Genomic DNA, 115343 nt, shown 5'->3' with positions numbered 1-115343 from the left:
TCCTGGTGCCCGCATACGGGGAGCTCGAGGTGGTGGGCGACCTCATCGGCGCGATGGCCGCCCTGGAGTATCCGGAGGACAAGCTCCAGGTGCTCCTCTTGCTGGAGGCCGATGACGACGTCACGATCAGCGCCGCCCGCAATTGCGAGGATTCCGACGCGATCACGATCGTGCTGGTGCCGCCCGCCGAACCGCGCACCAAACCCAAGGCCTGCAACTACGGCCTGCACTTCGCGACCGGTGAGGTCGTCACGATCTTCGACGCCGAGGATCTCCCGGAGCCGCTGCAGCTGCGACGGGTCGTCGCCGCCTTCAAGGATCTGCCCGACACCGTCGCGTGCGTGCAGGCCAAGCTCGTCTATCACAACGGCCATCAGAATCTGCTCACGGCGTGGTTCACCGCGGAGTACGCGCTGTGGTTCGGGTATCTGCTGCCCGGCATGATGGGCAGCACGTCGGCAATTCCGTTGGGCGGCACGTCGAATCATCTCCGCCGCGACGTCCTGGAACGCATCGGGGCGTGGGATCCCTTCAACGTCACCGAGGACGCCGATCTCGGAATTCGCATCGCGGCCAACGGATATCGCACCGCCGTCATCGACTCGTCGACGCTGGAGGAGGCCAACAGCGACCCGATCAACTGGGTGCGACAACGCTCGCGGTGGTACAAGGGCTACCTGCAGACCTGGCTGGTACAGATCCGCCATCCCGCGCGGCTGCTGCGCACGATCGGCCCACGGAGCTTCCTGCGGTTCAACCTGGTGCTCGCCGGAACCCCGGTCATCGCGGTGCTGAACATGGCCTTCTGGCTCATCACGGCGGTGTGGTTCCTCGGCCAACCGGCGTTGGTGGAGGACGTCTTTCCGTGGTTCGTCTACTTCCCCGCCCTCATCGCCCTGGTCCTGGGCAATGCCGCGACGGTCTTCATGAACCTGATCGCGCTGCGGGAGGACGACCGCTCCGACCTGCTGACCGCCGCACTCACCGTGCCGGTGTTCTGGTTGATGATGAGCGTCGCCGCCACCAAGGGCATGTATCAGATGATTCGCAATCCGTCTTACTGGGAGAAGACCTTTCACGGTCTGGCGGCCAAACCCGACGCCGGTTCGGAAGGCGGCCCCGCCCCGTCATGACCCGACACACCGACCGGCGACTCAAGATCGGGGTGTGCTGCGCCTCGCTGCTGGGGTACCTCGTCGTCGGGTACTGGCTGCAGGTCCGTCACGGCTTCATCATCGGTGACTCGCTGGCCAGGGTGTCCGCCGCGCAGTCGGTGTTGTTCAGCCGCGACCCGCATCTGGCGGCCATCGGCTTCATCTTCACCCCGCTGACCGCGCTGGTCGAGATCCCGTGGATTGCGCTCAGCCCGTGGTGGCCGGACGTGACGGCGCGGGCGCTGTCGGGTAGCGCCATGTCGGCGCTGTTCATGGCCGGCGCGGTGCTGCAGATCCTCAGCGCGGGAATCGATCGCGGTCTGCCGCGGGCCTACTCGCTCGCCGTCGCCGTCCTCTTCGCCGTCAACCCGATGATCGTGTTCTACGGCTCCAACGGGATGAGCGAGGCGCCGTTCATCTTCTTCATGAGTTGGGCCGTGCGGCGGCTCATCCTGTGGATGGCCGACGACGACGTGCACCACCTCGTGACCGCGGGCGGCATCGCCATGGGGCTGGCCTATCTCACCCGCTACGACGCCGTGGCGTGCATCGCCGCCGCCGGCCTGGTGGTCGGGACCACCACCTATCTGCGGGCGCGGGCTCGACCGCGGCTGCGCCGGGCCCTGCTGGATCTGCTGATGGTCAGCGGCCCGGGCACGGCGGCGTTCCTCGGCTGGGCGGTGATCAGTTGGCTGATCACCGGAGAAGCGTTCGCGCAGTTCACCTCTCAGTACGGCAACGCCGCCATCCTCGAACAGTCCGGGCAGCAGGCACCGACCTTCGGCACCGGCGTCGGGTTCGCCCTCGCGTGCATCTTCCTGATGGCGCCGACCCTGCTGCCGATCGCGACGTGGGCACTGGTGCGCCGCCGGCGGCAGTCCCGCTGGCAGGTGCTGATCGTGCCGGTGGCGATCTTCGGCGCCGCGCTGACGTTTCAGGCTCTCAGTTACGCAACGGGATCGACGTTTCCGTTCCTGCGCTTCTACATCATCGCCGTCCCGCTGACGGCATTCCTGGCCGTGCTGGCCGTGCCTGACGGAATGCCCGCCGTGGTCAAGCGGCGCGGCAGGTATGCGCCACCGCCCAGGATTCCCGACCCGGGGCGGCACTCGCGGTTCGCCTATCTGCCGGTGCTGCTGGCGCTCGCGATCTGCGTGCCGTTCACGGCGTGGGGGATGAGCCTGCCGAAGTACGCTCCCCAGGAGTACGCGCTGGGGGCGGTCCTGTCCCCCGACCCCGACAGCACCAGCCCCCGCAAGGCGCTCGAGCGTCGCATCGCGGCGTCGTTCTCGACCGAACGCCAAATCGCGCGATACCTCGAGAACCTGCATCTGCCAGACAGTTCCGTCATCACCGACACGGTCTACGGCTTCGCGATACTGGCCGCCTCACCCCGTCCGCAGACCTTCGTGGTGCCCTCCGATCCGGACGTCACCGCCCTACTCAACGACCCCGTCGACAGCGGCATCCGCTACCTGCTGGCGGTCCCCCCGACCGGCCGGGGCCGCTCCGATGCCCTCAACCTGCGCTATCCGACGCTCTACGACACGGGTGCCGACATCGCGACGCTGGAGTTGGAGATTCCCAACGACGGTGACAGTCAACCCAATTGGCGACTCTACAAGGTGCTCGACCCAGCCCCGGAGAGCTGACGGCGCGGTGATCGACGGACTGGAGCGAGGGGAACGCTGAGATGATCCACCGATTCGAACGGGGCCGCCGACGACTGCTCGGCGCGTCGGTCGTGGGCAGCCTGCTCGTCACGGTGTTCACCGCGTGCGGGAGTGCCGACAGCCAGAGCCACCCCTCGGACGGGGTCGCGCTCATCGTCAAGACCACGACCAACCCGTACTTCGTGGAGATCCAACGGGGCGCACAGGAGCGCGCGGCGGCCGACGGCCTGCAACTGTCCGTGGCATCGGGTGACCGGGATGGCGACGTGGACGGTCAGATTCACGCCATCGACGCCGCGATCGAACGCGGTGACAAGGCCATCATGATCACGCCGAGCGGACAGGCGGTCGACGGCGCTCTCAAGCGCGCCCGCAGGGCGGGGATCTTCGTCGTCGCGCTGGACACCAGGCCCAACGACCCGGCGGCCGCCGACATCACCTATGCGACCGACAACTTCGAAGCGGGCAGGCTCATCGGAGCGTGGGCGGCCGAGAAGATGCGGGGCCAGCCGGTCGTCATCGCGATGCTCGACCTGTTCGTCAACCGCGCGGTGGAGTCCGACTTCAACCGCGACCAGGGATTCCTGGAGGGCATGGGCATCCCGCTGGCCGATCCGAGCCGCAACGGTGACGAAGCGCCGACCGGACCGTACCGGTACGGCACCTACCGAATCGCCTGCCACGAGGCCACCTTCGGCGCCGTGGACGGCGGCCGGGAGGCGATGCGGCGCTGTCTGCAGCAGGACCCCGACGTCGATCTGGTGTACACCATCAACGAGCCCGCCGCCCGTGGCGCCGCCGACGTGCTGGCCAGCGCCGGCCACCGCGCGACCATGGTCTCCGTCGACGGTGGGTGCCGTCCGGGGATGCAACTGGTCGCCTCCGGCGTCCTCGGGGCGACCGCCCAGCAGTACCCCCGCGAGATGGCCACGCGGGGCATCGATGCCATCGCCGCCTTCCTCAAGGACCAGACGCGACCCGTGCCGGACTACGGCGTCGACATGATCACCACCGGCGTCGCCCTGGTCACCGATGACCCCCAGCGCGGCGTCCCGAGCATCACCGTGGCCGACGGCCGGAAGAAGTGCTGGGGCAACGCGTCCTGACGTTCGTCTGACGCATGCCCCAGCGGCGCGATCGAGCCGTCAGCGGCGCGTTCCGTGGCGCGCGGTCATTTGCCAGGAGATTCCAAGGCAGTTACCGGCGAGTAGGAAATTCGGGCGCACGAGCAAACATATTTGGGAATATCAGGCTAATGGTATAAACCGCTCCAAAGTGCACGTTTAACCGATTCAGACCGGCCCCGGCAAATCTTTCATGGACAGATGCAGCAACGTTATAAAAGCGTTAAACTAACGGCGACGTCAAACCCGAAATGAACCCCAACACAGTGCCGGCCCGCGGTCTCGTAGACGCGGGCGGCTCGGTGCTGACCAGTGAGGTATGGACGTTGAAGCACAGTGAATTCGTCGGTCGCATCGGTGCCCTGGCCGTCGCCCTCGGTATCGGTACGGCGATCGCCGCACCCGCAGGCATCGCCTGGGCAAACCCCGATACGACGAGCGACTCGTCGTCGGCGAACAGTCAGAGCGGCGGTGCGTCGTCGTCGACGGCGGGCGGTCAGACCGCGTCGGAGGGCACCACCGCGCAGACTCCCGGCGGTACCGAATCCGCGCACGGCGGGGCCACCACCGGGTCCTCCACCGGGTCCTCGGCCACCACGCCCGCCACGTCCTCGCCCACCACCGGTTCGCCCAGCACCGGTTCGCCCAGCACCGGTTCGGCCAGCACCGTCGACGTGGCGCCCGGGGTGTCGGTGTCGTCCTCGGGCGGTGCCCACACCTCGAAGCACCGGCACGCCTCGACGACCAAGCAGGACAACGGCTCCGGTCGCACCGCGGACTCCGACTCCCCCACGGCCAAGACCGCGTCCACCAAGCCGACCACCAAGGTCGCGAATTCGGCTGTGGCGCAGGCGCCCAAAACCGCCGCAGCTGCCGCGCCGGACACCGCCCCGTCGGCCGCGACGACTGCGGTGAGCGTGGCGGCGACGACCGTGGCGACGACGCCGGTCGCACTGACCCCCGTCACCGCGAAGCCGGCTCCGGTCACGATCGCCACGATCGTGAGAAGACTCGTCACGCCGATGATCTCGTCGCTGCTCACCTCACTCGAGCGCGGGCTGGCCGATTCGCCGATCGGGTGGATGCTGCTCGCTGCCGCCCGCCGCGAGATCGGCATCCCGGACACCGCGACGGCCCCCACCGCGAGTGTCACCACGACCGCCAAGAGCCTCGCCGCGACCGCGGCGCTGAACACCGCGGTGAACGGGACCCCGACGGCCACGGCCGTCATCTCGACGACCGACCCGACGACGGGTGTGGTGAAGGGTCAGGTGGTCGGCTCCGACCCGGAGGGATCTGCGGTCTCCCTCACCCTGACTACCAAGCCCACCGCGGGAACACTCGTCTTCAATGCCAGCAGTGGCGCCTTCACCTACACCCCCACCACCGCGCAGCGCATCCAGGCGGGCGTCACCGGTCAGCCCACCACCATCGCCATGACGGTCACCGTCTCCGACGGGACCACGAAGGCACCCGTACAACTCGACATCCCCATCAGCGCCATCCCACTCGGGGTGCGCACCGACGTCCCGGGGACGAGCGGTGGCAGCGCCATCGCCGCGACGAATACCCGTGCCTACGTGACCAATCGGGATGCGGGCACCGTCACGGTGATCGACACCATCACCGGATCGGTGGTCGGCACGTTCGCCGCAGGCACCGCGCCCGACGGTCTCGCGGTCAAGCAGGACGGCACCCGGCTGTACGTGTCGAGCTCGACGGCGAACACGGTCACCGTGATCGACACCGCGACCGGCACGGTGAAGGCGACCATCGCCGTCACCGCTCCGGGCGATCCGACCATGTCGCCCACCGGCACGTCGGTGTACGTGCTGAACTCCGGCACGGCGTCGGTGACGCGGATCAGCACCGCGACGAACAAGGTGGCCGCGACCTACAAGCTCCCGCCGGGGTCCCGGGCAACCGGGATCGCCGCCAGCGCGGACAACACCAAGGTCTACGTCACCAGCGATGCCGGCGACGGCACCACCTCGGTGCTGGTCTTCTCGACCTCCTCGTCGGCGACGGCGGTCAAGATCGGCCAACTCGGCGGCGCCGCAACGAGTCTCACAGTCAGCCCGAACAACGCCACCGTGTACGTCGGCTCCGATGCCGGGACGCTCACCGTGATCGACGCCAAGACCCGCGCGGTCGTGCGGACCATCGCCGTCGGCGGCGTGCCCAGCAGCGTGGCGGTGAGCCGCGACGCGAGTGCCGTCGTGGTCACCGACGACACGGGCCGCGTCGCCGTCTTCGACGCGGCGTCCGGCGTCCTGCTCCACGACGTCACCACCCACCCGGCGTCGGGGACCGCAGCCCAGCAGGTGTCCGCGGTCAGCCCCGACGGCACCGAGCTCTACGTGACCGACCCGGGCGGCGGCACGGTGCGCATCGTCTCGCTGGTGCCGCCGAACACCCCTCCGAGTGTGGGCACGCCCGTCTCAGGCACCCCGGGCACGGCCACCGGCGCCGTCACCGGGAGCCTTGGGGCGACCGACGCCGACGGAGATCACCTGACCTACACCGTGACTGGCGCTCCCAGCCGGGGCAAGGTGACCGTGAATGCCGACGGTACCTTCACCTACACCCCCACCGCCGCGGCCCGTCACGCCGCCGCGCAGTCGGGCGGCGCCACCACCGACAGCTTCACCGTCACGGTGTCCGACGGGCGACGCGGCGTGGTGACCACCACGGTCCAGGTCGCCATCAGCCCGACCAACAAGGCGCCGACGGCGACGGCCACGGTCGGCACGCCCAACGGCGCCACCGGTGTGGTCACCGGCAGCGTCAAGGGAAGCGACGCCGACAAGGACACCGTCACCTACACGCCCGTCTCCGGACCCGCCAAGGGCACGGTAACCGTCACTGCCACAGGCACTTTCGTCTACACGCCGGATGCTGCGGCGCGGCACGCCGCGATGAAGCCCGGGGCGACGGCCGCCGACAAGCAGGACTCGTTCACCGTGGCAGTCGACGACGGCCACGGCGGCGTCGCGACCGTCGCGGTGACCGTCAAGATCGGCCCCGCCAACGCCGCGCCCACCGGAGGCAACGGCACGATCACCCAGGTCGATCCGAGAACTGGCGTCGTCACCGGCACGCTGTCGGCGACCGACGCCGACGGCGACACGCTCACCTACAAGGCATCCTCGCCGAAGAAGGGCACGCTCGTCGTCAACGCGGACGGCAGCTTCACCTACACGCCGTCGATCGCCGCCCGCGACGCGGCGTCGGCAGCCAACGCGGGTGCGGCCACGCAGTCCGAGGACATTCGCATCACCGTGACCGACGGCTACGGCGGCACCGCGACGTTCACCCTCTCGGCGCCCATTACTCCGTACCCTCCTGGCAACCGCCCGCCGGGCAACGGCCAGAACACCGTGACGAGCACGTCGTCGGCCTTGGGCACGGTCACCGGCGTCGTGAGCGCCGTCGACCCCGAGGGCGACCCGTTGACCTACACCGTGACGACCGGTCCGACGAAGGGCGTGCTGACGCTCGATGCGACGACGGGGGCCTACACCTACACCCCGACGGTCGACGCTCGCTACACCGCGCTGGCCACCCCCGGCGTCGACACCGACACGTTCACGGTGACCGTCAGCGACGGCCTGGGCGGCACCATGACGCAGGCGGTCTCGGTGACCATCGCGCCACCGTCGGCCACGGCGGTCGACCAGCGGCCGACGACCGTCGCGATCAACGCACCGGACTTCCTGCTGTACACCCAGGCGCAACTCAACACCGCCCTGGACGCCCTGCAGGCGACCGGCATCGACACCATCCGGGTGATGATCGCCTGGGCGTCGGTGCAACCCGTGCAGGGCTGGTCACTGGACTGGAGTGCGGTCGACCGGGTCATCAACACCGCGACGGCCAGGGGCATCACGGTGCTCGGCGTCCTGAACTCGACGCCGTACTGGGCGGTCACCCCGGGCACCCTGCCGGTGTCGGGCAGCCCCAACGACCCGGCACAGTTCGCCAAGTTCGCGGCCCTGGTCGCGGCCAGGTACAAGGGCAAGGTCGCCAGCTACGAGGTGTGGAACGAGCCGAACGGGTGGCAGTACTGGCAGCCGGGGCCGGACGCCAAGAAGTACACCGCGCTGCTGAAGGCGGCCTACACGGCGATCAAGGGCGCCGACCCCAATGCGCTGGTGGTCGCGGGGGCGCTCGGCTCGGTGATCGACTTCGGCAACTTCACCGAGAACCCGGTGCGCTTCGTCACCGAGATGTATGCCGCGGGCGCTGCCGGATACTTCGACGCGCTGTCGTTCCATCCGTATCTGTACAACAACCCGTTCTCGACGAGCGGCGGGAACCCCGAGTCCGCGCTCAGCCAGGTCAAGCGGATCTACCAGCTGATGGTCGCCAACGGCGATGGCAACAAGAAGATCTGGGCGACGGAGTACGGGCAGCCGGCGTCGGTGGTGTCGGAGGCGAACCAGGCGTCGTTCATCGGCGACTTCCTGCGCGCATGGCGCAACCTCCCTTTCGCGGGGCCCGCGTTCATCCACACCCTGGTCGACTGGAACAGCTCGGATCCCACGGAGGCCAGTTTCGGCATCTACCACAAGGATTGGACGCCGAAGCCCGCGGTGGCCGTCATCGAACAGGTGCTCTCGGAGAACGAGGCCATCGAGGCGGCCGCGGCAGCTGCGGCGCAGAAGGTGTAGGGCCGCAACGGCTTTCGACGTCAGGGCCGTCGGCCACCGACGGTCTGCGACGCCGCCGACACGCTCCTGGTGACGTCCTGCAGTCCCGCCTCGCGCAGGACCGCGGTGACCTCGTCGACGTCGAACAGCCGCAGCGGCGCCACCCGGGAGGCGGCGACGGCCAGTCGTCGCACCGGGGCGGGCCCCCTGACGCACGTCGTCAGGACCGCGATGCGACCGCCGGGTTTCAGCAGCCGGATCATCTCGCGCAACGCCCCGAGGGGGTCGTCCATCAGGTAGAGCGCGCCATAGCAACTCACGGCGTCGAACGTGGCGTCGCCGAACGGCAGGTCGACCGCGTCGGCCCGCACGTAGCCCACCGGGGTGCCGGGGACGGTGTCGTCGACCGCCCGGGCGAGCATCGTCGGGGAGCTGTCGACGCCGACCGCCAGCCCCTGCGCCCCGACGGCGTCGAGCAACGTTCGGGTGGTGTTGCCCGGACCGCAGGCGACGTCGAGGACCGTGTCCCCGGGACGGATGTCGAGCAGCCGTAGCTTGTGCCGGTCCTCCTGCGCGGTGGTGCGCGCGGTGAAGCCGCGGAACAGCACGGGCCGCCAGAGCCGTTCGTAGATCTTTGGCAGCGTCGCCGACCCCATCACGCGTTGCCCGGTGGTCTGCGGCACCGTGGCGTCACCCATGACGTCGAAGTAGCCGTCGACGTCGGAGGCGGGACGGTTCAGCAGGGCTCGGATGCGCCGGTCGGGCTGACCGGGCGCCGTCACTCCGAGGCGGCGGGGATGGACGCCGTGTTGGCTTCCTCGTCGGCGACCTGGTTGCGGTGCCGGGCGGTGGCGTCGTTGTCCGGGTTGTAGCCGGGATGCTGGTTGGTGCCGTCGAGGTCGGCGCGGATGGCCTCCTGCGCAGCCGGCGGCAGCGTGTGCATGATCTCGCGCACCCGCGCCTGACGACGCCCGACCGCCTTGCGCTCCGGCATGCCCGGGGTCGCATTCACCTGCGGCGGCACGCCCTCGATCTCCTCGGTACCACCATCGTGGTGACCCGCGTCGATCATGGCCTGCTCCTCGGCCATCGTCGACTCGTCCTTCTCCTCCGACATGCCGATCGGCCCGATCCGGCGACCGTTGAGGAACTGCTTGACCACCGGCTCATCGGAGGTCAACAGCACCTCGCGCGGACCGAACATCACCAGGTGCTTGCGGAACAGCATCCCCATGTTGTCGGGCACCGTACGGGCGATGTTGATGTTGTGCGTCACGATCAGGATCGTGCAGTCGATCTGAGCGTTGATGTCGATCAGCAACTGCGACAGATACGCCGTACGCACCGGGTCCAGACCCGAGTCCGGCTCGTCGCACAAGATGATCTGCGGATCCAGCACCAGCGAACGGGCCAGCCCGGCGCGCTTGCGCATACCACCGGAGATCTCCCCGGGGAACTTCGTCTCGTCCCCGGTGAGACCGACCAGGTCCAGCTTCTCCATCACGATCTGACGGATCTCGGATTCCTTCTTCTTCGTGTGCTCACGAAGTGGGAACGCGGTGTTGTCATACAGGCTCATCGACCCGAACAACGCACCGTCCTGAAACATGACGCCGAACAGGGTGCGGATCTCGTAGAGCTCCTTGGCCGAGCACTCGATGATGTTCGTGCCGTCGACGATGATCTTGCCGCGCTCGGGGCGCAGCAGACCGATCAGCGACTTCAAGAACACCGACTTGCCGGTACCGGACGGGCCCAGCAGCACGCTGACCTCCCCGGCCGGGAGGTCGAACGTGACGTCCTCCCAAATTCGCTGGGGCCCGAAGGACTTGGTCAGTCCCTCAACCTGAATACCGATGCCCACACGCGATCCTTCCGCCAGTGCAATGTGCTCGCCAACCAGCCACCCGCCTGTGGCTTGAGTCACTGTAGCCTACGCACAATTCTGGCAACACATCATTGCGAGCACCGGGCGCGTTTGCCAGCAGTCCCTCAAACGCCACACGGGGCCCGACCGTCTCCGGCCGGGCCCCGCGTGAACTGCGAACGACTACTTGACGGTGACCGATGCGCCGGCGGCCTCGAGCTTGGCCTTGGCGTCGTCGGCGGCCTCCTTGTTGACCTTCTCGAGCAGCGGCTTGGGGGCGCTGTCGACGAGGTCCTTGGCCTCCTTGAGGCCCAGGCCGGAGACGATCTCGCGGACGACCTTGATGACGCCGATCTTCTTGTCGCCGGCACCTTCGAGGATGACGTCGAATTCCGACTGCTCCTCGGCGGCTTCGGCGGGGGCGCCACCGGCGGGGCCCGCGGCGGCCACGGCGACCGGGGCGGCCGCGGTGACGTCGAAGGTCTCCTCGAACTGCTTCACGAACTCCGAGAGCTCCAGCAGGGTCATTTCCTTGAAGGCGTCGAGCAATTCGTCGGTGCTGAGCTTGGCCATGGTGGTGGTCCTTCCTTGTTACGTACGGGTGGTGGGGTGGTTCGGGTCAGGCGGCGGGCTCGGGCGAACCCTCTGCGGCCTTCTTTTCCTGCAGAGCTGCGGCCAGTCGGGCGATCTGAGACGCGGGAGCCGCGAACAGCGCTGCGGCCTGGCTCGTCTTGCCCTTCATGGCGCCGGCCAGCTTGGCCAGCAGCACCTCGCGCGACTCGAGGTCCGCGATGCGCTCGACTTCGGAGACGGTCAGCGCGTGACCGTCCATGTAGCCGCCCTTGATGACCAGTGCCTTGTTGTCCTTGGCAAAGGTCTTGATCGCCTTGGCGGCGTCGACCGGCTCACCGTTGATGAACGCGATCGCCGTGGGTCCGGCGAACAGCTCGTCGAGCCCTTCGATGCCGGCGTCGGACGCTGCCCGCTTGACCAGCGTGTTCTTGGCGACCGTGTAGGTGGCCGACTCGCCGAGCGACTTGCGCAGTGCGGCGAGGTTGGCGACCGTCAGTCCGCGGTACTCGGTGACGACGGTGGCCGTCGCCTCCTTGAACCGTTCGGCGATGTCGGCAACCGCGGTGGCCTTGTCAGCCTTGGCCATGCATGCCTCCTCGTGGATGATTTCGGGTGTCGTCACCGAATCACGTCGCGAGGGGCCCAGAGACGACGAACGCCCCGGCGCAGAGCGGCCCGGGGCGTGAATCATCACTACTACTCGGTCCTCCTGCGTGGGCCGCCCGGGTGATCCGGGACCTTCAACCGATTGCTCGGTGACCGACGGTCTTCGGTGGAACGGCTCAAGGGTAGCCGATGCCCACCCGATCAGCCAAAACGCCGACGATTCGCGGCGTTCGAGGAGCGCTCACCGCTCCTGGACTTCCACGAATCGCGCGCGATCAGGCGTTGAAGAGCGCGGCCGCACCGACCAGGCCGGCATCTCCCCCCAGCTCGGCGGGCACCACGCGCAGATCGCGGAGGAAGTCCAGGCCCGCATGGTGGCCGAGCGCCGCGTGCAGCGGGTCGAAGAGCAGTGGGCCGGACCTCGCGACGCCGCCGCCGACGACCACCAGGTCCAGATCGCACACCGCCGCCACCGACGCGATCATCCTGGCGAGGGCGTCGGCTCCCCTCGCGAAGGCCCTCAGCGCGACGGGGTCACCCGCGGCGGCGGCGTCGGCGAGCTGCTTCGCGTCGGCGTCCGGTCCAGCGCTCCACCCGTTGGCGCGCGCCCAGCGCGCCAGCCGTGGCCCGGCCGCGACGGTTTCGACGCACCCGTGGCCACCGCAGGTGCAGAGCTCCCCGCCGGGCTCGACGACGACGTGCCCCACGTGCCCCGCGTTGCCCGTGCGCCCGTCGTACGGCGCCCCGTCGAGGACGAGGCCGCCCCCGATGCCCGTCGAGACGACCATGCCGAGCATGAACCGCGCCCCGCGGCCGGCGCCGCGCCACCACTCCCCCATGGCCATGCACAACCCGTCGCCGCCGAGACGCACGGGCAGCCCGGTGCACGCCTGCGCCTTCGCCACGATCGGAAAGCGTTGCCAGGCAACGATGTTGATGGGACTGATGGTGCCGGTCGGCAGATCGATCGGACCCGCGGACCCGATGCCGACGCCCCGCACGTCGCCGTCGGCCGCGGCGAGCGCCTCGGTCAGCAGCCGTTCGGCGACGGCCCAGATCTCTCCGGCGTCGCCGTGGGGCGTCGGGGACTGCGCGTGGTGCAGCAGCACGCCGTCGGGGTCGACGAGTCCCACGGCGAGCTTGGTGCCGCCGACGTCGAGAGCGAGGGTCGATGCGCTCATCAGTGTCGGTGGGTGTTGTCGGGCTGGCGGGGATCACCGGGATGTTCGTAACCGGGGGCCAGGTGCACCACCTCGGCGCGGCGGGCGTCCAGCCAGCTGCGGAACGCGCGCCGACGGGCCGACCCCAGCAGGTGCTCGGTAATCGCGGCGCGCACGTCCTCCAGCGCCGGGGCGGCGCGACGGTCGCCCCACCCGGCCCGGCTGCTGAACCGGAAGGGGTTGCGGGCGTGGTAGTCGGCGACCTCGTCGGCCCCCACCCGCACGCTCGTCGTCACGCGGACGAACAGCGCCCGCGCGATGGCGTCCTCGAGGACCGCGGCGGCCACGCTGCCGAGCTCCAGCCGGGCGGCCGCGTCGGGCAGGAGGTCGTCCTCGGTCGGTGCGCGTTCGGCGGTCAGCCCCAGCGCCGCTGCCTCGGTGGCCACCACCCGCGCGGTGACGAGCACCTGAGTGAGCCAGCGACGCAGTTGGCGCCCCTCGCTGGTGCCCGGCCGCGGCAGCGCGCTCGCCAGGGCGGTCGACCGCAGCCGGCGCTCGCTGGCGTCGAGCTCGGTGACGAGGACCGCCGCGTCGCCGACCGTGGCGACGACGGCGCTCACTGGACGACCACCGCAACCGCAGGCGAATACACCAGCTCCCCCGCGCAGGCGACCCGGATCAGCGCCCACCATTCCCCTGGCTCCACCCCGTGCGGCGGCGCCGCCTGGAAGGTCAGCTCGACGGTGCCCCTGGCGGGGACGTCGGCGCCGATGACGTTGGGCCCCAACCACTCCCAGGTTCCCCACGGGCTTATCAGATGCGCTTCGACGGCGAGGTCGGTCCACGCGTCGGTGCCCACGACCACCGAGAGGGTCGCCCGGCGGCCCGCCGCGACGACGACGGGTTCGGGGTCGCGCACCAGCCGCAGCACGCGGTCGTCGGTCGCCCCGACGGCGATCACGCAGACGTCCTCGACCACCTGGTGCCAGGCTGGTGGGACGTCCTCGCTCGTGATCTCGAGCTGGGCCCGCAGCGGGTAGAGCCCGGGCGCGGTCCCCGGCGGCATCACCAGGTCCAGCGCCGACTCCAGGTACTCACCGGACGGCAGGTCGAACGGCAGGTCGTCGGGCGCCGCCGTCCACCCCGGTGGGCAGCTCAGCCGCACCCGTCCGCGCAGCGGCCCGTCGGTGGCGTCGCTCGCGGCGGTGAGGTGCACTCGGACGGGCGCGTCCGCGTCGACGGCGAGCTGGTGCGGATGCAGGTGCGCGACGGCGGGCAGGCCACCCAGCGGGGCGGGGCCCCGATCGTGCAGCCAGTAGCGGGCGTAGAGCGGTTGTGCCGCTTCGGCTTCCGGGGCCAGCGCGGTGCCGTCGGCGTCGAGCACGCGCGGCAGGTCGAGCCCGATGCCGAAGGTCGCGATCTCATAGCCGTCCAGCCGCAGTCCGCGGTCGTCGTCGGCCACGGGGTGCTCGAGGAGGTCGAGTCGCCGCGGCGCCGTCACGTTCCCCAGCCCCGAGGTGATCACGACGTCGGTCGTGCTGCCTCGAGTCTCGACGAGCCGCAGCGCGACGCCGTCGCGGGGCTCGGCTCGCCGTCGGCTGCCGGCGGCGGTCGGATTGCCGAGCGCCTTCAGCGCTCCCAGGGCCACGTCGCGCGCGGGCTGCACCTCCAGCAGCGATCCCGCCGGTGGAAGAGCCCCAGGGCGGCCGGGGTCGGGGACGCCGACGAGCAGCTCCTGGCCGAATTCGTTGCTGCGCGAGGGGATGTCGGCGGCACGCCAGTCGCCGACGCCGCTGACGACGGCATAGTCGAACGCGTGGGTCCAGTGCTGCTGCTGGAAGGTCGACCCGTCGGGCGCGGTGCGGCGGGGCGGGTCGATCCAGGTGCCCGACGGCCAGCCGGTGCACGACCGCATCAGCGACGTGAGCAGGGTGCCGTCGGAGTCGACCGCGAAACTCGGCACCCCACGGTTGAACACCGCGACGGTGCGGTCCTCGAACTCCTCGCCGGGGACGTCCTGGTCGACGACGATCTCGGCGTCGCGCAGGTCCTCGATCAGGGCAGCCAGGGCCGTCTCCTGCACGACCAGCACGGGCAGGGCACGCACGCCGCGCAGGTCCGCACCCGGCACCCACACGTCGCCGAGCGCACGGTCGGCCGAAACCCAGAGTCGCTCAGACGAACTCGACGTGGCACCGAGGACCGAGCGGGTGAACGGGTTGACGTCGGGTCCGCCGATGGCGATGCGGACGTCGGGCAGGTTCGAGTCGACGGCGAGGTCGCCGTAGCGGGCCGACTCCGCGCCCGAGCAGGTGGCCGTCACGCCGGCCCGCGCCAGCGCCACCACGAGCTCGCGCACCAGCGGGTGCGCGCCACCGTCCGGCGAGATCACCTCCGCGACCGAGATGGCCCTGACGCCATGGCGAAACCGCACCCGCACCGCCGAGGACAGCCCGAACCACCCGTAGGCGGGGTTGTCCAGGGTCGACGGAAACCGGGCGCTGTCAACGGCTTTCGTCGAGCCGCGATCGTGCGTCAGGCCGAAGCCGCGACCGATCACGGCGTCACCCACCTCGCTGACGGGCATCGCCCCCGGCACGGGACACGGCCAGCGCAACCGCAGCATCCGGTCGGCTCCGGTGAAGCCGTCGATCGTGGTGCGGCAGTCCACCCGGTCGACGCCATGCCACAGGGTCAGTGTCTGGCGGTAGGTCAACAGGTCCCGGATCCGCCCGGTGACCACGACGCGCTCGCCGAGGGGGCTGCGGTAGTGCTGCACCGATGCGGCGGCGGCAGCCGCCGACGTGATGACCGGCCCCTTGGGCAGCAGATGCCACGGCCCCTCCCCGGCCTTGGGATGCGCGGAGTACTCGTCGTAGACGGCCAGCTCGTTGCCGACGCGACCGTCGGCGATCAACTCGCGGCCGTCGGTCACGAGCGACGACACGGCGCCGCCACGCGCGGGGTCCACGCGCAGCGCGTAGAACTCGTTGGCGATGCCGTCACCGGGCCGCGGCTCCCATGTCGCGCAGGCGTTCCCGGGCGCGATCCGGTAGGACCGCCACCCCAGCGAGGGCACGTCGCGGGCCAGCCAGCTGAGGGTGTGGCCGTCGTCGTCGGCCAGCACCGGCACTGCGTGGCCGTCGTGGTCGACGAGCGCGCCGTCGAACGGTTCGTCCACCCGCATCGTCACCACGTCGGTCCGCCTGTGCGCCAGCGGATTCCACACCACGACCGAGCCACCGACCGCGGCGGACAGCAGCCGCAGTGCGGCATCGCGGGCTCCGCTGCCCAGCTCCCACGCGTCGCGCCAACTGGTCAGCAGGTCCAGATAGACCTGGTCGGACTGCGATCCGGTGATGGCGTCGTGGTGGGCGCCGTAGGACAGCTGCACCCACGCCTTCGCGAGCGCCGCCTCGGGGTAGGTGGCGCCGGTGAGCAGACCGGCGAACACGGCGAACCGCTCGGCGTGCAGCACGGCGTTCTCGGCGGCCCGGTTGGCCTGCTTGGTGTCGACGTAGGAGACGTCCTTGCCGGTGTAGATAGGGTTCATGTCGCGGCTCTGCGGCGACGGCGTCAGGCCGCGTTCGTCGATCTCGGCACGCACCGCGGAGAAGAACTCACTCGGCACCGCGCAGACGAACCGCGGCCAGGAGTAGCGCGCATTCCAGTCGCGGTGGATCTCGGTCACCCATCGGTTGGGTGGGGTGTAGTCGGTGCCGACGGGCAGCAGCACGTTGCGCGTCAGCGCGACCTTCTTCATCTTCGAGAACAGTTCGTAGGTCGCGTGTTCGGCCTCGTCCAGCGACGTCGACGAGTCCATCCACCACCCGGCCGAGTAGTGCGCGGGCATGTAGTGGGTCAGCAGCCCGCGGCCCGAGGGCGCCATCCACTCGAATTCACTGGCGAACTGCATGCGCTCGGGGTCGCCGTCGTCGGCCATGGGACCCCACTGGTGGAACGGCCCGCGCGCCCACGAGCTGGACGTCAGCCCGGCGTCGGCGGCCATCCCGGGGAACTGCGGGTCGTGACCGAACACGTCGAGTTGCCATGCCGTGGCGGGGTGCGCCCCCATGACGTCACGTTGAAATCCCATGCCGTGCACGAAGTTACGGATCGCCGTCTCGGGACTCGTCAGGTTGGTGTTGGGTTCGTTGTAGGTGCCACCCATCACCTCGACGCGCCCGTCGGCGATGAGGCGACGCAGCTCGTCGCGATCCTCGGGGTTGGTGTCCCAGTAGGGCTTGAGGTAGTCGACCTCGGCCAGGACGAACGCGTATTCCGGTTCCCGCCGGGCCATCTCGAGGTGCGCGTTGACCAGCTCGAGCCCGTTGGTCTGCCTGGCGCGGCCCGGCGGCTCGGCGGTCCACGCGCTGGTGTAGGCCGCCTGGGTGTTCCACCAGACCGGGTCGTAGTGGAAGTGGCTGATCAGGTACATCGTCCACCCCGGCTCGGCGACGACGAAGTCGAAGTCCACGGCGCTGCGGCCGGTGAGCAGTCGCGCGGGCCGCCGCTCACCGACGACCGGGTCGCTCACCCGCACGGGCACCTCGAGGACCCGGCCGCGCCGCGCCGCCCTCGCCTCGCCCGCCGTCTGCAGGCCCGGACCCTCGACGCTCACCGGGGCCGGATGGGTGCCGAGCAGGTAGTGCACCCGCACCAGTTGCAGCGGCTCGGCGGCACCGATGAAGAGCTCCGTCGACTCCACCGAGGTGACGTGCATGCCGCCACCCTACGTGCGGTCACCTCCGCGCGTGGGCCCGCAGCAGCCGGTCGGCGACCTCGCGTACCGCGGCGATCACCTCCGGCGGTTCGAGAACCTCGAATTCGACGCCGGGGAGGGCCAGCCACGGCACCAGGCGTTCGGCCTCGTCGGCGCCTGCGGTCACGATGCACGTGTCCGGACCCTCGGCTTCGATCTCTGCCGAGGCATCGGAGAACGACTGCGCCACAACGTCCTTCGACGCCTGGTATCGCACCCGCGCGACGTAGCGGTACGGGGACGCGGTGATCGCGCGGCGTACGTAGCTCGCCGCGTCGGGCGCCGAGCGCGGGGTGAAGGTGGTGCCGCGGGCGGTCACCCCGGTCATGCGGTCGAGGCGCAGGCTGCGCCAGTCGTCGCGGTCGCGGTCGTAGCAGAGCAGGTACCACCGGCGGCCGGTCGTCACCAACTGGTAGGGCTCCAGCCGTCGTTCGGTGGCGTTGCCGTCGCGGTCGACGTACCCGGCCGTGACGTGCTCGCGGTCGCGGCTGGCGCGCGCCAGCGTCATCAGGACGTCGGGCGCCACGAGCGCCTCGGTCCGACCCGACGTCAGTGTCGTGGTCGCGTCGTGCACCGCCGCGACCTGGGATCGCAACCGCGACGGCATGACCTGGTCGAGCTTGGTCAGCGCGCGCAGCGCGGACTCGCCGACGCCTGCCACGCTGCCGCCCGCCGCGACCCGCAGACAGACGGCCATCGCGACGGCCTCGTCGGCGTCGAGCAGCAGCGGCGGCAGCGCCGCGCCTGCGCCGAGCCGGTACCCGCCGCCGTGGCCCTTGCTGGCGTGCACGGGGTAGCCCAGGTCCCGCAGGCGTTCGACGTCCCGCCGCACGCTGCGGCCCGTCACGCCAAGCCGTTCGGCGAGTTCCTCGCCGCTCCACACGCGGCGGGACTGCAGCAGCCCCAGTAGCTGCAGCACGCGGCCCGTCGTCGATTCTCGGCGCGTATCACCTGCGTTCACGGTCTCACCTGCGGCACCGTCGGCGTTCTCTGCACGGGCTGACTGTATTCAGTCAGCTTACCGATGACAGTCGTCCACCGGCGGGGCATCGTGAAGTCGGCATCGACGAGAGGGCCCGGTGGCGAGGGCTCGAGCGTCATCACCTCCAAGCACGCCGTTCTACCCGCGCGGTGGTGACGACTCGATGGACTGGACCGCGAACGAGAAGGAAATAGTATGACTGACAACGTCTTTGACACCGCCCTGCCGATCGCGCATCCCGCCGCATGATCACCCGACCGTTGCGACCCGGGGTCGTCGACGTGCACGCCCACTGGTTGCCCCGCGAACTGTTCGAGCTGCCCGGCACCGGACCGCACGCCGCCCTGCACGACCGCGACGGACAGCTCTACCTCGGCGACCTTCCGCTGTCCATTGCGACCAGCGCGATGAGTGACGTCGATGCCATCGAGGACGACATGCGCCGCGCCGACGTCGGCGCTCGGGTCCTCTCCGCACCGCCGTTCGCCTTTCCCCTCGAACCGGGAACGGCGGCCGACACCTATGTCGGGGACTTCAACCGCGCGTTGGCGGGCGTGGTCGCCGACGGTGGCGGTGCGCTGCTCGGACTGGGGATCGTCACCCTCGCCGATGCCGGGGCGGCGACCAGTCAGATGGAGGAACTGGCGCAGACCGAAGGCATCGCCGGCATCGCGATTCCCCCCGTGGCCAACGGACGATCGCTCGACGGGCCGCCGATGCATCACGTCCTGCGCGAGGCGGAACGCTTGGAGCTGGCGGTGCTCGTTCATCCGATGCAGCTGCCGCGACCCGAATGGGCGAGCTACTACCTGACCAACCTGATCGGCAACCCGGTCGAGTCCGCCACCGCGGTGGCCTCACTCATACTCAGTGGCATCAAGGACTCGCTTCCGCGCTTGCGAATCTGCTTCGTCCACGGAGGTGGTTGCGCCCCAGGACTTCTCGGCCGGTGGAACCACGGCTGGACGATGCGTGCCGACGTTCGTTCCGCGTCGAGTCGGCCCCCGCGGGAGCCCTTCGCAGAATTGTTCTTCGACACCGTGACCCACGATTCGCGTCAACTCGAACTGCTGTGTGCTCTCGCCGGATCCGACCGCGTCGTCTGCGGTAGCGACTACCCCTTCGACATGGCCGAAGCCGACCCGTCCCGGTTCGCCGTCGAGCACGGTCCTGGCCGCGCGGCGCTCATCCGCGCGGCGATGAGCTACCTCGGACTGCCGACCGGGTAGGCCCGTCGGTCGGCGCAACGCGTGCCGGGACGTCCGCGGTGCACGTGGTCACCGCGGACCTTCGGCGGCCCGGGTCAGGGTGCGCAACACGCTGTGGCGACCAAGGTCGATCTTGAAGCCGTTCTGGCTCAAGGGAACTGCTCCGGCCATCGCGATACGGCTCGCCCGCCGGAAGACCTCCGGGCCGGGTCGGTTGCCGACCAGAATGGCTTCGGCGTCGGTGAGGCGCCACGGCGTGGCGGCGACCCCACCGAGTGCGAGGGCCGCTTCGGTGATGACGCCGTCGACGACGTGCAGACCGGCCGCCACCGATACGAGGGCGAAGGCGTAGCTGTGCCGGTCGCGGACCTTGAGGTACCAGCTGCGGTCGGCGAACCTCGATGGCGGTAGCTCGATGCCGACGACGAGATCCGCCGGGGCCAACTGGTTGTCCAGGTGCGGGGTGTCGCCGGGCAGCCGGAAGAAGTCGCCGATGGCGATCGTGCGGGGTCCGTCGGGGCCGTGCACGTGCACCGTGGCGTCGAGGATCGCCAGCGCGACCGCCATGTCCGAGGGATGGGTCGCCACGCAGTGCTGGCTGGCCCCGAACACCGCGTGTTCGCGGTTGAAACCGTCGCGAGCCGCACATCCGGTGCCGGGCATCCGCTTGTTGCAACGCGCGAAGGAGACGTCCATGAAGTACGGGCACCGAGTGCGCTGTAGGAGGTTGCCGCCGGCGGTGGCCATGTTTCGCAGCTGCGTGGTGGCGCCGGACAGAATCGCCTGCGAGAGCACCGGATACTGGGTACGGACCAATCGGTGGTTGGCGATGGCGGAGTTGGTCACACCCGCATCGATGAGGACGCCTCCGGACGCGGTGGTGGTGACCTGCCGCAAGCCGAGGCGTCCGACGTCGACGAGCGTCGATGGTCGCTCGACGCCGCCCTTCATGAGATCGAGCAGGTTGGTGCCGCCGGCATAGAACTTGCCGCCGGTGGCGGCGACGGTGGCGACCGCACCCTGCACACTGCTGGCGTATTCGAACGCGAACGTCTTCATCGCGTGTGCTCGTCGGCAACGGCGCTGATCGCGGCGACGATGTTGGCGTAGGCGCCGCACCGACATACGTTGCCGGCCATGCGTTCTCTGATCTCGGCGTCGGTGAGGGCGACGCGTCCGGAGCAGACGCGTTCGCAGCCGGCGCCGAACGACTCCGCGGACAGGTCACCGCGAGCGTGTTCGCGCAACATCGCGTGAGCGGACGAGATCTGCCCCGGTGTGCAGTAGCCGCACTGGAATCCGTCGTGCTCGAGGAACGCGCGTTGGATCGGGTGCAGGTCCTCCCCGTCGGCGATGCCCTCGACGGTGACGACCGAGGCGCCGTCGATCGACACGGCCAGCGTCAGACAGCTGACGACCCGTTCGTCGTCGACCGCGACCGTGCAGGCGCCGCACAGTCCGTGGTCGCAGCCCTTCTTGGTGCCGGTCAGATGAAGGCGTTCCCGCAGCAGATCGAGCAGCGTGGTCCGCACGTCGGTGGGCACGGTGACGGTGGTCCCGTTGATGGTCAACGTCACGTTCATCGGATTTCCTCGTCGAAGGGCGTCATCAGGTTCTCCACGGTGATCGGCACGTCGCGCAACCGTCGTCCGGTGGCGTGATGGATGGCGTTGGCGATGGCGGCCGGCACTCCGCAGGTACCGATCTCGCCGATGCCACGCACACCCAAGGGGTCGAGGGCGTAGTCGGCGCCGTCGACGAAGCTGATGTCGAAGTCGGGTCGATCCGCATGGGTGGGGACGTAGTACTCGCCGATGAGCTGCGCGGTGTGCGCGTCGTAGGGCACCTGTTCCAGGAGTGCCATGCCCAGTCCGAAGGTGATGCCGCCCATCACCTGGTTGCGGGCCAGCTTGGGGTTGAGGACCCGGCCGCAGTCCATCACGGCGACCCACCGCGTGACCGTGGCACGTCCGATGAGTTCGTCGACCTCGACTTCGCAGAAGTGGGCACCAAAGGACTGTGAGGTGGGCGCGTCGTCGTCGGGACCGCCACTGGACACCGTGAACGTCAGCGTGGCGAGGTCGGCGGGGGACAACCGCCCGACCAGGTCGGCCACGGACAGCGACACCGCGCCGGCACTGAGCACACCGAGGTTCAGCGACACGGCGGAGGCGTCGAGGCCAAAGAGCGGTGACCCCGGCATGGCGACGGCGAGGTCGAGCAACCGCCGGCGCCACTGCCCGGCGGCCAGCACGACCGCCGAACCGACCGTGGCCGTCGTCTGGGAGGCGCCGCTGTAGGGGGCTGCGGGAAACAGGGAGTCACCGGAGGCGAAGGCGACGTCGTCGAACCTCAGACCGGTGGCGTCGGCGGCGACCTGGGTCATGACCGTGCGTACGCCGGTGCCCACCTCGTGGGTCGCCGACTCGAACAGAACGGCACCCGAGCGAGCCGTGCTGACGCGGCAGCCGGCGGCCATGCGTCGGCCGGGGTAGGTGGCCGTGGCCATCCCCCATCCGACTCGAACGTCGTTGCGGTGCAACGACCGTGGCCGCATCGGGCGGTCCGCCCAGCCGAAGCGGGCTGCACCGGCGCGGTAGCACTCGCGCAGGTGCTTGGCCGACCAGGGGCGCCCGCTGGCTTGATCGAACTCGGTGTCGTTGCGCAGACGCAGCTCCACCGGGTCGATGCCGGCGGCGTAGGCGAGCTCGTCCATCGCGACCTCCAACGCGAACAGCCCTGGCGCCTCACCCGGACCCCGCATGAAACACGGTGTCGGAGAATTGATTCGAGCCACGGTGTGAGAGACCACCAGGCGCGGCGAATGGTAGAGGAACCGGGCCGACAGCCCGACCGGTTCGCAGAAGTGCGCGACGGTGGAGGTTTCGGTGAGCGTGTGCTGCTCGGTGCTCTGGATCGCCGCGTGGTCGTCGGCCACCAGACTCACGTGCTGTTGGGTGCGGGGCCGGTGCCCCGTGGAGGTGAACATCTGACTGCGGGTGAGGACCAGCTTGACCGGTCGCCGCAACTCCCGGGCTGCGACCGCGCACAGCGCGACGTGCATCCACAGGAAGCTCTTGGCTCCGAACGCGCCACCGACCAGGGGTGACAAGATCCTGATGTCGGTTTCCGGGATGTTCAGGTAGGCCGCCAGGGCGGTGCGTTCACCGCTGATCCACCGGGTGGTGTCGTACACCGTGAGAACGTCGTCATCCCACTGGGCGATGGTCGCCGACAGTTCGATCGGGTAGTGACTATTGACCGCAGTGGTGTACTGCGCCGCGACGTGGGTCGCACCGTGCGGTTCGGCCGCCGGCCCGCGGTGATCCTGGAGCTTCTCCTCGACCAGTTTGACGAAGTGGTCTGGTTGGTAGACACCGTGCCGCACCCGCCCGTCGGGGCCGTCGGCGGGGGTCGGCTCCCGCAGGACTTGCGCAGCGGACGTATATGGAGCGCCGAGCTCATAGGCGAGGTCGAACGACGACGCCGCGTCGACCGCGTTCTCCAGCGTGTCGGCGACGACGACGGCGACGTGTTGCCCGACGTGCTGCACGCTCAGGTCGGACAGCGGGGGCCGGCGTTCCAGCGGCAGGTCATCGCTCAGGTGCCGGGGTGGTTCACCCAGCGCCGGGCAGTTCAGCGGAGTCAGCACCAGAGCTACGCCCGGTGCCGCCGACGCGCGCGCCGCACTGGTGGTCATCGACTCGGCGGTGATGGTGCCCTGCGGGATCTGCGACTGCACCAGCACGGCGTGCAGCAGGCCCGGGACGTCGTTGTCGGCGGTATAGCGGGCTCGGCCGGTGACCTTGTCGCGACCCTCGACCCGGTCGACCGATCGTCCCACCTGCTGACCGGTCGCGGTCGCCGTCACCGAGCGTGCCTGACGGGCAACGGGGAACCACCGTGGGTCATCGTCCTCACTGCTTCAGGAACGCGAGCAGGTCGGCGTTGATGACGTCGGCGTGCGTGGTCGGCATGCCGTGCGGGAAGTCGTCGCGGTAGGTCTTGAGCGTGCCGTTCACAAGCAGTTGGGCCGACTTGGGGCCACTTGCCACGTACGGCACGATCTGATCGTCGACGCTGTGCATCACCAGTGTGGGGATGGTGATCTTCGTCAGATCCTCGGTGAAGTCGGTCTGGGAGAACACCACGATGCCGTCGTAGTGGCTCAGCGCGTCGCCCATCATGCCTTGGCGCCACCAATTCTCGATGACGGCTTCCGATGGCGTCACGCCGGGTTTGTCGTAGTTGTAGAACGGTCCCGACGGCAAGGCCCGGTAGAATTCCGAGCGATTGGCCGCCAATTGTCCTTGCAGACCGTCGAATACGCTCTTGGGCAGACCCTCCGGGTTGGCGTCGGTCTGCACCATCAGCGGGGGCACCGCGCTGATCAGTGCGGCCTTCGATGCGCGGGCCTCGCCATGGCGGGCCAGGTAGCGGACGACTTCACCACCACCGGTGGAATGCCCGACGTGGATGACGTCGTGCACGTCGAGGTGCTCGATCAGGACGGCCAGGTCGTCGGCGTAATGGTCGGCGTCATGCCCACCTGGGGTCTGGGTGGACCGGCCGTGCCCACGCCGGTCGTGGGCGATGACACGGTAGCCCTCGGACAGGAAGAACAGCATCTGGGTGTCCCAGTCGTCACTGGACAGTGGCCAGCCGTGGCTGAACACGATGGGTTGCCCTGTGCCCCAATCCTTGTAGAAGATCTCGGTGCCATCGACGGTGGTGATGGTGCTCATGGGCTCTCCTGTCGTGGTGGTGCATGAAGTCTTCGGACGCGTCGAACGTCCCGACCAACTCGACCTACCGCCAGCTAGTCGACGGGGTTGAGGCGATTGACGACGAGGGGGTCGGCGGGGGTGAAGGGGAAGTTGGGCAGGTTCTCGATGTGCGTGTCGAATGCGGCTGCCAGCACCTCTCGGGTGTAGGCGCTGGTCGAGGCGCGGAAGCCGATGTCGGCAGGGAACGGCTGGTCGAAGAAGACCAGGATGTGCCAGTCTCCGGTGCCGATGTTCTCGATGTGATGTGGGTAGGCAGTCGGAATGAAGTAGGTGTCACCGGGTTTCAGCGTCCAGGTGTCGAGGGAGCCGTCGGGATTCATGATCGTCATGCGGGCCTCACCGTAGTGGAGGTAACCCATCTCGCCGGTGATGGGATGCCAATGTGGTTCTCGCATACCGGTTTCGGTGACGCGCAGGGAGTACATCGAGATGTCCTTCAACGCGGGCCAGAATTGATCGCGAGCGAAACGTGCCCGGCCACTGGCGTAGTTGAGGCTGGGAGGCTGAGCTTCGACGTCGAACTTGTGAGGGTCGTCGAAGTAGGCCGATGCGGGGATGTCGGAAGCGCCGATGCGTGCCGCGAGTTTCCGGTCGACGGTGGTCCGGCGGATCTTCGCCAGATCGGACGCGGGCAGGTCGTAGGTGTTGCCCAGCACGGCGTCGGTGAACGCACCGAACGTCGCGCCGAGCCCGAAGTCCTCGGGCCGTTCGTGCCGGAAGGCGATGACGAACTCGGCGACGTCGGTGCCGATGTTCTCGATGTGGTGCAGGGAGCCGGAATCGGCGTGGAACATCTGGCCCGCGGTCACGATGAACGTCGAGAACCGATTGTGGTCGTCCAGGATCGACACCAGCGCGGTTCCCGATATGCAATAGGTGAGTTCGTTGGCGTTGGCGTGCCAGTGCGGGGTGCGCATCGCGCCCGGATTGAGCAGCACGCGCTTGATCGAGAGGTTCTTGAGGATGGGGAGGTCGTCGACCGTGACGCGACGCATCGACCCCAGGTCGTTCTCCTCGACGACTTCACCTTCGAGCAATGACACGGAGTGCTTGCTGCCGACGGTGGACGTGCTCATGCTGGTCCTCCTGCTGTGTCGTCGTGACCGACCCGAGTCGACGAATCGGTCCTCTGGTGGACGCGGTGAGTCCGACGTGGCGGCGAGCGATGCAGGGTCGCGTCGACGCCCGAACGAGAGTGTCGCCTGCCCGGCGGTGGGTCGTCATCAGTCGGATGACTGATGACGTGGGCGGCCCCGAGTGAGAGGCTCGTGACGCAGGGCCGTTTCGAATGAAGACGCTTATCATCGGTGAACCACGCGGCGGTCCGCGCCGCGTCTGGGTGGCAGGGCACGAGGTGTGACGGTGGAACGGTTACCCGGCGGCGTGGTCCTCGATCCCGCCACCGCCGAGTTGCTCGAGGCGATGCGTACGCCACCGACACTGCGGGACTTGGGCCCCGACGTCGGACGCGTGGCGCTGCGCGAGGTCCAACAGTCCCTCATCGAGCGGCCGGGTACGGTCGCGCGCTTTCACACCGCCGAGGTGGGCCCGTCGGGGCTGACGGGTTTCTGGATCGTGCGTCCTGCAGATCTCGAAGGTCCCCTGCCCGTCGTGTTCTACGTGCACGGCGGGCGCTGGATGTTCGGTGATGCCGACACCCACGCCGACGTCATCGGCGAATTCGCCCTCCGATGCGCCTCGGCGATGGTCGTTCCCGAATACAGCCGCACCCCCGAGGCCCGGTATCCGGTCGCCCTGGAGGAGTGTTACGCGACCCTGCAGTGGGTTCATGCACGTGCGGCTGACCTCGTGCTCGACGCCAAGAGAATGGCGATCGCCGGGGACTGCGCAGGCGCCACCTTGGCGATCGCGGTGACGATGTTGGCCAAATCCCGTGGCGGACCACGGTTTCGCGCGCAGCTGCTCTTCTATCCGCCCACCGACGCGCTCTGCCGATCGCAATCGCATCGCACGTTCAGCACGGGTGGGTTGATCAGCAGCGTCGATCAGGCCTGGTACTGGGAGCAATACTGCGACGTGGACGTCGAAAGTCCTACTGTGTCACCGCTGTACGCGACCCGCGACGACCTGGCGGGACTGCCGCCGACCATGATCGTGACTGCCGAGGCCGACGTCGTCCGCGACGAGGGTGCCGGCTTCGCCTGCAGGCTGCGCGCCGCCGGTGTCGACGTGACGGCCGTCCGCTATCTCGGCACGGTGCACGACTTCGTCGTCCTCAGGCAACTAGCCGACAGCCCGCCTACCCGGGTGGCCATCGACCAGGGCGTGTGGTTCCTCCGAGAGGCCTTGTCGCAGTGACGATCGCCGAGTCCACCTCGCACCTCGTCGGCCAATCCACGGTCATCGCGCGACTTTCAGCGGTGCTCGGCGGCACCGCCGGGGCCCCGCCCGCACTCGTCGTCTTCGGGCAGGCAGGTATCGGGAAGAGCACTCTGCTGCGCCACGTCGTCGCACGCGTCGCCGACGACGCGCAGGTGTTGTGGCTCGCAGGAGCGGGGTCTTCGCCGGCCTGCACCAGGTTGGCCGCCGTGCTGTGGCCTCTGCGCCGACACGTCGACGAACTCCCGTTGGGCTTGCAGGCCCCGTTGCGTCTCCTGTTCGACGGTGCGGGGTCGTCGGCGGATCAGTCCCCGGTGCTCGCCGACGCGGTGGTAGCCCTACTGGAGGCCGGCCGAGCACCGATCGTGCTCGTCGTCGACGACGTCGACCAGCTTGATCCTCCGACGTGCGAATTGCTGGTCACCGTCGCGGCGCGCGTGGTGGGGACCCGCGTTCGGGCAGTGCTCACGGCGCGCCGTCGCGACGTCCTCGGTGGCGTCGCGAGGTCGATCGATACGATCGAAGTGGCGCCACTGGATGCCGCGTCCTCAGCCAAACTCCTTGCCGCACAACCCATACAACCCGACCGCAGCGTTCGCGGAGAGATCATCCGCTGGTCGCGAGGCAATCCGTTGGCATTGATCGAGTACGCCCGCGCCTACGGTCACAACGGGACCAAGACGTTCCACGGTGCCACCATGAACGGGCTCGCCGGGCACCATCCGGTATTCGCCAACCAGATCGCGGCATTGCCCGCCGACACGCGACGACTCCTGCTGGTGGCGGCCGCCGCGACCGGTTACGAGTCCGTCGATGCCATCACCCGGGCTGCGGGATACGGAGACGACTTCACCCACTGGCAGCCCGCCCGTGCGGCCGGCATCGTCGACTTCACCGACGACCATCACGTGGCGTTCGCCAACGCGCTCATCCGATCGGCCGCCTTCGCCGACGGGGATCTGGGGCTGCAGCGCGCTGCCCACCTCGCCCTGGCGGCGAGCCCCGGGTTGAAGGAGAGCCTGCGGGCTTGGCACCTCGCCGCCGCCGCACCTGGACCCGACGAGACGATCGCCGCGGCGCTGGAGGAATCGGCCGTCGCATCCGCCTGCCTCGGCATGGACTTGGAGCTGGCGCGGGCGCTGCAGCGCGCCGCCGAGATGAGCCCCCGCCGCGACGACGCCGCCCGCCGCTACGCTCGCGCGGCCAGCGCGGCCAACCTGGGTGGCGACCCCGGCTGGGCGCTCGCACTGACCGAGGTCCCCCTCAACGAGTCCAGTGACGCCGACGTCGCCGGGTTCGCCGCGCTGACTCGCGCCTCCATCCTGCTGCAGCACGGGCGCGCCACCGAAGCGGTGGACACCATCCGCGGGGTCCTCGACGGGGATCGACGACCCGCCGACGCGCACCTGGCGTTGGCGCTGCTCCACACTGCGGCCAGCGCCTCCTTCTACACCGGCGACCTCGATCACCGCAGGCAGCTGAAGAAGTGGCTGGAGCTCACGGAGCCACCCCGGCTGGCGAGCCCGTTGACGCTGCCCTTCCCGATCGGGGTGAGCGCACTGCAGCGGGCCTACGTCGCGATGTACGCCGAGACCGCCGAGTCGGCCAGCACGCGGCCGCACGGCTTCGACCGCGCGTGGCTGCGCCCGGCTTCCGACCCGTCCAGCGACCGGGCGCGTCGGCTCGTGGCGGGTGTCATGGCCTACGCCACCGAACACAGTGCCCTTGCCGCCGCCGAACTGGGCGGCGCCATCGAGGACGTGACCACGCTGGGCGGACTGCGCGGGTACACCTTCGCGCTGGCGCCCTTGTCGTGGGCCTTGCTGGATTGCGGACGGTGGGACGAGCTCGCGAACCTGCTCGCCGAGGCCAGATCGGTCGGTGCGCTGCACGCCGCGATGCTGGTCGATCGCGAGACTTCTTGCTGCGCAGCACAATTGCACGCCTTTCGGGGAGACGTGGAGGCAGCCGCGGCCGCCTTCGAGCGGGCGAACGGCGTCACACCCACTACCGGCGCGCCCCCGAACGCCACACGCGTCGCCCTGATGCGGGTGTCGGGGTGGATGGCCATCGCCTCCGGTGACTTCGAGGACGCCTACCGTCGGTTCGGGGCGATGTTCGGCGACAATGCCGATCCGGCCCACTTCGTGATCTCCTACCGGGCGGTCGCCGACATCGCTTGGGCCGCAGCGCGATGCGGGCGCGTCGATGAGGTTCGGCCGCTGATCGAACAGATCGGCAGTGCTGCGACGGTCACGCCGCCGACCCGGCTTCGGTTGGTGCAACACCAGGCCATGGCCCTCGTCTCGACGGGGAGCCGCGCCGAGCAGCACTACAAGCTGGCGGTGTTCGACCCCGCCGGTGAGGAGTGGCCGTTGGACCGTGCCCGGGCGCGACTTCACTACGGTGAGTGGCTACGGCGAGCGCGTCGTCCCGCCGAGGCCAAACAACTGCTCGGCGCGGCTCTGGAGGTCTTCGACCGTCTCGGTGCGCTGCCCCTGGCCAGGATCGCCCGTTCCGAACTGCGCGCCGCAGGGGTCGTCAGCGCCGACGCTGCACCCCCCGACGCCATGCACGCGCTGACCGCGCAGGAGCGTGAGATCGTGGGGCTGGCTGCCTCGGGTTTGACCAACCGCGAGATCGCCGACCGCCTCAAGTTGTCGCCGCGCACCGTCGCCTCGCACCTCTATCACGTCTATCCGAAGCTGGGCGTGACGCGTCGCCACGAACTGCGAGAGTTCATCTCCTGATTCCGGGCGGGCTCTCGCCTGCGCCAGGATCGCCCCATGCCGCCTGCAAGACCGACGCGGCCTGCGCTACCGCCGCGCGGGAGGCGCCGCAATCCTTCAGTGCCGGCAGGATCGCGAAGTCGTGGATCATCCCCTCGTAGCGCACCGCAGCGCAGACCACGCCCAGTGACCGCAGTCGCGCTGCGAAGGCCTCGCCTTCGTCGCGCACCACGTCCGCCTCTGCGGTGATGACGAGTGTCGGCGGGAATGCGGCGAGGTCACCGGCGTGGGCGCGCAGCGGAGCGACCGTGCCGTCCGTGCGCTGCCGTGCCGTCGGCGCGTACTGGTCCCAGAACCACATCATGGTCTCGCGGCGCAGACCGTACCCTGCCGCGAACTCCCGGTATGACGGCGTATCGAAGTCGGTGTCGGTCACCGGGGTGAACGCGACTAGCTGCTGAAAGCGAAAGTCGTTGCGCTGCAGGCTCAGCAGGACCGCAGAGATGGCGATGGTGGCGCCCTCGGAATCACCGGCGATGGCGACCCTGACGGGATCCATACCATGCTCGCCACCGCGGGTGGCCACCCAGCGGGCGGTCGCACACGCCTGCTCCACTGCGGCGGGGTACCGAGCCTCCGGCGCCAACGCATATTCGGGCAGGACGACGACCGCCGCCGAGCGCACGGACAGCTCGCGGGCGATCCGATGGTGAGTACGTGCGTCGCCCGCCACCCAGCCGCCTCCGTGCAGGTAGATGATCACCGGCAGCGGTCCGGTGTGCTGCGGCGGTTCGATGATCCGGGCCCGCAGTGGCCCCCACCGCCCGGCAGGGATGGTCACCCACTTCTCCGCATCGATCGGCGCGGGCACCTCGGCGTGGAGCCGCCGAAGTGCCGCGCGCTGCGCGTCACGGGTCAGCACCACCGGGTGAGCGTCCGCCGTCTCCAGGAACGACTGAACCGCCGGGTCGAGGACGAGATTGCGTGGATTCACCGTCACTCGCGAACCCTCCCCTCGCCCGTTCTCATCGGGCCACCAGTGTGTGGGCGAAGGTACGGCTACGTCATCGGTCGGATGACTGACGAAACCGACCGAATCGTCACCCCTCATCGCCGCGGCGCCGGCTGACGACGGCCTCCCAGGCACGCAGTGAACCGGATGCGCCGGGGGTGGGACCGAGACTCGACAGCAGCGGATCCCCGCCCGCGTCGAACGGCACGTCGTCGTCGCTGAAGTTCGCGCTCACGCGCAGCGGACCGCTGTCGAACACCCAGCGGTGTGCGTCGACGTGGACCTCCCGGTATGACGACGCCGGGTCCGACAGGTGTTGCCGACGCAGTGAAATGAGCGAACGCACCAGCGCCAACGTCGAATTGGGGTCGACGGTTTGGTCGGCGACGTTGTGCTCCACGACCGGATGTACCGGTAGCCACGGGTGACCGGTCGTGAATCCGCCAGTAGGACTGGCGTCCCATCGCATCGGTGCCCGCGCGTTGTCCCTCGGCCACTGCCCGTTGAGGCGTCCGGCGGTGAGTGGGTCCCGATGCAGGTGGTCGGGAATGTCGCTGTCGGTCATGCCCAGCTCGTCCCCGTAGTAGAGGACGTAGGTACCCGGCAGGGTGGCCAGCAGCGTCTGAATCAGTCTGATGCGTCGGTGATCTCCGTTCGCCCACCTGCTGGCTGCCCTCGGTAGGTCGTGGTTGGATCCCGCCCACACCATGCACGCGCCTGCGGGGAACGCGGAGACGCTGTCGGCGACGATGCGCGCCAACGCGGGTGGCTCGAACGGGGCGAACAGGAACGGGAAGTTCAGCGCGAGCTGCAGTTCATCGTCGTCGCCGTAGTACGCCGCGAGCTCGTCGACGCGTGCCACCCAGGTCTCCCCCATCAGCAATGCCGGCGTGCACCGTGCTTCGGCCCGGGCCCGCCACCGGCGGTAGACGTCGTGCACCTCGGGCTGGTTGAAGTTGTGGACGTGTTCGATGCCGTAGCGTCCCTGAACCTCGGTGTCCCAGATGACGGCTCGCGGATTTCGCGGGTTGTCGCGCAGGGCGCGGTCGTGATACAGCCCATTGGCGACGTCGATCCGAAAGCCGGCCACCCCACGGTCCAACCAGAAGTCGATGATGCGGTCGAACTCGTCGTGGACCCTCGGGTTCCACCAGTTCAGGTCCGGCTGCAGATCCAGGAAGTTGTGCATGTAGTACTGCGACGTCGTCGCATCCCAGGTCCACGCCGACTGCCCGGTGTCGTCGACCCAGTTGTTGGGGGACGACCCGTCCCGCTGCGCGTCGGCCCACACGTAGTAGTCCCGCTTGGGTGAGCTTCTCGACGAGCTGGCCTCCACGAACCACGGGTGCCGGGCACTGGTGTGGTTGGGGATCAGGTCCAGTACGACCCGAACCCCTTGGCGCGCAGCGACGTCGACGAGGCGGTCGACGTCGTCCAACGTGCCGAGTTCGGGATGGACGTCGAGGTAGTCGCTGACGTCGTAACCCCAGTCGTGGTCGGGTGACCTCGTGATCGGCGACAGCCAGAGCGCGGTGACGCCGAGGTCGACCAGATGGTCGAACCGTTCGATCAGGCCACCGAGGTCGCCGTAGCCGTCACCGTCGGAGTCTCGGAAGGACCTGACGTAGGCGTGATAGATCGTGCCGCCCACCCACCACGGTGCACTCACTGGTACAGCTCGGCTAGCGACAGGCTCGTCGGGACCGCCATGTCGTGGGCGGCCTGGACACCCTTGAGCCACGGCTGGGCGACCATGAAGTCCGATACGTCGACGAGGTTGCGCCAGCAGCCGGTGGCGATCGCCTCGTCGGCCGCCTTCGAGAACGTCTCCAGATCACCGGTCCTGCGGCCCTGGGCGATGAGGTCGGTCGCGGCGGGCGACGAGCACTTGAAGAAGTTCACTCCGCCGTCGAGGTCGAAGTTGATGTGCTCCCACAGATAGGGCGTCGGCGCATCGGGGAAGCCGAGGTTGACGAGGATGTCCGGTGCCCCTGCGGGATTGGTCAACCATCCGAAGATCTGCGACGCGGCGAACCCGGTGACCGTGGCCGTCAATCCAGCAGCGGCCAACTGGGTGACGAGGAGATTGGCGACCTGCTGGTTGTCGGGTGACGACGAGTCGAAGCCGATCGTCACTGCGCGCGCCGATGCCGGTAGTGAAGCGACCGCGGCGGTCAGCCTGCTCGGGTCGTGGACGATGTCCTGCGCGGCGTAACGGGAATCGCTGATGTTGGCCGGATAGACCTGCTTGGCGGCCGTGCCGCGACCGAAGTACGCGTTGGCGACGAGCGCGTCGACGTCGACGGCCTGCAGGAGTGCTTGTCGGAGTTGCTGATTGGCCATCACGGGCGTCTTCGGGTTGACGTACATGTAGTCCGATACCGCGGTCGGCAGCACGTAGGTGGCGAACTTGGGATTGTTCTTGTACGACTCGACCGCCGAGGACGGAACGTCGTGGAGGATCGCCGCGATCGATCCGCTGTCGAGCTGAAGCTGTTGTGCCGACGTATCGCTCACCACGGGGAGGTCGACGGTCGCATAGAACGGCTTCTTGCCCCAGTAGCCGGGGAAGGACTTCAACTGATAGTGGTCCCCGACCTTCGCCTCGGTGAGGACGTAGGGGCCGGTGCCGATGTCGTGGGTGCTCAGGTAGGTCTGGGCGTGGTCGGAGCCCGCATTGGCGGTCAACGCCGTCGGACTGAGCATCTTGGGGCCATAGGGCGAGGCCAGTTGAAAGAGGAACGTGGAGTCAGGCGACTTCAGCGTCACGGTCACGGCATGGTCGCCGCGCTCGATCACCGATGCCACGTCGTCGACCATGTAGGCGGTGCCCTGGTCTACGGCCGCGCGCCGGTCGAAGGACGCCTTGACCGCCGACGCGAGGAAGGGTGTGCCGTCGTGGAACGTCACCCCCTGACGCAGTTCGAAGGTGAACGTGGTGTTGTCCGGCGAAGCCGTCCACCTGGTCGCCAGACCGGGGACGATGGTGGGGGTGGCCGAATTGGGGGCGAACCCGAGCAGGCCCTCGTACACGTTGGTCGTCAGGAGTAGCCCCTGCGTGCCGTAGAAGACGTCGGGGTCCGGAGGCTGACCGGGGTCCTGCAGGAACGACAGTCTCAGCACGCCGTCGGTGGGGGCGGCGTTGGGTGTCGATCCGCCCCCGCCACACGCGGCGACGAAGACGATCGTCGTCATCAGCACTGCAGCAACGCGATTCATGGCCTTCATGTCAATGGGGAGGACTGCCATGGTGTCGAAACTCCTTCGCCGCGACCGGTGAGGTAAAACGATTTACCTAATATGGGGGCAACCCGCGACACTGTCAACCCGGCGAGCCGACCGCCGCACCGTTCCCGCGGTGGAGGCAGCGGTGGGCTACGTTTTCCCGGTGGTGACGATGAAGGACGTGGCACTGGCCGCGGGCGTCTCGCCCGCAACGGTGTCGAACGCCTTCCGCGGTCGTACCGGACGACTCTCGGACTCCCAGCGCGAACACATCCTGCAGGTGGCGACGAGCCTCGGGTACCTGGGCCCCAATCCCGCAGGCAGCGCCTTGCGGACCGGGGTGGTGGGCGCGTTGGGCGTGATGTTCAGCGAGTCACTGTCTTTCGTCTTCGACGATTCCTCGGCGGTGACGCTTCTCAAGGGCATCTCGCACGCCGCCGAGCGCGCCGATCTCTCCCTGATGCTCCTGCCCTTCCCTCCGCACCGCGACGACGTGGTCGACGCCGACCGTGATGCGCGCATCGTCCGCAACAGCCTCGTCGACGGGTTCATCGCCTACTCGATGCCCGACGACCACCCCGCCATCCGCAGCGCGAACTCCCGGCGGCTGCCCATGGTGATCGTCGACGCACCGTTCGACCACGACCTGCACTACGTCGGCATCCGCGATCGTGCGGCTGCTCGCATCTGCGCGGAACACCTGCTGTCCCTTGGTCATTCGAACATCGGCATCCTCGTCGACCGCCTCGTCCCCGACGGGCATCGAGGCCATGTCACGCCGTCGCGATTGCGCGCCACCACCGAGGCGGTGCCCCGCGAACGACTCCGCGGCTACCGCGACGGGTTGCGCAGCGGCGGCGTCGACTGGAAGTCGGTGGCCCTCTACGAGGCGGGTGGTCTGACCATCCCGCACTTCGACGCCGGCGCCGAGAGGCTCCTGCACGACCGGCCCGACCTCACCGCCATTCTGGCCGTCAACGACGAACTCGCACTCGCCGTGCTCCGGGTATGCCAGCGGCGCGAGGTGGCGGTGCCGCAGCAGCTGTCGGTGGTCGGCTTCGACGACGTCGCCGCCGCCGCTGCCGCCGGGATCACGACCATTCACCAGGACTTCGTCGAAAAGGGACGCATCGCCTCGCAAATCCTGATCGACCATCCCGACACCCCGCAGAAGGTGATCCTCCCCACCAGCCTGGTGATCAGGCGGAGCACGGGCGCACCGCCACGCTGAGAAGCACACCCACTCAGCGGACCATTTCCGTCCTAAGCAGGTGCGAGGCTGGCGTCATGTCCACGACGAAGGAGATCTGACCATGCCCGCGCTACCCCCACCCGTCGCCGACGAGCGTCACGCTCTGCGCGCCAACCTCTTTCAGCAGCACTACGCCTTCCGCGTCATCGCGTTCGGGCTGACCGACGAGCAGGCCCGGGCCACCCCGACGGTCAGCGCGCTGTCCGTCGGCGCCCTCGTCAAGCACGTCACGAACTGTCAGCGCGGATGGATGGAGCGGGTCGCGGCGGCGCCCGGCACGCCGCCCACCGACGACCGGTCCATGGCCGAGATCCAGGCCGAGCGTGCCGACGAGTTCCAGATGAGACCCGACGAGACGCTCGCCGAGGTGCTGGAGCGGTTCGAGACCGGCAACGCCGAGGTGCTCCGCCTGGTCGAGACCGCCGACCTCGACGCGGCGGTGCCCGTACCGCCCGCGCCGTGGTTCCCGAAGGACGTCGACGCCTGGTCGGTGCGCTGGGTGTTCTTCCACCTGCTCGACGAGCTGGCCCGCCATGCCGGGCACGGCGACATCATTCGCGAGGCCATCGACGGCGCCACGATGTACGAGCTGATCGCCGGCGTCGAAGGGTGGCCGGAGACCGACTGGCTGACACCCTTCAGGCCGGCGTCGGCCTGACCTTCGCCGAAAGTACGGTTGTCGACGGGCACACCAGGCTTTCGGCGGAGAGGGACTCATGGACGTTCGGTCGGGCACCGCGCGCTGCGGGGCCGTCGAGCTGTTCTACGAGGACCTCGGTGACGTCGACGCCCCGCCCATGGTGCTGATCATGGGTGTCGGTGCGCAGCTGCCGATGTGGCCCGACGGCTTCTGTGAGCTGTTGGTGCACAACGGTTTCCGAGTGATCCGGTTCGACCACCGCGATACCGGGCTGTCGACGAAGATGCACGGTCAGCGGGCGGCGGGCTCCGTCGTCGCCCGCGTCGGCCGGTATCTCCTCGGCAGGCCGAGCGCCGTGCCGTACACGCTCGTCGACCTCGCCACCGACGTCGTCAATCTGCTCGACGACCTCGAGATCGACGCCGCGCACGTCGTCGGCGCCTCCATGGGCGGGATGATCGCCCAGATCCTCGCGGGCACACACCCTGAGCGGGTCCTGTCGCTGGCTCTGCTGATGACGAGTTCGGGTCGGCCCCTGTCGGCGCTGCCGCGGTGGCGGGTCATCAGGTTGGCGTTGCACCCGCCCGGCCGGGACGCGCCACGGGCGGCGCGGATCGACTTCGAGATGCACAACGTCAAGGTCATCAATGGTCCGAACTTCCTGCCGACCGACGCCGAGCTGCGCGCTCGCGTCGAGACGCTCGCGGCGCGCAGCGACTATCCACAGGGCATGCTGCGGCAGTTCGACGCCGTCATCGGCACCGGCAGCCTGGTGCGCTTCACCCGCCGCATCGTCGCGCCGACGGTCGTCGTGCACGGGTCAGAGGATCCGATGGTGCGCGTGCGCAACGGCCGCGATCTTGCCCGCCTCGTCCGCGGCGCGCGGTTCGTCGTCGTCGACGGCATGGGTCACGATCTGCCGAGGGCGGTCTGGCGGCCCGTGGCGGAGATGGTGCTGGAGAACGCGGCACGCGCCAGCACCGGCGCCCCGGACACCGAGCTCCCCGACGGCTAGCTCCCCAGCACCACGGTCACCGCGTGGGCGACGACGGCGTCGACGTCCGTGCCGAGGGTGCCGAGCAGCCAGTGCTGGGTCAGTTCGGACACGGCGCCGGTGTACATCGCCGCTCCGACCCGCACCGCCACCGGATCGATGTGCGGGTGGTGTCTGCCCCGCTCGGCGACGATGAGGTCGATCATCGCCGAGTGCATGGTCTGGCGCCGCTGCATCAGCACCGGATTGGTCTTGGCGTCGGTGAACAGGATGCGCCCACGCCGCGGATCGGCCGCGCAGAAGTGCAGGACGGCGGCGATGCCCGCCCGGGTGCGCTCCCGCGGATGCCCGCCGGCGGCGTCCATGCCGGTCGCGACGGACGTGGCCAGCGACCGGTTCACCCCGTCGTACACCGCGCCCAGCAGTTCGTCGGTGGTCTCGAAACTCTCGTAGAAGTAACGCGTGTTCAGGCCGGCCTCGCGGCACACCGACCGCACCGAGACCGCCTGTTCGCCACCCTCGCCGAACAGGCCGAAGGCCGCCTCCAACAGCAGACTTCGCCGTTCGGCGCGACGATCGGCGAGTGACACTCCCGCCCACCTGGTGGGGCTCGACACTGGTGCAGCTTAGCGCCCGCAAACTTTCACACCTGGGTAATGAGCATGGCGGGAGTGTGACCGGGCACACCCGAAATTTCCGCCCGACCGGCAGTTTTGACACACTTGGACGATGACCACCACCAAGCACCGCGAGGTAGCCCGGCTGGACCGGGTGCCGTTGCCAGTCGAAGCTGCCCGCATCGGCGTGACGGGTTGGCAGCTCGCCCGCACCGGGGCGCGGGTCGTCAGCAATCTGCGCGGCCGCGGCTCGCTGCAGGAGAAGATCGTCAGGCAGATCCCGCAGACCTTCGCCGACCTCGGGCCCACCTACGTCAAGTTCGGCCAGATCATCGCTTCGAGCCCCGGCGCCTTCGGCGAGCCGATGAGCCGCGAGTTCCGCGGCCTGCTCGACCGGGTGCCCCCCGCGGACACGCGCGCCGTCCACGCCCTGTTCAAGGAGGAGCTCGGCGACGACCCGGCGAACCTGTACAAGAGCTTCGACGAGGAGCCGTTCGCGTCGGCGTCGATCGCGCAGGTCCACTACGCGACGCTGCACACCGGTGAGGAGGTCGTCGTCAAGATCCAGCGCCCCGGCATCCGCCGGCGGGTCGCGGCCGATCTGCAGATCCTCAAGCGGGGGGCGCAGCTCGTCGAGCTGGCCAAGCTGGGTCGGCGACTGTCCGCGCAGGACGTCGTCGCCGACTTCGCCGACAACCTCGCCGAGGAACTCGACTTCCGGCTCGAGGCGCAGTCGATGGACGCCTGGGTCTCGCACATGCACGCCTCGCCGCTGGGCAAGAACATCAGGGTGCCGCAGGTGTACTGGGACCTGACCAGCGAGAAGGTGCTCACGATGGAGCGCGTGCAGGGCGTGCGCATCGACGACGTCGCTGCCATCCGCAAAGCCGGCTTCGACGGCACCGAGCTGGTGAAGGCCCTGCTGTTCAGCGTGTTCGAGGGCGGGCTGCGCCACGGTCTGTTCCACGGCGATCTGCACGCGGGCAACCTCTACGTCGACGACGACGGCAAGATCGTGTTCTTCGACTTCGGCATCATGGGCCGCGTCGACCCGCGGACCCGGTGGTTGCTGCGCGAGCTGGTGTACGCCCTGCTGGTCAAGAAGGACCACGCCGCGGCGGGCAAGATCGTCGTGCTGATGGGCGCCGTCGGCAACATCAAGCCCGAGGGCGAGGCCGCCAAGGATCTGGAGGCCTTCGCCACGCCGCTGACGCTGACGTCGCTCGGGGACATGTCCTACGCCGAGATCGGCAAGCAACTGTCCACCCTGGCCGACGCCTACGACGTCAAGCTCCCCCGCGAGCTCGTACTCATCGGCAAGCAGTTCCTCTACGTCGAGCGCTACATGAAGCTGCTCGCCCCCAAGTGGCAGATGATGACCGACCCGCAGCTGACCGGATACTTCGCCAACTTCATGGTCGAGGTCAGCCGCGAACACAGCGACGAATTGGACGCCTGAGATGGACATTCGCACCGGTACCGCCCGCTCGGGTGAGCTGGACATCTACTACGAGGACATGGGCGCCGAGAACGACCCCGCCGTCCTGTTGATCATGGGCCTCGGCGCGCAATTGTCGTTGTGGCGCATGGGTTTCTGCGAACTCCTGGTGAACCAGGGGCTGCGCGTGATCCGCTTCGACAACCGTGACGTCGGGCTCTCGAGCAAGGTGGAGGGCCGTCACAGCGGTGCGCCGCTGCTGCCCAGGATGGCGCGTTCGACGCTGGGGCTGAAGAGCCCGGCGGTCTACACGCTGGAGAACATGGCCGACGATGCCGCGGCGCTGCTGGATCATCTGCACGTCGAGAAGGCCCACGTCGTCGGGGCGTCGATGGGCGGGATGATCGCCCAGGTCTTCGCGGCTCGCTACCAGCAGCGGACGAAGACGTTGGCCATCATCTTCTCCAGCAACAATCAGGCGCTGCTCCCGCCGCCGGGACCCAAGCAGTTGCTCGCCGTCACCACCCGGCCGAAGGACACCTCGCGCGACGGCGTCATCGCCAACGCCGTCCGCGTCGGCAAGATCATCGGCAGTCCCGGGTACCCGCAGCCGGACGCGCAGCGCATCGCCGACGCCGAACGGGACTACGACCGGTCCTACTATCCGGCCGGTGTCGGTCGCCAGTTCGGCGCGATCCTGGGCAGCGGCAGCCTGCTGCACTACGACAGGCAGATCACCGCACCGACCGTCGTCATCCACGGCCGCGCCGACAAGCTGATGCGCCCGTCCGGTGGGCGCGCCATCGCCAAGGCGATCCGCCGGTCGCGGCTGGTGCTGTTCGACGGCATGGCGCACGATCTGCCGGAGCAACTCTGGGACGACATCGTCGGCGAGCTCAAGACCACCTTTGCCGAGGTTCCGTGATCGATCGACTCGCAGAGTCGCTGATTCGGCGCGCCGTGACCGACGGCGTAGAGTGCGCACAGAGCGCATCAGGGGCCGTGGCGAGTCATCGGCGACGACGCCGGGGCTGATCAGCCAAGAAAGGCATTACCCACTATGTCGACTACCCGTAAGAAGGGTGGCCTCAAGCCGCACTTCGAGGACGTACAGGCACACTACGACCTGTCCGACGAGTTCTTCAGCCTCTTCCTCGACCCCACTCAGACCTACAGCTGCGCCTACTTCGAGCGCGACGACATGACGCTGGAGGAAGCTCAGCTCGCCAAGGTCGATCTGGCCCTGGGCAAGCTGGGTCTCGAGCCGGGCATGACGTTGCTCGACGTCGGCTGCGGCTGGGGTTCGACGATGCTGCGCGCCATCGAGAAGTACGACGTCAACGTCATCGGCCTCACGCTGAGCGAGAACCAGAAGGCCCACGTCGAGAACGTCTTCGCCGCGCACGAGAGCCCGCGGACCAAGCGCGTGCTGCTGCAGGGCTGGGAGCAGTTCGACGAGCCGGTCGACCGCATCGTGTCGATCGGGGCGTTCGAGCACTTCGGCAAGGACCGCTGGGACGACTTCTTCACCATGGCCTACAAGGCGCTGCCCGAGGACGGGGTGATGCTCCTGCACACCATCACCGCACTGACGCTCCCGCAGATGACCGCGGCCGGGCTGCCGCTGACGTTCTCGATCGCGCGCTTCGTGAAGTTCATCCTCACCGAGATCTTCCCCGGCGGGTATTTGCCGACCACCGAGATGGTCGGCGAGCACGGCACCAAGGCCGGGTTCAACCTGACCAGGACGCAGTCACTGCAGAAGCACTACGCCAGGACGCTCGACACGTGGTCGGCCGCGCTGGAGTCGCACCGCGACGAGGCCATCGCGATTCAGTCCGAAGAGGTCTACGACCGCTACATGCACTACCTCACCGGGTGCGCCAAGGGCTTCCACGAGGGCTACATCGACGTCTGCCAGTTCACGCTCGCCAAGTAACTCGACGCGATGTGGAGTGCGACACCCGCGAAACGCTAGGGTGTAGCGCTAGTTGCATGTGTCGTGGCCTTCTGCCGCGTAGGGTGCGGGACACATCGCGCCCGATTCGCCAGTGGGCGCCATAGCAGCTTGATGACGAAAGGCCTAGCAGGAAAACCATGTCTGACATTTCAACTGGCACGAAGGACCTGACTCCCCACTTCGAGGACATTCAGGCGCACTACGACCTGTCGGACGACTTCTTCGGCGTGTTCCAGGATCCGACGCGCAAATACAGCTGCGCGTACTTCACCGGTCCGACCGTCTCGCTGTCCGAGGCGCAGATCGCCAACGTCGACCAGCACCTCGACCGGCTCGACCTCAAGCCGGGGATGACGCTGCTCGAGGTCGGGTGCGGGTGGGGTCTGACCCTGCAGCGCGCGATGGAGAAGTACGACGTCAACGTCATCGGCCTGACGCTCAGCAAGAACCAGCAGGCGTACTGCAGCCAACTGCTCGGCGCGCTGTCCAGCGAACGCACCTTCGACGTGCGACTGCAGGGGTGGGAGCAGTTCCACAGCCCGGTGGATCGCATCGTCTCCATCGAGGCGTTCGAGCACTTCGGCTTCGAGCGCTACGACGACTTCTTCAAGATGTGCTACGACGTCATGCCCGACGACGGCCGGATGACCATTCAGAGCAGCGTCGCCTACCACCCCGACAATCTGCAGGCCCGCGGGCGCAAGCTGACGTTCGAGATGGCGCGCTTCATCAAGTTCATGCTGACCGAGATCTTCCCCGGTGGCCGCCTGCCGTCCACCGACATGATGGTCGAGCGCGGCGAGAAGGCGGGATTCACCGTCCCCGAGGCGTTGTCGCTGCGCAACCACTACATCAAGACCCTCGGCATCTGGGCCGGCCGGCTCGAGCACCACAAGGACGAGGCGATCGCCGCGGCCGGGGTCGAGAACTACGACAAGTACATGAAGTACTTGACGGGCTGCCAGTACTACTTCGTCGACGAGTCCATCGACGTCAGCCTCGTCACCTACCTGAAGCCGGGCGCGGCGGTCTAGCGCTGCTCCCGCGAACGACGCCCCGGCTCTCGACGAGTGCCGGGGCGTTGCCGTTGAGGCCACTCCAGCAACCTCCAGTTCGGCCTGCTGGACCCGGCTGTGCCAGGATGTCCCCGTGCAGCGGATCGATGTGGCAACGAGCGTCGGCACGCGCGTGATCGAGTTCGGCTGCGGGGACCAACCGTCGACTCTGCTGGAAAGAGGACGCTGATGCGACTGCTCGTCACTGGTGGAGCCGGTTTCATCGGGTCGAACTTCGTGCACCACGTCGTTGAGCACACCGACCATCGGGTCACCGTCCTGGACCGGCTGACGTACGCGGGCAACCGTGCCTCGCTGGCCGGCCTGCCGGAGGATCGCGTCGCGTTCGTGCACGGCGACATCGCCGACGCCGACCTCGTCGACGACCTCGTGGCGGCCGCCGACGCCGTCGTCCACTACGCCGCCGAGTCGCACAACGACAACTCGCTGCACGATCCCAACCCCTTCCTGCACACCAACCTCATCGGCACCTTCACCCTGCTGGAGGCTGCCCGCAAGCACGGCACCCGGTTTCACCACATCTCGACCGACGAGGTCTATGGCGACCTCGAGCTCGACGACCCTGCCCGGTTCACCGAGGAGACGCCGTACAACCCCTCGTCGCCGTACTCGTCGACGAAGGCCGGCAGCGATCTGCTGGTGCGCGCGTGGGTCCGGTCCTTCGGTGTCTCCGCGACGATCTCGAACTGCTCCAACAACTACGGCCCGTACCAACACGTCGAGAAGTTCATCCCGCGCCAGATCACCAACGTCCTGCGCGGGATTCGACCGAAGCTGTACGGCGAGGGGCGAAACGTGCGGGACTGGATTCATGCCGACGACCATTCGTCCGCCGTCCTGACGATTCTGGATGAGGGCCGCATCGGGGAGACCTATCTCATCGGCGCGGACGGCGAGAAGGACAACAAGACGGTCGTCGAGCTGATTCTGCACCTGATGGGCCGTCCCACCGACGACTACGACCACGTCACCGACCGGGCGGGGCACGACCTGCGCTACGCGATCGACTCCACGAAGCTGCGCGACGAACTCGGCTGGCAGCCGCGGTTCCGCGACTTCGAGGCCGGCTTGGCGGCGACCATCGAGTGGTACCGCGACCACGAGGAGTGGTGGGCGCCCGCCAAGGATTCGACCGAGGCGTTCTATGCCCGGCTCGGGCAGTGACCGAAGGGCCAGGCCGTGACTGAGTACGGAAAGGCGTTGCGCGCCAACGACACTCCCATCCCCGGGCTTACGGTGTGGGACCTGCCCGTGCACGGCGACAACCGCGGCTGGTTCAAGGAGAACTGGCAGCGGGAGAAGATGATCGCGGCCGGGCTGCCGGACTTCGGGCCCGTTCAGAACAACATTTCGTTCAACGACGCGGCGGGCACCACGCGCGGCATCCATGCCGAGCCGTGGGACAAGTGGGTCTCGATCGCTTCGGGGCGGATCTTCGGCGCGTGGGTCGACCTGCGGTCGGGACCCACCTTCGGTGCGGTGTTCACCGCCGAGCTGGACCCGTCGCGGGCGGTGTTCGTCCCCCGCGGTGTCGGCAACGCGTTCCAAACGCTGGAGCCCAACACGGCATACGTCTACCTCGTCAACGACCACTGGTCCCCCGATGCCCGGTACACCTCGGTCAACCTCGCCGACGAGACGGTGGCCATACCATGGCCAATCCCGTTGGCGCAGGCGGAGTTATCGGCCAAGGACATCGATCATCCGCGGTTGGCCGACGTCACGCCCGTGCCGCCGCGCAAGACCCTCGTCCTTGGCGCCGGTGGGCAACTGGGCCGGGCGCTGCGAGACAGCTACGGCGATTCACCGGACGTCGAATTCGCCGAACGTGCCGACATCGACCTCGGCGCAGCGGATCTCGAGACCGCGCGGCGCTGGCGCGACTACGACACCGTCATCAACGCCGCCGCCTTCACCGCCGTGGATGCGGCCGAGACCCCCGACGGACGCACGGCGGCCTGGGCCTGCAACGTCACCGGCGTCGCCGCCCTGGCCCGGATCGCAAGGGCGCACGCCATCACGCTGGTGCACGTCTCCAGCGACTACGTCTTCGACGGCACGGCCGAGCAGCCCTATCGCGAGGACGATCCCGTGTCCCCTCTCGGCGTCTACGGGCAGACCAAGGCCGCGGGCGATCAGATCGTGGGCACCGTGCCGCGCCACTACGTCGTGCGCACGTCGTGGGTCATCGGTGAGGGCCGAAACTTCGTGCGCACCATGAGTTCTCTCGCCGAGCGGGGTATCGACCCGTCCGTCGTCGACGATCAGTTCGGACGTCTGACGTTCACCTCGGAGATCGCCGGCGCCATTCGACATCTCCTCAGTGAGCGCGCGCCCTACGGGACGTACAACGTCACCGGGTCCGGACCCGTCATGTCGTGGGCCGACATCGCCAAGCGCGTGTTCGCCCTCGCCGGCCACGATCCGGACCGGGTGACCGGGGTGAGCACGGCCCAGTACTTCGCCTCGATGGAGGGTCCGGTAGCGCCCAGGCCCCGCAACAGCGCGCTCGACCTCGGCAAGATCACCAGCGTCGACTACTCGACCGCCGACGCCAGCACCACTCTGGAGCAGTACCTCCGCCAGGAGAGCCCGACCGCGTAGTCGGGCATCCTCGCGCCGCGGCGGCTAAGCCGCGTTCTTCTTGTCGCTGCCCGCGTCGCCGGTGTCCTTGGCGGAGTTGGACGTACCGGCGTCGGCCTTGTCGTGCGTGGTCTTCTTGGGCGTGGTCGTGGTGTCGGTCTTGGCGGTGCCGGTCTTCGTCGTGTCCGTCTTCGTGGTGCCGGCCGTCGTCGTGTCCACCTTCGTGGTGTCGGACTTGGTCGTGTCCGCCTTGGTCGTGCCGGTCTTCGTCGTGTCCGTCTTCGTGGTGTCGGCCTTGGTCGTGTCGGCCGCGGCGTCGGCCGTCTGATCGGCGGTGTCCGCGTCGTCCTTGGTGACGTCGGCGGTTTGCGCCGTGTCCGCTGCCGTCGCCGTCGTGGGCGCGGCGTCCTTGGTGGGCGCGTCCGTCTTGCTGACCGGAGTGGTCGTGGCGTCCGTCGAATCGGATGCGACGGCCTTCTTGGTCGTGATGTCGGTGACGGTCGCCGGCTCCCCCGTCTGCACGGGCGCCACGGCGAGCTTCGCGTCGGTCTTCACCGCGTTCGAGACGAGCGTCGAGGTCACCGTGGGCGTCGAGGTCGACGGAACGGGCAGAGACGAGATCCCGTGCTGCGCATCGTAGATACCCTGCGCGATCGCCTGCAGGAACTGTCCGGCGAACTTCACCGGGTTGAACGTCGCCGGGTTGAACGGCAGCAGTGACAGCGGCGTGGGCACGCTCGGATCGCCGGTCGTGTCGTAACCCAGGTCGATGAGCAGTCGTGTCACGGGCGACAGGAGGTTGACGACCGGTTGCAGCAGCGGCTTCAGCCCGGCAGGCGCCGCGCTGAGGAGGAGGTTGTAGATCGGCAGCGTCAGAGCGGGAATGGTGACGTAGGTGTTGCCGTACTGGTCGGTGCGGCAGTTCGCCGGACTGGCTGTACAACTGTCGGCGATGGCCAGCGTCTGGTCGGTGTAGCCGTAGGGAAGCGTCTCGGTCGGGCCGTTGCCGTTGGGCGCCAGGTAGTAACCGTGGACGTTCTCGAACGCGGCGAGCGCGTTGATCAGCGCGAAGGCGTTGCCAAAGTACCTGGGCGCGTTGACGACTGGATCGTATTCGAAGCCGTAGCTGGTGTACTTCACACCGGTGTCGGGGTTCATCGGCGGGTTGAACGAGATGTTGAGGAAGGGGATGTACTTCAGGAACGCGAGGCGCTGCCAGAGTCCGCCGTCGGGGTTCTCGATCCCGCCGATGGTCACCACCTGGATGCGCGCCTTCTGCGCGTCGGTCAAGCCGTTGATGTAGGAGTTCAGGGCATCGGCGACGACGGCCCCGCCCTGGGAGTAACCGAAGACGACGACCTGCTGGGTCGGATTGTTCGGGTCGTTCAAGGCGGCGTTGATGGCGGCGTCGAGGTTCGTCGTCCCCTGGCCCACGGAGTCATCCCAGGTGTTGCAGCGGCCCGGCACGCACCAATTGGGGATGAAGGCCAGCGGGAAGAACGAGGCGGGGTAGTTGATGCCCTGCAGGTTCGCGTCCGGGCAGCCCGAGCCGTCGGCGCCGCATGCGGTGGTGGTGAGGTATCGATCGCGCGCCTGCGTGAGGTACCCGGCGACGATGTTCGCGTTGGGCGTGCCCGTGCCCGGGACGATCAGGGCCACCGCGCCATAGGCCAAGGCCGCGGTGAACGCCGACCCGATCGCGAGGATGACGGTGCCGAGCACCGCGAGGAACGTGACTGCCACCGACCGGGTCATGCGACGCATGTGAAGAGCCTCCGAATACCGCTTACTGGAGTCGCGCGATCGCCGACCCCCTGGGCATGCTCGCACAGCGATGGGTACGGCGTGCAGCAATTGACCTTAGTGTCAGAACGCGTCGGGGCGGGGTGCGGTTGCACGGGCGGGCGATCCGCGGATCCCCGAGGCTCACACCAACTGGCGCACCAGACCCCGGTAGATCCCAGCGAGTGCGTCGACGTGGGTCGGCCACGAGAATCGTTCGGACGCGACCTGGTACGAGTAGGCGGCCATCCGGCTCAGCGTGGCCTCGTCCGATGCGATGGCCTCCAGCGCCGCACGCACGCTGTCGACGTTCGGGGGCACCAGTGCGACGCGCGTCGGGTCCAGCTCGAAGACGTCGTAACCGGGGTCGTCGGAGGTGACCACCGCGAGTCGCGACGCCATGGCCTCCTGCACCGTCAACGGGAAGCCCTCGGAACTCGAGGGCAGGACGAAGATGTCGGCCGCGCGGTACAGGTCGGCCAGTTCGGCCTGGCTGCGGAGTCCGAGGAACACGGCGTTGGTGCCGGCGCGGTCGCCGGCCGAGGGTTCCCCGCCCGCGAGGAGCATGCGGTACAGGGGCGAATGGCATTGCAGCAGGATGTCGTAACCCTTCTTGGGCACGAAGCGACCGGCGAACAGCACGAGAACGGCGTTCGCGGGAAGACCCATCTCCTGCCGCAGTCGCCGCTTCAGTGCGACGTTCGCCGGGTGGAACACCTCCGTGTCGACGCCGTTGGGAATGAAGGCCACCTGCTCGTCGGTGGCACCCAACCCGCGAAGGAAGCACAGCACCCGGGAGTTGAAGTAGATGATCCGCCGAGCGGTACGAATCAGCGCTCGCCCGGCAGTCGCGTAGACGGCGCGCTGGACCGCGACCACGAACTTGTTCGGGTGGTCGATGAGACCGACGTGGTGGGTCAGCACGAGCGGCTTCCGCAGCAGCAGGCAGCCGAGGCCCGCCAACCACGACGTCAGGTAGAGCGTGTCGTGCACGTGGACCACGTCGGCGCTGCGAATCAATTCGACGAAGGTCTTGATCGACGACGGGCCGACGATCGGGAAGGGCACCCCGGTCCGTCCCTCGATGCCGTTCCAGGCCCGCACGCGCGCGACCGTGTATCCATCGAGCCGACGACGGCCGGCCGGCTCACCGATGGCCGTCGTCACCACCGTGACGTCGAATCCGGCGCGGGCGAGGTGCCTGGCCTCCTCACGGGCAACGTTCTCGATGCCACCCAGGTGTGGGGGGAAGTAGTGGCTGACGATGAGGACGCGCTCACTCACCGGCGGTGACCCGTCTGCGACTGAAGTGGACGACGAGGGCGGTGACGGCGCAGAGTGCCATCGCCGTCTGTCCGGCGAACCAGGCCCAACCAACCCACTCCAGACCGCGATGACCCCACGACTGGGCCAAACCCACTGTCGTGACGGCGAATACGACGTTCGCTGCGATGAGGCTCTTCATCAGCCGCAGGACCTTCAGCATGTAGGCCGCCAACGTCCCCACTGCCACCGGAATGGCACCAATGGCCAGGATGCGCAACACGTCTTGCCCATGCGTCGCATAGTCGCGGCCGAAGGCAGCCATGATGAGCGGCGCACCGACGACGACCACGACCACGGCGACCACTTGCAGTGCGGCCTGCAGCACGAAGGCACGCCTGCCGAGGTCGAGCAGCCGTGTCTCGTCCGATGATGAACCCTCCGCGAACAGTGCCTGGCCGACGGACTGGGAGATCCCGTTCACCGTGTTGGCCACCTGGAAGGCCAGGTAGAAGTACGCCGCGCTGGCGCTTCCCAGCGTGTGCAGCACGATCAACGGAAGCACCATGGCGGGTGCGAAGTTGAGCGCATTCGAGACGTAACTGGAGATCGAATACCGCTGGTGTTCCCGCGGGATCGCGTTCCTCCGCTGAAATACGAAGCGAAAGTTCAGGATTCGCTTGAGGCAGTAGAGGCTCGCGACGAGGGCGACGACGTAACCCGCGGCCACCGACCCGAAGACGCCGAAGGCGCCGAGACCGATGAGCGCGAAGGGCAAGACGACCTTCGTCATGCCTTGGACGAATCCGTTCAACAACAGGTTGTACTCCGGCTTGCGCGCACCGAGGAACATGGCATCCGTGAGCTGGTTGGCACTCGCCGCGGCACCGGCGATCACGAAGCCGATCGCGCACAGCAGGTCACCGCGGACGAATGCCAGCTCCGGCGCGTAGAACGGCACGAACAGGACGTACAGGCCAGACAGCAGCAGACCCAAACCTCCTGCCACCAAGAGGGATTGACTCAACGGCGCGTTGTAGTCCTTGGCATGCATGGTGAAGCGCACGATCGTTCCGTCCAGCCCGAGTGGCCCGAGGAAGGCGATCAGTGTCGTGGCGGCGATCAGCGACGTTCCGGCACCCACGTCGGCGGGGCTGAACACGCGGGCCACGACGATGGAGAAGCCAAACCCCAGCCCTGCCATCGCGGCGGTCGTCGCCATGAGGAGGATCGAACTCCTCACCAGCCGGTCGTCACCGGAGGCATTGATCCGCTGCGGGGTGGTCGTCATCGGATCCCCGTCCTCGAGGTGTGCGTGGACGTCCTGAGCAAGACGAACGAGCAGATCGACGTGGCGAAGGCGAGCACCAGGGTCATCCGTTCCGTCGGCCAGTTCGCGAGGTGGGTCAGCGCCATCGTCAGGGTCTCAGGATGGGTGACCGTTCCCACCATCAGGTAGATCGCGATCACCGTCGAGTAGCCGAACACCGTGCCGAGAACGACCCGTGAGACGGACCGACCCCTCAACAGTCCGCTCACCAGGCATGCCGCCGCCGACAGCCCGAAACACCCAATTCCCACGGTGTCCCGGCGCAGGGGCACCCACGAAATGATGTGCAGCGGAAGGTCGTTGGGCCGCACCGTTCCGATGATGGCCACGTATAGCCAGACCAGGGCCGCGACGACGGCGACGGTCTCCCCGAGCACCGTCGCGATGGGTGAGGCGACTCTCGGTCTCGGCTGGTCGCTCCTCGGGCGTACGTCGACCGTCATCGGTAGACCCTGGCGCCGTTACTGCTGTAGATCAGGCTCTTGTTCTCGTCGAGGAAGCCGACGGGATACTCATACTCCACGCGTTTGCCGAGATAGGTGAAGGCCGCCTTGCCCGTCTGCAGGGCCGTGGACCCCAGGAAGACGTACGTGTTCTGGCGAACCCAGGTCGGGAGGATTTCGTCGTTGGCGTCCCAATAGTTCTCGATGCCAAGGGCATATCGGGCCGTGGACGCCTCTGCCTGCACCTCGCGACTGGAACCGTGATTGAGCTGACCTCGCAGCCAGGCCATCGCCGACATCTCCTGCATGTCGAGGTACTGGGTGTCGTAGTACGCACCGGAGTTGCTGAGGTGCAATGCCGGCGGGTAGCCGCCGAAGGGTTGCCAAATGATGCGCGTCACCAGAAGGAAGAAGGCCAGGGCCACTCCCAGCGCAACGGCCTGAGATCCCCGCCGACCGAGCCACGCAAACGTCGTGACGGCGCCGACGGCCATGAACGGCGCCAGCCAGAACAGACATTGCTCCAACGTCCGGTAGACGCCGTATTGCGCTGCGGCGTAGGGCACGAGGACTTGGATGCCGACGAGACTGACGCCGGCGACGGCTCCGGCGATGAATTCAACGCTGGGGCTGAAACCCCTCGCGCGCCGGAGGACGACGACGAACACGCCGACACCGATGAAGATCTGCAGGATGTCCGCCGACCAACTGCGGAAGTCTTCGTTGACGGCCGCGATGTCGAACCCTCGCCTTTCGACGGCCCTGCCCCAATCGGTCAGGGGTGCCAACTCGGCGGGCACCGCCTTCAGTGGGTACCGGTTCACCTCCGACAACGGGTAGTTCTCGCCGCTGGCGCGTCCGTTCGCCGATTCCTTGCGCAACTCGGCGTCGTAGCGGTCGAGCACCGGTTGCGGTTCGTCCTTCGCGCCGCCGAACAAGCTGTAGAGGGTGTCGGGCTTGATGGCGTTCTTGTCCTGTCCGGCGAGCGAGGCACTCACCAGGTCATAGGTCTTGCCGACCTCGCTGCTGGTGCGCGTCACCACGCCGACCCAGAGGAAGGTGAGCACGACCAAGACGAACAGAACCGACCAGTTGACTACGGCCACAGTCGGTTTGATCGGCTTCCCGACTCTCTTCACACGCCGCGCTGCCATCGCGAACACGCGCCGTCCGCACATCAGCACCCACGTCAGGATCAGCACGCTCAGCAGGATGTACATCGTCGAGTAATGCGACAACATCACCCCGGTGCCGAAGACCGCGAAACCGATGCGGCGCAGTCTGATCGTCAGGCGGCCGTCGGTGATCAGCAGCAGCGCCACGCCCATGAGGAACAGCGCCACCTCCTCCCTGATCTCGAAGGGCATGTCGACGAAGTACGTCGGGAACGCAATGAAGAAGACGACGCCCAGCACGGCAACGGGTTTCGATGAGAACCGGCGCGCGATGAGATAGATCAAGACGGGACAGACCGCGTACAGGAGTTGCGCGAGCACCTTGAAGACGTACGCACCCGGGATGCCCGTCAACCGCTCCAGCATGGTCGGGAGAATGGTGATGCTGAGACAGGCGTTGTACGGTGCGCGGAACAGCCCGATGTCCCACGTGCCCTCTCGCAGCGCCATGTCGAACATCCGCATCTCGAGCTGGATGTCGTGACCGGATACGAACCAGCCCCGCAGCGAGGTCATGAACAGAAGCGCCAACGACACCAGGTAGATCGTGACGCCGACGGTGACGCCACTGAGCGTACGCAGCCACGCGAAGAGGCAGACGATGACGACGACCGCGACGAGGATCATCGCGGTGGTCACTCCCCCGCCCGCATGATTGTTGAGCCGGATGGCGCCAGCCACCGACGCGACCACCAGGAGCGCCGCGGTGATCAGCATCAGGCGGTCGCGCGTTCCGAATTGGACGTACATCACCGACCGGCTCTGCAGACTCAGTCCATCGAAGAGGCGCCAGCGTCTCCTGCGCCAGAGGGCAAGCCCCGCCACGACGGCAGCCATCGTGATCGCCACCGGCAGCCTGTCCAGCGGTCGAGAGACCCCCATCAGGGGCAGGACCGCGGTCGATGCGAGTCCGAGGAGCATCAGGCCCATCACGACGAGCCCAAGTGAATACAGCACGGCCTCGTGCAACGTCGTGGTGTCTGGCCAGTCGATCTTTGCCGTCAGCAGGAGGACGGGAACGCACACCGCGACGATGACGCCCGCGACGATGCGCAGGAGCAGCGGACCCGTGCCAAGGATGGTCACTGCCGCGCAGACGATGGTCACCAGGGCGAAGCCAAGGTCCCCGTCACCACGGAGCTGGGGCAGGCGGTCGGTGAGCGACTCGGAGTGGGACGTGGCCGTTGCGGTCATGATCGCCCCGTCGAATCGCCGGCACCGGTGGTGTCTTCGTGCGTTCCTTCGACCGCTCCGCGCGACAGCGAGCCACTGTGGTTGAGCAGCGTGGTCCACTGCGATTGCAGGAGGTGCAACCGTTCGGTGCGATCTTGCAGGTGGACGTCGACGGCCGTCCACGATGCCGAAATCGGCACGGCCACAGCGACTTGGCGGGTGATCGCATCGTCGTTCGGAATCGACATCGCCCCCGCCACCCTGGCGACCGGAACGCCCGCCGCGTCGGTCAACGCCACGGTGTACGGATAGACGGTGGTGACCCCCTCGTGGTTGGCGACGGTGAATTCGACGTTGACCGTGGCCACGTCACCGTCGGCATCCACCTCGACCGGTCGGCCCGTCGCGAAGTACAACTCCGTGTAGTCGGAGGGCTGCGGGATGAATGACAACGCCAGTTGATGGCGCACCGAACCATTGACGTCGATGGTCGCGCCGATCGCCACCAACGCCAGAATCGCCAGCAGCAGGCCGCGGAGTCGGTGCGTGGCCGACCGGGTGTCCGTCATCGACGAGGTGCTCATCGTCACGAAGCGGTCTCGAGAGCGGCTGACGGTTCCGTCGGACTGTTCATGAATGCTCTCCCTTGCCGGTCCATCGTGACGGTGTGCTGGCGGTACGGGGTTGGGGCGACCGCTGACCCAACCCCGTACCACCATTGGTTCGAACGACGACCTAGACCGCCATCTCTTCGCAATCCCCGGACGCGTCAGTGGTTTTCGGCGTCTTGTCCGGGTTTTGAGCTGACATCAGAGTGGGCTTCAGCAGCTGGGTCGGCTGCTCGATGACCACCGTCTCGGTCAGATCCTTCATCATCGACGTCGATCGGGTCGCGACGTCGGCGAGGTCGGAGTTCGCCAGAACGGTGGTGCCCACCTCGGTGAGGGCGCCCCATGCCGGCAGCCTGCGGCCGCGAACCCGATGCGAGAACAACTGCGAGGTGTTGACGACACCGTCTCGCCACGCGTTGAGCTTCACCGACCCACCCCGCACCCGGTACTCGATGGCGACCTCGTCGCACCGAAATCCCTTGAGATAGGCCTCGTGCTTGATCTCCTGTGAGAACGCCATACCGTTCGACCGCAGGTCGAGATGGTCCAGGATCTCCCTGCGGAAGATCCACATACCCGACTGCGAGTCGCGGAACGGCGATCGGAACAGCGTGCGGCTCAGACCGGTCAGCGCATGATTGGCGTACATGTGCGACCGCTTCATGGCTTGGCGGTCCCTGGTGCCCAGTCGGTTGGTCGACAGGAAGTCGAGTTGCTTGCTTTCGAAGTGCGCCAACAACTCTGGGACGGCGTCGAAGGGGTAGGTGCAGTCGGCGTCACCCGTGACGATGAGATCGCCACGTGCTGCGGCCAGGCCGGCGCGGTATGCGCTGCCGTAACCGCGGACCGACCGCCGCACCACACGTGCGTGGTGCGCGGCGGCGATGTGTCCCGTGCCGTCCACCGAGCCGTTGTCCACGACGATGAACTCGACGTCCCAGCCTGCCTTCTCGAAGGCGGCCAGCGGGATCGTCGCCATGACCCGCGGAATGTTCTCGGCCTCGTTGAGGGCCGGGATGACGATGGACAGCAATCGCATCCGCTGCCCATTGGGCCCACCGTCGTTCGACGATTGACCCGCAGACAATGCATGGCTGTGTAGCATTAGTGTTGCCTTCCTTGCGAGGTTGGTGGGCCGGGAGGCGGGCAGGGGTTCCAATCCGAAAACCCGCCCCCCGGTATCCAATTGCTGAATACAGCAGGGTTAAAAGCAGTACGGCGATCGTCCTTCGAACACACGACGTACGGGTGGCGCACCACCCGCTGATGTACGCCGCGGTCACCTAGGCCTCCTGTTCGATACCCACACCTCCCCCAGTCGGCCGAGTCAGATCGGTGGTGGCTACGTGGTCGGGTGACTGGTGCGCCCGTGACCAACATGCGTGCCCACCCGAAGGGGCGGCGCAGCGATGCGGCTCAGCCGAGATGCCGAAACCCGTTGCGTGGCAGTCGCTCTCAGGCCGATATTCCCCGATGAATAGCAGACTCCACCGAGCTCCATGGCCCGAGGGCTGCGACGGCGGCGACGGTGCGGCCGGCTCGCGACCAGGCCGGCCCGGTGCACCAGCCCTACGTGACAGCAAACGAGTCACAGCTTTGCCAGTTCCACCAGAAGCGGCGAATTAATTGAAAAACCCCACATGCGCGTTCCCCCAAACGCTACAAACAATGATCGGACGAGGCACGGCGTCGGAGCCACGTCCGCGTACTTCCTACCTCTCGCGGGGTCGCCAGCGCACCTCCGACATAGCAGGTGTGAGCAGAATCACAGGTTTAGAAATATCGTTTTGCTATACGTCGCACTCATTTGTGCTGTTCAACACGTCGTTGGCGGTGTTTCGCCTTCTCGAACCCTGGCGGCGACCGCTGTTACCAAAGCCAGCGGAATCGACACCTCCGTCAAGCAACGGTCGCACCTCGTCGCGTCGCACGCGTCGCAGATCCAACGCGGCGCCACGCCCGCAGCCGCGCCTCGATACTTTGACGACACCCTCCTCAGCAAATATTTGCAGCAACGTTGCGGGCCGTGCCCGCGTCGTCCCCTTCGCGCTGTGATGGAGGGTTTCGCCATTCGTCCAGCACCGACGGCTTACCTCCTTCCGCTCGAGGATCAGCAAAATAGTTGATTCACGGCCCAGGTGGTTCGACCGCACGCCTTCGTCAACGTTCCTCGCCGCCAAGGGCATTGCGTTGCGGCACGTCCGATCCGACGATGCTTCGGGCGGCGTACCCGTCGTGCACGCCGTCTTCGTCGTCCAGCAATCGGTTCACCTTGCGGCACGTCGCGCAGTGTCCGCATAATTCTGACGTGCACACCGGGCCTGCGGGCAGATCGTTCAGGTCCCATGAAGCGATCCGAGCCGTTCGTCGCTCGATCGCTGCGCTCTTCGTCATGACGCTCGTGGGTGCCGCGACGAGCTGCGGTGGTGCCAGCGACACCAAAGAGCCCACCAAAAACACTCTGCACATTGGTATTTCGTACGGCGGTGTTCTGCCGTCGATGACCGACGACGACGTTGGGCAAGCGCTCGACGACGCCGTGGGGGTGGGAGCGACCTGGATACGAATGGACCTGTCCTGGGCCGAGGCGCAGCCCACGCCGTCGAATTCCTACGACTGGGACCGCGTCGAACGCATCTTCGCCCAAGCACGCCAGCGGCATCTCGACATACTGCCCGTCCTCGTCGACCCGCCGGCGTGGGCCAGCGCACCAGGCTGCTCCGGTAATCACTGCGAACCCGCCGACCCGTCTCAGTTCGCCGCGTTCGCCGGTGCGGCGGTGTCCCGATTCGCTCCGGAGGGCGTACACACGTGGGAAATCTGGAACGAGCCGAACTCGGCGTTGTTCTGGCAACCCGCGGTCGACCCGGCGGCGTACTTGGAACTGCTCAAGGCATCCACGCACGCGATCCGCGCCGCCGATGACAAGGCCTTTATCCTGTTGGGCGGCTTGACGATTGGGAAGAGTACCAATGGCAACCTCTCGGCGGCGGACTTCCTAGGCCAGACGCCGGAGTCACCCCTCAAGCTCGTCGATGCCCTGTCCGTGCATCCCTACACGTTTCCCTACCCGGCCAGTCGGCTTGGGCCATGGATGACGCCGTGGGCGCAGGCCGACTCCGGGCTGCCCTATCTGCGTCAAGTGCTCGCGCAGGGCGGAATGCCGAACATGCCCATCTGGGTGACGGAGTACGGCGCGCCCACGGGTGGACCCAAGGGTGTCTGGGACGGTTCTCCCGGTTCTCTGGACCAGTCACCCGATCACGTGTCCGAAGAGCAGCAGGCGATCATCGCGGCCGACGCGGTCGCGACGGCGGCCGCTGAACCGGTCATCCACGCGATGTTCTGGTACACCGATCGCGACCTCACTGCGCCGCTGGACAGTAGCGAGGCGTACTTCGGGCTGCGCCGGGCGGACGGTTCCAAGAAGGCCGCCTTCCAGGCCCTCGCTGACGCCGTGAAACGACTCGATGGATGAGCGCCACACCTTGGGGGAGGTTCTGATGACAAAGAGCGTGCGCCAGGTCCACATCAACGGGCGGTGGCTGGGCCAGCCGTTCACCGGCGTCCAGAGATACTCGGAGGAGGTCGCGTCCCGGCTCGTCGAGTCCGAGGAATTCGACTTCGTCCTGCACGTGCCGAAGGGCGCAAGCGTCCCGGCATGGGCGGCGTCCAACGGCGTGCGCGTACAGCACGCACCCGTCACCGGCGTGGTGTACGAGCAGCTCTACCTGCCACTGGCGACACTGGGCAAGTTCATGCTCAGCTTCGGGGGCATCCCACCCGTCTTCAAGCGCCGCCAGGTCGTTACCTTCCACGACGCCACGCCCTTTCGCTTCTCGAGAACCTTCCGGTTCCTGTTCGTGGCCTATTACTTCATTGGCTTCCTCATATTGTCGCGGACCGCATACCGGATAATGACCGTGTCCGAGTTCAGTCGAGACGAGCTGGCAGAAGTGTTGCGGGTCAGCACTTCTCGGTTCCTCGTCGTCCCATGCAGTTCGGATCTCGCACAGAAGACCGTGAGCCAGCGACCCGAGATGACGAGCCAGGATCCGACGTACCTCGTCGTAGGCACGCTCGCCCGACACAAGAACCTGGAGGCGCCCATCGAGGCGCTGGCCGCGTCCGGACGACATGTCACGGTCGTGGGCGCATCAGGCCTGGCGAGTGTCTTCGCCGGGGCTGCCGCGTCCTTCGGGCCATCGGTCACGGTCACGAAGGGTCTGACCGACGGCGAACTGCGCTGGCTCTACGAGAACGCGCAGGCCCTCGTCTTCCCATCGTTCTACGAAGGTTTCGGTCTGCCCGTCTTGGAGGCCCAGACACTCGGGTGCCCCGTCATCACCTCGGACGCGGCCTCGATCCCGGAGGTGGCCGGCGATGGCGCCCTGTACTTCAACCCCTCCGATCTCGACGAACTGCTTCGGCAGGTCGAGCTGCTGGAGCACACGCCCGGCGAGCGGGTGCGGTTGGTGGAGCAGGGACGGATCAACGCCGAGCGGTTCGATTGGCAGAAGTCCGCAGATCTGGTGGTGGAATTGCTGCGCGGGGTGAGGTGCTGAGGCGGCAGCGGGCCGGGTCGAGCCGCGCAGCCCCACGTCCCATGAGTACCAGCGACACACCGGCGAACCGCACGTCGAACCACGCCCGCTAGGTCACCGGCACGTCCAGTATCGGCCGCGGGTCCTTCGCGCCCGGCCCGTCGAAGTGCCACCATTCGCCGGAATAGACCGCGAACCCACCCGCCTGCATCGCCGATCGGAGTACGGCGCGGTTGGCCTGCTGCGCAGCCGTCACCCCATCGGTGGCATAGGCGAGAGCGCGCGGGGTGAAGTCGTCGAAGCCGGTGCCCATGTCGAGCCCGGCGATCGTGACGTCGACCGACCGGCCCGCCTCGTGGCTGCGAGCGTAATCACTGGGCCGGGCAACCCAATTCGGGTTCGGTACCTCCTGGAACATGCGCACCTGCACGTCATGGGGGCGGTAGCAATCCCAGAACACCATGACATGCCCCTGTGCGCGTAGCTGATTCGCCGCAACGGTGAGCCCGGGTGCGAGGGACTCGTGCACCAGGCACCGCGCTCCCGTCGGGTAGAGCTGTTCGCCGACGAAGTTGTCCGTCGTCGCGTACCGCAGGTCGATCATCGCGTCGGGCACCACGGTGCGCACGTCGACCAACCCCGCCGCGGCGGCTTGGGGTGACACCGGCGGCGGATCGGCAGAGGCCGAGGGGACGTCAATCATCGCGGCGCACACTACGCCGAAGACAGCGATGAGCCACCTGCTGGGTGTGCCCGTCCACCGACTCCACCGGCGCGATCCCCAGGAGACCATGCGCAGAACCCTAGGGTTTTCCCCGATTCGCCGCTTATTGACGGCTGAGTAGCATCGTCTCAACGGATTGCGCACATCGCACCGAATCACGAACGACTTCCTTGGGGGGAACCATGTTGCACGCACTGCTGTCCTTTTCATCTCGCCTGACCCATCGCGTCGTCGGGCCCAAGGTCGACGACGACGGCGCCTGCCCGGCGTGCGATCACCCGTTCGGCGGCTCGAACCACATGTGCGTCGGCGCGGTCACGCGCGTCGCCGCCTGACGTCTCGACGCAGCGAGCCCCCGACACCTGTAGGTGTCGGGGGCTCGCTCACGTTCGAGGCCTATGGCCTGGCGGCCTAAGCCTCCGGACCCGATGGTCGGCTCCGGCCTGGCGGCCTACGCCTCCGCGAAATTCCGGGTGATCTGCGGGTCCACCTGAATGCCGGGTCCCGTCGTGGTCGAGACGACGACCTTCTTCAGGTAGCGGCCCTTCGAGGACGACGGCTTGGCCCGCATGATCTCGTCGATCGCGGCGCCGTAGTTCTCGGCGAGCGACTTCTCGTCGAACGACGCCTTGCCGATCACGAAGTGCAGGTTGGCCTGCTTGTCGACGCGGAAGTTGATCTTGCCGCCCTTGATGTCGGTGACGGCCTTGGCGACGTCAGGCGTGACGGTGCCCGTCTTCGGGTTCGGCATCAGGCCACGCGGTCCGAGCACACGGGCGATGCGGCCGACCTTCGCCATCTGATCGGGCGTCGCGATGGCGGCGTCGAAGTCCAGGAACCCGCCCTGGATCTTCTCGATCAGATCGTCGCTGCCGACCTCGTCGGCGCCGGCGGCCAGAGCGGCCTCGGCCTTGTCACCAACGGCGAACACGATGACGCGGGCGGTCTTGCCGGTGCCGTGGGGCAGGTTGACGGTGCCGCGCACCATCTGGTCGGCCTTGCGGGGATCGACACCGAGACGGATCGCGACCTCGACAGTGGCGTCCTGCTTCTTCGAGGACGTCTCCTTGGCCAACTTCGCGGCCTCGAGCGGGGTGTAGAGGTTGTCGCGGTCGATCTTCTCGGCGGCCTCGCGGTATGCCTTGCTGGTCTTGCTCATGGGATTCCAATCACTTTCTTTGGCGGTGGTCAGTCGGGCCGAAGCGGGCCCTTCCACGGGGGTGAAGCTGGGTGAAACTAGGAGACCGTGATGCCCATCGAACGGGCGGTGCCGGCGATGATCTTCGCCGCGGCGTCGATGTCGTTGGCGTTGAGGTCTTCCTTCTTGGTCTCGGCGATCTCGCGGATCTGATCCCACGTGACCTTTGCGACCTTGGTCTTGTGCGGCTCGCCGGAGCCCTTCTGCACGCCAGCGGCCTTCAGCAGCAGCTGCGCGGCGGGCGGGGTCTTCAGGGCGAAGGTGAAGCTGCGGTCCTCGTAGACGGTGATCTCCACGGGGATGACGTTGCCGCGCTGGGATTCCGTCGCGGCGTTGTACGCCTTGCAGAACTCCATGATGTTGACACCGTGCTGGCCGAGCGCGGGACCAACGGGCGGGGCGGGGTTGGCCGCGCCGGCCTGGATCTGCAGCTTGATCAGCCCGGTGATCTTCTTCTTCTTCGGGGGCATGACGTGTCTTTCCTGTTCTTGTTCTCGTGGTTCTTAGATCTTGGCGACCTGGGTGAAGGTCAGCTCGACGGGTGTCTCACGACCGAAGATCGACACCAGCACCTTGAGCTTCTGCTGTTCGGCGTTGACCTCGCTGATCGACGCGGGCAGCGTCGCGAACGGGCCGTCCATGACGGTGACGGACTCGCCGACCTCGAAGTCAACGAGCACGACGGGCCGTTCGATTCCACCGGTCTCGGCAGCGGCCGCGGCCGACGACGTGGACTTGGCGGGCTTCTTCGCCGCACCCTGCGGGAGCAGGAACTTGACGACGTCGTCGAGGGTCAGCGGTGACGGCTTGGACGTCGCACCCACGAAGCCGGTGACGCCGGGCGTGTTGCGCACCGCGCTCCACGACTCGTCGGTCAGGTCCATGCGGACCAGGATGTAGCCGGGCAGCACCTTGCGATTGACCTGCTTGCGCTGGCCGTTCTTGATCTCGGTGACCTCTTCGGTGGGAACCTCCACCTGGAAGATGAAGTCACCGACGTCGAGGTTCTGCACGCGGGTCTCGAGGTTGGCCTTCACCTTGTTCTCGTAACCGGCGTAGGAGTGGATGACGTACCAGTTGCCCGGCCGCTTGCGCAGATCCTTCTTCAGCGCGACGGCGGGATCCTCGTCCTCGTCCTCGTCGGCAGCGGGGGCCTCGGCGTCGTCGGTGATCGGTGCGTCGTCGGTGACCGGTGCATCGTCGCCGACCTCGGCCACGGCCTCAGCCGTGGACGACTCCAGCGATTCCGCGGTCCTGCTCGCGATCACCGTGGTGGGGTCGGCGTCCTCGATGCGCGCGTCGGACACAGCCGACGCCGAAGGCGTATCGCCCTCGAAGGAAGTCACGTGTCAATCCTCTCTCAGTCTTTCGCTCGTCACGGGTGGTCAGGCGGCTGCGTCAGCCGAAGACCAGCGTGATGAGTTTGGCGAGGCCGAGGTCGACCCCGCCGATCAAGGCAACCATGAATGCCAGGAACACCAGCACCACGGTCGTGTAGCTGATCATCTGCTTGCGGTTGGGCCAGATGACCTTGCGCAGCTCGGCGACGACCTGCTTCAGGTAGTTCCAGATGAACGAGAACGGGTTGCGCGGCGGCCCCGACTTCTTGGCGGTCTTGGGCTTCTTGCCGTTGCCGTTCTTCGCATCGGCGGGCGCGGCCTCGATGCCCTCGGACTCGGTGATCTCCCGACGCGAACGCTTGCCGGTGGGTCGCTGCGGACGCGTGGCGACCGCGGTCTGGCTGCGGGCACGCGTCACCCCGACGTCGTCGCCGCCCGCATCGATGCCATCGCTGTTGGAATCGACGGAGTCGACGTCGGAGTCGATGTCGTCGCGCTCGTCGCTCACGGCATGCCTTTCGTCGGGTTCCCGGGTGGTCACCTTCCAGTGTCCACGCTTTTCGCTTATTGAGTTGAGCAGGGGCGACAGGACTTGAACCTGCAACCTGCGGTTTTGGAGACCGCTGCTCTGCCAGTTGAGCTACGCCCCTTCGCGAACGGCACTGCTGGCAGGGTCCTTGCCGTTCAGGGCCCTACACAATTCACGCGCCCCCCGACGGCCGATCAGTAACCGACGGACAGCGCGCTGAACTGGGTAAAACCCCGAGGACCGAGTGTACAACGGCCCTGTTCTGAGTTACTAATCCTTCGCCGCGGTACGCACGACCTGACCGCTCTCGGCATCCCACTGGATCTGCACCGAGTTGTCGCCCTCGTGGCCCATCAGCGTGGTGAAACCCTCGAGGACGACGTCGCCGTGCTCGTTGACGCAGACGCTGCGCGTGACCACGATGTCGGCGCCGAAGCGCTCGGTCACCGACTGAATCTCCAGCGACGCCCGCAGCGTCTCACCCACCTTGAGCGGCCGGTGGAAGACGAATTTCTGATCCACCTGGACGATCTGCATCGTGGTCATGCCGACGTCGACCTTGCGGAAGAAGTCCTGCTGCACCAGCAGCGCCAGGATGGACGGGAAGGTCAGCGACGCGATGATGTTGTCGTGGCCGAGCTCGGCGGCGGCCTGCTCGTCGAAGGTGGCCGGGTCGTCGGCCTTGATCGCTCGCGCGTACTGGCGAACCTGCTCGCGACCGATGGTGAAGCTTTCCGGATAGTGGTGGACCATCCCAAGGACGTCGGCCTTGAGCGGCACCGCCTACGCCAGCTTCGCTGTTGCCGTGGCGCGTCCGAAGATCTTCTTCCCGCCCGTGGTGGCCGACAGTGCGATGACGATCGACTTGCTCTCGGGGTCAACGGATTTCACGCGACCACTGAACACGATCTCGGCGCCGACGCCGTCGTTGGGGACGGGCACGACGGCGGTGAAGCGCACGTTGTACTCGGTCACCGCGGCCGGATCGCCGATCCAGGAGGTCACGTAGCCACCCCCGAGGCCCATCGTCAGCATGCCGTGGGCGATCGCGGTGTCCAGACCGACCTGCTTGGCGATGTCGTCGTCCCAGTGGATCGGGTTCAGGTCGCCGGACACCCCGGCGTAGTTCACCAGGTCCGTCCGGGTCAACGGGATGACGCGCTCGGGCAGCTGGTCACCCACCTGCACCGAACTGAACTCACGCAGTGCCATTGGAAAAGCCCTCTCCGCTTTCGTCCGAACGACCGGCCAGGGTCGTGTAGGTCTCCTGCACGGCCTCACCCTTGTCGTTGGTGATGATGTTCTTCGTGACGATGATGTCGGTCCCGTGCGCCTGCCGGTAGGCGTGGACGTAGACGTCGCAGTGCAGCCGGTCGCCCACCTTGATCGGGAGCAGGATCTTGAGCTCCTGGTCGACCTGCACGATCTGCGCGTCGGTGATGCCGATGTTCGCGTTGGCGAAGAAGGCCGTCTGCGCCTGGTATCCGAAGACCGAGATGAAGGTCAGCGGCGCCGGCAGCGAGTCGTGCCCAAGGGCGGCCGCGGCATCCTCGTCGTGGTAGGCGGCGTCCTCGTTCTTGACCGCCACGGCGTACTCGCGGACCTTCTCGCGCCCGACTTCGTAGAAGTCGGGATAGCGATAGTGCATCCCGATGATGCTCGAGGACAGCGGCACGTAGTCAGTTCCTCAAATCTGCCGAACCCGAGCGGCGTCCGCTAACGCGATTCCTTGTGCGCACGGTGCGTGCCGCAGTTCGGGCAGAACTTCTTGATCTCGAGGCGATCGGGATCGTTGCGCCGGTTCTTCTTCGTGATGTAGTTGCGGTGCTTGCACACCTCACAGGCCAAGGTGATCTTGGGCCGTACGTCTGTACTCGAGGCCACGTCTGTCGTCCTTCTTGATTCTCTTGCGTTGTCGTCTTGTAGCGGTGGGGGGGCTCGATCCCCCGACCTCACGATTATGAGTCGTGCGCTCTAACCAGCTGAGCTACACCGCCCCGGACCGGTCCAGGCGGGCGTTGCCTGCCTGTCCACCGAGCCCCCTAACGGAATCGAACCGTTGACCTTTTCCTTACCATGGAAACGCTCTACCGACTGAGCTAAGGGGGCAGTCAGCTGCGGGCGACCCCGCAAGCCTTAAAGAGGGTACATTCTCGCCGATACCGGAGCCAAACCGCTTCGTCAGGGCCGATTCGAACCCCTGCTCCACCGCCCCGCCGCGTCGGTCGGCGTCGCCCCCTCCCCCTACCCTTGGGTCATGGCCAGCCCAACCGACCAGGACCGTCTGTACTTCAAGCAGCTGCTCTCCGGCAGGGACTTCGCCGCGAGCGACGTCATCGCCCAGCAGATGCGCAACTTCGCCTACCTCATCGGAGACCGCGAGACCGGCGACTGCGTCGTGGTCGATCCGGCCTACGCCGCCAACGATCTGCTCGACGCGCTGGAATCCGACGGCATGCACCTGTCCGGCGTGCTCGTCAGCCACCACCACCCCGACCACGTCGGCGGATCGATGATGGGCTTCGAACTCAAGGGTCTGGCCGAACTGTTGGAGCGCGTCAGCGTGCCGGTCCACGTCAACACCCACGAGGCCGACTGGGTCTCCCGCATCACCGGCATCCCGCTCGGCGACCTCACCTCCCACGAGCACGGCGACAAGGTCGCCGTCGGAGACGTCGAGATCGAATTGCTGCACACACCGGGACACACCCCGGGCAGCCAGTGCTTCCTGCTCGACGGCCGACTCGTCGCCGGCGACACCCTCTTCCTGGAGGGCTGCGGGCGCACCGACTTCCCCGGCGGCAACGTCGACGACATGTTCCGCAGCCTGCAGGCGCTGGCGACGCTGCCGGGCGACCCGACGGTGTACCCGGGCCACTGGTACTCCGCCGATCCGAGCGCCCCGCTGTCCGTCGTGCGGGCGTCGAACTACGTCTACCGCGCCAGCAATCTCGATCAGTGGCGTCTGGCGATGGGCGGTTGACCCGGGCACACCGGTGATCCGAAGTAGCGCGTCGCCTCACGGCCTGCGCTAAGTTCGGTGCGCAGCGTCCGCGGGGCGCAGGATCGGGGAGGGCCGTGCGATGACCACACCTGCCGATTGGTACCCGGATCCGGAGAACCCGGCCGGTCTGCGGTACTGGGACGGCACCAGGTGGACCGAATACCGCGCCCCCGCGCCGTACGCGCCACCCCGCGAACAGGACGCCCCGCGGCAGCAGGAACCCGCACAGCCCTACGACACGCATCCGCGGGGAGCGCACGACGCTCCCGAACCGGCCGTGCCGCCGTCCTCGGCGTGGGATGCGCCGATGCCGTCCTGGGACGACCCCACGCGCGATCCGAGCCAGACCGAGTCGCCCGCGAGCACGACGGCATTCGAGAAGCCCGCGTTCGAGTCGCCGGCGAGCACGACGGCGTTCGAGGCGCCCCCCTACGAGACGCCCGCCTCCGAGACCCCGTCCTTCGAGACGCCCTCCTACGCGGGCGGGCCGCCGTATGGCGCGCCGCCGTCCTACGGCCCGCCCGGATACGGCGACGTCCCGCCCGCCGGTCCGCCCGAGCAGGGCGTCAACAAGAAGCTCGTGGCGGCCATCCTCGGCGGGGCCGCCGTCATCCTGATCGCCATCGCCGTGGTGGTCGTGCTCGTCGTGGGTCACCACAGTGGCCCGACCGCGACGTCGTCGGGCCCGACATCCACCGCGTCGTCGACCTCGTCGACCGAATCCTCCTCTGCCACTTCACCTTCGGCGTCCGCGACGGCGGAGTCGCCGACGCCGACCCCCGTGCCCACCCCTGGCGAGGGCAGCGACGGCGACTACACGTTCTCGGTGGAGGGCACCGAAACCGGCGACACCATCACCTCGTCGGTCAGCGACACCGTCCAGTCGTCCGCCGACGGCCTCTTCTACGTCGTGTACGCCAACGTGTCCAACACCGGCACGGCGCCGCTGACGTTCACCGCGGCCTTCCAGCAACTCACCGCGGCCGGGACGACCTACCCCGTCGACGACGAGGCCACCGCCTTCCTCGGCGGCACGACCGCCACGATCGCACCGGGCGCCAAGGTGCAGACGCCCCTGGTGTTCGACGTCCCGGCGGGCACGGTCCCGGACTCGATCGTGTTGCATGCCGACCCGACGACGCCGGGCGTCACGCTGCCGCTGCAGTAGGCGACGCCGGGCGTGGCCCGGCCCCTTCGGCGACCTCCGGCGAGGGTCGCGTCCCGTCCCCTCGCGGGGTAACCTCCCCCGAGGGTCAGCAACTTTCGTGTCCATGACGTTCGTCATTGCTAGCGAAGCGCTGAGCCGGCAGATCGACGAAGGGGGACGGGGTGGACTGGATCAGGAACCGCTGGCACGATCTCACGACGCTCGGCTCGGCGGGCTGGCTTGCGATCGCGGCATGGGCGGCGCTGGCCCTCCTTGTCGTCGCCTTGGTGTGGGCCCACCGCCAGCTGACGAAGAACCGCCAGCTCAGAGCCGAGCAGGTGCGGCCCCAGGTCACGATGTTCATGGAACCGCACGCCTCGGACTGGCACGTCATCGAGCTGGTGGTCAGGAACTTCGGCCAGACCGCCGCGCATGACATCCACCTCGACTTCGTCGACCATCCCACCGTCGCGGCGTATGAGGACACCCCGTTCGATCGCCCTCCCGAGATTGCCGAGCTCGATCTCCCCAGCGAACTCCCATTTTTAGCTCCTGGCCAAGAATGGCGAACGGTGTGGGACTCCGCGATCAGCCGGGAGGAGCTCGGTGGCGCGATCGGTGACCGGTTCGACGGGTCGCTGACCTATTCCGACCGCCCGCGCCGCGACTCGGGTCGCCGCAGCAGGGGCACGACGTTTCAGACCGCGTTCAGCCTCGACTGGACCACGCTGCAGCCGGTACAGCGCATCGAGCTGATGACCACGCACGACCTGGCCAAGCGCGAGAAGCAGAAGCTGGAATTGCTGCGCAGTCTGCTGACCTACTTCCACTACGCGTCCAAGGAGACCCGGCCCGACGTCTTCCGCGCCGAGATCGACCGGATGAACAGGGCCGTCGCCGAGACCCAGGACCGTTGGCGCACAACGCAATTGGATCAGACCACCGAGCTGGACCTGCCGTGGACGACCAACGGGGTGAGCGGGCGCCATTCGGCCCGCATGGGCTAAGTACGATCGGCACGACCCGTCTCTTCGACGTCAGGACCCCATGACGAGCACCGCCACGTACGCGCTGACCGATTCCGTCGCCACGATCACGCTCGACGACGGCAAGGTGAACGCGCTGTCGCCGGCGATGCAGCACCACGTCAACGAGGCGCTCGACCGCGCCGAGCAGGCCGCCGCCGCGGGCGAGGTGAAGGCCGTCGTGCTGGCCGGTAATTCGCGGGTCTTCAGCGCGGGCTTCGACCTCAGCGTGTTCAACTCCGGCGACGCGGCCGCTGCCCTCGGGATGCTGTCCGGCGGATTCGAGCTGTCCATCCGGCTGCTGAGCTTCCCGGTGCCGGTCGTCATCGCCGCGACGGGCCCAGCGATCGCGATGGGCTCGTTCCTCCTGCTGAGCGGCGATCACCGGGTCGGCTCCCCCAGCTCGCGGTGCCAGGCCAACGAGGTCGCCATCGGCATGGTCCTGCCCATCTCCGCGATCGAGATCATGCGCGCCCGCCTGACGCGTGCGGCGTTCTCCCGCGCGGTGTCGATGGCCGCGGTGTTCACCGGCCCCGAGGCCGTCGCTGCCGGCTGGCTCGACGAGATCGTCGAGGACGGCAACGTGCTGGCACGGGCCCACGACGTCGCCGTCGAGGCCACGGGACTGCACGCCATAGCGCACCGCGCCAGCAAGCTGAAGGCGCGCAAGGAGGCGATCGCCGCCATACAAGCGGGCATCGACGGCCTGCCCGCGGAGTTCACCGCGAGCTAGCCGCCCTCAGACCAGCTGGCGGGCCACCTCGGCCGCCAGCAGTTCGAAGTTGTCGGCCAGGGCCTCGACACGGATGGGCGCCCGCACGTAGACGCGGTCGATGCCCATGTCGACGTACGGCCCGAACGCGTCGACCACCTCGGCGGGCGAGCCGTGGAAGGCGGCGCCGTCGAACGTCTGGTCCCCGTAATGCCGGGCATCCAGACGATCGGCGGCCTCGGCGGACGTGCGCCCGACGCCGATGGCCGCGCTCATCGAGAACGTGATGGCCCCGGGATCTCGCCCGGCGGCCTCCGCCGCGGTGCGGACCCGCTCGATCTGGGCGGCGACGTCGCGGGTCTTGAGCCAGTCCTCCGGCACCGGGGCCCGCCGCCGCGTGGTCTGCAGGTTGAACTCGTCGGCGTAGCGCGCCGCGATCGCCGGTGTGCGCTTGCGCCCCGTGCCCCCGACGATGATCGGGGGCCACGGCTGCTGCAGCGGCACCGGCGGCGCGTCGGAGACGTCGATGTGAACGTGCGCGCCCGCGAACCGGTAGCGCTGCCCTGCCGGGGTCTGCCACAGGCCCGTCATCGCCTCCAGCGACTCCTCCAGCCGGTCGAACCGCTCGCCCGCGGGCGGAAACGGGATCCCGTACGCGCGGTGCTCGGCCTCGAAGTAGCCGGCGCCGATGCCGAAGTCGACGCGACCGCCACTCATGGCGTCCACCTGGGCCACGACGATCGCCAGCTGACCTGGATGCCGGAACGTCGCCGACGTCACCAACGGACCCAACCGAATTCGCGAGGTCTCGCGCGCCAGGCCCGCCAGCGTCGTCCAGACGTCCGTCGGGCCCGGCAGCCCGTCGCCGACGAAGGGCGACAGGTGGTCGGCCAGGAAGTAGCCGCTGTACCCGAGTGTCTCCGCCAGTTGGGCCGAGCGCAGCAGATCGTCGTAGGTGGCGCCGTTGTTCGGACCGCTCCAGAGCCGGAAGTCCATGCCTAGGGGTACTGCCCGTAGGGCGACTGACCGTACGGCGACTGTCCATACGGGTACTGCGGGTACTGCTGCTGATACTGCGGAGGCTGATTCGGGTTCGCCGGAACCTTGATCGGAATGGGCACCGGTACGAACGGCACTCTCAGATACGCCGTCGTCATCGGCGGCGCGGTCGACGTGTCGGGCGGCGGCGGGGGCGCTGCGCTCGTCGGGGGCGCGGTGACCGTCGGCGTCGCGGTCGGCGTGGCGGTCGCGGTCGGGGTGGCCGTCGCGGTCGGCGTGGCGCGCCTGGTGGGCTTGACCGGTCGATCGCGCGTCACCGTCACGACCGGCCGGCTCTGCTGCACCGTGGGGGCGGGCGCCGGGGGCGGCGCGACGTTCTGAACCGGCGGTGGCGCGCTCGACGGTGGCGCGCTCGGCGGGGGCGGGGCGGGCTTGGGCTGGGGCGCTGGAGCGGACACCGGAGCGTGCAGGTCGGCGGTCAGCACGATGGCCGCGCTTCCGACCACCAGCAGCGCGATCGTCGCCGCGGCGAACGCCAGCACCGGAAGCCGCTGCCACCAGCGCGGGTCGAAGCCCAGGCTGGGCTGCTCGGGCGGGTCCAGTTGCTCGACGAAGGTGTCGCCATCCTCGTAGGGCAGCAGGTCGTCGGTGGCGGGCTCCTCCTGCGACCAGGCCAACGCGTCGTCATACCCCGGGCGCCGGCCCAGCCGTTCGGTCGGTGCGGGGACCTCGCGCGTCTGGTCGTCGAAGCGATACGTCATGGTCGATGCACCTCCTCTGCCGGTCCATTCCTCCACGTACCCGGTCAGGGTCGTCGGACACGCTGCGAATCACCTCGGCGAAGCCTGGCAATGCGGTCAGCGCACCCCACCCGCGTCGAGATCACGCACCTCGGCGACCAGGTGGCGCACCTCGGTGGCCGAGGGCTGCAGCTCGTAGGCGTGGTGATGGCACGCGCGGCTCAGGTGGGCCCAGGCACGTTGCGCGCGGTAGCCGGTGGCGGGGTCGTCACGCGTGCACAGCGCCACGAGTTTGGAGGCGGTGGTGGGTCGCCGCGCCGACGGGACGACCCAGGGATGCTGTTCGTCGAGCCAGTCCTCGAAGGCACTGCGGGCCAGCAATGCCGCGACGCGAGCCGACCGCGGGCCGAGGTCGACCGCTCCGTCGAGGATCTGCTCGGCGTAGTCCAGCAGCGCGGCGCGGTCGCTCATCGCCGGCCGAGATCGCCGACGGCGGCTCGCACGTTCCTGATGGCCTCGACGAAGTCGTGCACCCCCTGATGCACGCCCTTGTTGACGACCGCGAGGGCGATCCTGTGCGCCGTCCGGCGATCGAGCCACGTGTCCACTGCGCCAACGTCGTTGGCGTCGGCGCCGAGGGCCAGCGCGATCCGTGTGCGGATGGTGGTAGCGGCCTCCCACGCGTCTTCGACGTCCGCGGTCGCCACGCCTCGCCCGAATCCGCGCGACGCGTAGACGTCCCACAGCGTCGCCTCGAACGCCTCCCGGCACAGCACGCCGACCGCCCTCCTCTTCACCTCGTCGGGGACCGCGTCGTCCCGTGCGATCCGGTAGGCGTCGTCCAGGGCCCGCGTGGCGGGGTTCAGTGAATCATGGACGCTGACAACGGAATTGATGCTTCGCGTGACGTCGATGATGCGTGCGGGCGCCGACGAGCGCCGGACGGCGGCGGGCAACCGGTCGTCATGGGTGAAGACGACGACCTGCCGATCGGCCGCCAACCCGACGAGGACCGACAGGAAGCCCTCGATCTTCGACGGGTCCATCGCCTGGATGGGATCGTCGAGGACGACGAATCGGAACGGGCTCTCGTCGGAGGTGGCGCGCGGGATGAAGACCGCGAGCGCCAGCGCCTGCAGTTCGCCCTGGCTCATCACGCCGAGCGCCTCGGTGTCGGCGCCGTCGACGCCGGCCCGCAGTTCGACGCGCCGGCTGGTCTTCTGCCCCGCCAGCCGGATCGCGGCGAGGTCGACGTTGCTCTCCTGCCGCAGCGCCGCCCAGATCTCGCGCGCCTCGTCGGCGAGGGGCGCGAGTCGCTCGTTGCGCAGCGTTGCGGCGTTGTCCTGCAACCACTTCTGGGCTTCGGTGGCGATCTTGAGCTTCGGGGCGGCGGCCGCGCTGGCCTCGGCGTGCTTGACCCACGCGGCCAGGTCGACGGCCACCGGATGCCAGGCGTCGTCGCGGACGTCGATGCGGCCTGCGGCCTCCTCCCGCAGCGCGTCGTACGCCATTCGCAGAGCGGGTAGACCTGCCACGACGTGGTCGGCGAGGGCACCGTCGTCGTCGAGCGGCAGTGCCGAGAACGACGCGTAGGCCAGGCGTGCCGCCGCGATCGTCGTCAGGTCGGCGTCCTCGGCGGGCGGGGCAGGCACTCCGCGGACGAGTGCGACGAGCGTCTGACGCGCCCGGTGTGTGGCCGACCGCGCCACCCGCAGCGAGCTGGCGGCCTCCTGTTCGGCGGCCAGCGCGGCGCGGGCCCGCACCACCCACGCGTCGTCGAGCGTGCCCTCGGCGCACACCGGGCAGGGCTGCGTGCCGTGCCGGTCGTGGAACTCCAGACTCGTCTCCAGGAACTGAACCCGGTCGGCGGCAAGGGCATCCGCGGTGCGTTCCGCGTCGGCCTGCGCGGCGCCGGCGGTGCGCAGGGCCGCGGCGGCCTGCTCGACCTCGTCGGCCTCCGGCATCGTCAGCGTCGCGGCCTGGCGCCACGCTCCCGGTGCCGTCGCGCCGCCGTCGGTGATCAACGCGGCGACCGCACCGAGGTCGGGTGTGGTCGTGCCGATCAGGGCCAGGGCCGTCGCCGCGCGCTCGTCGTCGTGGGCCTGCAAAATCGGCCGCAACGCGTCGCGGGACTTCTTCAGCACGGCGCTCGGTTCCCTGAGCGCCTTGACCTCGGCGTCGAGGCGGGCCATCGCGACCGTCAGCTGTTCGAGGCCCAGCAGCTTGTAGAGCTGGTCGTAGAACTCGCTCGGCGCGCCGTCCAGGATGCCGCCCAGCTCGTCGTAGCTGAGCATCGGTCGATACATCGCGAGCGCGTTCGACCACCCCAGTACGGCGGGGTCGTCCTGCTTGCGACCGGCGCGCTGCACCCAGCGCCTCAGGTCGGTCACCGCGACGTCGCCGGGCGGCCAGTCGACGCCCACGACGGTCGCGCCGCGGCCCTGCTCGGCGAGGCCGACGCGGATCGTCGCGGGATCACCCGCGTGCAGGTTGCGCCAGACCTGCGACCACACCTTGCCCTTGTGCGCCCACCGCGAGTTCACGCCGGTCAGCGCGAGCTCGAGTCCCTCGGCCAGCGTGGACTTGCCGGAGCCGTTGCGGCCCGCCACGATCACCAGCCCGGGGCCGGGGTGCAGTGGCAACTCGAGGTGGGCGCCGATGCCCCGAAAGCCTTGCACCGCAATGGAAGTCAGATAGGCGCCGACGGGAGTCTCCGGCTCCGGCTCCGGCGCATTGAGCGCGTCGACGACGCGCTGCGGGGTGGCATCGGCACTGAGCACCTCGGCCAGATCGCCGGGCTCGCCGAACGTGGCGAGCACGACCAGCCGCGCGTGCTCGCTGAGGCCCTCGTCGTCGTCGGCGCGTTGCAGGACGTAGTCCCTGAGCTGTTCGTCGGCCATCGTCGTCGACCCTAACGGGAGGTGACCGCCGGGGACCGGGTTTCCGCCGGCCGTCGGTAGCCGCCACCATTTCCGGGCACCCGTGTCGGTGCGGGAGCTTAGGCTGGCGGCGATGGGTCTTCACCTCCACCGTGCCGAGCGCACGGATCTCCTTGCCGAGGGGCTCGGCCGCCTGCTCTCCCACCCGCTCGACGACGCGTTCGCCATGGAATTGGTGCTCGTGCCGGCGCGCGGGGTCGAGCGGTGGCTGAGCCAGCGGCTGTCGCACCTGCTCGGCCGGGGCACCGGGGCGGACGGCGTGTGCGCGGGGGTCGAGTTCCGGAACCCGGGTTCGCTGATCGCGGAGATCACGGGCACCGCCGACGACGATCCGTGGGCGCCGGACGCGATGGTGTGGCCGCTGCTCGAGGTCATCGACGACTGTCTCGACGAGCCGTGGTGCCGGACCTTGGCGGCCCATCTCGGCCACTTCGACGCCGGTGAGGAACGCGAGCTGCGTCAGGGCAGGCGCTACGCCGTGGCGCGCCGCCTTGCGGCACTCTTCGCGTCCTACGCGCGGCAACGCCCCCAGCTGCTCGCCGGCTGGCTCGACGGGGACACCACCGGACTGGACGCCGACCTGACCTGGCAACCGCCGCTGTGGCGTGCGCTCACCGAGCGCATGTCCGCCGCCCCGCCCCACGTTCGACAGCGTGAAACCGTTGCCCGCCTTCATGACTCGCCACTGGACCTGCCCGAGCGGCTGTCGCTGTTCGGGCACACCAGGTTGCCCGTCACCGAGATCGAACTCCTCGGCGCCCTCGCCACCCACCACGACGTCCACCTCTGGCTGCCCCATCCCAGCGACGCACTGTGGCGCGCGCTGTCCGATCTGCACGGCGCCGTCCCGCGACGCTCCGACACCAGTCATCGCGTCGTGCACCACCCCCTGCTGGCGACGCTCGGGCGGGATCTGCGCGAGCTGCAGCGCGGCCTGCCCGCCGGACCCCGCACCGACGAGTACCTCGGCGCGCGCGACTACCCGGCGACCCTGCTCGGCTGGCTGCAATCCGACATCGCCGCGAATGCCGTTGGGCCGCAGGACCGCTCACATTCGACAGCTGACCGGTCGGTTCAGGTCCACGCGTGCCACGGCGAAGCCCGGCAGGTGGACGTGCTGCGCGAGGTGCTGCTCGGCCTGCTCGCCGACGACCCGACGCTGGAGCCCCGCGACATCCTCGTCATGTGCCCGGACGTCGAGGCGTACGCACCGCTAATCAACGCCGACTTCGGCCTCGGCGACGTCCTGCCCGGCGCGCATCCGGCCCACCGGCTGCGGATGCGGCTCGCCGATCGCTCGCTGGTGCAGACCAATCCGCTGCTGGGCGTCGCGTCGCAACTGCTGGCGTTGGCAGGCAGCCGGGTGACCGCCAGCGAGGTGCTCGATCTCGCGCAGGCCGCGCCGGTGCGGGCGCGGTTCGGCTTCACCGACGACGACCTCGAAGACATCACCCGCTGGGTGCGTCAGGCCAACGTGCGCTGGGGTTTCGATCAGCAGCACCGGCAGCCCTACGGCGTCGACTTCGTGCACAACACCTGGCGTTTCGGCATCGACAGGGTGCTCGCGGGCGTCGCGATGTCCGACGACGCGCACGCCTGGATCGGATCGACGCTGCCGCTCGACGACGTGGGCAGCAACCGGATCGAGCTGGCCGGTCAACTCGCCGAGTTCGTCGACCGACTCCAGCGGACCGTCGAGGCGTTGACCGGGGACCACCCGCTCGACGACTGGCTGCACGCCCTGACCGAGGGCATCGCGATGATGACGAGGGTCGCCGACGCCGACGCGTGGCAGACCAGCCAGCTGGAACGGGAGTTCGGCCAGGTGCTCGTCGATGCGGGAGAGCGTGCGGGCACGGTGCTGCGGCTGTCCGACGTCAAGGCCATGCTGGACCGTCGCCTCGCGGGGCGCCCGACGCGGGCGAACTTCCGGACGGGCACGCTGACGGTGTGCACGATGGTGCCGATGCGTTCGGTGCCCCACCGCGTCGTGTGCCTGGTCGGACTCGACGACGGCGTGTTCCCCCGCCAGGGCGTCATCGACGGTGACGACGCGCTGGCCCGTCATCCCGTCACCGGCGAGCGCGACACTCGCTCCGAGGACCGCCAACTCCTGCTCGACGCGGTCGGGGCGGCCACCGAGAAGCTGGTCATCACCTACACCGGCGCCAACGCACAGACGGGTCAGCCCCGGCCGCCCGCCGTGCCGCTGGCCGAGCTGCTCGACGCGCTCGACGCCACGACGCCGGACAGCGTGCGCGAGCACGTCGTCGTCCATCATCCGTTGCAGCCCTTCGACATTCGCAACGTCATGCCCGGCGAGCTCGTCCCCGACGTACCGTTCACGTTCGACACCACGGTCCTCAACGCTGCGCGCGCCAGCACGCGGGAGCGCTCCCCGCAGCCGAAGTTCGTCGACGGCCCGCTGCCCGCGCAGCCACACGGCGACGTCGCCCTCGCCGACCTCGTCGCGTTCTTCAAGGACCCCGTCAAGGGCTTCTTCCGCGCGCTGGACTACACCCTGCCGTGGGACGTCGACGGCGTCTCCGACGAGATCTCCGTCGACATCGACGCCCTCGAACAGTGGTCGGTCGGCGACCGAATGCTGGGCGACATGCTGCGCGGCATGTCACCCGATGACGCCCGGCAGGCCGAGTGGCGCCGCGGCACCCTGCCGCCGGGACAGCTGGGCTGGCGCAAGGCCACCGAGATCCGCGATCAGGCACGGCAATTGGCGCTCACCGCGCTGGCGTACCGCACGCCCGAGCCGGATGCCCATGACGTCGACGTCGATCTCGGCGCGGGCCGTCGCCTGACGGGCACGGTGGCACCGGTGTTCGGCGAGCACCTGGTGTCGGTGACGTACTCCCGGCTCGACGGCAAGCATCTGCTCGCGTCGTGGATTCCCTTGCTGGCGTTGCTCGCTCACCACCCGCAGCGCGAGTGGTCGGCGGTGTGCATTGGGCGCGACCGCCGGCCGGGCACACCGGCGCAGCGGGGTCTCGTGGCGCCTCACGACCCCGCCGTCGACGTGCTGCGCGACCTGGTGGCGATCTACGACGCCGGCCGCCGCGAGCCGCTACCCCTGCCCATCAAGACGTCCTACGCCTGGGCGGCCGCCCGCCACGAGGGCGCAGACCCCGAGCGGGAGGCCACCTTCAGATGGAAGTCGTCCAAGTACCCGGCGGAGGACGCGGAACCCGCCCACGTTCGAGCCTGGGGGGCCAACGCCGGGCTGCGAGAGCTCATGCAGCCGCTGCGACCCGGTGAAGGCGTCGACGGCGAGACCCATCGGCTGGGGGCCTACGCCGCGCGGCTCTGGCTCCCGCTACTGCGGGCGGAAGTGCTGCTCTGATGGACCGATTCGATCTGCTGGGCCCCCTACCCGCGACGGGTTCGACGACCGTGCTGGAGGCGAGCGCGGGCACGGGCAAGACGTTCGCGCTGGCCGGTCTGGTGACGCGGTACGTCGCCGAGGGTGCCGCGACGCTCGATCAGATGCTGCTCATCACGTTCAGCCGGTCGGCGAGCCAGGAGCTCCGCGACCGGGTCCGTCGCCAAATCACCGAGGCCGCAGCCGCATTCGACGACCCCTCCCTCATCGGCGACAACGATCTGGTGGCCCACCTCGTGAAGGGATCCGACGAGGAGCGTCACGACAGGCGCGAGCGGTTGCGCGACGCGTTGGCCACCTTCGACTCCGCGACGATCGCCACCACCCACCAGTTCTGCCAGCTGGTGCTCAAATCGCTTGGCGTGGCTGGTGATTCCGACTCCCGCGTCACCCTGGTGGAGAGTCTCCTCGACCACGTCACCGAGGTCGTCGACGACCTGTATCTCGCACACTTCGGGCGTCAGCACGACGATCCGGAACTGTCCTACCCCGACGCGCTTAAGCTCGCGCGCGAGGTCGTGAGCAACCCCGCCACGCAGCTGCGGCCGCTGGACCCGCCACCCGATTCGACGGCCGCGGTCCGCGTCGGGTTCGCCAAAGACGTGCTGGCCGAACTGGAGACCCGCAAGCGCCGACTCGGCATCCTCGGCTACGACGACCTGCTGACGCGGCTGGCCGATGCGCTCGACGCCGAGGACTCCCCCGCCCGGCAGCGTATGCACCAGCGCTGGCCCATCGTGATGGTCGACGAATTTCAGGACACCGATCCCGTGCAGTGGCAGATCATCGACCGGGCATTCAGCCACCGCTCGACGGTCGTCCTGATCGGCGATCCCAAGCAGGCGATCTACGCGTTTCGCGGGGGTGACATCGTCACCTACCTGAAGGCAGCCGACACCGCGGGCGCCAAGAAGACACTCGGCACCAACTGGCGCAGCGACAGCGTGCTCGTCGACGCGCTACAGGCCGTGCTGCGGGGCGCGCAACTCGGCGCCCCCGCGATCGTCGTGCACGACGTGGAGGCGGCCAACCGCGGCTCGCGGTTGACGGGCGCCCCGCGCGGCGAGCCGTTCCGGTTGCGAATGGTACGCCGAGAACCGTTCGGCCGCCGGGGAACTCAGAACGTCCCGATTGCCGACTTCCGCGAGCACATCGGCAGGGATCTCGCCAACGACATCGGGGCCCTGCTCGCGAGCGGCGCCGAGTTCGACGGCGCGCCGGTGCGCGCCGGCGACGTCGCGGTCATCGTCGAGCGGCATCTGGACGCGCGACTGTGCCAGCGCGCGCTGGGGCGGGCCGGGATCCCGGCCGTATACACCGGCGATTCGGACATCTTCGCCTCCGAAGCCGCCGACGACTGGCTGTCCCTGCTCGAGGCGTTCGACCAGCCGCACCGCGCCGGGGTGGTCCGCGCGGCCGCAGCGACGATGTTCTTCGGCAAGACCGCCCAAGAGCTGGTCGACGGGGGCGACGCGCTGACCGACGCGATCGCAGAGACGTTGCGGGAGTGGGCGGGTCATGCCCGCGAGCGCGGTGTCGCCGCCATCTTCGAGGCCGCCCAACTGGCGGGCATGGGCGATCGCGTGCTGTCGTGGCGCGACGGCGAGCGGCACATGACCGACCTGGCGCACATGACGCAGCTGCTCCAGGACGTCGCGCATCGCGAGCGCCATACGCTGCCGGCGCTGCGGGACTGGCTGCGCTCCGAGCGCGAGGACCGCGGCGGCGCCGGCGAACGCAATCGCAGGCTGGACAGCGACGCCGCAGCGGTGCAGATCATGACGGTGTGGGCCAGCAAGGGGTTGCAATATCCGGTCGTCTACCTACCGTTCGCCTTCAACCGCAACGTCCAGGAGCGCGACCTGATCCTGTTCCACGACGGCTCGACGCGCTGCCTGCACGTCGGCGGCAAGGAGAGCCCGGATTACCGCGAGGTCGAACGCATCGGCCGCGAGGAGTCCGCCGGGGACGACAGCCGACTGACCTACGTCGCGATGACGCGGGCGCAGGCCCAGGTGGTGGCGTGGTGGGCGCCCGCCGCCGACGAGCCCAATGGCGGGCTGTCGCGGCTGCTGCGCGGTCGACGGCCCGGCGAGCTCGTCGTCCCCAACCGGTGCACGCCACCCAAGATCAACGACGATGACGCCTTCGCGCGGTTGCGGGAGTGGGAGGCCGTCGGCGGACCGACGCTCGAGGAGTCGGTGCTGATCCCGGTGCCGCCTCCGCCCGCCGACCCGGCGCCAACGGGCTTGGAGGCCAGGCACTTTCACCGCTCCATCGACACGACGTGGCGGCGCACCTCGTACTCGGGGCTCATCAGGGCGACCGAGACGCCCGGGGTGAGCAGCGAGCCCGAGGTCGTTGCGCTCGACGACGAGGTCGGCGATCTCCCGCTACTGGAACCGCCCAGCGGCCCCCAGGTGCCGTCACCGATGGCCGAGCTACCCAAGGGCGCCACGTTCGGCACGCTGATGCACGCGGTGTTGGAGACCGCCGACCCCTTCGCCGGCGATCTGGCGGAGGAGTTGGCGGTCCAGATCCGCCAGCACTCGGTGTGGTGGCCGGTCGACGTGCCCACCGAGGATCTGGCCGCCGCACTGGTGCCGATGCACGACACGCCGCTCGGCCCCCTCGCGGGCGACGTGACCCTGCGCCAGGTCGGACTGCGAGACCGGTTGCGCGAGTTGGACTTCGAGTTCCCACTCGCCGGCGGTGATCTCCGATCCACCGCGCCGCGGATTCATTTGCGCGACGTCGGCCGCCTGGTGGCCGAGCACCTGCCCGCCGACGATCCCCTCATCTCCTACGCCGACCGGCTGACCGGCGCCGCGCTGGGCGGCCAGTCGCTGCGCGGGTATCTCAACGGTTCGATCGACGCGGTGCTGCGCCTGTCCTCCCCCGAGGGACCCCGCTACGTGGTGGTCGACTACAAGTCGAACTGGCTCGGCGACGGCGATGGCGAACTGACGTCCGCGGACTACGAGCGCGCCCGGCTCGTCGAGGCCATGCTGCACTCGGACTATCCGCTGCAGGCGCTGCTGTACAGCGTCGTGTTGCACCGCTTCCTGCGGTGGCGTCAACCGGGCTACGACCCGCAGCGTCACCTCGGCGGCGTGCTGTACCTGTTCGTGCGTGGAATGTGCGGCGCGGATACGCCAATCGTCGATGGCCACACCGCAGGCGTCTTCGACTGGCAACCGCCGGCGTCGCTCATCGTGGCGACGTCCGAGCTGCTTGACACGGGGCGGTCCGCGTGACGTCGGTCGAACCGGTGGACGCCGCGGACCGGCGCAGGGCCGTCGCCGCGGCCGGGCTGCTGGCCGTCTTCAACGAGGCCGGGGTCCTCGACGCGGCCGACGTGCTCGTGGCTCAGCGGTTGAGCGCACTCGCCGACGAGACCGACGAGCGCGTGACGCTGGCGGTCGCCCTCGTGGTGCGTGGCCTGCGGGCCGGGTCGGTGTGTCTGGACCTGCGCGCGGTGCGGGCCCAGGTCGACGAGCCCGACCTGCCGTGGCCCGCGGTCGACGGCTGGCTCGACGCGGTGTGGGCCAGCCCGCTGCTGCAGCCGCCGCACGTCCTGCGCCGCCAGGCGGACCTGCTGTACCTCGACCGATATTGGCGCGAGGAGCAGCAGGTAGCCGACGACCTGCGGACGATGGTGTCGCGTCGCGCCGAGGAACCGGCCGTCGACGTCGAACGCCTCTTCCCCGCCGGCTACGACGAGCAGCGCGCAGCCGCCGAAATCGCGCTGTCGCAACGGGTTACGGTCCTGACGGGCGGACCGGGCACCGGCAAGACGACGACCGTCGCGCGGCTGCTGGCGCTGTTTGCGGGCCAGCCAGGCTCGGGGGCGCGGTTGCGCATCGCGCTGGCGGCGCCGACCGGCAAGGCGGCCGCGCGCTTGCAGGAGGCCGTGCAGCTGGAGATCGACAAGCTGGATCTGGTGGATCAGCGTCGGCTGTCGGGGCTGCAGGCGACGACGCTGCACCGGCTGCTCGGAAGTAGACCCGACAGCTCGTCGCGCTTTCGGCACCATCGTGGCAATCGGCTGCCGCACGACGTCATCGTCGTCGACGAGACGTCGATGGTGTCGCTGACGATGATGGCGAGGCTGCTGGAGGCGGTGCGGCCGCAGTCGCGACTGCTCCTCGTCGGCGACCCCGACCAGCTGGCGTCGGTGGACGCCGGCGCGGTGTTGGCGGACCTGGTCGACGGCCTCGGTGCGGGTGCCGGCTCACCCGTGGTCGCGCTGCAGACGTCGCACCGGTTCGGCGAGTCCATCGGCGCGCTCGCGGCGGCGATTCGCACCGGGGACGCCGACGCCGCGCTCGCGGTGTTGGCCGCCGGCGGCAACCACGTCGAGTGGCTGGACGTCGCGGACCCGTCGGACCCCCTGCGCGAAGTTCTGCTCCCACAGGCGATGTCGTTGCGCCAGGCGGCCATTCTCGGCGACGCGAACACCGCACTGGCGACGCTGGACGAACACCGCCTGCTGTGTGCGCACCGCCGCGGACCGCACGGTGTGCAGCACTGGAACCGCCAGGTCGAGCGGTGGTTGACGGAGTCGACGGGCGAGCCGATCTGGTCGGACTGGTACGTCGGTCGTCCGGTGTTGGTGACCGCCAACGACTATGGGCTGCAGCTGTACAACGGCGATACCGGCGTCACCGTGAACGGACCAGAAGGCCTGCGTGCCGCGATCGCCGGTGCGGCCGCGGCACGCGAGTTCGCGACCAGCCGGCTGCCGGACCTCGAGACCATGTACGCGATGACGATCCACAAGAGCCAGGGCTCCCAGGCCGCCGAGGTGACGGTGCTCATGCCCCCCGTCGACTCGCGGCTGCTGACCCGAGAGTTGTTCTACACGGCCGTCACTCGAGCCAAGGCCAAGGTGCGCGTGGTCGGGTCCGCTGACGAGGTCCGAGCGGCGATCGAGAAGCGCGCCGTACGGGCCACCGGCCTGGCGCTGCGCCTACGCGAGTGAGCCAGGCCGCCGCGCCCCGCTCCGTCCCTGCGCCCCAAACCCTGCCACGCTCCGAGCGCACACCTCATTGCCCACCTTCGAGCGAATCCGGCACGGGGTTCCCGCCACGCTCCCGCCGCCCCACCCCGCCACGCTCCAAGCACACACTTCATTGCCCACCTCTGAGCGAATCCGTCCTCGTACCCCGCCACGCTCCGCGGGCACCCCTCATTGCCCACCTCTGAGCGAATTCAGCACGGGGACCGACCGCCACCAATTCGCTCAAAGGTGGGCAGCTGCATGCATCCCCCGGAACCGGCGAACGCCGAGGCGCCCGAACACGCACCGCAACCCGCGCAGACCCGCCCCGCCTCCGCCAGGCGCGCACCGCACCGCACCGCATGGCAACGCCCCCCGCGCTGCGCCAACCAACCACCCCGCGACGCTCCAGGCGCACACCTCATTGCCCACCTCTGAGCGAATCCGGCGCCGGGACCGCACACCAATTCGCTCAGAGGTGGGCAGGTGCGTGTATCCCCGGAAGCCGCGAACGCCGACGCGCCCGATACACGCACGCAACGCGCGCCCGGCCTCAGGGTCGGACGGGGTGTCTACTGAGAATCGACACGCGGTTGAACGCGTTGATGGCGGTGGCCACCCAGACGGCCGCGGACAGCTCGTCGTCGGTGAGAACCTCTCGCGCGCGGGCATATTCGCGGTCGGCGGTGTCGTGGTCGGGCAACACGGTGGTGATCTCGGCGAGCCGGAGCGCGGCCCGCTCGCGTTCGTCGAACAACTCGGTGTCGCGCCACACCGACAGCGTGGCGAGTTGCTTGTCGGTGACCCCGGCCGCGACCGCCTTGCGATGGTGGACCTCGAGGCACGACGGGCAGCCGTTGAGTTGCGAGACCCGAACGTTGATCAGCTCGACCACAGCGCGGGACAGTCCGGCCTCAGCGGCCAGCGCGAACACTGCGGTAGACACCCCGACCAACGACTTGTAGGCCGCGGGTGACTGCTTGTCGACGTGCAGGTGCTCGGTGTCCATCACGCGCCTTTGCCTTCGAGGTAGTGTCATATCGATCCTACGCAGCGGAAGGAAGGCCGTGGCCGACCTGACTGACAAGACCGGCGCCCCCGTCACCGTCACGCGCGAGGACGGCCGGTTCACCGTCGCGGTCGACGGAAAGACAGTGGGGCTCACCGCCTTTGCCGACCGCCCCGGGCAGCGGGTGTTCTACCACACGGAGGTCGACGAGGCGTTCGGCGGACGCGGTCTGGCTAGCATCGTCATCGCCGATGCGCTGGCCGCGACGCGCGAGGAGGGTTTGCGCATCGTGCCGGTGTGCCCGACGGTGCTCGCCTACGTCAGAAAGCACCCCGAGTTTGCGGGCATCGCGGACCGCCCGACGCGGGAGATCCTGGACTCGCTCGGCCTGGCAACGTAGCTGAAAGTCGTTCGTCCAGAAGCGAACTGGGATTGTCACACCAACGTGGCATGGTGCGGACATGGACGAATCGCGAACGCTCCGTGGCACCGAACTGCGCTACGCATTGACCAACTATCTGCTGCAGAACGGCCGCTGCAGCATCACCACTCTGATCGAGGGACTGACCGAGCAGGGCTTCGTCATCGTCGGGGATCCCCCCAAGTCGGTATCGGACGCCTTGCGTTGGGAGATGGCCCGCGGCAGGGTCTGTCGAGTGGGCCGAGGAACGTACCGGCCGTTCGAGGTGCCCCGCTCGACCGAGTATCGAATCCACCACCGCGTGCTGGAGCTTCGTACGCGGGCGTGCCGAATTCGCTCAGAGGCGGGCACTTCGGATGTTCCTCCGGCAGAGCATGCGACGAGCGACGGGTCAGGCTAGATCCGCGGGTGAGCTCTCGGATGCTCGGCCCACCACAACTTTTCGACGCGCTTGACGCGCTGGTGCTCGATGGCGATGAGGATCGCTCCCGCCGTCACCAGCGCGCCCGCGAGGAAGCCCAGCGGCAGGGTCAGCTCGGAATGGCCGTACGCGGTGGCGGCGATGAACCCCGCGATGGTCACGGTGCCGAGCAGAATGAGGCCGAGTCCCGGCAACCACAGGGTGTCGATGAAGGACTCGCCAGCATGCGGTTGCGTGGTGCGGGAGTGATCGACGGGATCGCGATGTGCGCTCTTCATGTCCGTCTCCCTTCGATGGAGAGACGTTCAAGCATACGCTGGATTGTGAGTCAGGTCACACAGCACTCAGGGCCTGCCGTGCGTACGCGCGCACGTCGGCGTCGCCATCGTGCAAGGCACTGGTCAGGGCGTCGCGCGCGGCTGCCTCCGAGGCCGCCCACCGCGTCAGACTCAGCACCGCGGCCTTGCGCACGTCGAGGTGCGGGTCGGCCAAGGCGCGCGAGAGCGGGGGCACCGCGGTCGACGGCGACGGCGCCCCGGCCAGCGCCCTCGCCGCGCCCTGGCGAATCTGCCAGGCCGACGCGGCGAGTGCGCCTTCGACGGCGAGTGCGTCGCCATCGCCCCACTCGACGCTGCCCATCGCGGCGAGTGCGGCCGCCCGCACCAGCGGGTCACGGTCCTCGACGAGGCTCCGCAGGGCGGCCGCACCGGTGCCGAGGGTGCCCAGACCGTTGGCGACGGCGATGCGCACCTCGCGATTCGCGTCCCCCAACGCCGTGGCGACCCCGTCGGCATCGTCGATCGACACCAACGCGCGAACTGCCTCGATCCGCACGCGGTGGTCGCGATCGGCAAGCGCACGCCGATACTGCGCGGCGTTCCCGACCGAGCGGGCGCTCGACACGCACACCGCCACGCTGCGGACCACCGGGTCCTCGGAGTCCAGCGCCGGAGCGAGGGCACCCGGGTCGGGCAGCACCTCGACGAGTTCGCGGATGCCGTCGGCGGCGATCCGCCGGACCTCGGCATGCTCGTCGGCCAACGCGGCGACGAGTGCTGGCGCATATCCGTCGGCGAGGTGTTCGGTCAGCACGTCGACGGCGGTGCGGCGCACGCCGGGATCGGTGTCGCGCAGGTAGGGCTGCAGGTCGGCGACGCTCGGCTCGTCGAGCGCGAGCACCTGCGCGATCCGCGGCGACGGCGGTTGCACCGCGGCGGCATCGATCACCCGCGATACGTCACTGGCCGGCGCCTGCCCTCCGACGAGATCCGGCTGACGCACGGGAATGGGATCGGTGTCGCCGCTGGGCAATTCGTCCAGTCCGGGCACCGGCACGAAGTACGGAGCGACGGGACGCTTGAGGAACTCCATGCCGTCAGCGGTCTTGCGGAGGTTCAGGTGGTAGCGCCACTCGACATCGTCGCGATCGGGCAGGTCACTGCGGTCGTGGTAGAGCCCCCACCGCGACTCCGTCCGCGTCAGCGACGAGCGCGCCGCCATCTCGGCGCAATCGCGGATGAATGACACCTCGACGGCCCGCAGCAGTTCGTGCGGCGTGGTCGCGCCGATGTCGGCCACCTCATCGCGCATCCGCTCGAAGGTCTGCACGGCCAACGACAGCTTCGCGGCCGTCTTCGGGGGTGCGACATAGTCGTTGACGAAGCGCCGCAGCTTGTACTCGACCTGTGGCTGCGGTGGTCCGTCGGGATGGCGCAGTGGTCGGTAGATCAGGTCGTGGGCATCGCCGATCTGGTCGGCGGGGAGGACGCCGGGCGAGGGGACGTCATCAAGTGTTGACGCCGCGTGGGAGCCTGCCAACTCGCCGTACACGAACGCGCCAATCATGTAGTTGTGCGGCACGCAGGCCAGGTCGCCGGCTGCATACAACCCGGGGACGGTGGTGCGGGCGTTCTCGTCGACCCAAACCCCCGACGCCGAATGTCCACTGCAGAGCCCGATCTCGGAGATGTGCATCTCGATGTCGTGCGTGCGGTAGTCGTGCCCGCGGTTGGTGTGGAACGTGCCGCGGGTGGGCCGCTCGGTGGTGTGCAGGATGCCCTCGAGCGTGCTCAGCGTCTCGTCGGGCAGGTGGCTGACCTTCAAGTAGATGGGGCCCCGGGCGGATTCGATCTCGCTGCGGACCTCCGCCATCATCTGCCCCGACCAGTAGTCGGAGTCGACGAACCGCTCGCCCTGCGCGTTGACCTGATACCCGCCGAACGGGTTGGCGACGTAGGCGCAGGCGGGCCCGTTGTAGTCCTTGATCAACGGGTTGATCTGAAAACACTCGATACCCGACAGTTCGGCGCCTGCGTGATACGCCATCGAGTAGCCGTCGCCGGCGTTGGTCGGGTTCTCGTAGGTGCCGTAGAGGTAGCCCGACGCGGGTAGGCCCAGCCGGCCGCACGGTCCGGTGGCGAGGATGACGGCCTTCGCGCCGACGACGACAAATTCGCCCGTGCGGCTGTTCAATGCGACTGCCCCGACCGCGCGCCCCTCGGACGTCAGCACCCGCACCGGCACGAAACGGTTCTCGATGCGGATCTTCTCGCGCATGTTGCGTTGCCGCAGAACGCGATACAGCGCCTTCTTGACGTCCTTGCCCTCGGGCATCGGCAGCACGTACGAGCCCGACCGGTGCACCCGCCGCACGGCATATTCGCCATGCTCGTCCTTCTCGAACTTCACGCCATAACGCTCGAGCCGCTGGACCATCGCGAAGCCGCGCGTCGCCGTCTGATACACGGTGCGCTGGTTGACGATTCCGTCGTTGGCGCGCGTGATCTCCGCGACGTAGTCCTCTGGTGTGGCCTTGCCGGGGATGACGGCGTTGTTCACCCCGTCCATGCCCATGGCGAGCGCGCCGGAATGCCGGACGTGCGCCTTCTCCAACAGCAACACCTGGGCGCCCTGCTCGGCGGCGGTGAGCGCGGCCATGGTGCCCGCGGTGCCGCCGCCGATGACGAGCACGTCGCAGTCCAGCCTAACGGCGTCGGCGACATCGGGTATCTGCATCAGCTGATCAACTCCGAATTGTCGAGGGCGGCAATGACTTCGGCACGCAGTGTGGTGCGGACGCCACCGGGGTCACGGGGCGACGGCACGTCGAGCAGGGCACGCAACGGCTCACCCGCCCGACCGAGTACGGCGATGCGGTCACCGATGAGCAAGGCCTCGTCGACGTCGTGGGTGACGAAGACGATGGTCGTCGGATGCGCCCGCCACGTGTCGATCAGCAACCGCTGCATGAGGGCTCGGGTCTGGGTGTCCAGCGCGCCGAACGGCTCGTCCATCATGACTGCGCGAGGAGCCCCCGCCAGACCGCGGGCGAGTTGCACGCGCTGGCGCATGCCGCCGGACAGACTCTTGGGCAGGTAGTCCTCGAACCCGGTCAGGCCGACGTCGGCGATCCAGCGCAGCGCCTCGTCGCGCCGACCCCGTCGCGGACGGCCCGCAAGACCGAGTGCCAGCTCGACGTTGGATCGTACTGTGCGCCAGGGTAATAGCGCGTTGTCCTGGAAGACCATGGCGCGGTCGCGAGAGGTCGACACGACGCGAGCGTCGTCGGCGCGGATCTCGCCCGCGTCGGGCGGAAGCAGTCCGGCCAGGGCGCGCAGCACGGTCGACTTGCCGCACCCCGAGGGCCCCGTCAGCACCATGATCTCCCCGGGTCGCACGTCGAGGTCGAGCCCGTCGACGACCGGATCGCCACCGTAGCCGAGCACGACACCGTCGAGCGTCAGCGCCATGCCGGTCACCGCCGGTCCTCCTCACCGCGAGGCAGCCAGCGCGTCACGCGTCGACCGACCACTTCGACTGCGGCAGAGGTCAGGAAGCCCAGGACGCCGATGGTGATGATGCCGACGAACACGTCGGGATAGGCCAGCACGGTGTAGGCCTGCCAGGTGCGGTAGCCCACTCCGAGCCGGCCCGAGATCATCTCCGCGGAGATGACGCAGATCCAGGCCACGCCGATGCCGACCGACAATCCACCGAACACGCCGGGCAGGATGCCGGGGAGCACCACGCGGGTCAGCACGTCCCAGCGGCTGCCCCCGAGCGTGCGCACCGAGTCCTCCCAGAGGGTCGGCAAAGCGCGGACGGCGTGCCGCGTGCTGACCATGATCGGGAAGTACGCGGCGAGGAACGTGATGAAGACGATGCCCGCCTCGTCACTGGGGAACAGCAGGATCGCGACGGGGACGAGCGCGATCGCGGGGATGGGCCGCGCCAGTTCGGTGAGCGGGCCCAGCACGTTGGCCCCCGCCCGCGAGCGCCCGAGCACGATCCCGGTGACCACTCCGGCGACCGCCGCGAGCGCGAAGCCGGTGAGGATGCGAATCAGCGACTGACCGAGGTCGAGCCAGTAATCCTGAGTACCCAGTCGATGCGCGAATGCCGTGACGATGTCGGTCACCGTCGGCAGCGTGTCGAAACGCAGGAGGAACCGAATGTGGTTGGCGGTCAACACCTGCCACAGTGCAATGGCCGCGACTACCGAGGCGACGCGCACCAGCCAGGAGGGCCATGCGCGTCGCGGCGCCCTGCCACGCACTCTGACGGCGACGGCGGGCGCGTCCTGCACCAGCATCGCGGGCGGCGCGGTCACGCCGCCCCCGCCAACGCCTGCTGATAGTCGACGACGGTGGCGCCGGGATGCGCACCCGCGTAACGCTGGGCACCCGCGATCGTGTCGAACGGGAGGTAGTCGCTGCCCGAGCGCACCCACGCCGACTTGTCGGCGAACCACCGGGTGCCCAGTTCGGCGTCGGGCACGTACGCGGCCCGAATCTTCTGCCCCTTGGCGTTGGCGTCGCGGATGGCCCGCAGCAGGCAGCCGGGGTTGGCAGCGGGCTGGGTCGTGGTCTGGCCGTCCAGCCACAGCTCGCCCGCCAGCTTGGGATCTCCGACGGGAACGTTGCAGACCGAGTCCTGTCCCTTCAGCAGCGACGGGTTCGTGGTCGACGCCAGCGCGGTGTCGTAGTCCTGGTGGCGGGTGGTGAACGCCGTGCGCAGCGCGACGTCGGACACGAAGCCGTCGACGTCGAGGTCGGCGAAGTCACCGATCGACTTCAGGTACGGCACATCGCCTTTCAGCGCGGTGACGAGCGAGGGCTTCAGCGTGGTGTCGAACGACGTGCCGCCGGGGCCGTTGTACAGGTAGACGACCTCCTGCGGCAGGCCGCTGGCGTCGGCGACGATCCTGGCCGCCTCCAGCGGGTGGGCGTTGAGGAAGTCGGTCGCGTCCAGCTGGGCCTGCAGGAACGCGTCGAGCACCTCGGGATGCTGGCTGGCGTAGTCCCGGCGGGCCACCACGCCGTGGAAGGTCGGGTAGTTGCCCTCGGCCCCGTCGTAGAGCAATTTGCCCTTGTGCTGGAACACCAGCAGGCCGGGCCAGGCGACGAACTGCGAGAGCGCCTGCGCCTGACCGGATTCCAATGCCGATGCCCCCACCTGCGGCTGCTGGTTGAGGACCTCGACACCCGTCGCCGGGTCGATGTGCGCGTTGGCGAGCGCGCGGACCAGTGTGCCGTGACCCGCCGAACCCACACTGGCGGAGACCTTTTGATTCTTGAGGTCGACGATGCTCGACGCCGTGGACGCCGGTGGGACGACGACCATGTTCAGCGCTCCCGTCGGGCTGTACCCGGTGATGGAGACGAGCTCGGTCTTCGCGCGCGGGTTGGCCTGCGTCTTGGAGCCGTTGATGAGCAGTGGGTAGTCGCCCATCGAGCCGATGTCGATCTTCTCCGCCACCATCTGCGCGGTGATGGGTGCGCCGGTGTCGTAGTCCTGCCACGTCACGTCGTACTTCTTGCCGGTGGACCGACCGACGTCGTCGAGACGCTTCTCGAGGAAGCCCTTGGCTTTCAACAGCGTTCCGGCCGTGACGGTGTTGATCGTCTTGGACTGGTAGCCGATGACGACGTCGATGGTGTTGGCGGACGGGGTGTTCGAGTCGAGTGAGCACGCCGCCAGCGAGCCGACGGTCGTGGCGGCGAGCAGGGTGGCAAGGAGTCGTTGCACGGTGATCCTCGGGTTCAGCGGATGAGATAGGGCATGTTCACGGTGACGGCGCCGGTGGGACAGCGGGCCGCGCACGGGCCGCAGTACCAGCATTCGTCGACGTGCATGAACGCCTTGCCGTTCTCGGGGTTGATGGCCAGCGAGTCCAGCGGACAGATCTCGACGCAGAGCGTGCATCCCTCGATGCACAACGACTCGTCGATCGTCACCGGCACGTCGACCCGCTGGTTGACCTGAGCCATCATCGTCCCCTAACTAAGTTGCCGCGCAGGGTGATTCGATCGCCCCGCATGCGGATGTATTCGAGATCGACGGGTGGCCGTCGTCGAGGTGGGTCAGCCGTTCCAGCAGCAGGACGGGCGCGCCGTCGGGCACCTGCAGGATGGCTGCGGAGTGGGCGTCGGCGGACACCGCCTCGACGGCGAGATCTGCTGCGCCGAGCCGACGTTCGGTGACCTGCTCGATGAGGGCGAAGACGTCGTTGACCTCGAGGGAGTGCTCCAGCACCTCGGTGCCGATGCTGGGCGTCAGGTACGTCATGTCGAGTGACAGCGGCAGATCGCCGAGATAGCGGAGACGTTCGATGAACACCACGCGCTCGCCGGGGGCGAGGCGGAGGCGGTGGGCCACCGACGGCGGGGCCGACACCGTCATGGCGGCGCGCACCTCGTTGCGAATGTCGCCGTAGCCCTTGAACGTCTCCTTCAGACCGACCAACGCGTGCAGACCGTGGTCGTACTTGCGGATCGCGACGTGGGTACCGGTGCGGGGACCGCGTTCGATGATGCCCTCGTCCTTCAACGCCGCGAGCGCTTCGCGGACGGTGTTGCGGGAGACGAAGAACTCGGCTGCAAGGTCGGCCTCCGCGGGCAGGCCATCGGGGTAGCCGCCGGCGTGGATCTGGTGGCGGAGCACGTCGGCGACCAAACGGGCCTGGTCCGCCCGCGGACGACGGATCGGTGTCGGCGCGGCCGCGTCATGGGAGGTCACCGTTTACCTCCTGGGCTGTGGCGGGTGGCTGACCTGCTGGCCGACGTTATCGGCGGTGCTCGCAGCGGTAAGCCGGCCGCACGCAGAAGCCCCGGCGGATTCGGCGATTACGCCGCTTCACGACGGGGCGGACCTGCTGCTAGGGGGCGGTATTCGGACATTGCGCCACCAGTGCGGTGGGTCGTCCGGTTGAAATCCCGGTGAGCCTAAATTCCCGTCATTCGCAGATGTTCACGAAGTACAGGCCGGGGGTGCCGCACAGTCCGCTGCTGCCGTAGATGGCGTACGGCGATGGCGTCGAGGCGCCGGGTACGGGCCCGCCGTTCTGGGCGGCGTCCTGTACGGACGACACCTGAGGCGTCGGAGGCGTGGCCGCATCCGCGACGGCCGTTCCCGCTCCAAGGCCGGCAAGCCCCAGAGCACCGGCGATGGCCAGTCCGCCTGCTATGCGTGTGACGTCGAACATCGTACACCTCTGTCAGAGTTCGTTGGATCGTGTCCCGATCCATACCCACTCCGGCCAACCATTTAGCTCAGCTTTGTATTCCGGCCTCACAGTGTGACGAGGACGTCACCGTGGCCGTGGCGTCGACACCAGCTGACGATGTACCTCGCGTGTAGACCGCACCAGCGGTAGACCGCAGACAGGGTCATCGGCAGTCGCGGGTCGTGCTCGCCGCGCTCGAGGATGATGGGGCCGAGGTAGTGCGTCGTCACCTTCGACGCCGTGTTCAGGGCGACGCCGGCAGCAGTCGCCAGCGAGGCGCCGTCAGTAGCCCGGCCTGCGGCGATCGCGCCCGCCATGCGCCCCGCGGTCTCCCCGCGCCTGCCGAGGAACAGCTCGTAGAGCGGTTTGGTGTGCGGCGTGGCGACGTGTCCATGGCGTCGCTCCCCGATGGCGGCGTCGCGAATGAGCCTCGGCAGGTCGTCGGCGCCGACGGTCTTGCGAAAGACCGAGAAGACCTCCGGCCGCAGCCTGGCCTCCTGAAGCAAATCGCATTCGGTCGTGTGTCCCTGAGTGGCCATGATCACCGGCGCCCGCCGATCGGTGGCGCCGAGGACGTCGATGACGTCGAGACCGTCGAAGTTGAACTCCCACTCCGGGCTGTTCCACACCAGATCCGCCACGACGACGTCGAACCGCACCCGCTGAGTGACCTCGCGGCTCACGGCGGCGCGGTCCCCAGCTACGCGCACCGTGGCCCCGGGAAACGCCGCGGTCAGGGCGGGCACCACCCCGTCGTCGAGCGGAGACGCCACCAAGATTCGCGGCTCTTCGGTCACCCGGCAAATCCTTTCGACGTATGCGAAATGTTGCTCGATCTGCGTGTCTTTGCGCCCATTTTGCCGAAATACACTACAAACGCGTCAATCGTCTACGTGACTGGAACGTCATCCGAACGGATGATGGTTTCCCAATAGACCATTGGAGGAAACGTTGCTGACGCCCGCTCCGGCAGGCCGCCGAGCCGATCTCGCACCCCGTGAGAAGGAAGTTCTGTTGGCGTGGCTGCTCCATGACAACAAAGACGACGTTGCGCGCGAACTCGAGATCTCGACCACCACCGTCCGCACGCATCTGCAGCGCATCAGGGACAAGTACGCGGCGGCGGGCCGACCCGCCACCACGAAGGCCGCGCTCGTCGCCCGTGCCATACAGGACGGTCTGATCGACGTCAACGATTTGTGACGGTGCGCGCGCGCACGACCTCCTCGACCCGGGCGGCCGCCTCCTGCGGATCCTCGTGCTCCCAGATGCGGATGCTGACCCAGCCCGCCGCGGCGAGCCGCTCGTCGGTATTGCGGTCACGCGCCCGGTTGTTCTCGACCTTCTCGGCCCAGAACGTCGCATTGGCCGCCGCGACGGTGTGGTGCTCGGGACAGCCGTGCCAGAAGCACCCGTCCAGGAACACCGCGACCTGCGCCCGCGTAAAGACCAGGTCCGCGGTGCGCCGCACACCGGCTAGCGGTTTCGCCGACACGCGGTAGCGCAGCCCCCGCGCGTGCACCGCCGAGCGCAGCGCGAGCTCGGGCTTCGTGTCGCGACTCTTGTTCGACTGCATGCGGGCCCTGGCCTCCGGTGAGGACGCCCACGACTCCGCCATGGCGCCAGCCTATTGACGCCTCGCCCCGACGGCGCGCCGCCGGGGGTGCCGGGACTTGTCGGAGCGGCTGAATACCATTGCTCCGTGACCCGCCGCAGCGCCCGAGCAGCTCGTTTCATCGCAGGTCGCGCGGCGTAGATGAGCAAGCCCTCACCGAGCGCCACCGCGCCGCGGCCCAGCGCCGACGGCGGTTTCGAACGCTTCCGCGCGCGCAACGGGTCCTACGAGCGGGTGCTGATCCGTCGCGACGGCGGCCGTGCCACGAGCGTCCTGGCCACCCATCCCGGTCGGATTGCGGGGCCCACGTCGGCCGACGAGGCCGAGCGCGCCTGGCTACAGAGCCGGGTCGCGCCGCCCTGTGGCGCGTCGCGGTCGTCGCTGCGGGTGGTCGACCTGTTCTCCGGGTGCGGCGGCCTGTCGATCGGGCTGGCCGAGGCGGCGCGGGCGCTGAACCGCTCGTTCGAGCCGGTGCTGGCCGTGGACGTCGACGCCGTCGCGGCCGCCACCTACGCCGCCAACTTCCCCACCGCTGCCGCGCTGAGTCAGGACGTCACCGAGGTGCTCCCGGGGCGGGTCGGCGGCCGGCTCACGTCTGCGGAACGCCTGCTCGCCAAGCACCACGGGGACGTGGACGTACTCGTCGGCGGCCCACCGTGCCAGGGCCACAGCGACTTCAACAATCGCACCAGGCACTCCGACGACAAGAACGAGCTCTACGGGTCGATGGTGCGGGCCGCGGAAGTGCTCGAGCCGCACCACATCCTGATCGAGAACGTCCCTGGGGCGCTCAACGACAAGCGCGCCGTCGTGCAGCGCACCGCCGAGGCGCTGGGCACGCTGGGCTACCACGTGTCCGTCGGGGTGATCGACCTCAGCGAGATCGGCGTGCCGCAGCGCCGCCGCCGCCTCGTGCTGATGGCCAGCCGCACCCACGCGACGACGCCCGCCGAGGTCGTCGAACGGCACCGCCGCGGACCGCGTGACGTCGCATGGGCGTTCCAGGATCTGGTGGCGCTGCCCGAGTCGCGACGGGTGCACCTCGTCGACGCCGTCGCGCGCTCGGCACCCGCGACGCGCCAGCGCATCGACTACCTCTTCGAGAACGGCGCGTTCGACCTCCCCGACAGCCAGCGCCCGGCCTGCCACGCCGACGGCGGCCACAGCTACAAGGCGATCTACGGCAGGCTGGCGTGGGACCGACCGTCGCAGACCATCACGACCGGCTTCTACAGCATGTGCATGGGCCGGTACGTCCACCCGAGCGAGCGCCGCACGATCAGCGCCCACGAAGCGGCTCGGCTGCAATACATTCCGGACTGGTTCTCCTTCGACGCGGTCCGCCACCGCACCGCGATCGCCAGGATGATCGGCAACGCGGTGCCGTCACGGCTCAGCTATGCGGTCGCGCTGGAGTGGCTGCGGTGAGGCGCACGAAGCTGCGGGTCGCCGGACTGTTCGCGGGCATCGGCGGGCTCGAGTTGGGCATGGCAGCCAGCGGTCACCAGTCGCAGCTACTGGTCGAGAACGCCCCGCCCGCCATGCACGTGCTGCGCCGCCGCTTCCCCGACACGAAGCTCGAGGCCGACGTCCGCGATCTGCGCAGCCTGCCCCCCGGCACCGACGTCGTCACGGCGGGGTTTCCGTGTCAGGATCTCAGCAGCGTCGGGCGCAAGGTCGGAATCGAGGGCGCACGAAGCAGTCTCATCGGTGAGGTGCTGCGGCTGCTGCAGCAGGGCGACGTGCCGTGGGTGGTGCTGGAGAACGTGCCGTTCCTGATGTCGCTCGGTCAGGGCGCCGCGCTGACACTGGTGACGACCGCGCTCACGGAGTTGGGCTACCGGTGGGCGTACCGCGTCGTCGACAGCAATGCGTTCGGGCTGCCGCAGCGGCGCAACCGGTGGTACCTGGTCGCCTCGCGCGCCGGCGATCCGCGGGCCGTGCTGCTGGCCGACGAGTGCGAAAAGCCAATGGGCGCCGGTGAATACCCCGACGTGGCGTGCGGTTTCTACTGGACCGAGGGGATGCGGGCGTTCGGATGGGCGGTCGACGGCGTGCCGCCCATCAAGTGCGGGTCCTCGGTGGGGGTGCCCTCGCCGCCGGCCATCCGGTTGCCGTCGGGCGCCTACGTCACCCCCGATCTGCGCGACACCGAACGGCTGCAAGGGTTTCCGGCCGACTGGACCGCACCCGCCGAGGAGGTCGCACGGCGCGGTGAGCGCTGGCGCATGGTCGGCAACTCGGTGAGCGTGCCCGTCGCGACGTGGATCGGCGGCCGGTTGGCGAAGCCGGGCCGCTACGACGCCGGCGGCGACCTGCCGTGGACGGGCGCCACGTGGCCCCGCCGCGCCGCGTGGTCGGATCTCGACGGGGTCGTGCACGCCGCGGACGTCGGGCCGTGGCCGGTGTGGCAGCCGCGCGAGTCGCTCGTCGACTTCCTGCAGCATCCCGGCAAGCCGCTGTCGGCGCGGGCGGCGCAGGGCTTCCTGAACCGAACGCGCAAGGGCACGTTGCGTTTTCCGCCGGGCTTCATCGACGAGCTGACGGCCTACGCGTCGAGCGTCGGGGCATGAGCGACCTGTTCGGCACGACGCCGCGCGAGGGCATCCTGGCGGCCGTCGGGTATGCGATCCGGGCGAGCCGCATGGACTCCTCGAAGTGGGATCCGCTCTACCAGTGGTTCGCCGATGAGCTGGGTGTCGGTGACGGCCAGCGGGGCGGACCCGTCGTCGGCAAGCTGGTCACCGAGCTGAAGCAGATCGGCAACCGCTGCGACGAGATGGCGAAGTCCAGTCCGGAGTACGCCGTCATCAGCGTGCTGGGTGACGTGACGCCGGAACACGTGCTGTCGGCGATGCGCAAGCGTGGCCGCCTACCGTCGCTGAAGGCCGCCCTGTTCCTCCGCGAGTCGACACCGGTGCGGCTGGTGATCTTCGATGAGTGACGCCACCGTCGAGAAGCTGCAGACGCTGTTCGCCGAGCTGACCCCGGAGCACCATCCCGCGCTCGGCATAGCGCCCGGGTCCGGCGTCGCGAAGACCGGCGACGGTGGCCAGGTCCCGTCGGTCATCACCGTGCCCATCGAGATCGACCCGCGCATCGAGCGGATGGTGCGCCTGGCGATCCTGTCGGCGCCGGCGGTGATCCTGGTGGGCCCGCCCGGCAGCGGCAAGACCACGCTGCTGCGCCAGGTGGTCGACCGCATCGTCGCCGACCCGCGGTCCTTCGGCTTCCAGGTCGGCCCGACGGGCGTGGAATGGTCTGCGGCCGAGGAGAACTGGTCGACGACCGACCTCGTCGGCGGCCAGACCATCGACGGCAGCGAGCTGCGGTTCCGCCCCGGTCGCGTGCTGAGCGCCATCGCCAGCGGACACTGGCTGATCGTCGACGAGGTCAACCGCGCCGACATGGACCGCATCTTCGGTGGCTTGTTGACCTGGCTCAGCGGGCAGGACGTCACACTCGGCACCGTCTCCCCCGCGATCGGTTCGCCGCAGGTGCAGCTCGGCTGGGCCACCGGCGCCACGTGTTCGGTCGAGCACGAGGAGCTGTTGACGAACCCGGCCGGCGGCACCGGACCGGTCCGCTACGTCGCGGGCACCGAGTGGCGACTGCTGGGCACCTACAACGCGCTCGACGCGCAGCGGGTGTTCCGGTTCGGCCACGCACTGGGCCGACGGTTCCTGCGCGTGCCCATCCCCGCCGCCGACACCGCGAAGTTCCGCACGGCGCTGCTCGCCCAGGACCATGGTCTGCCCGAGGCACTGCTGGACGCCATCGTCGCCATTTACACGGCGCACCTGACCAATTCGATGACGACGCTCGGCCCCGCGCTGTTCCTTCGCATGGCCGACTACATCGCCGCCGGCGTCGGCACCGATGCCGAGCAGCTGACGACCATCACCCACGTCGAACGCGAACTGCTGGCCGAGGCGTACCTCGTCAACGTCGGGACGTGGCTGCGCGAGATGGAGGACGAGTTGACGTCCCTCGGCGCCGCGATCGTCGAGCAGCACCACGCCCTGAGTCAGACGGAGTGGGAGTGGGTCGTCGAGATGAGCCACGTATTGTCCTGACCGCGGAAGCCGACCTTCCGATTCCCGAAGACGGCCTCGGCCACGTGCTGCGGGCGTGGGTCGGCCGCGGTCAGCTGGTCAAGGTGCTCAATCAGCTTGCGCTCGAAGAGCTTCCGCGTGATTGGCGGCCGGAGGACACGCTGCTGCGCGCGGAGCTGATGCTGTTCCTGGAGCTGGTGCCGCTGCTCGAGCGCTTGCCGGCGACGGCCAGGCAGTGGGTCGACCTGTTGCCGGCGCAGTCGCGGCGTCAGCGCACAATCGCCGACGCGCCGACCGGCGGGACGGCCTGGATCGAGACCAGACGGCAGTACGGCTGGCCGCCATCGTCGTTCGTCATCCGACAGCGCGACCGCGTCGCGCACGAACTGCTCGCGACCGCCCTCGGCTGGACCGGTGGCGCGGTGCTCCGGTTGGCTCAGCGCGCGTCCTCGATCGACCCGGCCGCCGGTGACCCCGTCGCCGCTCAGCTGGAGGCACTGTCCCGGATCCTTGCGTCCGGCCTGGCCGACCGCGAGGCCGAGCCGCCGCGGCCGTCGGAGCTCGCGGCGGTCGCGCGCGAGGGGGCGGCGTGGCGGCGTCTCGTCGACGTAGCCCGAACCATCAGGGCCGCAAGTGAACCCACGCTCGCGGCCGAGCTGCTGTGGCCGATCCGCGAGCTGCGGCCGACGCTGTTCCAGCTGGGCGTGCTCGGCGAGCTGCTGCGCACGTTGCAGTCGGCGGGTGCGACGATCGTCGGCACGTCACCGCTGAGCTACGTCGGCGGCCGTGAACAGTTCCACGTGACCCTCGGCGGCCGGGACTGGCACCTGTGGATGGAGGCGGGCGGCAGCTGGAAGCGCTACGGCGCGGCCTCTCGGTACCGCTCGTTGACGACCGCGCTGCGCACCCAAACCCGTTCGCTCGCACCGGATCTCCTGATCGTCGCGCCCGGCGAGGCGGCGTTCCTCGTCGAGTGCAAGTACTCCGCCGATGCAGATTACGTCGGGCGCACGGGGCTGGCGCAGACCCTGCTGTACCTGACCGACGTCGGCGCGGCGATGGCCCCCGTCGTCGAGGGTGTCGTCGTCGCGCCCGACGGGGTGGTCGGCGACGCGGCCTGGGTGGCCACGCCTGCCGGCCGGCTGGGGCTGGCCACGCCGTCCGCGGGGGTGGCGCGGGCGGTGGAATTCATGCGCGGCGCCTGACCGCGTCCGGGTCGCGCCTCCCGGGACCCGCCTCGCGAGGTCACGTGTCCCGGCCCTGGCCGCTGCCGATCCCGGGTCGTGTCCCGTTTTTGGTGCTAGGCGCCGGCCGAACATCACGGTCGTGATTCAGGCGTCTCAGCCGCCAATCACAGCCCTGACGTCGGACGTGGCCATAGCTCCCTTTTCCCCCATTGTCGGGAAGCCCGCGGACGCCGTCGAGCGAGATCATCCGATCGGCGGGCGCCCGCGGTCCTAAACGTCTAGGCGGCAATCTGCGCGAAAGTGGTTGGTCGACAGCGGCTTAGCCGGTCTACGTCAGCTTGCTGCCCTGACGCCACTGATCCCACGGGATGGTCCAGTCGCCGTTCTGCCACAGCTTGAGCGGTGGGCCGCCGGTGTTCTTGACCTCGACGACGTCGCCAGGGACCGAGAAGTTGTAGAACCATGCGGCGTTCTCGCCGTTGAGGTTCAGGCAGCCGTGGGAGGTGTCGGTGTTGCCCTGCGCCCACACCGTCGAATTCAACTGGTGCAGATAGATGCCGTCGATGCTGATGCGCGTCGCGTAGGCGATCGACTCCCGGTAGCCGAGGCGCGAATCGATGGGCAGCCCGAACGTCGAGGAGTCCATGACGACCGGGTTGGCCTTGTCGAGCACGGTGTAGACGCCCGGCGGGGTGAAGAACGACAGCGTGGTGCCCGCGATGGTCTGAGTGCCGCCCATGCCCATCGACGTGGGCATGGTGCGCACCAGCTTGCCGTTCTCGAAGACGCTGACCTGCTTGGTGTGGTCGTCGGCGATGGACACGTGGGCGTCGCCGATCTTGAACGAGACGTGCTCGTCCTCGGTGCCGTAGAGCCCGTCGCCGAGCGGCGTGCCGTAGAGGTTGGCGTTGACCGTCACGGAAGTGCCTGGGGTGTAGTACTTCTCGGGCCGCCAGTGGGCGTTCTGGTCGTCGACCCAGTACCACGATCCCGGCACCGGCGGGTTGGTCGTGACCGAGAGGTGCCGTTCGGCATTCGCCTTGTCGTCGATGGGTTCGTCGAAGTGCGCGACCACGACGGTGCCGATGCCGTAGGTGGCGCCGTCCACGAGCATGTCTCCCCCGGCGCGGTCGAGGTACACCTGCGTCTGACTACTGGGCGAGACCGTCGTGAAGCTCGCCACCTGGCGCGTCGGCATGCCGCTGGGCCCGCGCGCCACGATGGTCATCTTGTAGGTGCGGCCGTACCCGAGCTGAGTCGTCGGCTTCCACACCGTCTGGTCGGGGGTGATGACCCCGGGGATCTCCCGACCGCTGTCGTTGGTCATCCGGACGGAGGTGAGGGTGCCGCTGGTCGCGGTCACCAGGACGGGCCCGGCCGGATTGACGCCGTCGGCGGCGGGCGTCGGGATGACCGTCAGGGCCGCGGGCGTCGAGGTCGGCACCGGCGGGGGCGCTGCCTCGGCCAGATTGCGCGGCGCGGCGAGCACTTGGCAGCCGTGCACACACCGGTCGGATCCACTCACCAGAACGCCACCGAGTATGGCGAGCACCGCGAAGGCTGCTCCCAACCAGGCCCCCCGGGCACGACGAGAAGACGTCACGAGACTCCATTGATTGTGCGCACCGAATGTCGAACGAGGCCCATCGTAGGTGGTGCGAGCCGATCCCTCGCAACGGGCGAGGCAGGGTGTGCCACGTTCGTGATCGGGTTGTTTCCGCGGCGTGCGGGCGCGGCGGCCGGGCGCGTCTGAGCCCGTCTTACCTGGGAAAACGCTACCAACCCATGACGGCGTCGGACTTGTAGGGGTAAACCGGGCCAAGAGGGGTAACAATCGCGGTGAGCGCCCCGAAGAACCAGCTGACAGCATCACGACTGGGGCGCTGCCCCGTGCCAGGATGCCAAGGAGCGGCACCCGACCGGTACTGCGGGACTCGAAACATGGGCTTGAGAAAGATGGGCATGAGATGACAGTCATCGCAAGGATCCGCTCTACCGGGCGGAGGTTCGCGGTCGCGTTGGTGGCAGCCGCGGTGCTGCCCGGGCTGATCGGCATCGTCGGCGGTTCGGCGACCGCGAGCGCCTACTCGCGCCCCGGGTTGCCCGTCGAAGATCTCCAGGTCCCGTCGGTCGCGATGGGCCATCCCATCCTGGTCCGCTTCCAGCCGGGCGGTCGGCACGCCGTCTACCTGCTCGACGGCCTGCGCGCGCAGGACGACAACAACGGCTGGGACATCAACACCAACGCGTTCGAGAAGTTCTATCAGTCGGGCGTCTCCGTGGTCATGCCCGTCGGCGGCATGTCCAGTTTCTACACCAACTGGGACAACCCGGCCGTCGGCGACGGTCAGACGCAGCCCTACCAGTGGGAGACGTTCCTGACCCAAGAGCTGCCCGCCTACCTGTCGTCCACCAAGGGCATCTCGCCCACCGGCAACGCGGTCGTCGGACTCTCGATGTCGGGTAGCGCGGCGCTGATCCTGTCGGCCTACCACCCGAACAACTTCAAGTACGCGGGCTCGCTGTCGGGCTTCCTCCACCTGTCCGACGGCATCTTCCCGACCCTGGTCGGCTTCTCGATGCGCGACGCGGGTGGCTTCGACGCCAACGCCATGTGGGGACCCAACGGCGGGCCCGACTGGCAGCGCAACGACCCGACGCTGCAGGCGGGCAGGATCGCCTCCAACGGCACCCGCATCTACGTCTACACCGGCAACGGGCAACCCAGCGATCTCGGCGGCGGCGATCTACCCGCCACGACGATCGAGGGTCTGACGAAGGACAGCAACATCGCCTTCCAGAACGCCTACACCAGCGCCGGCGGCAAGAACGGCACGTTCAACTTCCCGCCGAACGGCACGCACAGCTGGCCGTACTGGAGCGCTCAGCTCGACAACATGAAGCCCGACCTCGTCGCCACCATCAAGTAACGCTCAGTTCTTCAACCGCACCATCCGCGTCGTCGAGCTCTCATCGAGCTCGACGACGTCGGCGCGTGAGCGCAGGAAGTCGCTGAACGACTTGAACCCCAGCGACTTCTCGCTGAACGACGGGTCCATCCGCTTCATCTGGGCCTTGACCGCGGAGTTGTGCAGCCAGTCGACGTCGTCCTTCTCCAGCCCGATCCGCAGCGCCCGCTCCAGCAGGCCGGTCGCGGCGGTCTGCGGATCGGGTGTCTCCGGCTCCTCCTCCTCGACGACCTGGGGCCGGGTGGCGCGCCGACGCGGGGCCCGCTTCTTGGGTTCGGGCTCGGGCTCCTCCTTGCGGTCGGGCTCGGGCTCCGGCTCGAAGACCGGCACACCCGGCAACGCGTCGTAGATCACGAAGTCGTCGCAGGCGGCGGCCAGCGATCGGCTCGACGCCCCGGCCACCCCGATCCCGACGACGTAGCGGCCGAGCCGTTTGCACCGCTGCGCCAGCGCGATGTAGTCGGAGTCGCCGGCGACGATCACCACGTGGGTCAGGTCGGGCAGCCGGAACATGTCCTCGACCGCGTCGACCGCCAGGCGGATGTCGGCGCCGTTCTTGCCGTAGGCCGCGGCGGGGAACAGCTGTACCAGGTCGACCGCGCGACCGACGAGCTGACCGCGGTAACCGGCGTTGACGTCGGCCGACCAGTCGGCATATGCCCGGGTCAACACCAGGGTGCCGAACGACGACGCGAAGTCGATGATCGCGCCGACGTCGACGGTCGCCCGCTGCAGGCGTTCGACCTCCAGGCCCTTGGTCTTGTCCCGATGAAACGAGTTGCGGCCGTTGACCTGGTCATACCGTGAGATCACGATGTTGTCGAAGTCCAGGTAGACCGCGACGCGGGTGTCCTCACGTTCTGTCATGGGATCAGTCTGGGCGGTGCCGTCCCGCCCCGTCACGCCGGGGCGGCCAGCAATCGACAGCACGCGCGTTCGGCAAACTACGTGTCGCCCGTCACCGCCATCGTCGGCGCGCCGCGGCTTCGGTACCCGTCGAGATGCCGGTGCGACAGAGGTAGGGTCGGTGTGCCGACTAGGTGAAGCAGATGCTGCACGGCACCACCGCGACCGCGAATCCGATAGCTGACAAGGTTGGATGATGAGTTCTTCGAGTGAGACGCAAACCCCGTCGACTGCGCAATCACAGTGGCTTTCCAAGTCCGCTTCGCAGACGCGTGGGTCGGACAAGAAGGAAGTCCAGTTCCACTACGACATCAGCAATGAGTTCTTCAAACTCTGGCAGGACCCCAACCAGGTCTACAGCTGCGCGTACTTCGAGAAGGACGACTACACCCTCGAGCAGGCGCAGATGGCGAAGATCGATCTGTCGCTCGGCAAGCTCGGACTCGAACCGGGGATGACGTTGCTCGACATCGGCTGCGGGTGGGGCGCGACCATCATGCGGGCCGTCGAGAAGTACGACGTGAACGTCATCGGCCTGACGCTGTCGGAGAACCAGAAGCAGCACATCGAGCAGCACTGGTTCGCCAACTCCACCAGCGATCGCTCGATGGAGGTCCGCCTGCAGCCGTGGGAGGACTTCACCGGCTCGGTCGACCGCATCGTCTCCATCGGCGCGTTCGAGCACTTCGGCTTCAACAAGTACGACGACTACTTCAAGAAGACCTACGACTGGTTGCCCGCCGACGGCGTGCAGATGCTGCACACGATCACGATCCCCGAGGATGAGGAGATCAAGGCCAAGAAGCTGCCGCTGACGATGTCGCGGGTGCGCTTCATCAAGTTCATCATGGACGAGATCTACCCCGGCGGCCGTTTGCCGCTGGCGTCGATGGTCAAGGAGCACGCAGTCAAGGCCGGCTACACGGTCACCCGCGAGCAGCACCTGCAGCCGCACTACGTCAAGACCCTCGACACCTGGGCGCGCAATCTCGAGGCCAACAAGGACGAGGCCATCGAGATCACCAACGAGGAGATCTACGAGCGTTTCCTCAAGTACCTCGACGGATGCGCGGACCTCTTCCGTGAGGGCTACACCGACGTCGTCCAATTCACCTGTGAGAAGGCGTGATTCGCGGAAGTGCTGTACTTTGTCTAAACACTCTAACTAAATAGGTCCGCAGCGTCACACGAGCGGTCCACCGGAACGGAAGGTCAGTCGGGGATGGCTGAGAGCACGGTCGACAGAACATCGATGAAACCGCACTTCGAAGAGGTGCAGGCGCACTACGACCTGTCCGACGACTTCTTCGGCCTCTTCCAGGATCCGTCTCGCACCTACAGCTGTGCCTACTTCGAGCGCGACGACATGACGCTCGAGGAGGCGCAGTACGCCAAGATCGACCTGTCCCTCGGCAAGCTCGATCTCAAGCCCGGCATGACGCTGCTCGACATCGGCTGCGGGTGGGGTTCGGTGCTCAAGCGTGCGGTCGAGACGTACGACGTGAACGTCGTGGGCCTCACGCTGAGCAAGAACCAGAGCAAGTTCGCCCAGCAGTTGCTCGACGACCTCGACACCGAGCGCACCCGGCGCATCGTGCTCGGAGGCTGGGAGCAGTTCACCGAGCCCGTCGACCGGATCATCAGCCTGGAGGCCATCGAGGCGTTCCCGCCGGACCGCTACGAGCCGTTCTTCAAGACGTGCAGCAGCATCCTGCCCGCTGACGGGCGAATGGTGTTGCAGGCCATCCTCGGTCACCCGCTGAAGAAGTGGCCCGAGATGGGCATCCCCGTGACGATGAGCGATCTGCGGTTCATGCGCTTCATCGCCAAGGAGATCTTCCCCGGCGGGTCGGTGCCCGGCGAGGAGCAGATCGTCACCCTCGCCACCGAATCCGGGTTCACCGTCACCGACAAGCAACTCCTCGACGAGCACTACGTGCGCACGCTCGACCTGTGGTCGACGGCGCTGGAGGCCCACCACGACGAGGCCGTGGCCGCAACGTCGGAAGAGGTGTACGAGCGGTACATGAAGTACCTCGTCGGCTGCAGTGACTTCTTCAAGCGTCGCGTCAGCGAGCTCGGTCAGTTCACGCTCGTCAAGGGCTGAGTCACAGGTCGACGACGACGGGACCGACGGGCTGCGCGCAGCAGATCAGGACGTTCCCCGCGGCCGGAAGATCAAGTGGCGCAGGGTCATAGCGCACACTCCCCGACAGCAGCGCGGTCTCACAGTTGTGGCACACACCCGTGCGGCACGACCAGCGGGTCGGCACGTCACACGCCTCGGCGAACTCCAGCAGGCTGGTGCTCGGCGGACCCCAGGGCGCGGAGAGCCCGCTGCGCGCGAAGCTCACCTCCGGGCCGGTGCCGAGTGGTCCGACGGCCGGGTGCGGCGGCACGGTCTGGGTGGCGATCCCCGGGGTGAGCGCCGCGACCGCGCCGAAGCGTTCGCTGTGAATGCGCCCGCTGTCGAGGCCCAGATCGGCCAGCGCGGAACCGAATTCGTCCATGAAGTCGACGGGCCCGCACAGATAGGCCTGCGCGTCGCGGGGTAGGTCGAGATGGCTCAGCACGTCGACCGACAGGCGTCCGCGGTCGGTGAAGTCGACACCCAGCCGGTCGTCGGGGCTCGGCTGGCTGTAGAAGACCCGAGACGCACTGTGCGACAGCCGATTCAGCAGAGCATTCGCCTCCTGCCGGAACGGATGCTCCGCGCCGCAGCGTGCGCCGTGCAGCCACCACACCGGCCGGGTCGACCCGGCCGCCGCCAACCCGTGCAGCATCGACAGCACCGGCGTGATGCCGACGCCGACCGAGAGCAGGATCACCGGCGCGTCACCGTCGGCCAGGAAGAACGCACCGCGGGGTGCGGCGACGTCGACGGAGTCTCCTGTCACGACCCGCGCGTGCACGTATTGGCTGACGGCACCGCGGGATTCGCGCTTGACCGCGATCCGGTAGCGGTCGGAGCCCGCGGCGTTGGACAGCGAGTAGTTGCGGATCGCCATCGCGCGGTCGAGACCGGCGGGCACCCGCAGCGCGACCGACTGACCGGCGAGCCAGCCCGGCAGCGCGGCGCCGTCGGGATCGGCCAGCACCAGCGACCGGACGTCGCTGCTCTCGTCGCGCACCTCCGCAACGCGCAGCGTGCGAAAGCCGGGCCAGGCCGGGGGTGGGACCGCGGCCGCGGCGGTCAGCCCGGTGTTGCCCGAGCCGTCGGACTGGGCGGCCAGATTGCCAAGGGAGGCTTGCCATCCCGGGCTCAGCGCGGGGATGCGCATGGCCCGCGCCAGCGCGTCGCGCGGGTGCCCGGGGAGGTACAGCAGGGCGTCCATCTCGGCGACCGTGACCTGTTCGGGGCCCGCCGCCACCTTGACGACCTCCTGCCCCGCGGCCACCTCCCCCTCGGTGAGCACCCGCAGGTAGAAACCCGGCCGGCGGTGGGCGACGAGCAGTGCCGCCATCGTCGGGACCCCGATGCGCAGCCCCGCGCGGTAGCACGTGACCCGCGGCTGAGTGACCTCGAAAACCGCTGAACCGATGCGGTATTGGTCTCCGATGCACACGTCGTCGTCGGGCAGGCCCTCGACGGTGAAGTTCTCCCCGAGCAGCCCGGGGGTCAGGTCGTCGCGCCCGAACTCCCGGGCCCAGTGCCGGTAGGAGTCGAGCTGGTAGACCAGCACCGCGCGGTTCTCACCGCCGTGGCCGCCGAGGTCGCCCTGCCCGTCGCCGTCGACGTTGAGGCGGCGCACCAGGCGCGGACCGGTCACGGGGTTCTTCCACGCGCCGGTGTAGACAGTGCGGTCGTGCCACGAAACATCCTGCCGCATACCGACGTTCACCGACACCAGCGTCGCCATGGCGTATCAGCCGTCGGTGAGCGAGAAGACCGGGATGACGCGGTCGGTCTTCTCCTGGTATTCGCCGAAGCCCGGCGCCCGCTCGACGATCGCAGCGTAGATGCGGTCGCGTTCCTCGCGCGGCAGCTCGTGGGCGACCGCGGGGCGCTGCGGGTCGGGGCCGATCTCGACCTTCACCTCGGGGTGGGCGCGCAGGTTGAAGACCCAGCCGGGGCTGGCGTCGCGGCCCGCCGCGGAGCCGACGACGTAGACCGTGTCGTCGATGTCGAAGTAGCCGATCAAATTCTCCCGCGGTGCGCCGCTCTTGGCGCCCGTCGAGGTCAGGATCAGCAGCGGAAAGCCTTCGAATTGCCCGCCGACCTTGCCGCCGTTGGCGCGGAACTCGGCGATGTTGCGCGCGTTGAACTCGCGCTCGGATTCCATCTCGTCTGCCATGCCCTCATGGTGGCAGAGTGCGCGCTCCCGCGGGCGAAGTCAGGCGGCGCCGAACACCAGCGCCACGTTGTACCCGCCGAAGCCGAAGCAGTCGGTGAGCGCGTAGCGGTAGTCGGCGCGCCGCGGCTCGCCCGCGACCACGTCGAGGTCGATGGCCGGGTCGAGGTGGTGCAGGTTGAGCGTGGGCGGCACGACCTGGTCGCGCAGCGCCTGCACGGTCAGCAGCGCGTCGATGGCGCCGGTCGCACCCCAGGCGTGGCCGAGCGCGGCGCGCGGCGCGTACACCGCCGGGCGGTTGCCGTCGAGCACCCGGTGCAGCGCGGTCGCCTCGGCGAGGTCGCCAGGACCGGTGCCCGGGGCGTGCGCGGTGACGAGGTCGATGTCCTCGGGTGAGATGCCCGCCAGGTCGATCGCGCGGCGGACGGCCCGCGCGGCGGACTCCCCCGTTGGGTCCTGCGCGACGACGTCGTAGCCATCGGAGGTGATGGCGGCGCCCATCAGCCGACCCAGGATCGTCGCGCCGCGGGCCGTGGCGTGCTCCTCGGTCTCGATCATCATGAGCGCCCCGCCCTCGCTGAAGACCGTGCCGTCGCGGTCGACGTCGAAGGGCCGGCATGCGGCGGTGGGGTCGTCGTTGTTGGTCGACAGCAGGCCGAGGTTGTTGAACGCGGCGATCGGCACCGCGGCGATCCAGGTGTCGATGCCCCCGCAGATCGCGAAGTCGGCGTCACCGAAGACGATGGCGCGCCAGGCCTCGGCGATGGCGGCCGCGCCCGACGAGTCCGCCATGAGCGGGGTGACGATGCCCGCCTTGGCCTTTCGTTCGAGACCGACCGCGGCCGACGCGGCGTTGGGCATGTACATCTGGATGGCCAGCGGCGAGACCGCCCGCATGCCCTTGGCCTTGAAGGTGTCGTACTGGGCGACGACCTCCTCCGAGGTGCCCAGGGCCAGCCCGATGGACACCATCAGCCGCGACGTGTCGACCTCGTCGAGACCGGTCTGGTCCCACAGCCGACGGCTGAGGATCGTCGACATCTTCTGCAGGTAGGACAGGCGGCGCAGCTCGACGCGGTTGAGGTGGTGGTCGAACTGCTCGCGCAGCTGCCCGCCGATGCGGACCGGCAGATCGAATTCCTCGACGAACGGCACGTCGAGCGGACGGATGCCGCTCTTGCCCTCCAGCAGTTGCTGCCAGGTGTCCTCGGCATCGGTGGCCATCGACGTGGTCGAGGTGACGGCGGTGACCACTACCTGGGGGAAACCCGCCCCCGTCCTCAGCGTTGTCATGACGTCCCATTGCCCCAATCGACTGCGTCCAACCGCGACGTCGTCGAGCCACACCCGATCGACCCCGCTCCGTGCTCCGCGAAATGATACGTCGCGGGGGGCGGCCCTCACCTGCTAGCTACCAGGGCACCGTCTTGCCGAACCGGTCGAGATACTCCAGGCCGGGCCGTTCGCGCTTGGCGATCAGCACGTCGACGACGGCGGGGATGGTCTCCTCGATCGTGAACGGGGCGTCGTCGCCGCCGAGCGCGGTGCGGATCCAGCCGGGCGCCATCAGGACGAAGGCGCGCTCGGTGTCGGCGTGGCGCGCGGCAAGGCTGCGCATCAGCATGTTGAGGGCGGCCTTGCTGGCGCGGTAGACCTCGCGCAGCCCGTTGGTGTTGTTCGTGATGCTGCCCTGCCCGGAGGACATCACGCCGATCAGCCCCGCCGGGCTCACCAGGTCCGCCAGTGCGTCGATGACCCGCATGGGACTCAGCGCGTTGGTCACCATCACGGTGACGAAGTCCTCGGTCGACACCTCGCCGATCGGGGTGTCCTCGGCGGTGGTCGTGCCCGCGTTGACGAACAGCGTGCCGAATTCCTTACCGGACAACCGCTCTCGCAGGGCGGCGATCTGATCGGGCTCGTTGATGTCGACGGTCTCGATGCCGACGCGGCCGGGGTTGGCCTCGGCCAGCGCGTGCACGTCGGTGCCCGTGGACCCGGCGCGCACGGTACCGACGACGTCCCACCCGCGGGTGAGGTACTCGGCGGCGATGGCGTGCCCGAGGCCGCGCGACGCCCCGATGATCAGGATGCTGCTCATGGCACCACCGTAGGCGCGGGGGTCACCGGGTGACGGCGCGGAAGGCGTCGACCAGGTGGGTGAGCACCTCGACGGCACGCTCGCGCTCTGCCGGCAGGGGCACCGCGACGCGGAAGTCGGTCACCCCGGCCTCGACGAGGTCCGGTACTGCCGCGGCCGTCGCGTCGTAGTCGATGCGACCGTCGGAGCGGACGACCCGCACCGTGCCCTGCACCTGCATTCCGCTGGGGTCGCCGCCGGCGTCGAGCACCGCCTGCTGCATCGCGGGGATCGACCCGCGCAGGTCGGCGAGATCCGGCCCCCACGGAATCCAGCCGTGCCCGAAGCGGGCCAGCCGACGCGCGACGGCCTTGTTGACGGTGCCGCTGATCCACAGCGGAACACCGCCCGGCTGAACGGGTTTCGGCATCTGGTGGATTCCCTCGAACGTCAGCTCGTCGGCATCGTAGGACGCCCGCTGCTGCGTCCACAGCGTCGTGCACACCTCAAGGGTGTGGTCGAGCAACCGGCCGCGGCCCTCAAACGGCAGCCCGCACGCGTCGTACTCCTCGCGCTGCCACCCGACGCCGACGCCGACGTCCAGACGGCCGCCGCTGATCACGTCGAGCGTGGCGAGCTGTTTCGCCAGGACCGCCGGACGACGAAGCGCCGCAAGCAGTATCGACGTGCCCAGCCGTAGCCGCGTGGTGGCCGCGGCGATGGCGGTCAGCACGGCGATGGGCTCGAGCCAGGCACCGTCGGGACCGGTGGGTTGCCGCCCGCCCGCGGTGCCGCCACGCGACGGATCACCGTAGGCCGCGAAGTCCTCCCCGAATGCGACGTGGTCGGACACGACGACGCGGTCGACGCCCGCCTCGTCCATGGCCGTGGCCAGCGCGAGGGTGGCCGGCCAGTCGTGGTGCGGACCGTCGGTATAGGTGGTCAGGTATACCGACAGCTCGGGGTGAGTCACACCGCGATTGTGCCCGACGGGCGCCGTCGCGAACTAGGGTTCATCCATGAGCGACGTCGAGATGCAGGTGAACACCCTCTACCGCTATCCGGTGAAGTCGATGCTCGGCGAGACGGTCGACGCGTTCGCCGTCGGCCCGGGGGGCGTCGAGCACGACCGGCGGCTGGCCCTCATCGACCAGGCGACCGGTCGGGTGGCCAGCGCCAAGCAGGCCCGCCTCTGGCGCTCGCTGCTGAAGTGTTGTGCCACAGCCGATTCCGGCCGTGTCAGCATCCGCCTGCCCGACGGGGCGCAGATCTCGGCCGACGCCGACGACGTCGACGCCCGGCTCTCCGAACTGGTGTCCCGCCAAGTGCATCTCACCGACCGCCGACCGGCGGGAGCGTCGCTGGAGCGAGCCGACCCGGATCAGGTGCTCGATCGCGGCGAGGATGCCGAGGTCGACGCGCCGCTGCTGGAGTTGGGCCAGGCCACGCCGGGCGACTCCTTCACCGACTACGCGCCCATTCACGCCATCACGACCGCGACCCTGGAGCACATCGGCACCGAGGCGGTGCGCTACCGGCCCAACCTGGTGATCTCCACACCGCCGGGATTTCCGCCGTACGCCGAGAACGACTGGGTCGGGCGCCCGCTGGTGGTGGGTCAGGCACGGCTGCGGGCCGTGTGCCCGACGCCGCGGTGCGCCATTCCCACGCTGGAGCACGGCGAGTTGGGCCGGGCGCCGCACGCGCTGCGGACGCCGGCGGCCGAGAACCGGGTCGCCGCACTCGATTTCGGCGTGCTGCCCTGTGCGGGCGCCTACTTCGAGGTGCTGACGCCGGGCACGATCCGGGTCGGAGACCCCGTCGTCCTGGCGTGAGACCGCGCCTTGCGTCGAGGTTCGCTGCGGTGAGGTAGCCCGGCGCGTGAGTCGTGTCGGACCCTGGCGGTACCGTGAAGGTGGAAGTCGAAGGGTTGACCCACGGATGCGTCGACGATCCCCGTGTCAGCCGGTGCTCCTCGTGACGATCCGAGTGAGTCGCCCGCGCATCAACCCCCACCGCTGGACCCGCGAGGTCGAGTCCGCCGCTACGACGGCGCATTCCCCCTCGCGGACCGAGGCCGTCAAGAGAAGGAGAGGGTCATGCCCCCATCGAGTGAACCGAAGGGTTACGACGTCATCGGCGACGTCCACGGCTGCGCGGCGGAACTGCACGAGCTGTTGCACCTCCTCGGCTACCGAGTGGACGAGTCGTCCGGCGCCTACGCACATCCCGAGCGCCAGGCGATCTTCGTGGGCGACCTGGTCGACCGCGGCCCCGGGCAGCTCGACGTCCTCCAGACCGTCCGGCGGATGACCGACCACGGCAGTGCCCGCGTCGTCATGGGCAATCACGAATTCAATGCGATCGCCTACGCCACGGCGAACCCCGACGAGCCTGGCGAATTCCTGCGCCGCCACAGCGGCAAGAACACGAACCAGCACAGGGCGTTCCTCGACCAGCTCGACGACGACTCGCGTGCGGACTACCTCGACTGGTTCCTGTCCATGCCGATGTGGCTGGACCTCGGCCCGATCCGGGTGGTTCACGCTTGCTGGCACGAACCGTCGATGCGCGTCGTGAAGGATGCGCTGGGCTCGGAGCGGTTCACCACGCGCGACCAGCTGGTGCGCGCCTCCACGAAGGGCGATCCCCTCTACGACGCCGTCGAAGTGCTGCTGAAGGGGCCGGAGCTCGACCTCGCGGCGTACGGCCAGCCGCCCTACTACGACAAGGACGGCGCGGTCCGCGGCAAGGCGCGGGTCGCGTGGTGGCGCGACGGTGCGTCGACACTGCACGAGTTGTCCGTCATGGACAGCAATTTCATGACGGCCGACGGCGAGCCCTATCCCCCGCTTCCCGACATCGAGGTGCCGGCGCGCGATCGGTCCTTCGCCTACGCCGGGGACGTACCGGTGTTCTACGGCCACTACTGGCGCCGGGGACGTCCGCAACGTGGCGCCGATTTCACGGACCACACGGCGTGCGTCGACTTCAGTGCGATCAAGACGGGCGCGCTCGTCGCCTACCGGTGGAGCGGCGAAACCACGATCCGCGAGCAGCACTACGTCAACGTGAAGGCGTGAGCGGAGAGCGTTCGCCGGCCGTCACGACCGTTCAGGTTTCCCGACGCTGAGAGTCGCTCCGATCGACGACCGCATGGCGCCGGGTGGATGGTCCCTCGTGCCCACCTCTGAGCGAAAACGGCATCGGTGTGGTCGGGCAGGCGGTCTCGCCCGCCATCCACGCGACCGTCCGACGAGACCCGCATCGACCAATGCTCCTGCAGGAAATGCACTTTCACGATCGTACGAGGCGGTCGTGATCCCCGCCGAGGGCGCGACCAACGCGAGCGACGGAACACAACACCCCGCCAACCGCGCCTAACAGCAAATATTACGTAAGACGAACATGCGTTTGCCGCATGATTCCCTGGGTAAGAACCTCGTGTCACGCGGGTTGAACGCCGAAGGGAAGCACGAATGAGGATCAAGAACGCCACGCGAATCGCCGGAGTCGTCGTCGGAGCGACCACGCTGTTCAGTACCTTCGCCGTGGCGCCCGCCTACGCGATCAACAACATCAAGAACTTCGGCGTGCAGGAGACCTTGAAGAACTTCGTCACCCTCGGCGACTTCAACAGCGAAATCGGTTACACCGTCAAGAATCTCAGGCCGAGCCGCGACCCCGTGCCGTACCCGGTGGCGGGCCGGCTCTACGAGGCCAACGTCACCACCACCGCCGTCGTGGGTACGGTCTTCCCGCAGATCGTCGACTTCGTCGCCCGCACTCCGGGAGGTACCGACTACCGGGTGCTGGCGAACGTCTCCACCCTGAGCGGCGCACCCCTCGGCCAAGGCGCCACGGCCGACGGAAAGCTCTACTTCGACGTCGTGGGAGACAACCCCGACAGCGTCATCTACAACGCCGACACGCAGGACCTGTTGGGCTGGGTGGGACCCCAGCCGATCGAGCCCGGGCAGATCACGCCGGGAACGGACAGTAGCGGCGGAACGTCCTCGAGCACGGATGGCGGCGGAGATACGAGCGTGAACGGTTCGACGGGTCCCAACCTGGCCACGCCCCCACCGGTGAGCAACGGCGTGCAGAACGGACCCTATGGCCCGTCTGGCAGCACACCGCCCGTCGGCAACAACCACTAGAGGTGATTGACTGACTCACCATGGCAGTCAGTGAATCTCGCGAAGTCACGATCGAGGCAACCCCCGACGAGATCATGGCGGTGCTGATCGATCTGGAATCCCTCGTCGAATGGTCGTCGGCGCACCAGGAGATCGAGATCCTGGAGCGTGACGACGAGGGCCGGCCGAGCAAGTCGCGCCAGGTCGTCAAGATCGTCGGGGTCAGCGACGAGCAGTTGCTCGACTACACCTTCCATCCCGACGGCGTGAGTTGGACGCTGGTGAAGTCCAAGCAGCAACGTGCGCAGGAGGGTCGCTACACGCTGACGCCCGACGGGGCCTCCACCGTGGTCCGGTTGGACCTGATGGTCGACCTGTTCGCGCCGCTGCCTGGCTTCCTCATCAAGAAGGGCGCCTCCGGTTTGATGTCCACGGCGACCGACGGACTGCGCAAGCGAGTGATGGCGGTGAAGAAACGCGGGTAGCTCGCGTTCGGGCTGCCTTGGTTGCACGGCGGCCTTGCCTGCACGCGGGCAGGCGTCTTCGCGAGACGTACGTCTGCAGGTCGATGTGCCATCGAGGCACTAGGACCGATCCGCACCCTAGGGTCGTTGGAACGCGCCAACGCTTCCTCATCACGACCGTGACGGGCAATTCGACCTAGCGCCACGGCCGTGGCCACAGCGCAAGCCCCCGACGTGTCGGTAGCTCCAGCTACATTTCGGCCATGTCAGCCAGGCGTCGCTCGCGGACGAGCGGAAGAAACACCGGCGGGGCGGCGGCCCTGTTCGGGGTCTTGCTCGTCATCGGATTGATCGTGAAGTTCTTCTGGTGGTTGCTCGCCGCGGCGGCAGCCGTCGGGCTCTTCTTCGCAGCGCGCGCGGTGACCCGCCACGTCCAAGAGCGTCGCGCGGCGGCCAGGCGTGAGGCCGAGGAGATCGCCTACCGCGCGGACCGGCAGAACCGGCTGGCGCAGCGTGGTGACGCCCGGGGCGTGTACGGCGTCGAAGGCGCAGCACTCATGCGCGACTTCTCTCCTCAGCCGCCACCCGTGCCGCCGGACGGAACGATCGCCGGGGTCGCGAACACCGCCGGCGAGCTGACGACCCTGCTCGCAGACAAACCGCCCGGTTGGCGATGGGCGGTGTTCGCATCCGTCCTGGTGCAGCGGCAGGCCACGGTGCGATCGCGTGTGCGCGACGTGCGACTCGGCTATGCGACACCGAGCGGGCGCGCGAGTAGCGGTGCGGAGGTCGCGCGCTTCGTCACCGCCAGGATGGACGAACTGGTGAAGCTCGTCGGTCAGACCGAGGCGTTCATGCAGACGCCGGCCTTCATGGAGGTGTTCGGGCACCGCGACGACGAGAGCACCGCGGACGCCGAGGGCATCGTGCAGGTCGCCAACCGGCTGATGGACTATCACGATCGCTTCCTCGCGCTGGCCGAGGAGTGCCGAGACCTAGACACCCCGACGACGTTCTCGGGCCTGATGCGTGACTGCTGTCGGCTGATGTCCATTCCGTTGGACGGTTACGAGACGTTCATCGACGACTTCACCGACTGCATCGCCCGGATGCCGGATCTGATGCGTCTCGGCAGCGGAACCGTTGCGGCCGAACCCATTTCGCTACACATGAGCGTCGACGACGAGCTCCTGAAGCGCGTCACCCGCCAGGTGCGGGCGGCGGCGAAGTAGCGGTCGCGTTGGGGAAGAGCCATGTCGGCGGGTGGACGTCGTCATCGCCGAATTCGGTGGCCTGCTCGATCAGCTGTCGCTTGTAGCCCAGGCTCAGCTCGTCGATCTTGGCGATAGCTCCTTCGGTGAGTTCCCGACGAATTCTGCTGTGCGCGTGGGCGAAGGGTACGTAGGCGCGCAGCAGCGCGGGGGCGTCCAGCGTGATCTCCAGTGGGACATACTGGCTGGCGTCAGGGTGACGCAAGATGCTCGAGATGCGCCAGATGCTCCACCGGGACGGGTCGCCGCAGCCGGTATCGCATAGTCCGCTCAGGAGGTCGCGGTAGTCGGGGTCACGAAAGGGTGCACCGGATGGCGATGCGAAGAACCCGTCGAGCATCTCGGAGACCTCGTCCTCATCCCCCGCGGGCGGCATGAACGGGCGGCCTCCGGCCGGAAGCTTGGCGATCACCCACTTCAGCAGCGGTAGGGCGGGGCGACACTCTATGAGCACGAACATCGGTCCGAGCCGCAGTCCGTGCTCGAGCCACGAACGGACGTCGGCAGGCTCCATGTCCTCCCATTCCCGTCCCGTTTCATTGATGACCCGGCCAATCGGTTCCGGCAGCAGGATGAAGTCCGTCAGCGTGGACAGCCCTAGATGGTAGAGATACGCATACAGTGTCAGCTCGCGCGCACCGGGCACGCGAAGTCCGAGCAGCAACTCGTGGGCGTCGCCGAACTCGTCGGGCAGCCGCGCGACCCGGTGCACCTCGACCCGCGGCAGGTCGACGATCCACCTCGGCAGCCAGTCCCTTCGCGTCGACACCTCCCCTCGGCAACGCTCCCGCAGCGCCGCGTCGTCGAGAATCAGTTCGGCGAACACGGCGAGCAGGGCGGTCGCCTCGCGACAGTGCAGCTGGGCGAGGGTGTTGACGAACTTGCACAAGCCGTCCGCCCTCTCCGCGTCGTCCTTGAGGTCGAGCACGCCGATCAACAGGCTCGCCATGTCGAGGAGGGCCACAGGGTGTTTGGCCAGTGCACTGCGAATGGTGGTGACCAAGACGTTGTCGTCGTTTTCGGTGGGTCGGCGCTTCCGCGCACGGCGGATGTCTCGCCGCTTCTGTTTGGCAGCGCGGAGCCTGCGTGCATCGTTCATGCGGCGAAAACTACCCACGGCCACCGACACGTCGGCGGCTGACGTTAGCCAGCGAATGCGGCTGCGCGAGTTGGTTGTTCGCCTGCGTGAAGGGGGTTCGGTGCGGCGGCTAAGGTCTCTCCGCGTGACGATCTGATCTGCCGGGCGACAGGCAGGAGTGCCGACCGGTTCCGTCAGGCGCCCGGGCCGAAGCGCGTCACCAGTCGTGACCGCATTCCTTGCAACCCCACCTCTCGGGCCCCAAGCAGCACCCGGCCGCCCAACGCCACGGCGGGATGTTGGCGTGGTCGGACGGCATGCCGTAGAAGAGACTCGCGGTGCGGCGCGCGCCGCACTCGGGGCACCCTGGGTATTGCGCGAACTTGAAGTCGACGAACCTGGTGTGCCCCTCGGCGGCCATCCGCCCGTGACAGCGGGTGCACATCACGGCAGGCCAGTCGTCGACAGCCGAGTCGGGCGCCAACCGCATGCGGTGGTCGACGGTGTGGACGAAGATCTCCTTGCGGGCGCCCTCGCCGGTGAGGTCGATCTGTTGGTCGCAGCCATCGCAATACCCGCCGAACCGCAGCAGGGTCCGCGCCGCGGCCATCGTGTTGCGACCGAAGCGGCTCTCCGGCGCGCAGAAGTAGCGGCACTCCTCCAGCGACAGTTCCAGCTTGATCGCGTCGTCGCCGTCAAAGGACCAGGCATTCGCGGCCCGGGGTTCGAGGCCGAGCACCTTCCCAATCGTGGACAGCTCCAACAGGTTCGGGTCGTACAGGGCCCCGTCGAACACTGCCTCTGCAAGGTGATTCTCGGCCTTGACGCGCGCCACGTCGGCCAACACCGAGGGCGGGTCCGTGTTGAGCACGAAAACGACCGTGTCGCCCTCCTTCGCCTCCGTCGTTCCGTAACGCCATGGCCGATACGGCGACCGCGGCTCGACAAGGGCGATCACCGCGTCCTTCCAATCCATTGATTGGGCGATGTGCAGACGGTGCCGAACGAGTTGCTCCATCGCCTCATCATTTCAGCCGGGTACGACAATTCGATGCTGGCATGAGTTGCTCTGGTCGGGTGGAAGTCTTGGGCCCCGAGGCGAGCCCGGCGTCCTGTCAAGCTACTTCTAGGACAGCGCAATGTTGAGGCGGCGGGCGAGATCCTGACCGCCGACCTCACGGATGAAGTTCGGGTCACCGCAAACAACGAGTTGGTCTCGCGCTCTGGACAATCCGACGTACAGCCGCTCCCGCGACCGCTCGAACTTGGCGTCCTCGTTGACGACGAGCACGACGGCCCGCCGCTCGAGACCCTTGAAGCCGAGGACGTGGCCGTAGAACACCTGCTCGGCGTCCCAGAAGGTATCCCAGTAGGCCTTGTGCCCGTCGCGCTGACGCTCAGCCTGTTCGGGATGCCGGCTGCCGGTAGTCAACAGCGCGAGATCCTCTGGCCGCCAACCCTCTTCGAGGAGAAGATCGATCTGATCGTCTCCGACGCCGAGCGCGTCGTCGCGATCGCACGGCACGAACGTGACGGCCGGACCCTCGCCGCCCAGGAACTTCATCGGGCTGTCGACGAGCGGTTGGAACGCGTTCGCGATCTGGCGGGTGTTGCGCAGGTTGTGGTCGAGGATGAGCGGGGCCAATGGCACGGGCGGTGAGCCGTGCCGGTTGAAGACGCGCTGACCCTCGTCGCTGAACACGTAGATGCCGCCCTCAACGGGATCCTTCAGGGCAGCGAGCAGCGGGTCCCACCACGCATCCGCAAAGTCCTGCGCCTCGTCGACGACGATCGAGTCGAAGCGGTGTCCCGGCTCGAGTTCAGCTGCGAGGTCGGCCATTTGGAGCGGGAGGTCGTGTTCCCAGTGGACCAACGACCGCTGGCGCTCGACGCTTCACCGCGTGACCCCGGTTCTCAGCCGCGACAACGTGATTCGGCGTCGTCGCTCGGTGCCCTTCTTCCACGAGGGCAACTACGACGCGCTCGTCGAGTGCCTGCCGACGTGCACCGGGCCCGAGAACCCGCCGCGCTACGGGCCGATCACCGGCGGGGAGCACGTGCTCGCCAAGACCATGTCGGGTCGGCTGCTCGAGGCCGGCGGCGCGGAGTCCACCCTGGGCGACCGCGCCGGTGCGGTGATCGCCGGGGGCGTGCAGGGCTGACGCGGCCTGGCGGATGTGCCTCGGATGGGGCGCTACGGCCGGGCCGCACCTCAGGGTCGCGGATTGGCCGATCCGCGCGGTCTGGACAGCCGTGGCGTGCGAATGGCGGTTAGGGTCCCACGCGCGTCATCGTCCGGGAGAGGCACGGAAGAGGTCCGAGGAGGTGGGGCGGGGTGCGGCGGCTTCCGGCGGAGCCCGATCATCCAGCGCCGGTTCGGCCGCCGAGACCGACGATCGCGCGCCGGGCGTCGTCGAGGGTCTGCTCGATGTGCTTGAGGCTGA

The 115343-nt window shown here is 68.5% G+C and carries 100 protein-coding genes, 3 tRNA genes and 2 pseudogenes (2 of these 105 cut by a window edge); 43 read left to right on the top strand and 62 right to left on the bottom strand.

Features of this window, described 5'->3' with window-relative positions; all coding sequences use genetic code 11:
- The 4 genes from G6N60_RS05335 to G6N60_RS05320 all read left to right on the top strand — a co-directional run.
- Positions 1–1133, top strand: the 3' portion of a protein-coding gene (locus tag G6N60_RS05335) for a glycosyltransferase (protein WP_246241142.1). 343 nt of this gene lie to the left of the window's left edge; 1133 of the gene's 1476 nt are visible here — the last part of the coding sequence; its start codon lies beyond the left edge, outside the window; its stop codon occupies positions 1131–1133.
- Positions 1130–2806, top strand: coding sequence for a glycosyltransferase family protein (locus G6N60_RS05330; RefSeq protein WP_163733553.1), 1677 nt, complete (start codon positions 1130–1132; stop codon positions 2804–2806). Before G6N60_RS05335 ends, G6N60_RS05330 begins: the two co-directional genes overlap by 4 nt.
- Positions 2807–2847: 41 nt before the next feature.
- The gene (locus G6N60_RS05325; RefSeq protein WP_163733549.1) at positions 2848–3933 is read left to right on the top strand and encodes a substrate-binding domain-containing protein; all 1086 of its coding nucleotides are present in this window, start codon (positions 2848–2850) and stop codon (positions 3931–3933) included.
- Positions 3934–4277: 344 nt separating this feature from the next.
- On the top strand, positions 4278–8624 hold the full coding sequence (locus G6N60_RS05320; RefSeq protein WP_163733546.1) for a cadherin-like domain-containing protein: 4347 nt from the start codon (positions 4278–4280) through the stop codon (positions 8622–8624).
- 20 nt (positions 8625–8644) lie between these two features.
- Here G6N60_RS05320 and G6N60_RS05315 read toward each other — a convergent pair whose 3' ends face one another.
- The 8 genes from G6N60_RS05315 to G6N60_RS05280 all read right to left on the bottom strand — a co-directional run bounded on the left by G6N60_RS05315 (position 8645) and on the right by G6N60_RS05280 (position 18532).
- Positions 8645–9385 carry a class I SAM-dependent methyltransferase gene (locus tag G6N60_RS05315; protein WP_163733543.1) on the bottom strand — a complete coding sequence of 247 codons (741 nt, stop codon included), beginning with the start codon at positions 9383–9385 and terminating at the stop codon, positions 8645–8647.
- Positions 9382–10467: an ABC transporter ATP-binding protein gene (locus G6N60_RS05310; protein ID WP_163733540.1), complete on the bottom strand. Its 1086-nt coding sequence runs from the start codon at positions 10465–10467 to the stop codon at positions 9382–9384. Before G6N60_RS05310 ends, G6N60_RS05315 begins: the two co-directional genes overlap by 4 nt.
- A gap of 186 nt (positions 10468–10653) precedes the next feature.
- The gene (gene rplL / locus G6N60_RS05305) at positions 10654–11043 is read right to left on the bottom strand and encodes a 50S ribosomal protein L7/L12 (protein ID WP_163733537.1); all 390 of its coding nucleotides are present in this window, start codon (positions 11041–11043) and stop codon (positions 10654–10656) included.
- A gap of 46 nt (positions 11044–11089) precedes the next feature.
- On the bottom strand, positions 11090–11629 hold the full coding sequence (gene rplJ / locus G6N60_RS05300; RefSeq protein WP_163733534.1) for a 50S ribosomal protein L10: 540 nt from the start codon (positions 11627–11629) through the stop codon (positions 11090–11092).
- Positions 11630–11924: 295 nt separating this feature from the next.
- Positions 11925–12830, bottom strand: coding sequence for an ROK family protein (locus G6N60_RS05295; RefSeq protein WP_163733531.1), 906 nt, complete (start codon positions 12828–12830; stop codon positions 11925–11927).
- Positions 12830–13429, bottom strand: a complete 600-nt coding sequence (locus G6N60_RS05290) for a DUF7158 domain-containing protein (RefSeq protein WP_163733527.1) — start codon at positions 13427–13429, stop codon at positions 12830–12832. The genes G6N60_RS05295 and G6N60_RS05290 overlap by 1 nt, the downstream gene beginning before the upstream one ends.
- Complete coding sequence (locus tag G6N60_RS05285) at positions 13426–17532, bottom strand: glycoside hydrolase family 38 N-terminal domain-containing protein (RefSeq protein ID WP_163733525.1); 4107 nt, start codon at positions 17530–17532, stop codon at positions 13426–13428. Before G6N60_RS05285 ends, G6N60_RS05290 begins: the two co-directional genes overlap by 4 nt.
- Before the next feature lie 19 nt (positions 17533–17551).
- Positions 17552–18532, bottom strand: coding sequence for a helix-turn-helix transcriptional regulator (locus G6N60_RS05280; RefSeq protein ID WP_163733522.1), 981 nt, complete (start codon positions 18530–18532; stop codon positions 17552–17554).
- Positions 18533–18798: 266 nt separating this feature from the next.
- Here G6N60_RS05280 and G6N60_RS05275 point away from each other — a divergent pair, with 266 nt between their 5' ends.
- On the top strand, positions 18799–19782 hold the full coding sequence (locus G6N60_RS05275; RefSeq protein ID WP_163733520.1) for an amidohydrolase family protein: 984 nt from the start codon (positions 18799–18801) through the stop codon (positions 19780–19782).
- A 48-nt stretch (positions 19783–19830) separates the two neighbouring features.
- On the opposite strand, the gene G6N60_RS05270 is transcribed toward G6N60_RS05275, so the two are convergent.
- The 5 genes from G6N60_RS05270 to G6N60_RS05250 all read right to left on the bottom strand — a co-directional run bounded on the left by G6N60_RS05270 (position 19831) and on the right by G6N60_RS05250 (position 25624).
- Positions 19831–20820: an FAD binding domain-containing protein gene (locus tag G6N60_RS05270; protein WP_163733517.1), complete on the bottom strand. Its 990-nt coding sequence runs from the start codon at positions 20818–20820 to the stop codon at positions 19831–19833.
- Entirely contained in the window at positions 20817–21344 is a 528-nt protein-coding gene (locus G6N60_RS05265) for a (2Fe-2S)-binding protein (RefSeq protein ID WP_163733514.1), read from the bottom strand. Before G6N60_RS05265 ends, G6N60_RS05270 begins: the two co-directional genes overlap by 4 nt.
- Entirely contained in the window at positions 21341–23632 is a 2292-nt protein-coding gene (locus G6N60_RS05260; protein ID WP_163733510.1) for a xanthine dehydrogenase family protein molybdopterin-binding subunit, read from the bottom strand. The genes G6N60_RS05265 and G6N60_RS05260 overlap by 4 nt, the downstream gene beginning before the upstream one ends.
- A 46-nt stretch (positions 23633–23678) precedes the next feature.
- On the bottom strand, positions 23679–24506 hold the full coding sequence (locus G6N60_RS05255; protein WP_163733507.1) for an alpha/beta fold hydrolase: 828 nt from the start codon (positions 24504–24506) through the stop codon (positions 23679–23681).
- A 74-nt stretch (positions 24507–24580) separates the two neighbouring features.
- Positions 24581–25624: a cupin domain-containing protein gene (locus G6N60_RS05250; RefSeq protein WP_163733504.1), complete on the bottom strand. Its 1044-nt coding sequence runs from the start codon at positions 25622–25624 to the stop codon at positions 24581–24583.
- A 286-nt stretch (positions 25625–25910) separates the two neighbouring features.
- Between G6N60_RS05250 and G6N60_RS05245 the strand changes: the two genes are divergently transcribed.
- Entirely contained in the window at positions 25911–26867 is a 957-nt protein-coding gene (locus G6N60_RS05245) for an alpha/beta hydrolase (protein ID WP_246240335.1), read from the top strand.
- Positions 26864–29638 carry a helix-turn-helix transcriptional regulator gene (locus G6N60_RS05240; RefSeq protein ID WP_163733502.1) on the top strand — a complete coding sequence of 925 codons (2775 nt, stop codon included), beginning with the start codon at positions 26864–26866 and terminating at the stop codon, positions 29636–29638. Before G6N60_RS05245 ends, G6N60_RS05240 begins: the two co-directional genes overlap by 4 nt.
- Here G6N60_RS05240 and G6N60_RS05235 read toward each other — a convergent pair.
- The 3 genes from G6N60_RS05235 to G6N60_RS05225 all read right to left on the bottom strand — a co-directional run bounded on the left by G6N60_RS05235 (position 29628) and on the right by G6N60_RS05225 (position 33878).
- Complete coding sequence (locus tag G6N60_RS05235) at positions 29628–30617, bottom strand: alpha/beta hydrolase (protein WP_163733498.1); 990 nt, start codon at positions 30615–30617, stop codon at positions 29628–29630. The genes G6N60_RS05240 and G6N60_RS05235 overlap by 11 nt on opposite strands.
- Positions 30618–30717: 100 nt before the next feature.
- Positions 30718–32298 (bottom strand): alpha-amylase family glycosyl hydrolase, encoded by a 1581-nt coding sequence (locus G6N60_RS05230; RefSeq protein WP_163733496.1) that lies wholly within the window; start codon positions 32296–32298, stop codon positions 30718–30720.
- On the bottom strand, positions 32295–33878 hold the full coding sequence (locus G6N60_RS05225; protein WP_246240332.1) for an ABC transporter substrate-binding protein: 1584 nt from the start codon (positions 33876–33878) through the stop codon (positions 32295–32297). Before G6N60_RS05225 ends, G6N60_RS05230 begins: the two co-directional genes overlap by 4 nt.
- A gap of 148 nt (positions 33879–34026) precedes the next feature.
- Between G6N60_RS05225 and G6N60_RS05220 the strand changes: the two genes are divergently transcribed.
- The 3 genes from G6N60_RS05220 (at position 34027) to G6N60_RS05210 (ending at position 36761) form a co-directional block, all read left to right on the top strand.
- Positions 34027–35085 (top strand): LacI family DNA-binding transcriptional regulator, encoded by a 1059-nt coding sequence (locus G6N60_RS05220; RefSeq protein ID WP_246241140.1) that lies wholly within the window; start codon positions 34027–34029, stop codon positions 35083–35085.
- 82 nt (positions 35086–35167) lie between these two features.
- Positions 35168–35764 (top strand): DinB family protein, encoded by a 597-nt coding sequence (locus G6N60_RS05215; RefSeq protein WP_163733490.1) that lies wholly within the window; start codon positions 35168–35170, stop codon positions 35762–35764.
- Positions 35765–35822: 58 nt separating this feature from the next.
- Positions 35823–36761: an alpha/beta fold hydrolase gene (locus G6N60_RS05210; RefSeq protein WP_163733487.1), complete on the top strand. Its 939-nt coding sequence runs from the start codon at positions 35823–35825 to the stop codon at positions 36759–36761.
- Here G6N60_RS05210 and G6N60_RS05205 read toward each other — a convergent pair.
- A complete protein-coding gene (locus G6N60_RS05205) occupies positions 36758–37357 on the bottom strand; it encodes a TetR/AcrR family transcriptional regulator (RefSeq protein ID WP_163733484.1) in 600 nt (199 codons plus the stop codon). The genes G6N60_RS05210 and G6N60_RS05205 overlap by 4 nt on opposite strands.
- A gap of 112 nt (positions 37358–37469) precedes the next feature.
- Here G6N60_RS05205 and G6N60_RS05200 point away from each other — a divergent pair, with 112 nt between their 5' ends.
- The 6 genes from G6N60_RS05200 (at position 37470) to G6N60_RS05175 (ending at position 44435) form a co-directional block, all read left to right on the top strand.
- Entirely contained in the window at positions 37470–38816 is a 1347-nt protein-coding gene (locus tag G6N60_RS05200) for an ABC1 kinase family protein (protein ID WP_163733481.1), read from the top strand.
- Between the two features lies 1 nt (position 38817).
- Positions 38818–39720 carry an alpha/beta fold hydrolase gene (locus G6N60_RS05195; RefSeq protein WP_163733476.1) on the top strand — a complete coding sequence of 301 codons (903 nt, stop codon included), beginning with the start codon at positions 38818–38820 and terminating at the stop codon, positions 39718–39720.
- Positions 39721–39855: 135 nt separating this feature from the next.
- Positions 39856–40734, top strand: a complete 879-nt coding sequence (locus G6N60_RS05190) for a cyclopropane mycolic acid synthase family methyltransferase (RefSeq protein WP_163733473.1) — start codon at positions 39856–39858, stop codon at positions 40732–40734.
- A 158-nt stretch (positions 40735–40892) separates the two neighbouring features.
- Positions 40893–41789 (top strand): cyclopropane mycolic acid synthase family methyltransferase, encoded by an 897-nt coding sequence (locus G6N60_RS05185; RefSeq protein WP_163733471.1) that lies wholly within the window; start codon positions 40893–40895, stop codon positions 41787–41789.
- Positions 41790–41999: 210 nt separating this feature from the next.
- Entirely contained in the window at positions 42000–42995 is a 996-nt protein-coding gene (rfbB, locus tag G6N60_RS05180; protein ID WP_197746918.1) for a dTDP-glucose 4,6-dehydratase, read from the top strand.
- A 15-nt stretch (positions 42996–43010) separates the two neighbouring features.
- Positions 43011–44435 (top strand): sugar nucleotide-binding protein, encoded by a 1425-nt coding sequence (locus G6N60_RS05175; RefSeq protein ID WP_163733466.1) that lies wholly within the window; start codon positions 43011–43013, stop codon positions 44433–44435.
- A gap of 24 nt (positions 44436–44459) precedes the next feature.
- On the opposite strand, the gene G6N60_RS05170 is transcribed toward G6N60_RS05175, so the two are convergent.
- The 7 genes from G6N60_RS05170 to G6N60_RS05140 all read right to left on the bottom strand — a co-directional run bounded on the left by G6N60_RS05170 (position 44460) and on the right by G6N60_RS05140 (position 53230).
- Complete coding sequence (locus G6N60_RS05170; RefSeq protein WP_163733463.1) at positions 44460–46178, bottom strand: PE-PPE domain-containing protein; 1719 nt, start codon at positions 46176–46178, stop codon at positions 44460–44462.
- Between the two features lie 162 nt (positions 46179–46340).
- A complete protein-coding gene (locus G6N60_RS05165) occupies positions 46341–47480 on the bottom strand; it encodes a glycosyltransferase family 4 protein (protein ID WP_163733460.1) in 1140 nt (379 codons plus the stop codon).
- Positions 47473–48750, bottom strand: a complete 1278-nt coding sequence (locus G6N60_RS05160) for a lipopolysaccharide biosynthesis protein (protein WP_163733456.1) — start codon at positions 48748–48750, stop codon at positions 47473–47475. The genes G6N60_RS05165 and G6N60_RS05160 overlap by 8 nt, the downstream gene beginning before the upstream one ends.
- Complete coding sequence (locus G6N60_RS05155; protein WP_163733454.1) at positions 48747–49232, bottom strand: hypothetical protein; 486 nt, start codon at positions 49230–49232, stop codon at positions 48747–48749. The genes G6N60_RS05160 and G6N60_RS05155 overlap by 4 nt, the downstream gene beginning before the upstream one ends.
- Positions 49229–51601 (bottom strand): DUF2206 domain-containing protein, encoded by a 2373-nt coding sequence (locus G6N60_RS05150; protein ID WP_163733449.1) that lies wholly within the window; start codon positions 51599–51601, stop codon positions 49229–49231. The genes G6N60_RS05155 and G6N60_RS05150 overlap by 4 nt, the downstream gene beginning before the upstream one ends.
- On the bottom strand, positions 51598–52149 hold the full coding sequence (locus G6N60_RS05145; RefSeq protein WP_163733445.1) for a hypothetical protein: 552 nt from the start codon (positions 52147–52149) through the stop codon (positions 51598–51600). The genes G6N60_RS05150 and G6N60_RS05145 overlap by 4 nt, the downstream gene beginning before the upstream one ends.
- Positions 52150–52315: 166 nt before the next feature.
- The gene (locus tag G6N60_RS05140) at positions 52316–53230 is read right to left on the bottom strand and encodes a glycosyltransferase family 2 protein (protein WP_163733442.1); all 915 of its coding nucleotides are present in this window, start codon (positions 53228–53230) and stop codon (positions 52316–52318) included.
- A gap of 1362 nt (positions 53231–54592) precedes the next feature.
- Between G6N60_RS05140 and G6N60_RS05135 the strand changes: the two genes are divergently transcribed.
- Both G6N60_RS05135 and G6N60_RS05130 read left to right on the top strand, forming a co-directional pair.
- Positions 54593–55669 (top strand): cellulase family glycosylhydrolase, encoded by a 1077-nt coding sequence (locus G6N60_RS05135; protein WP_163733439.1) that lies wholly within the window; start codon positions 54593–54595, stop codon positions 55667–55669.
- A gap of 25 nt (positions 55670–55694) precedes the next feature.
- Positions 55695–56756 carry a glycosyltransferase family 4 protein gene (locus tag G6N60_RS05130; RefSeq protein WP_163733436.1) on the top strand — a complete coding sequence of 354 codons (1062 nt, stop codon included), beginning with the start codon at positions 55695–55697 and terminating at the stop codon, positions 56754–56756.
- A gap of 88 nt (positions 56757–56844) precedes the next feature.
- Here G6N60_RS05130 and G6N60_RS05125 read toward each other — a convergent pair whose 3' ends face one another.
- Complete coding sequence (locus G6N60_RS05125) at positions 56845–57438, bottom strand: M15 family metallopeptidase (protein ID WP_246240327.1); 594 nt, start codon at positions 57436–57438, stop codon at positions 56845–56847.
- Between the two features lie 203 nt (positions 57439–57641).
- Here G6N60_RS05125 and G6N60_RS05120 point away from each other — a divergent pair, with 203 nt between their 5' ends.
- Positions 57642–57794, top strand: coding sequence for a hypothetical protein (locus G6N60_RS05120; RefSeq protein WP_163733430.1), 153 nt, complete (start codon positions 57642–57644; stop codon positions 57792–57794).
- A 116-nt stretch (positions 57795–57910) separates the two neighbouring features.
- Here the strand turns inward: G6N60_RS05120 and rplA are convergent, their stop codons facing one another.
- The 11 genes from rplA to G6N60_RS05065 all read right to left on the bottom strand — a co-directional run bounded on the left by rplA (position 57911) and on the right by G6N60_RS05065 (position 62635).
- A complete protein-coding gene (gene rplA, locus G6N60_RS05115; RefSeq protein WP_163733427.1) occupies positions 57911–58618 on the bottom strand; it encodes a 50S ribosomal protein L1 in 708 nt (235 codons plus the stop codon).
- A gap of 77 nt (positions 58619–58695) precedes the next feature.
- Positions 58696–59127 (bottom strand): 50S ribosomal protein L11, encoded by a 432-nt coding sequence (gene rplK / locus G6N60_RS05110; protein WP_163733424.1) that lies wholly within the window; start codon positions 59125–59127, stop codon positions 58696–58698.
- Positions 59128–59160: 33 nt separating this feature from the next.
- On the bottom strand, positions 59161–60003 hold the full coding sequence (gene nusG, locus G6N60_RS05105; protein ID WP_179969643.1) for a transcription termination/antitermination protein NusG: 843 nt from the start codon (positions 60001–60003) through the stop codon (positions 59161–59163).
- Between the two features lie 52 nt (positions 60004–60055).
- Positions 60056–60505 (bottom strand): preprotein translocase subunit SecE, encoded by a 450-nt coding sequence (secE, locus tag G6N60_RS05100; protein WP_163743488.1) that lies wholly within the window; start codon positions 60503–60505, stop codon positions 60056–60058.
- Between the two features lie 69 nt (positions 60506–60574).
- Positions 60575–60647, bottom strand: a tRNA-Trp gene (locus G6N60_RS05095).
- Between the two features lie 149 nt (positions 60648–60796).
- On the bottom strand, positions 60797–61306 hold the full coding sequence (gene hadC, locus G6N60_RS05090) for a (3R)-hydroxyacyl-ACP dehydratase subunit HadC (protein ID WP_163733421.1): 510 nt from the start codon (positions 61304–61306) through the stop codon (positions 60797–60799).
- Between the two features lie 3 nt (positions 61307–61309).
- Entirely contained in the window at positions 61310–61738 is a 429-nt protein-coding gene (gene hadB / locus G6N60_RS05085) for a (3R)-hydroxyacyl-ACP dehydratase subunit HadB (protein WP_163733418.1), read from the bottom strand.
- Positions 61725–62201 (bottom strand): (3R)-hydroxyacyl-ACP dehydratase subunit HadA, encoded by a 477-nt coding sequence (gene hadA, locus G6N60_RS05080; RefSeq protein WP_163733416.1) that lies wholly within the window; start codon positions 62199–62201, stop codon positions 61725–61727. Before hadA ends, hadB begins: the two co-directional genes overlap by 14 nt.
- Positions 62202–62242: 41 nt before the next feature.
- Positions 62243–62410 carry a 50S ribosomal protein L33 gene (gene rpmG, locus G6N60_RS05075; RefSeq protein ID WP_163733413.1) on the bottom strand — a complete coding sequence of 56 codons (168 nt, stop codon included), beginning with the start codon at positions 62408–62410 and terminating at the stop codon, positions 62243–62245.
- Between the two features lie 39 nt (positions 62411–62449).
- Positions 62450–62523, bottom strand: a tRNA-Met gene (locus G6N60_RS05070).
- A gap of 39 nt (positions 62524–62562) precedes the next feature.
- Positions 62563–62635, bottom strand: a tRNA-Thr gene (locus G6N60_RS05065).
- A gap of 148 nt (positions 62636–62783) precedes the next feature.
- On the opposite strand from G6N60_RS05065, the gene G6N60_RS05060 reads away from it, so the two are divergent.
- From G6N60_RS05060 to G6N60_RS05045, 4 genes are all read left to right on the top strand, one after another.
- A complete protein-coding gene (locus tag G6N60_RS05060) occupies positions 62784–63509 on the top strand; it encodes an MBL fold metallo-hydrolase (RefSeq protein WP_163733410.1) in 726 nt (241 codons plus the stop codon).
- Between the two features lie 100 nt (positions 63510–63609).
- Entirely contained in the window at positions 63610–64698 is a 1089-nt protein-coding gene (locus G6N60_RS05055) for a DUF4352 domain-containing protein (protein WP_163733407.1), read from the top strand.
- 161 nt (positions 64699–64859) lie between these two features.
- The gene (locus G6N60_RS05050) at positions 64860–65684 is read left to right on the top strand and encodes a DUF8453 domain-containing protein (protein ID WP_163733404.1); all 825 of its coding nucleotides are present in this window, start codon (positions 64860–64862) and stop codon (positions 65682–65684) included.
- Positions 65685–65724: 40 nt separating this feature from the next.
- Positions 65725–66435, top strand: a complete 711-nt coding sequence (locus G6N60_RS05045) for a crotonase/enoyl-CoA hydratase family protein (protein ID WP_163733401.1) — start codon at positions 65725–65727, stop codon at positions 66433–66435.
- A gap of 6 nt (positions 66436–66441) precedes the next feature.
- On the opposite strand, the gene G6N60_RS05040 is transcribed toward G6N60_RS05045, so the two are convergent.
- The 4 genes from G6N60_RS05040 to G6N60_RS05025 all read right to left on the bottom strand — a co-directional run bounded on the left by G6N60_RS05040 (position 66442) and on the right by G6N60_RS05025 (position 71053).
- Positions 66442–67410 (bottom strand): TIGR03560 family F420-dependent LLM class oxidoreductase, encoded by a 969-nt coding sequence (locus G6N60_RS05040; protein ID WP_163733397.1) that lies wholly within the window; start codon positions 67408–67410, stop codon positions 66442–66444.
- Between the two features lie 2 nt (positions 67411–67412).
- Entirely contained in the window at positions 67413–68174 is a 762-nt protein-coding gene (locus tag G6N60_RS05035; protein ID WP_163733395.1) for a hypothetical protein, read from the bottom strand.
- A 96-nt stretch (positions 68175–68270) separates the two neighbouring features.
- Complete coding sequence (locus G6N60_RS05030) at positions 68271–68624, bottom strand: hypothetical protein (protein ID WP_163733392.1); 354 nt, start codon at positions 68622–68624, stop codon at positions 68271–68273.
- Positions 68621–71053 (bottom strand): AAA family ATPase, encoded by a 2433-nt coding sequence (locus G6N60_RS05025; protein WP_163733389.1) that lies wholly within the window; start codon positions 71051–71053, stop codon positions 68621–68623. Before G6N60_RS05025 ends, G6N60_RS05030 begins: the two co-directional genes overlap by 4 nt.
- A 112-nt stretch (positions 71054–71165) precedes the next feature.
- Here G6N60_RS05025 and recC point away from each other — a divergent pair, with 112 nt between their 5' ends.
- From recC to recD, 3 genes are read left to right on the top strand one after another with little or no spacing between them, the layout of a single operon-like run.
- Positions 71166–74447, top strand: coding sequence for an exodeoxyribonuclease V subunit gamma (gene recC, locus G6N60_RS05020; protein WP_163733386.1), 3282 nt, complete (start codon positions 71166–71168; stop codon positions 74445–74447).
- Positions 74447–77743: an exodeoxyribonuclease V subunit beta gene (gene recB, locus G6N60_RS05015; protein ID WP_163733384.1), complete on the top strand. Its 3297-nt coding sequence runs from the start codon at positions 74447–74449 to the stop codon at positions 77741–77743. Before recC ends, recB begins: the two co-directional genes overlap by 1 nt.
- 56 nt (positions 77744–77799) lie before the next feature.
- Positions 77800–79470, top strand: coding sequence for an exodeoxyribonuclease V subunit alpha (gene recD / locus G6N60_RS05010; RefSeq protein ID WP_163743486.1), 1671 nt, complete (start codon positions 77800–77802; stop codon positions 79468–79470).
- A gap of 571 nt (positions 79471–80041) precedes the next feature.
- On the opposite strand, the gene G6N60_RS05005 is transcribed toward recD, so the two are convergent.
- Positions 80042–80497 (bottom strand): carboxymuconolactone decarboxylase family protein, encoded by a 456-nt coding sequence (locus G6N60_RS05005; protein WP_163733381.1) that lies wholly within the window; start codon positions 80495–80497, stop codon positions 80042–80044.
- 58 nt (positions 80498–80555) lie between these two features.
- Here G6N60_RS05005 and G6N60_RS05000 point away from each other — a divergent pair, with 58 nt between their 5' ends.
- Positions 80556–80897, top strand: a complete 342-nt coding sequence (locus tag G6N60_RS05000) for a GNAT family N-acetyltransferase (RefSeq protein ID WP_246240324.1) — start codon at positions 80556–80558, stop codon at positions 80895–80897.
- A gap of 61 nt (positions 80898–80958) precedes the next feature.
- Positions 80959–81318, top strand: a complete 360-nt coding sequence (locus tag G6N60_RS04995; RefSeq protein WP_163733378.1) for a hypothetical protein — start codon at positions 80959–80961, stop codon at positions 81316–81318.
- On the opposite strand, the gene usfY is transcribed toward G6N60_RS04995, so the two are convergent.
- From usfY to G6N60_RS04950, 9 genes and pseudogenes are all read right to left on the bottom strand, one after another.
- Positions 81315–81617, bottom strand: coding sequence for a protein UsfY (gene usfY / locus G6N60_RS04990; RefSeq protein ID WP_163733375.1), 303 nt, complete (start codon positions 81615–81617; stop codon positions 81315–81317). The two genes, G6N60_RS04995 and usfY, sit on opposite strands and share 4 nt — an antisense overlap.
- Before the next feature lie 55 nt (positions 81618–81672).
- Positions 81673–84354: a fumarate reductase/succinate dehydrogenase flavoprotein subunit gene (locus tag G6N60_RS04985; RefSeq protein WP_163733372.1), complete on the bottom strand. Its 2682-nt coding sequence runs from the start codon at positions 84352–84354 to the stop codon at positions 81673–81675.
- Entirely contained in the window at positions 84354–85088 is a 735-nt protein-coding gene (locus G6N60_RS04980; RefSeq protein ID WP_163743481.1) for an ABC transporter ATP-binding protein, read from the bottom strand. Before G6N60_RS04980 ends, G6N60_RS04985 begins: the two co-directional genes overlap by 1 nt.
- 5 nt (positions 85089–85093) lie before the next feature.
- Positions 85094–85930, bottom strand: a complete 837-nt coding sequence (locus G6N60_RS04975; protein WP_163743479.1) for an ABC transporter permease — start codon at positions 85928–85930, stop codon at positions 85094–85096.
- Positions 85931–85944: 14 nt separating this feature from the next.
- On the bottom strand, positions 85945–87366 hold the full coding sequence (locus G6N60_RS04970) for an ABC transporter substrate-binding protein (RefSeq protein ID WP_246240321.1): 1422 nt from the start codon (positions 87364–87366) through the stop codon (positions 85945–85947).
- 14 nt (positions 87367–87380) lie between these two features.
- Complete coding sequence (locus G6N60_RS04965; RefSeq protein ID WP_003928504.1) at positions 87381–87608, bottom strand: 4Fe-4S dicluster domain-containing protein; 228 nt, start codon at positions 87606–87608, stop codon at positions 87381–87383.
- Positions 87608–88356: pseudogene (locus G6N60_RS04960) on the bottom strand (GntR family transcriptional regulator). The gene G6N60_RS04965 and the pseudogene G6N60_RS04960 overlap by 1 nt, the downstream one beginning before the upstream one ends.
- Positions 88357–88573: 217 nt before the next feature.
- A complete protein-coding gene (locus tag G6N60_RS04955; protein ID WP_163733366.1) occupies positions 88574–88822 on the bottom strand; it encodes a hypothetical protein in 249 nt (82 codons plus the stop codon).
- An 86-nt stretch (positions 88823–88908) separates the two neighbouring features.
- Positions 88909–89640, bottom strand: coding sequence for an MSMEG_1198 family transcriptional regulator (locus tag G6N60_RS04950; protein ID WP_163733364.1), 732 nt, complete (start codon positions 89638–89640; stop codon positions 88909–88911).
- A gap of 142 nt (positions 89641–89782) precedes the next feature.
- Between G6N60_RS04950 and G6N60_RS04945 the strand changes: the two genes are divergently transcribed.
- Positions 89783–90046, top strand: a complete 264-nt coding sequence (locus G6N60_RS04945; RefSeq protein ID WP_308206213.1) for a LuxR C-terminal-related transcriptional regulator — start codon at positions 89783–89785, stop codon at positions 90044–90046.
- On the opposite strand, the gene G6N60_RS04940 is transcribed toward G6N60_RS04945, so the two are convergent.
- Positions 90033–90461: a very short patch repair endonuclease gene (locus tag G6N60_RS04940; RefSeq protein ID WP_163733359.1), complete on the bottom strand. Its 429-nt coding sequence runs from the start codon at positions 90459–90461 to the stop codon at positions 90033–90035. The genes G6N60_RS04945 and G6N60_RS04940 overlap by 14 nt on opposite strands.
- A 138-nt stretch (positions 90462–90599) precedes the next feature.
- Here G6N60_RS04940 and G6N60_RS04935 point away from each other — a divergent pair, with 138 nt between their 5' ends.
- Genes G6N60_RS04935 through G6N60_RS04915 form a run of 5 tightly spaced genes read left to right on the top strand, consistent with a single transcriptional unit; the run spans position 90600 to position 95718 of the window.
- The gene (locus G6N60_RS04935; protein ID WP_163733356.1) at positions 90600–91886 is read left to right on the top strand and encodes a DNA cytosine methyltransferase; all 1287 of its coding nucleotides are present in this window, start codon (positions 90600–90602) and stop codon (positions 91884–91886) included.
- Positions 91883–93031 carry a DNA cytosine methyltransferase gene (locus tag G6N60_RS04930; RefSeq protein WP_263992078.1) on the top strand — a complete coding sequence of 383 codons (1149 nt, stop codon included), beginning with the start codon at positions 91883–91885 and terminating at the stop codon, positions 93029–93031. Before G6N60_RS04935 ends, G6N60_RS04930 begins: the two co-directional genes overlap by 4 nt.
- A complete protein-coding gene (locus tag G6N60_RS04925) occupies positions 93028–93402 on the top strand; it encodes a hypothetical protein (RefSeq protein WP_163733353.1) in 375 nt (124 codons plus the stop codon). Before G6N60_RS04930 ends, G6N60_RS04925 begins: the two co-directional genes overlap by 4 nt.
- Positions 93395–94534 carry an AAA family ATPase gene (locus tag G6N60_RS04920; RefSeq protein ID WP_163733350.1) on the top strand — a complete coding sequence of 380 codons (1140 nt, stop codon included), beginning with the start codon at positions 93395–93397 and terminating at the stop codon, positions 94532–94534. Before G6N60_RS04925 ends, G6N60_RS04920 begins: the two co-directional genes overlap by 8 nt.
- Positions 94501–95718 carry a hypothetical protein gene (locus G6N60_RS04915; protein ID WP_163733347.1) on the top strand — a complete coding sequence of 406 codons (1218 nt, stop codon included), beginning with the start codon at positions 94501–94503 and terminating at the stop codon, positions 95716–95718. Before G6N60_RS04920 ends, G6N60_RS04915 begins: the two co-directional genes overlap by 34 nt.
- Positions 95719–96028: 310 nt before the next feature.
- Here G6N60_RS04915 and G6N60_RS04910 read toward each other — a convergent pair whose 3' ends face one another.
- Positions 96029–97303 carry a L,D-transpeptidase gene (locus G6N60_RS04910; protein ID WP_372510928.1) on the bottom strand — a complete coding sequence of 425 codons (1275 nt, stop codon included), beginning with the start codon at positions 97301–97303 and terminating at the stop codon, positions 96029–96031.
- Between the two features lie 364 nt (positions 97304–97667).
- On the opposite strand from G6N60_RS04910, the gene G6N60_RS04905 reads away from it, so the two are divergent.
- Entirely contained in the window at positions 97668–98630 is a 963-nt protein-coding gene (locus G6N60_RS04905; protein WP_163733344.1) for an esterase family protein, read from the top strand.
- 3 nt (positions 98631–98633) lie between these two features.
- On the opposite strand, the gene G6N60_RS04900 is transcribed toward G6N60_RS04905, so the two are convergent.
- Positions 98634–99536 (bottom strand): NYN domain-containing protein, encoded by a 903-nt coding sequence (locus G6N60_RS04900; protein WP_163733341.1) that lies wholly within the window; start codon positions 99534–99536, stop codon positions 98634–98636.
- Between the two features lie 235 nt (positions 99537–99771).
- Here G6N60_RS04900 and G6N60_RS04895 point away from each other — a divergent pair, with 235 nt between their 5' ends.
- Both G6N60_RS04895 and G6N60_RS04890 read left to right on the top strand, forming a co-directional pair.
- Complete coding sequence (locus tag G6N60_RS04895; protein ID WP_163733338.1) at positions 99772–100704, top strand: cyclopropane mycolic acid synthase family methyltransferase; 933 nt, start codon at positions 99772–99774, stop codon at positions 100702–100704.
- A gap of 93 nt (positions 100705–100797) precedes the next feature.
- Positions 100798–101682: a cyclopropane mycolic acid synthase family methyltransferase gene (locus G6N60_RS04890; RefSeq protein WP_163733335.1), complete on the top strand. Its 885-nt coding sequence runs from the start codon at positions 100798–100800 to the stop codon at positions 101680–101682.
- 1 nt (position 101683) lies between these two features.
- Here G6N60_RS04890 and G6N60_RS04885 read toward each other — a convergent pair whose 3' ends face one another.
- From G6N60_RS04885 to G6N60_RS04865, 5 genes are all read right to left on the bottom strand, one after another.
- Positions 101684–103435: an MOSC and FAD-binding oxidoreductase domain-containing protein gene (locus G6N60_RS04885; protein ID WP_163733332.1), complete on the bottom strand. Its 1752-nt coding sequence runs from the start codon at positions 103433–103435 to the stop codon at positions 101684–101686.
- Between the two features lie 6 nt (positions 103436–103441).
- Positions 103442–103870, bottom strand: coding sequence for a nitroreductase family deazaflavin-dependent oxidoreductase (locus G6N60_RS04880; protein WP_163733329.1), 429 nt, complete (start codon positions 103868–103870; stop codon positions 103442–103444).
- A 39-nt stretch (positions 103871–103909) separates the two neighbouring features.
- Positions 103910–105160 carry a KasA/KasB family beta-ketoacyl-ACP synthase gene (locus tag G6N60_RS04875; RefSeq protein WP_163733325.1) on the bottom strand — a complete coding sequence of 417 codons (1251 nt, stop codon included), beginning with the start codon at positions 105158–105160 and terminating at the stop codon, positions 103910–103912.
- A 118-nt stretch (positions 105161–105278) separates the two neighbouring features.
- Positions 105279–105968 carry an SDR family NAD(P)-dependent oxidoreductase gene (locus G6N60_RS04870; protein ID WP_163733322.1) on the bottom strand — a complete coding sequence of 230 codons (690 nt, stop codon included), beginning with the start codon at positions 105966–105968 and terminating at the stop codon, positions 105279–105281.
- 22 nt (positions 105969–105990) lie between these two features.
- Positions 105991–106920, bottom strand: coding sequence for a TIGR03619 family F420-dependent LLM class oxidoreductase (locus tag G6N60_RS04865; protein ID WP_163733319.1), 930 nt, complete (start codon positions 106918–106920; stop codon positions 105991–105993).
- Positions 106921–106966: 46 nt separating this feature from the next.
- Here G6N60_RS04865 and G6N60_RS04860 point away from each other — a divergent pair, with 46 nt between their 5' ends.
- The 5 genes from G6N60_RS04860 (at position 106967) to G6N60_RS04840 (ending at position 111782) form a co-directional block, all read left to right on the top strand.
- On the top strand, positions 106967–107782 hold the full coding sequence (locus tag G6N60_RS04860) for an MOSC domain-containing protein (protein ID WP_163733316.1): 816 nt from the start codon (positions 106967–106969) through the stop codon (positions 107780–107782).
- A gap of 264 nt (positions 107783–108046) precedes the next feature.
- Positions 108047–109030 carry a metallophosphoesterase gene (locus G6N60_RS04855; protein WP_163733313.1) on the top strand — a complete coding sequence of 328 codons (984 nt, stop codon included), beginning with the start codon at positions 108047–108049 and terminating at the stop codon, positions 109028–109030.
- A 396-nt stretch (positions 109031–109426) separates the two neighbouring features.
- Positions 109427–110107: a DUF1942 domain-containing protein gene (locus G6N60_RS04850; protein WP_163733309.1), complete on the top strand. Its 681-nt coding sequence runs from the start codon at positions 109427–109429 to the stop codon at positions 110105–110107.
- Between the two features lie 20 nt (positions 110108–110127).
- A complete protein-coding gene (locus G6N60_RS04845) occupies positions 110128–110571 on the top strand; it encodes an SRPBCC family protein (RefSeq protein WP_163733306.1) in 444 nt (147 codons plus the stop codon).
- 242 nt (positions 110572–110813) lie between these two features.
- The gene (locus tag G6N60_RS04840) at positions 110814–111782 is read left to right on the top strand and encodes a hypothetical protein (RefSeq protein WP_246240315.1); all 969 of its coding nucleotides are present in this window, start codon (positions 110814–110816) and stop codon (positions 111780–111782) included.
- Here G6N60_RS04840 and G6N60_RS04835 read toward each other — a convergent pair.
- From G6N60_RS04835 to G6N60_RS04825, 3 genes and pseudogenes are all read right to left on the bottom strand, one after another.
- On the bottom strand, positions 111751–112950 hold the full coding sequence (locus tag G6N60_RS04835; protein WP_163733302.1) for a hypothetical protein: 1200 nt from the start codon (positions 112948–112950) through the stop codon (positions 111751–111753). The genes G6N60_RS04840 and G6N60_RS04835 overlap by 32 nt on opposite strands.
- A 166-nt stretch (positions 112951–113116) precedes the next feature.
- Positions 113117–113770, bottom strand: coding sequence for a hypothetical protein (locus G6N60_RS28480; RefSeq protein ID WP_246240312.1), 654 nt, complete (start codon positions 113768–113770; stop codon positions 113117–113119).
- Between the two features lie 255 nt (positions 113771–114025).
- A pseudogene (locus G6N60_RS04825) lies at positions 114026–114766 on the bottom strand (ATP-binding domain-containing protein); the annotation flags it as partial.
- A 34-nt stretch (positions 114767–114800) separates the two neighbouring features.
- On the opposite strand from G6N60_RS04825, the gene G6N60_RS04820 reads away from it, so the two are divergent.
- Complete coding sequence (locus G6N60_RS04820) at positions 114801–115061, top strand: hypothetical protein (protein ID WP_163733300.1); 261 nt, start codon at positions 114801–114803, stop codon at positions 115059–115061.
- A gap of 199 nt (positions 115062–115260) precedes the next feature.
- On the opposite strand, the gene G6N60_RS04815 is transcribed toward G6N60_RS04820, so the two are convergent.
- Positions 115261–115343: the final stretch of a GntR family transcriptional regulator gene (locus G6N60_RS04815; RefSeq protein WP_163733297.1), read on the bottom strand. It continues 622 nt past the right edge of the window; 83 of the gene's 705 nt are visible here — the last part of the coding sequence; its start codon lies off the right edge, out of view; the stop codon is at positions 115261–115263.

Source organism: Mycolicibacterium madagascariense (genome assembly GCF_010729665.1).
GTDB classification, from domain to species: Bacteria; Actinomycetota; Actinomycetes; order Mycobacteriales; family Mycobacteriaceae; genus Mycobacterium; species Mycobacterium madagascariense.
This window is presented reverse-complemented; position numbering and strand designations above follow the sequence as displayed.

Bases quoted from the DNA above. Each gene is read 5' to 3' on its own strand.
- G6N60_RS05210 (WP_163733487.1), top strand. From the start codon at position 35,823: ATGGACGTTCGGTCGGGCACCGCGCGCTGCGGGGCCGTCGAGCTGTTC.
- rfbB (WP_197746918.1), top strand. From the start codon at position 42,000: ATGCGACTGCTCGTCACTGGTGGAGCCGGTTTCATCGGGTCGAACTTC.
- G6N60_RS05170 (WP_163733463.1), bottom strand. From the start codon at position 46,178: ATGCGTCGCATGACCCGGTCGGTGGCAGTCACGTTCCTCGCGGTGCTC.
- G6N60_RS04985 (WP_163733372.1), bottom strand. From the start codon at position 84,354: ATGCAGATACCCGATGTCGCCGACGCCGTTAGGCTGGACTGCGACGTG.
- G6N60_RS05275 (WP_163733520.1), top strand. From the start codon at position 18,799: ATGATCACCCGACCGTTGCGACCCGGGGTCGTCGACGTGCACGCCCAC.
- G6N60_RS04925 (WP_163733353.1), top strand. From the start codon at position 93,028: ATGAGCGACCTGTTCGGCACGACGCCGCGCGAGGGCATCCTGGCGGCC.
- G6N60_RS04870 (WP_163733322.1), bottom strand. From the start codon at position 105,968: ATGAGCAGCATCCTGATCATCGGGGCGTCGCGCGGCCTCGGGCACGCC.
- G6N60_RS05040 (WP_163733397.1), bottom strand. From the start codon at position 67,410: ATGGACTTCCGGCTCTGGAGCGGTCCGAACAACGGCGCCACCTACGAC.
- G6N60_RS05025 (WP_163733389.1), bottom strand. From the start codon at position 71,053: ATGGCCGACGAACAGCTCAGGGACTACGTCCTGCAACGCGCCGACGAC.
- G6N60_RS04845 (WP_163733306.1), top strand. From the start codon at position 110,128: ATGGCAGTCAGTGAATCTCGCGAAGTCACGATCGAGGCAACCCCCGAC.
- G6N60_RS05295 (WP_163733531.1), bottom strand. From the start codon at position 12,830: ATGAGCGCATCGACCCTCGCTCTCGACGTCGGCGGCACCAAGCTCGCC.
- G6N60_RS05250 (WP_163733504.1), bottom strand. From the start codon at position 25,624: ATGAGCACGTCCACCGTCGGCAGCAAGCACTCCGTGTCATTGCTCGAA.
- G6N60_RS05035 (WP_163733395.1), bottom strand. From the start codon at position 68,174: ATGACGTATCGCTTCGACGACCAGACGCGCGAGGTCCCCGCACCGACC.
- G6N60_RS05270 (WP_163733517.1), bottom strand. From the start codon at position 20,820: ATGAAGACGTTCGCGTTCGAATACGCCAGCAGTGTGCAGGGTGCGGTC.
- G6N60_RS04860 (WP_163733316.1), top strand. From the start codon at position 106,967: ATGAGCGACGTCGAGATGCAGGTGAACACCCTCTACCGCTATCCGGTG.
- G6N60_RS05160 (WP_163733456.1), bottom strand. From the start codon at position 48,750: ATGACGACCACCCCGCAGCGGATCAATGCCTCCGGTGACGACCGGCTG.
- G6N60_RS04885 (WP_163733332.1), bottom strand. From the start codon at position 103,435: ATGGCGACGCTGGTGTCGGTGAACGTCGGTATGCGGCAGGATGTTTCG.
- G6N60_RS04890 (WP_163733335.1), top strand. From the start codon at position 100,798: ATGGCTGAGAGCACGGTCGACAGAACATCGATGAAACCGCACTTCGAA.
- G6N60_RS04955 (WP_163733366.1), bottom strand. From the start codon at position 88,822: ATGTTCGACGTCACACGCATAGCAGGCGGACTGGCCATCGCCGGTGCT.
- G6N60_RS05125 (WP_246240327.1), bottom strand. From the start codon at position 57,438: ATGATTGACGTCCCCTCGGCCTCTGCCGATCCGCCGCCGGTGTCACCC.
- G6N60_RS05330 (WP_163733553.1), top strand. From the start codon at position 1,130: ATGACCCGACACACCGACCGGCGACTCAAGATCGGGGTGTGCTGCGCC.
- G6N60_RS05190 (WP_163733473.1), top strand. From the start codon at position 39,856: ATGTCGACTACCCGTAAGAAGGGTGGCCTCAAGCCGCACTTCGAGGAC.
- G6N60_RS05005 (WP_163733381.1), bottom strand. From the start codon at position 80,497: ATGGACACCGAGCACCTGCACGTCGACAAGCAGTCACCCGCGGCCTAC.
- G6N60_RS05060 (WP_163733410.1), top strand. From the start codon at position 62,784: ATGGCCAGCCCAACCGACCAGGACCGTCTGTACTTCAAGCAGCTGCTC.
- G6N60_RS04905 (WP_163733344.1), top strand. From the start codon at position 97,668: ATGACAGTCATCGCAAGGATCCGCTCTACCGGGCGGAGGTTCGCGGTC.
- G6N60_RS05325 (WP_163733549.1), top strand. From the start codon at position 2,848: ATGATCCACCGATTCGAACGGGGCCGCCGACGACTGCTCGGCGCGTCG.
- G6N60_RS05145 (WP_163733445.1), bottom strand. From the start codon at position 52,149: ATGACGGACACCCGGTCGGCCACGCACCGACTCCGCGGCCTGCTGCTG.
- G6N60_RS04940 (WP_163733359.1), bottom strand. From the start codon at position 90,461: ATGGCGGAGTCGTGGGCGTCCTCACCGGAGGCCAGGGCCCGCATGCAG.
- G6N60_RS04995 (WP_163733378.1), top strand. From the start codon at position 80,959: ATGGACGAATCGCGAACGCTCCGTGGCACCGAACTGCGCTACGCATTG.
- G6N60_RS05225 (WP_246240332.1), bottom strand. From the start codon at position 33,878: ATGGCAGTCCTCCCCATTGACATGAAGGCCATGAATCGCGTTGCTGCA.
- rplJ (WP_163733534.1), bottom strand. From the start codon at position 11,629: ATGGCCAAGGCTGACAAGGCCACCGCGGTTGCCGACATCGCCGAACGG.
- G6N60_RS04880 (WP_163733329.1), bottom strand. From the start codon at position 103,870: ATGGCAGACGAGATGGAATCCGAGCGCGAGTTCAACGCGCGCAACATC.
- G6N60_RS04975 (WP_163743479.1), bottom strand. From the start codon at position 85,930: ATGCTGGTGCAGGACGCGCCCGCCGTCGCCGTCAGAGTGCGTGGCAGG.
- G6N60_RS04895 (WP_163733338.1), top strand. From the start codon at position 99,772: ATGAGTTCTTCGAGTGAGACGCAAACCCCGTCGACTGCGCAATCACAG.
- G6N60_RS04850 (WP_163733309.1), top strand. From the start codon at position 109,427: ATGAGGATCAAGAACGCCACGCGAATCGCCGGAGTCGTCGTCGGAGCG.
- G6N60_RS05200 (WP_163733481.1), top strand. From the start codon at position 37,470: ATGACCACCACCAAGCACCGCGAGGTAGCCCGGCTGGACCGGGTGCCG.
- G6N60_RS05120 (WP_163733430.1), top strand. From the start codon at position 57,642: ATGTTGCACGCACTGCTGTCCTTTTCATCTCGCCTGACCCATCGCGTC.
- G6N60_RS05285 (WP_163733525.1), bottom strand. From the start codon at position 17,532: ATGCACGTCACCTCGGTGGAGTCGACGGAGCTCTTCATCGGTGCCGCC.
- G6N60_RS05220 (WP_246241140.1), top strand. From the start codon at position 34,027: ATGAAGGACGTGGCACTGGCCGCGGGCGTCTCGCCCGCAACGGTGTCG.
- G6N60_RS05255 (WP_163733507.1), bottom strand. From the start codon at position 24,506: ATGAGCACCATCACCACCGTCGATGGCACCGAGATCTTCTACAAGGAT.
- G6N60_RS04980 (WP_163743481.1), bottom strand. From the start codon at position 85,088: ATGGCGCTGACGCTCGACGGTGTCGTGCTCGGCTACGGTGGCGATCCG.
- G6N60_RS04920 (WP_163733350.1), top strand. From the start codon at position 93,395: ATGAGTGACGCCACCGTCGAGAAGCTGCAGACGCTGTTCGCCGAGCTG.
- G6N60_RS05215 (WP_163733490.1), top strand. From the start codon at position 35,168: ATGCCCGCGCTACCCCCACCCGTCGCCGACGAGCGTCACGCTCTGCGC.
- G6N60_RS05030 (WP_163733392.1), bottom strand. From the start codon at position 68,624: ATGAGCGACCGCGCCGCGCTGCTGGACTACGCCGAGCAGATCCTCGAC.
- recB (WP_163733384.1), top strand. From the start codon at position 74,447: ATGGACCGATTCGATCTGCTGGGCCCCCTACCCGCGACGGGTTCGACG.
- G6N60_RS05195 (WP_163733476.1), top strand. From the start codon at position 38,818: ATGGACATTCGCACCGGTACCGCCCGCTCGGGTGAGCTGGACATCTAC.
- G6N60_RS05265 (WP_163733514.1), bottom strand. From the start codon at position 21,344: ATGAACGTGACGTTGACCATCAACGGGACCACCGTCACCGTGCCCACC.
- rplK (WP_163733424.1), bottom strand. From the start codon at position 59,127: ATGCCCCCGAAGAAGAAGAAGATCACCGGGCTGATCAAGCTGCAGATC.
- G6N60_RS04965 (WP_003928504.1), bottom strand. From the start codon at position 87,608: ATGGCTCAGGTCAACCAGCGGGTCGACGTGCCGGTGACGATCGACGAG.
- hadB (WP_163733418.1), bottom strand. From the start codon at position 61,738: ATGGCACTGCGTGAGTTCAGTTCGGTGCAGGTGGGTGACCAGCTGCCC.
- G6N60_RS05155 (WP_163733454.1), bottom strand. From the start codon at position 49,232: ATGACGGTCGACGTACGCCCGAGGAGCGACCAGCCGAGACCGAGAGTC.
- usfY (WP_163733375.1), bottom strand. From the start codon at position 81,617: ATGAAGAGCGCACATCGCGATCCCGTCGATCACTCCCGCACCACGCAA.
- G6N60_RS04855 (WP_163733313.1), top strand. From the start codon at position 108,047: ATGCCCCCATCGAGTGAACCGAAGGGTTACGACGTCATCGGCGACGTC.
- rplA (WP_163733427.1), bottom strand. From the start codon at position 58,618: ATGAGCAAGACCAGCAAGGCATACCGCGAGGCCGCCGAGAAGATCGAC.
- G6N60_RS04875 (WP_163733325.1), bottom strand. From the start codon at position 105,160: ATGACAACGCTGAGGACGGGGGCGGGTTTCCCCCAGGTAGTGGTCACC.
- rplL (WP_163733537.1), bottom strand. From the start codon at position 11,043: ATGGCCAAGCTCAGCACCGACGAATTGCTCGACGCCTTCAAGGAAATG.
- G6N60_RS04900 (WP_163733341.1), bottom strand. From the start codon at position 99,536: ATGACAGAACGTGAGGACACCCGCGTCGCGGTCTACCTGGACTTCGAC.
- recC (WP_163733386.1), top strand. From the start codon at position 71,166: ATGGGTCTTCACCTCCACCGTGCCGAGCGCACGGATCTCCTTGCCGAG.
- G6N60_RS05045 (WP_163733401.1), top strand. From the start codon at position 65,725: ATGACGAGCACCGCCACGTACGCGCTGACCGATTCCGTCGCCACGATC.
- G6N60_RS05140 (WP_163733442.1), bottom strand. From the start codon at position 53,230: ATGCGATTGCTGTCCATCGTCATCCCGGCCCTCAACGAGGCCGAGAAC.
- G6N60_RS04840 (WP_246240315.1), top strand. From the start codon at position 110,814: ATGTCAGCCAGGCGTCGCTCGCGGACGAGCGGAAGAAACACCGGCGGG.
- G6N60_RS05055 (WP_163733407.1), top strand. From the start codon at position 63,610: ATGACCACACCTGCCGATTGGTACCCGGATCCGGAGAACCCGGCCGGT.
- G6N60_RS05150 (WP_163733449.1), bottom strand. From the start codon at position 51,601: ATGACCGCAACGGCCACGTCCCACTCCGAGTCGCTCACCGACCGCCTG.
- G6N60_RS05185 (WP_163733471.1), top strand. From the start codon at position 40,893: ATGTCTGACATTTCAACTGGCACGAAGGACCTGACTCCCCACTTCGAG.
- G6N60_RS05130 (WP_163733436.1), top strand. From the start codon at position 55,695: ATGACAAAGAGCGTGCGCCAGGTCCACATCAACGGGCGGTGGCTGGGC.
- G6N60_RS04935 (WP_163733356.1), top strand. From the start codon at position 90,600: ATGAGCAAGCCCTCACCGAGCGCCACCGCGCCGCGGCCCAGCGCCGAC.